The following is an 85,321-nucleotide window of genomic DNA, read 5'->3' as shown; positions in this document are numbered from 1 at the left end:
TGTGAGCGGCATGGATGCCGCGACCAAGCCCCCATGGACGGGTTTACGGCGTCCCCTGCCACCGGACCCACCCCGCCTACCCTCAGGAAACCAGCTTCTGCTTTTGACGTTGACGTTGATCTGCAGCAGGTGCAGGGCTGCAAGCCCTGCCGTACACAGCCCCCTGAGCATTCCACGCAGTGGTTTGAGCGCATCGCGCGCGCGCCACCCGGCACGCTGCACGGCAACGGAATCCCCCGCCTTGCCGAGTCCCTCATGAACCTCCATCACCTGCCCCTGCGCGCCGCGCTGCTGCTGGCACTGTCCTCCCTGCCGCTGGCTGCCATGGCCGAAGCCATCTCGCCGGCCCCCGCCCAACAGGTGCCGGGCGTCTACCACCAGCGCGTCGGCGCCCTGCAGGTCACCGCCCTGTTCGATGGCGTGGTCGCGCTGGGCCGGCAGGAAGTGGTGGGTGTCGCGCCCACCCTGGTCACCCGCCTGCTCGATGGCCGCTATGTGCCCGAAGACAGCAAAGGCCTGCAGACCGCGGTCAACGCCTTCCTGGTCCGCCAGGGCAACCACCTCACCCTGGTCGACACCGGCACCGCGCAGTGCTTCGGTCCCGGCCTGGGCCAGGTGCTGGGCAACCTGCGCGCGGCAGGCGTGGACCCGGCCGAGGTGGACGACGTGCTGCTCACCCACGCCCATCCTGACCATATGTGTGGCGTGCTGGATGCGCAGGGCCAGCCGGCCTATCCCAAGGCCACCGTGTGGCTGTCCAGGGCCGATGCCGATTACTGGCTGGACCCGGCCAGCGAAGCCGGTGCGCCGGAGGGCGTGCGCTTCGCTTTCCCGCTGGCGCGCAACGCGGTGGCGCCGTATCAGGCCAGCGGTCACCTGCGCACCTTCAGCCCCGGCGATGCCCTGCCCGGCGGAGCGGTCGCGATGGACAGCCACGGCCATACCCCCGGCCATGTCTCCTACCGGTTCGACAGCCAGGGTCAGTCATTGCTGGTGTGGGGGGATGTGCTGCACTTCCACGCGGTGCAGTTCGCACACCCGGAAGCGGCCTTCGAGGCCGATGCCGACCGCAAGGCGGCCATCGCCAGCCGTCGCGCCCTGCTGCAGCAGGCCACCGCCCAGGGCTGGTGGGTGGCCGGTGCGCACCTGCCGTTCCCCGGCCTGGGCCATGTGCGCCGCGAGGGCGAGGCCTATGCGTGGGTACCGGCGGAATATTCGCCGTTGAAATGAAGTGCCGCCGGGCATGGCGCCGTTGCCGGCCAGCGGCCGGCACTACCAGAAGGCAGGTCGGTAGCGCCCGGCTGCCAGCCGGGCGACCAGCAGACGCCTTACGCCAGCCCCAGCCAGCCGCCGATCACGCCGCGGGCTTCATCCACGCCGGTGCGGTCCTCACCGGAGAACACCTGCACGCTGACGCTGTCGCCGTAGGCCGAATGCAGTTCCTTGCGCACCTTCTGCAGGGTCTGCATCTGCTGGCTGCGGCTGAGCTTGTCGGCCTTGGTCAGCAGCGCGTGCGCCGGCATGCCGCGCTGCACGGCGTAGGACAGCATCTGCCGGTCGTAGTCCTTCAGCGGGTGGCGGATGTCCATCACCACCACCAGGCCCTTGAGGGCTTCGCGGGTGCGGAAGTACCGGTCGATGAAGGCCTGCCAGTGCGCCTGCAGGTCCAGCGGCACCTTGGCGTAGCCGTAACCGGGCAGGTCGACCAGGTGCGCTTCCGGGGTGATCTGGAAGAACACCAGCTGCTGGGTGCGGCCGGGGGTCTTGGACACGCGGGCCAGGGAGTTCTGCCGGGTCAGCGCGTTGAGGGCGCTGGACTTGCCGGCGTTGGAGCGGCCGGCGAAAGCCACTTCGGCCCCTTCATCGGGCGGCAGCTGCCGCACGTTATGGGCCGAGAGGTGGTAACGGGCGCGTTCGATGAGCAATGACATGTGCCTAGGATCGCATGTTGCGGCGCCGCGCGCCCGTTCCCGGCGCCGCCGGCCGGGAAAATGCTGCACTGCTGCGTTGACCGTGCGCGGAAACGGCGTTGATAATCCGGGCGATGCCGGCGGCCACCGCCCGGCCCGGTCCATACGGAGCTTTAGCATGCGCCACGCTCGCGTTCTTGCCGTATCCGCTCTTGCCACTGCCGTCGTCGTTGCCGCTGCTGCCTTCGCGCAGACCACGCTGACCCCGCTGCCGGACAACGGGCCGATCCGCACGGCCTCGCTGGAGGTCGATTTCAGCAAGACCACCTGGGGCGACGCCAAGGCCGGCCAGACCAAGGCCTCGGCCTGCGCGGCCTGCCACGGGGCCGACGGCAATTCCACGGTGGAGATGTACCCGTCCATCGCCGGCCAGAGCGAGCGCTACGTGGCCCAGCAGATGGCCCTCATCGCCAACGGCCAGCGCAGTTCCGGCGCATCGGTGGCGATGGTGCCCTTCGTGCAGAACCTCACCCCGCAGGACATGCGCGATATCGGCGCGTTCTTCGCCACCCAGAAGGCCACCGCCGGCATCGCCGACGATACGGCCGTGACCGATGGCCCCTACAAGGGCATGAAGTTCTACGAGATCGGCCAGCAGCTGTACCGCGGCGGCGACGCCACGCGCGGCCTGCCGGCCTGCATGGCCTGCCACGGTCCCAGCGGCGCCGGCAACCCAGGCCCGGCCTATCCGCACATTGGCGGCCAGCACGCCAGCTATGTCGCTCGCCGCCTGCAGGAGTACCAGGCCGGGCAGACCAACGAGACCGACAAGGCGCACTTCCAGATCATGGCCGCCGTGGCCCAGAAGCTCAGCGAACAGGAAGTCCAGGCCCTCTCCAGCTACCTGCAGGGCCTGCACAACAAGGCCGATGACATCGCCGCCGAAGCCGCCGCCACGCAACCGGCCGCCGCCCCCTGACCGCCACTGGTCGGCCCGGGTCGCCACGGCGGCCCGCGGCTGCGGTATGTTTCCTTCACGCCGGCGGCTGCGCCGGCGTTGTTATTTTCAATGGAGATGCGTGTCGATGAGGTTGATTCCCCGCCTTCTGCTGTCCCTGCTGGTGATGCTGCCGCTGGCCGCTTACGCCGCTACCCCCGCCAATGCCCCGCTGGTTGAAGGCAAAGACTACGAACGCATCGCCAAGTCCGGCCCGTTCCAGCCCCTGGCCGGCAAGATCGAAGTCGTTGAAGTCTTCGGCTACACCTGCCCGCATTGCGCCCACTTCGAGCCGCAGCTGGAAGCCTGGGCCGCCAAGCTGCCGGCCGACGTGCGCTTCACCCCGGTCCCGGCCGCCTTCGGCGGTGCCTGGGATGCCTGGGCCCTGGCCTATTACGCCGCCGATGAAGTGGGCGTGGCCAAGCGCAGCCACGCCGCCGTGTTCAAGGCCCTGCACGAGCAGGGTTCGCTGCCGATGCAGAACGTCTCGGCCGATGAGCTCGCCACCTTCTACAGCGCCTATGGCGTGAGCGCCGACCGCTACAAGCAGGCCCTGCGTGGCGATGCGGTGCAGAAGAAGGTCGCCGAGGCCCGTGCCTTCGCCCAGCGCACCCAGGTGCCGGGCACGCCCGCCATCATCATCAACGGCCAGTACCTGGTGCGTGGCAACAGCTTCGAGGACCAGCTGCGCATCGCGTCCAAGCTGATTTCCGAAGCCCGCGCCCGCCGCTGAACCAATCCCGACCATCGACACGGCGCTGTCGCCGCCGCATGTCATCATTTCCCCCTGGCCGGCGCCCGCCGCCGGCCCCACCTTTCCAGATGCTGGAGACGTTTCAATGAAGACCCGTATCGCTGCTTTCGCACTTGCAGCCCTGCTGCCGATCCTGGCGGCCTGCAAGGCCGACGATGGCACCACCAACACCACCGCTCCGGCTGAACCGGCCGCGACCCCGGCTGCCGCCGAGCCTGCCGCGACCCCCGCCGCCGAGCCCGCTGCCGGCGCCGAAGGCGCTGCCCCGGCCGCCACCGACACCGCTGCGGCTGCGGCCCCGGCCCCGACCACCACCGCGCTGACCGGCCCGGCCCCGGTGGAAGGCGCCGACTACCAGCTGATCAGCAACGGCCAGCCGTTCCAGCCGGCTGCCGGCAAGGTCGAAGTGGTCGAGATCTTCGGTTACGTCTGCCCGGCCTGCGCCGCCTTCCAGCCGCTGGTCGGCCCGTGGAAGGCCGGCCTGCCCAGCGACGTGAACTTCGTCTACGTGCCGGCCATGTTCGGCGGCACCTGGGACAACTACGCCCGTGCCTTCTACGCCGCACAGACCCTGGGCGTGCAGGAGAAGACCCACGAGGCGCTGTACGCCGCCATCCACTCGCAGCAGACCCTGAAGGGTGAGCGTGGCGCCGACTCGGTCGACGACATCGCCAAGTTCTACGCCGGCTACGGCGTGGATCCGAAGCAGTTCGCCGCCACCATGGGCAGCTTCGCGGTGAATGCCAAGACCAACTCGGCCAAGCAGTTCGCCCAGCGCAGCCAGATCAGCGGCACCCCGTCGATCATCATCAACGGCAAGTACCTGGTGAAGGGCAAGACCTTCCCGGACATGCTGCGCATCGCCGACCATTTGATCGCCCGCGAACGCGGTGCGGCCCAGGCGCACTGATCCAGAGAGAAAGCATTGCCGGCCGTGACTTCCCCCCACACACGGACCCTGCGCTTGCTGACGGCCAACATCCAGGCCGGCTCGAGCACCCGCCGCTACAGCGACTATGTGACCCGCAGCTGGTCACATGCGCTGCCGGCGGGACGCAAGCGCAGCAGCCTGGACGCGATCGCCACCCTGGCGCGCGGCCATGACATCGTCGGCCTGCAGGAGGCCGACCCGGGCAGCCTGCGGTCGGGCTTCACCAACCAGACCCACTACCTGGCCCAGCGCGCCGGCTTCAACTACTGGAGCCACCAGCCGAACCGGCGCATGGGCGGGGTGGCGTCCAGCGCCAACGGCCTGCTGAGCAAGCTGGAACCGGTGGAAGTACAGGACCACGCCCTGCCCGGCCGTATCGGCGGGCGCGGCGTACTGCTGGCCAAGTTCGGCGATGGCGAGGACGGCCTGGCCGTGGCGGTGGCCCACCTGTCACTGGGTGCGGGTTCGCGGATGTCCCAGCTCGGCTTCATCGCCGAGCTGCTGTCCGACCATCCCAACGCGGTGCTGATGGGCGATTTCAACTGCCTGGCCGAGCGCCCGGAAATGCAGGTGCTGTACCAGAAGACCCGGCTGCAGCCGCCGGGCTGCGTGGTGCCGACCTTCCCCAGCTGGCGCCCGGACCGGGCCATCGACCACATCCTGGTCAGCAGCAACCTGCAGACCCGCAGCGTGGAAGCCGTACCGGCCGCGTTCTCCGACCACCTGGCCCTGGCCATGGCCATCGACGTTCCCGCCGACGCCCTGCGCTGACCCGCCGCGCGGGTGGGTGCGGACTTCCACTGCTCTGGTGGGTGCGGACCGTTGGTCCGCACGCTCTCCGCCGGGCACACCCCGGCGCTACCCCACCTGCACCACCGGCGTTCTCAACCGCCGCGGTCATCGTGCTGCCTACCGAAGCCACCACCGTGCAGCCGATTGCCAGCCACTGAACGCCGGCCAGCTGCTCGTGCAGCAACAGCATCGCCCACAGCGCGGCTACCGCCGGTTCCATGCTGATCAGGATGCCGAAGGTTTCCTTGGGCAGGCGCTTGAGCGCCATCATTTCCAGCGACATCGGGATCGCGCTGGACACCAGCGCCACCAGCAGGCCCGCCAGCAGGATCTTCGGCTCCAGCAGCGCCATGCCGGCGTGGGCCACGCCCACCGGCACCACCACCAGCGACGCAGCCAGCAGCCCCAGCGAAACCGTATGGCCGGCATGCAGGTGGCCGGCGCGCTTGCCGAAGACGATGTACAGGCCCCAGCACGCCGCGGCGCCCATGGCGTAGAGCACGCCAGCAGGATCCAGCGCCGGCCCGCCGCCCAGTGGCAGCAGCAGCAACAGGCCCAGCAGCGCGCACCCTACCCAGACGAAGTCGATCGGCCGCCGCGAGGACAGCATCGCCACCGTCAACGGGCCGGTGAACTCGATGGCCACCGCGATGCCGAAGGGAATGGTGCGGATGGCCATGTAGAACAGCAGGTTCATCAGGCCCAGGGTCAACCCGTAGCGGAGGATGGTCATCGCATCCACGCGGCTGGTTTTCCAGCGCCACGGCCGCCAGAACAGCAGCAGCAACAGGGCCGAGAAGCCCACGCGCAACGCGCTGGTGCCCTGCGCGCCGACCAGGGGGAACAGGTGTTTGGCATAGGAAGTGCCGATGGCCAGCGCGGTAACCGAGCCGAGCACCGCCAGCGCCGGCAACATCGGCGCGAATCGGGAAGTCTGCATGCGCCCAGTCTATTGCGCTGGCGGCGAGCACTTGGCTCAATTGAGGGCCCGTCCGCGCAATTTCTGCTCGCCATGGCCACCGCCCCCGTGCTGGACAGCTTCGACCACGCCATCCTCGACCTGCTGCAGCGGGACAACGCCCTGCCGCAGCGGCAGATTGCCGAGGCCGTGCACCTGTCCACGCCCGCCGTGCAGCGGCGCATCAAGCGACTGCAGGACAGCGGCGTGATTTCCGCCAACGTGGCCGTGGTCGACGCGGCCAGGGTCGGTCGCCCGCTCACGATCATCGTCGAAGTACGCGTGGTCAGCGAGCAGCGCGAGAAGGTGGCCCCGTTCCGCCGCCGCGTGCAGGATGACCCGGCCGTGCAGCAGTGCTACTCGATCACCGGCGACGGCGATTTCCTGCTGCTGCTTTCGGCGGCCTCGATGGAAGAGTACGAAGCGATCACCGAGCGACTGTTCGGCGGCGACGACAACATCGAGCGCTTCCGCACCTCGGTGGCGCTGGGCACGTTGAAGCGCAGCTTCTCGGTCCCGCTGGCATGACCTCGCCGCCCTCCCCTGCCCGACGCCTGCGCCGCTGGCTGCTGTCCGGCGCCCTGCTGCTGGCCGCCGGCATCGCCGCGCTCTCCCTGTGGAACAGCCCCTGGGCGGCGGCACCGAAGATGCTGTGGACACTGGGACGCATGCCTGTGGCCACTGAACTGCCGGTACCGGTAGACGGCGTGCGGCCCAGGCAGATCGCCAACACATTCGGCGCGCCCCGCGGCCGTGACCGCACCCACGCCGGCATCGACATCTTCGGCAAGCGCGGCACGCCCGTGCGCAGCGCTACCGCAGGCGTCATCGCCGATGTGAGCGAACGCGGGCTCGGCGGGCGCCAGGTCTGGGTGATCGGGCCCGGCCGCGAGCGCTACTACTACGCGCACCTGGAAGACTGGGCCGAGGGCCTGGCGCGAGGCCAGGTGGTGCAGGCCGGCCAGCTGCTGGGCTACGTGGGCGACAGTGGCAATGCCAAGGGCACGCCGCCGCACCTGCACTGGGGCATCTACGGTACGGACGGCGCCCGCGACCCGTTGCCGCTGCTGCGTTGACGCCGCCAGACGCGCCCTGCGTCATTTGTAAATAGAAACAATTCGCATTACCATGTTTGCGTTTTCCGGGCAGCCAGGACGGTTCGCCCTTCTTCGCATTGCCCAGCCACCGCCTTGGAACGCAGGGCCCCGCCAGCGGCGTGAGACCCCCACCAGCCGCGGCGCCAGACCATCCGGGAAGCCGGTCGGACGCACGCACGTGCCCGTCCAGGAAACCCAATGATCCGTTCGACCCTTGCCCTGCTGCCGCACCGCCTGTCCGCGGCGGTGCTCTCCGCCCTGTGCCTGGCCGCCGCGCCTGCCGCCTTCGCCGAAACCGCCGCCGACCCGACCACGCTCGACAAGGTGGTGGTGAAGGGTGAGCGCGCCGAAGGCTACTCGGTGCGCAGGACCTCGGCCGGTACCCGCTTCGACCTGGCCCCGCGCGAGATCCCGCAGTCGGTCAGCATCATCAGCCACCAGCGCATCGAGGACCAGAACCTCGACGACATCATCGACGTGCTGGGCAACACCACCGGCGTGAGCAGCACCCAGTCCGATACCGAGCGTACCGAGTTCTACGCGCGCGGTTTCTACATCGACAGCTACCAGTTCGATGGCCTGCCGACGCAGATGGTGCAGAACTGGAGCTACGGCGATTCCGGCCTGGACCTGGCCCTGTACGACCGCGTGGAAGTGGTGCGTGGCGCCACCGGCCTGCTCAGCGGCGCCGGCAACCCGTCGGCGTCGGTGAACCTGATCCGCAAGCACGCCGACAGCGCCGAGCTGGCCGGCAGCGTCTCGGTCAACGTCGGCAGCTGGGGCCGCACCCGCACCACGGTGGACGTGGGCAGCGCACTGAATGCCAGCGGCACCGTGCGTGGCCGTGTCATCGGCAGCTACCTGGACACCGATGCGCAGATGGACCGCTACAACCAGCACAAGACGCTGGGCTACATGGTCATCGATGCCGACCTGACCCCCGATACGCAGCTGAGCGTGGGCTACGACTACCAGCAGAAGCGCGCCAACGGCGCGACCTGGGGCGGCTTCCCGATGCTGTTCTCCGATGGCACCAGCACCGGCTACGACGAGTCGTTCAATGCCAGCCCGAACTGGACCTACTGGGACACCACCAGCAAGCGCGCCTTCGCCACCCTGGAGCACGGCTTCGCCAACGGCTGGAAGTTCAAGATCGGCGCCACGCATGACGAGACCAAGGCCGACGACAAGCTGTTCTACCCGGCCTACAACGACTGGGTTACCGGCGCCTCGTTCTTTGACAGGAACACCGGTGCGGGCATTTCGCCGTCGGCCGGCTTCTACAACACCGAACGCAAGGTCGACGCGATCGATGGCTTCGTTGACGGCCCGTTCCAGCTGTTCGGCCGCGAACACCAGTTCATGGCGGGCCTGAGCTACAACAAGCGCGACTACGCCAACTACGGCGACTACCAGGTCGGCGGTGCCGGCCTTGCCTGGGATCCCTTCTCCAGCTACCTGAACTGGACCGGCAACATCAGCGAACCGGACTGGAACCCGCTCAGCCTGGCCAGCGAAGGCACCATCACCCAGAAGGCCGGCTATGCCGCCACGCGCCTGTCGCTGGCCGATCCGCTGAAGCTGATCATCGGTGCACGCTACACCGACTGGAAGAGCGAAGGCGAAGGCGCCGATCGTTCGCACAAGGTGACCACGCCGTATGCCGGCCTGGTGTTCGACATCAATGACACCTACTCGACCTATGCTTCGTACACCGAAATCTTCCAGCCGCAGATGCTGAAGGACCGCAACGGCAGCTACCTCGATCCGGTCGACGGCAAGAGCTACGAAGTGGGCGTGAAGGGTGCCTGGTTCGACAACCGCCTCAATGCCTCGGTGGCCGTGTTCCGCATCGAGCAGGACAACGTCGGCCAGTCGACCGGCGAACCGGTGATCGGCGGAACCGGAGGCGAAACGGCCTACATCGCCGCTCGCGGCACGGTCAGCCGCGGCTTCGAGTTCGAGCTGAACGGCGAACTGGCACCGGGCTGGAACGCCACCTTCGGTGCATCGCGCTACGTGGCCAAGGACATCAATGACGCGGACATCAACACCAACCTGCCACAGACCACGCTGAAGCTGTTCACCAGCTACACCCCGCAGTCGCTGACCGCATTGACCGTGGGTGGCGGTGCCAACTGGCAGAACCGCATCTATTACGCGGTGCCGGCATACGGCCGCATCGAACAGGACGGCTACGCGCTGGTCAGTGCCTTCGTGCGCTACCGCATCTCGCCGGAGTTCAGCGTGCAGGCCAACCTGAACAACCTGCTGGACAAGAAGTACTACTCGCAGATCAACGGCTACGGTGCGTTCGGCGACGGCCGCAATGGCTCGCTGACCTTCACCTGGTCGTTCTGATGCAGAGGGCGCCGGGCAACCCCCGGCGCCGTGCCTTGTAGAGTCGAGCCGTGCTCGACTGGCTTTCGACCAAAGCAGCCGAGCATGGCCCGGCTCTACAGAACAGCGAAAAGCCACCGGGCATGGCCCGGCGCTACCAGTGAAACGCAGGTGCCGTTCCTTGGCACCTGCCTGTCAGCCTAGAACCGCAGGTCCGCGCGCATGTACCAGTAGCGGCCACGCGGAATGTCATAGGTCGAGGCGTCGTAGCCGTTCAACGAGCACGACAGGCAGATCGGCGGATCCTTGTCGAACACGTTGTTCAGGCCCGCGGTCAGCTGCAGCCCCTTCATCCAGTTGATTTTGTAGCCCACCTGCACATCGTGGTAGGTGGTGGCGGACAGCGTGTTGGTACCGGCGGCCTGGTTGCTGCACACCGGGAAGGCCACCGCATCACCGCAGTCTTCGGTCAGCTCGGAGATGTGGCGCACCGTCCAGTTGGCACTCCAGTTGTCCAGCGTCCAGCCGATGCTGGCGTTGCTGGTCCATTCCGGAATCGAGCTGTCGGCCACTTCCACGCCCGGCTTCTGCGGCTGCCGCTGGCCGGCCGCACCCGTGGCCTCGTAGCGGCCGACGAACGTGTTCTTCCAGCCCAGCTTGAACTGGCCGATGTCGCTCTGCGGCAGCGTCCAGAACATGTCCACGTCCCAGCCATCGGTCTTGATCGAACCCAGGTTGGTCAGGCGGTTGTTGAAGCTGCTGACCGCACCGGTGCTGGCGCGGGTGATGCCATCACAGTAGATCGGGTCCAGCGTATCCACGCACAGGTCCAGCTGGGTCTGTGCGTTGATCGCCTGGATCGCGCCGTCGATGTTGTGGCGATAGAAGGTCACCTCCACGTCGAAGCGTTCGGACCACGAGGTGTCGTTGCCGAACCACGGGCTCCACACGAAACCGGCGCTGAAGCTGCGCGAACGCTCCGGCTCCAGTTCGCGGTTGCCGCCGGTGGTCACCGAGATCTGCGAGTTGGCCTGCTGGAAACCGGCCGGCACGCCCAGCGCGGCGCAGTTGGCAGGATTGCCGCGCGGCGCGGTGCCGCCCAGGCCCACCGAGCAGGGATCGAACAGCTGCAGGTCCGCACGCGCGGCCGAACCGTACAGCTCGCCGATGGACGGCGCACGGAAGCCCTCGGCGTAGGTCGTGCGCAGCACGAAGTCATCGGTCACCTGCCAGCGCAGGCCGTACTTGGGGGTGAACTCGCCACCGAAGGTGGAGTAATCCGAATAGCGCCCGGCCAGGCTCAGGTCCAGCTTCTTGCCCAGCGACGAATCGGCGAAGATCGGGATGCTCAGCTCGACGTAGGCCTCGTTGACGTCGTACGAACCGGACGTCGGCTGCGAGGGCACGCCGTTGTAGTGGCCGATCACCGTCAGCGGATCCGGCTGGTACCAGCCTTCATAGCGGCGGTGCTCCAGGCCGGTGGCGAAGGAGACCGGGCCGGCCGGCAGCGTGAACAGATCACTGGACAGGTTGGCGGTGACCAGGCTCAGCTCGTTCTGGCTGCGGTCGCGCACCACCGGCTGGATCCAGCGCAGCATGTCCGGGGTGATCGAGCCGACGCCGCCGAAGATGTTCAGCGGCACGCAGCCGGGGGTTGCGGCGCACAGTGCCGGATCACCCAGCGCCAGGTTCACGTTGTAGATGTTGTAGCTGCCGTAGTTGGTCTGCTCGGCCTTGTTCTTGCTGTACATGCCGTTGACGTCCCAGTACCAGCTGCGGTTCGCCGCCTGGAAACTGCCCACCAGCCCGGTGGCGAAGTAGGTCGTGTTGACCTCCTGCTCGAACACGCGCGCGCCGCCCTCCACCGGTCGACGACCGATCAGGGTCATGTTGTCGCCGGACGCCAGGTCGAAGCCGAACGGGTTGTACGGGTTCAGCGCCGACACCACGATGTTGTCGGCCAGCGGATTGCCGGTGGCGCCGTCAGGGCCGAAGAACAGCGGTTCCGGGCCCGCCTGGTTGGTCGATTCGCGGCGGTTGCCCAGCGCTTTGACGTACCACTGCACGTCGTCGGTGATGTCGAAGCGGAACTGGCCGAACACGCCTTTGCGCTCGGACGGCGTCAGCACCATGTTGTATTCGGCGAAGTTGAAGCGATCGGCACTGGTGAAGCAGTGGTAGTCATCGCTGCGGTTGCAGCCGGCGCTGCCGTCATAGCGCGGGTTGCTCACGCCGGTGTTGGGCACGATGTCCTGTTCGGCGCCGGTGTTGGGATCGACGAAGGCGAAACGCCCCTGCGGGATGCCACCGCTGCCGAAGGCCAGCCCGGTACCGGGGATGGGAAAGCGCGACTGCTCGCGGTCGCGTGCGTACACCGCGTCCTGCCGGGTCCAGCTGGCGCCGAGGAACAGGCTGTAGCGCTCGCCGCTGGTGCCCCAGGCCAGGTCCACGCCCTTCTGCGTGCCATCACCCTTGCTGTACTCACCGTAGTTGAGGGTCACCTGCCCGCCATCGAAATCGCGCCGGGTGATGATGTTGACCACGCCGGCGATCGCATCGGAGCCGTACAGCGACGACGCACCGTCTTCCAGCACTTCGATGCGTTCAACGATCGCCAGCGGAATGGTGTTCAGGTCGGTGGCCGCGCCCACGCCGGAGGCCGATGATTCATTGACCCAGCGGATGCCGTCGACCAGCACCAGTACGCGCTTGGCGCCCAGGTGGCGCAGGTCGACCTGGGCCGAACCCGCGCCGACACCGCTGCCATCCGGCGGGAAGCCGAAGTTGCCGGACGAATTGAACTTGGCGTTCAGCGCCGAGCCCGAACCGGTGAGCTGCTGCAGCACTTCGCCGATCGAGCTCAGGCCCGTGCGCTCGATGTCGCCACGGCTCAACGTCTGGATCGGCACCTGGCCTTCCACTTCAGCGCGCTTGATGCGCGTGCCGGTGACTTCGACGGCATCCAGGGTGGTGGCCGTCTGGGCCATTGCCCCCAGCGGTGCCAGGGCCGTCACGCACAGCGCAACAGCGACCGCCAAGGGGCGGTAATGCAGGTGATTCATTCGCTCTCTCTCCAAAGGAATGTCGGGACATGGACTGCCGCGCTCCCCCCTGCATGGCGGCAGCGTCTCCTTTGTAAACAAGCGGTAAAAATCACGACGTGACGACGGACACCATTTCACGTGGAATTGACGGAACAGACCGGAGATCGCGTCAATTAATGTCCTGAAATGCGCAAAAGGTGCGGCAATGCACCATCAAGAGCGCTGAACGGATGCGGGCCAAAACGACAGCCACGCCCAGACGAAGGACGGCCCGCACGGATGCCGGGCCGTCCTCGCCAGCGGTCATCGCACGAACGCGATCCGCTCCATCCCCGTCGCCTCGGCCGCCGCCAGGATCTTCGCCATGCCTTCGTACTCGGCAGACGGATCGGTGGCGATGCGCAGCTCCGGCAGGTTGCCGGCGTGCTCACTGGCCTGGGCGCGCAGGCGGGCCTGCAGATCACCGATGGCCATCAGCTGGCCATTCCAGCTCAGCTGGCTGGACGCATCCAGGCGCAGCTCGACCGGTGGCGGTGGGTCGGGACGATCGACCACCCGGTCGGTGGCCTGCGGCAACTGCACCGCGATGGGCCGCGACAGCATCGGCGCGGTAACGATGAAAATGATCAGCAGAACCAGCATCACATCCACCAGCGGCGTGACATTGATCTCCGCCAAGGGACCGCTTCTTCCTGCGCTGTTGAACGCCATGTGCCACTCCTTGCACCCGGGCCGTTCGCCCAAGCCGACAGTACGCCGCCGCCATGTGCCGACGGCAGTGGGCATCCACGAAGCATTCAGCTGCCGTTGCCCGCGCTGCGACGTGCACGCGGCGAGAAACTGAATTCAGCCAGCGCCCGCTATGCTGGCGCCATGACCCGACGCTCTTCGACCGCCCTGTCCCTGCTCCCGCTGTCCGCATCGCTGCTGATCGGCTGCGCCAGCGCCCAGTCACTCGACGCCCAGAGCGGCCAGCTCAAGGCCGCCATCGACGCTGCCGAACGCGGCCAGCTCGGTCCGGGCCAGGCCGCCGCGCTCAGCCGCCACCCGGCCTATGGCTGGGTCGAGTTCGCCCAGCTGCGCCGCAACATCGATACGGTCGATAGCGGCCAGGCGCAGGCCTTCCTCAAGCGCTATGAGGGGCAGGCCGTGGCCAACAGCTTCCGCAGCGTCTGGCTGCCCTCGGTGGCCCGCCGCCAGGACTGGCCTACCCTGCTGGCCAACTGGGCACCGACCGACAACCTCGGCCTGCGCTGCGCGCAGCTGACCGCGCGCCAGGCCACCGGCAAGGTCGACCCGCAGTGGATCAGCGAGGCGCAGGACTTGTGGCGCAAGAACGGCAAATCACTGCCCGATGCCTGCGATGCGGTGTTCGCTGTGCTGCAGGCGCAGGGCGGCATGAGCGATGCACTGCGTTGGGAACGCGTCGACGCCGCTGCCGACGCGCAGCAGCCCGCGGTGATGCGCAGCGCCGCGCGTGGCCTCCCCGCGGCCGATCTGACCCTGGCCAACACCTATGCCGCCTTCGTCGACAAGCCCAATGCCAGCGCGCTGAACTGGCCGCGCAATGAACGCAGCCGGCGCATCGCCACCGATGGGCTGGAAAAGCTGGCCAAGGCCGACCCCGGCGCCACCGAACAGCAGCTGCCGCAGTACGCACAGGCGCTGGGCCTGAGTGCCGAACAACAGGCCCAGGTGCGGTACCAGATCGCGTTGTGGACAGTAGCCTCCTACCTGCCCGACTCCGCGCGCCGCCTCAACGCGGTGCCCGAATCGGCCTACGACGAGCGCCTGCACGAATGGCGCGTGCGCGAGGCGATGTCGCGTGGCGACTGGCCGGCCGCACTCACCGCCATCCGCAAGATGGGCAGCAAGCAGCGCACGGATTCGCGCTGGGCGTATTTCGAAGGACGCATGCTGGAAAAGACCGGGCACGCGCAGCAGGCCCAGTCGCTGTTCCGCAGCGCCGCGCGCGCGCCGACCTTCCACGGTTTCCTCGCCGCCGACAAGCTGCAGCAGAACTACACGCTGTGCCCGTGGAAGCCCAATGACAGCGCCCAGGCGCAGGCCGCCGTCGCCCGCGACCCGGCCATCCAGCGCGCGATGGCGCTGTACCAGATCGATCGCAACGGCTGGGCCGTGGCCGAGTGGAACAGCGCGCTGGCCCGCTTCGATGACACCCAGCGCCGCCTGGCGGTGCGTGTGGCACAGGACAATGGCTGGTTCGACCGCGCCGTGTTCGCACTCGGCAAGCAGCCGCAGGAACAGCGCCTGTACGACCTGCGCTTCCCGCTGCACCACGACAGCACCATCCGCCGCGAATCCTCGCGCAATGCCATCGACCCGGCCTGGGTAGCCGCCGAGATCCGCGCCGAGAGCACCTTCACCCCGCGCGCGCGCTCGCCTGCCAATGCCATGGGCCTGATGCAGGTGCTGCCGGCCACGGGCGCGGGCGTGGCGAAGAACATCGGCCTGACTGCCTACGGCGGCGCCGACAGCCTGTACGACCCGGACACCAACATCGCCATCGGCACGGCCTACCTGCGCCAGCTGATGAACAAGTACGACGGCCTGCCCTACGTCACCATCGCCGCCTACAACGCCGGGCCGACCCCGACCGCACGCTGGCAGTCCCAGCGCCCGGGCTTCGACCCGGACCTGTGGATCGAGACGATCAGCTACAAGGAAACGCGCGAGTACGTGGCCCGCGTGCTGGCCTTCAGCGTCATCTACGACTGGCGCCTCAACGGCAACGCGCTGCCGCTGAGCGACCGGCTGATGGGTCGCCTGGTGGACAAGCGCAAGGCCTTCACCTGCGCGGCGGACGCCGACCAGGGCGGGGATTGATCGACGCGGGGTCGTGCCTTCCGATCCGGTAGCGCCGGGCCATGCCCGGCGAGCGCACAGCGCGGCGACACACGCCCGTGCGATCATCCCCCCATGAAGATCTATCTTGTTGGCGGCGCCGTGCGCGACCGCCTGCTGCAGCGCCCCGCCGGCGACCGTGACTGGGTGGTGGTCGGCGCCACGCCCGCGCAGATGGAAGCGCAGGGCTACACCGCCGTGGGCCGCGATTTCCCGGTGTTCCTGCACCCCAAGACCGGTGAGGAATACGCGCTGGCGCGAACCGAGCGCAAATCCGGCCGCGGCTACCGCGGTTTCGTGGTGGATGCCGATCCGGCCGTCACCCTGGAAGAAGACCTGCAGCGTCGCGATTTTACCATCAACGCCATCGCCTGCGATGAAGCCGATGGCACCCTGGTCGACCCCTATGGCGGCGCGCGTGACATCCAGCAGCGCGTACTGCGTCACGTCGGCCCTGCCTTCGTCGAAGATCCGCTGCGCGTGCTGCGCGCGGCGCGTTTCATGGCGCGCTTCGCCCCCCTGGGTTTCACCGTTGCCGAAGAGACCCTGGCGCTGATGCGCGAGGTGGCCGCCAGTGGCGAGCTGGACGCGCTGGTGCCCGAACGCGTGTGGCAGGAACTGCGCAAGGCACTGGCCTGCGAACGCCCGTCGGCCTTCCTGCGCACCCTGCACGACGCGCATGCGCTGGGCCCGATCCTTCCCGAACTGGAAGCGCTGTACGGCGTACCGCAGCGTGCTGAGTTCCACCCCGAAGTGGATACCGGCATCCACCAGGAAATGGTCAGCGACATGGCCGCCCGCCTGGCACCCGGCGATGACCTGGTCGGCTTCGCCGCACTCACCCACGACCTCGGCAAGGGCCTGACCCCGCCGGACGAATGGCCGCGCCACATCATGCACGAGCAGCGTGGTCTGAAGCCGCTCAAGGCGCTGTGCGCGCGCTTGAAGATTCCCACCGAGCATCAGCAGCTGGCCGAAGCCGTCTGCCGTGAACACTTGAACGTGCACCGCATCGACGAACTACGCGATGCCACTGTGCTGGAGCTGCTGGGCCGCTGCGATGCGCTGCGCCGGCCCGAGCGCGTGGCCCGCATCGCCCTGTGCTGCGAGGCCGACAAGCGCGGCCGTCTGGGCTTTGAAGAAGGCGATTACCCGCAGGGCGAAACGCTCAAGCGCCTGCACCAGGCCGCGCTGTCGGTACAGGCGCGTGATCTGGACCTGAGCCACCTGAAGGGCCCTGCGGTGGGCGAGGCACTGGCGCGGGCCAGGGTGAAGGCGATTGCGGCGGCGCGGTAGAAATGTGTGGTTTGCTGGGGAAGCGTGGTGTCAGCCGCTGATGGTCAGTACCTGAAATAGGTATCACCCAAGGCGGGGTGGTCGCCCGGCTGACGCTTCCGCTTGGTGATGCGTCGCAGATTGATGCGCTTTGCATTGGGCCAACCCAGCGTTCCGAATATCGCATCGGCCATCTTTGCGAACCGCGTGAAATAGCGGCCAATTCTGTATCCAAGGTAGAAGCAGACCAGAACGCATATCAAGTACGCATCCGCGATCATCTCCAAGGTTGGCAGTCCGTCTCCCGTGAGAGCGTCGATCAGGAAGAACGCGACGTGGATCATGTACAAGGGAACAGATAGCGCCAGCGAGTACTTGGCCACCGCGATCCAGTGGGCCCAGCTACCTGAACTGACATACGGATAGGAAACGATGAGCCTCTTCTGCTCATCGAGGACGGACAAGGCAATGAAGTTCCCCGCCTTGTCCCGACGCCCGACCACCCGCACGGAGTCGCCCTCTTTGAAGGGCCAATTCCAGAACAGTCCCTTCACCAGCATTTCGCCGAATCGAAACTCCACCCTCGTCGCTGGTTCTTCCGTTTCCTCATTGGACATCATCGCCATGCCAGCGGCGGGCCCGCTAAGGCCCAGCGCGGCGGCAGCGGTGCCCGTGGCGGCCATTTTTTCGCGATCCCCGTCGCGCCAGAAGACGTTCTGCACCACATGTCTGACCCGCAGACTGGAAATGATGCCGGTTTCCGTCTCGAACAGCACCTTGCCGGTCGAGCCCGGCTTAGGTTTGCGATTCACTGCAAATCCACCTTGGAAAAGCCACACGCTGACCGGCGCGTATCCGCCATCGAAATCATCAAGAGATTCTCAGTATCTGAAATAGGTATCACCAAGCGCAGCAGGATCACTCGGGCTTCTTTTGAGTTTTGTAATACGCCTTAGATTCACACTCTTACTGTCGCCCCAGCCAAGCGAGCCAAATATGCCGTCAGCAAGCCGGGCAAACCGGTGAAATCGATAGCCAATACTGACCCCAACAGTGGCAGCGATGAGCAGGAGCCCAGCAAATATGCAAAGCAGCAACTTCAACAACAACCATCCGTCCTCCAGGATGCCTAGAGAATTCAGGCCAATACCTACGGTAAAAAATGTGCATATCGGCAACGAAATCAATGACGTGTACTTCCAGACCGAGATCCAGTGAGCGCGACTGCCAGCACTGACGTGTGGGTAGGAGACAATCAATCTCTTGCGCTCATCCAATACCGAGAACGCGATAAATACTCCGTCCGGGTTTCGGCTTCCGACCACTTTCACGAGATCTCCTTCCTTGTAGGGCCAGTTCCAGAGCAGGCCTTTCACGATCAAATCGTCTAGTCGGAACTCAACTCGGACAACTGGCTCCTCCATCTCCTCGGAGGACATCATCGCCATGCTGGCCGCAGGACCACTGAGACCGAGTGCAGCAGCAAAGGCTCCAGTGGCGGCCACACCCTCGCGATCGCCACTACGCCAGAACACATTTTCTACAACGTGCATTATGCGCAGGCCGGAAATAATCCCAGTTTCAGTATCGAACGGACCAATTCCTTGCAAAGCCCGGGACCGCGAAACATTCACGACGATGACCTCGTAACAATTTTCAAATCATACCCGCCACCATACCGCGCCATTGATAATTCCTGGCGCCTGAAATAGGCATCCCCAATACCGGAGCCATCACCCTCTCGCGCTCGAGCCAACTTTCCGGATCTGAGATTGATCTTTTTAGGATCGCTCCAATCCGGCCCGGCAAACAGAACAGCACAGAATATCCTCGAACGCATGCTCAACGAAAAGCTCTGAGATCACACCAGTCTCCGTATCAAGCGGAATTCCACTTTCAGGCCAACTGATCGAGCATCTGCCGGACATCACCCCAACACTGGTGTAGAGAATTCAATATCTGAAATAGGTATCACCCAGAGCGACATGATCACCTGCCTGTCGCTTCCTCTTGGTGACTCCACGAAGATTTATTCGCCTCACACCTTTCCACCCAAGCGTAGAAAAAATAGAATCCGCCATTTTTGCGTAACAAACAAACCGCCGACCAATTCGATATCCAATTAAACAGAAAACAAGAACACCAATCAAATACGCCCGAGCCAAGAAATAAAATGGCGCGGATGTCAACCAAGCAAACAGAGCTATTATAAATCCCCACCAAGGAATCAGAATCACAAGCGATAGTTTTAGCACTACAATCCAATGCGCCAACGTGCCAGAACTGACGTGCGGATAGCAGACGATCAATCTCTTCTCCTCATCAAGAACTGAGATAGCAAAGAATTTACCTTCGCGCCCCCGTGTCCCAACAACTCGAACGAGGTCACCTTCGCTAAAGGGCCAGTTCCAGAGAATACCTTCCACGGCGAGGTCGCCAAGACGGAATTCGACTTTCGTGACCGGCTCCGCCATTTCCTCCGCAGACATCATCGCCATACCTGCTGCTGGACCACTGAGGCCTAATGCGGCGGACAACGCACCGGTCGCAGCCATTCCTACGCGATCGCCTTCTCGCCAGAAAATGTTTTCCATCACGTATTGAACTTTGAGACCGGAGATAACTCCGCTCTCCATTTCAAGCAGAGCCTCTTTGCCGCCACTCATTTGCATACCACTCCTTGACGGACCGGATCGAAACCAGGCCAGTAGCGCCCCCACACTGCCTATTTGATAGCAACTAGTATCTGAAGTAGGTATCCCCAACGCCGGAAGAATCGCCCTTTCGCGCCTGAGCGAACTTTCCAGACCTGAGATTAATCTTCGTGGGATCGCACCAATCCAGCGCAGTGAATACGCGGTCTGCCATCCTCGCAAATCCAAATAGACGACGCCCGATCCTCCATCCAATCACTCCAAAAATTGAGGCTCCGGCAATACAGGTGCCAGAAATAACTTCGAACTTACTATCGGATTTGACGTCCCAAACAAAGGCAGTTGCGAGAACAGCCGCCCCCCCCCCACCAAACAACTGAGATCGCCAAGGAAATCCAGAAGACACGCAGCCAGTGCGAGGTACTGCCTGCCGTAACATGAGGATAGGAAACGATCAGCCTCTCATCCTCGTCCAATACAGAGATCGCAAAGAACGTTCCGTCGGGCCATCGCTTGCCCACCACTCTAACGCTCTGCCCCTCCCTAAACGGCCAGTTCCACAGCAGCGCAGACACCGATAGATCTCCCAGCATGAACCTGACTCGTACCACTGGCTCCGCCCCCCCTTCGCTTGACATCACGGCCATGCCTGCTGATGGCCCGCTCAAGCCAAGCGCCGCTGCAACTACACCCACTGCGGCCATTTGCTCTCGATCGTCAGAACGGGACAGAACATCCTCGAACGCATGTTCAACGAAAAGTTTTGAGATCACACCAGCCTCTATATCCAGCGGAATTTTGCTTTCAGACCAACTGGTCGAGCATCTGCCGGTCATCGCCCCAACACTGATGTAGAGAATTCAATATCTGAAATAGGTATCACCCAGAGCGACATGATCACCTGCCTGTCGCTTCCTCTTGGTCAATCTACGAAGATTTATTCCCCTAGCCCCCTTCCACCCAAGCGTAGAAAAAACCGAATCCGCCAATTTAGCGTAACTGACAAATCTACGACCAACTCGATACCCAATCACACAAAAAACAAGAACGCCCACGAAATATGACTGAACCAACAGGTGAAATGGCGCATAAAATTTCCATGCATAGAAAGCTATTACCAACCCCCACCACGGAATTGAGATCACAAGCGAGTATTTAAGCACTGAAATCCAATGCGCCAACGTACCAGCACTAACATGCGGATAGGAAACAATGATCCTTCTATCTTCATCAAGAACTGAGATAGCAAAGAACCTTCCTTCGTCGTTCCGTGCACCGACAACTCGAACAACATCACCCTCGTTGAAAGGCCAGTTCCAGAGAAGCCCTTCCACATCCATTTCACCAAGTCTGAACTCAACTTTGGTAACTGGCTCTTCCATTTCCTCCACAGACATCATGGCCATGCCTGCTGCTGGCCCACTAAGGCCCAGCGCCGCTGCTAATGCACCGGTGGCCGCCATCCCCTCCCGATCACCTTCCCGCCAGAACACGTTCTTTACGCAATGCTGAACCCTCAGACCCACAATTTTTCCAACCTCAGTTTCAAGCGGGCCACTGCTAGTAGGATCTACCTGAATTTCAGTAATCATTGCACCCTCGCAGACACGGCACCGAGAGCCTTTTCAAACGCCAGCTGCTGCTCCCGAGCTGTTGAATAAGAACCTCCAACCTTCTTTTCAGCCCCTTTTCCTAAGGAGTTTTTCGCACACCATTTCTCCAGCTCATTTGGGCTGATCGCCCAGATCAGCGCCTCAATGGCCAACAGAATCAAAGCCACCTCCCAGCCACTCAACCGCAAGATCCACACGCCGACGCGTTTCATTGCCTGCGATGCGACTATCTGTCCGCCTTCTCTTCCTGCGGCAACTTCAAGTCCAGCATGCAGCCCCCTCAGACCTAAAGTTAGTCCATTTCTCCCAACAGTCCGTTCGATCACCGGGGAGGAATAAGCAAGCGCCGTCAGAAAATGAGCAGATCCGGCTGCTCCTGCCACGCCACCCTTGACCAAGAGCGCTGTGAAATGAGCGTAGTTGCCTTTCCTCACGGTCGCATTAGCCTCGTCCAGGGTGTAATACGCCCCAATAAAACTACCCGCCCCCGCAAGCACACTGCCGGCAGCCTTCATCCGAATGGCACTGACACTGCCCTCCCCAAAGAACTCCTTGGCTACGGTTTCATGCACACTGGTGTACACAGCCAAAAGCGACATGCCGGACGCCAATAACGTCGCATAGTCGCGCGTGTCCTTATCGACCTTGGTTGCCAGATGGATGAAGTTCACCATCTCCAGCACGCCCGTAAGGGAATTCAGACCGACGACATTACGGCTGCTCTCCGCCGCTGCCTGCCAACGCTTGCGCATCGCCAGCGCGCCGTGGTGCAGCTCCAGATCGCGGAGTGCGAACTGCATCGGCAGTGCACTCCCCTCCTTGCGATAGAACTGGATGCGCTCCAGGAAATAGCGCTTGCCCTGCTGGCCACTGCTCAGCTCTTCGGCCACCAGGCTGATCGCCTCATCGCGCTCCATCAATGCCCGCGTCAGGAGCACAACGCGGACCATGGCATTGCCGACAGTATCCTGGATGCCCTTCATCGGGAATCGATTCAGGAGGTACGCACCTGCGGTAGTGACGAAGCGATCAACGCCACTGTCGCGAAGGATGCGGGCACTGGCGGTGGAGGGCGCAGCCTCCTTCTGCGCCACCTCCAACTTGCGGTGAAGGGTCAAGAAAGACTTCAGATGTGCGGTGCCTGCGACAAATGCCGCCCAGCTTGCGCCGGCCACCTCAAGAATTGTGTCGGCCCCGACCTGCGCCGCCGAGAGTGTCTGCTCCAGCTCCTCGCGAGCCTCTTTCTGGTTCTTGGCAACCGCTCGCCAGAGCAGGGATCCTCTTCCGGTAACCTTTGTGTCGTTGGCCGATTCAGTCAAAAATGCACGACCGATCTCGTGCATGCCGAGCGCCGCGATGGCATCGGTGATTACTTCTTCGAACCACACGCCTTGCGCCGCAGACTGTCCGTCAAAGTCCTCAAGCGTCGCCAGAAACAGATCATGGCGGAGCCAGGCAACCAGCACAGCCATCTCTGGGCCCAACCGGTCGAGCACCATCTGCGCCATTGCATCCAGGTTCTTCTTGAACGCGGTAAAGCGAGGCTCATCAATCAGCGGCCAATACTTGTTCTTCCACGCTTCCTGCGCATCCTGCAGATAGAGCGGCAGAAACATGTCCTTGTATGCCTGCTCCCGCTTCCGTTTTTCCTCGTCAGGAATCTTCACTCTCGGGTCCCATGACGGAAGCGAGGGATTCCCGAGACGGAGCTGCCGTTCCTCCTCCCGCACGGTCTGCGCTGCATAGTTCCCAGCCATCACCGCGCCATTGAGTTCCAGCAGCCGCGAGATCTGTTCGATCTGGTCAACCGCTGAAACCTCCAGCTCGCGCTCACGCTTGAACTGGCCGATGCAGGCAGCGAGGTCATTGCAGTAGCCACTGAGCTCATGCACAGCCCCAACCGCATCCCATAGTCCCAGCAGCATGGGCGGGTACTCGTGGCGATCACTGCCGATTCGCCCGTTACTGCTGTGTTGCTGCAGCAGCTTGAAGCGGTGCTCGCGAGGGTCGATACCGCCGTTACGGGGGTAGTCCCGCCGTGACCATGGGTAACGCGTGCCATGCTTTCGCAGCCGTGCGACGTTGAGTGCGCCATCCAGCGTGGAAGCCGCCGGGAGCGCGCTGATGTGAGGGAGATCCGGCGGATCGCCCGAGGGATTGTCCAGCAACCGATATTCCATGATGGAGGCCAGCCCATCGGCGTCCTTCAACGGTGCTTGGTCGCCCTCCGCTCTCGCCGACCTGATCCATCTGGCAGGCTCGATCGACTGCATCCGCTCGGCGCGCAGGACCGGGTCGGACCCATAGCGGTCCAGCGTCGCGGGCGTCCATGGGTGCTGGGAGTAGGCGAGCCAGACCGTCCCGCACACATCGGGCCGCGGTATGGTGATGAACTCGGTGCGCATGTAATCGTGACCGCTGCGCCCACAGCTCGGCAGCCCTGCTCCGACGATAGGGCGGGCGCTCATTGCGGAAGGCTGCCGCCACAACGTACCGTTCTCGGCGATGGCGTAGCATTCCCAGTACTGAGGACCGTAAGGCCCCTTCTCGTAGTACAGGTACAACATGCCTTGGCGCATGGTCCTGAGGGCATGCGCAAGTCCCGCTGCACTCATGTCAGCGTCGGGCATATGTGAGGGTGATAGTCCGCCCAGGTCGACGTCACAACTGTCGGGTACCAAGGTATAGCGCACCGGCAGAATGGCGAGTCCGGTAGAGCGGCAGATGTCGCAGACCGCGCGGCTCTGCGACTCCGGCGGTGCGGCGGTAACAACAGGAAGGTCAGATACGGTTTGGCTGTCCTTGCCGCGAACTCCCCTGTTGCTGGTGCCGGTGTAGGAGCCGCTCACGTCGTTTCCTTCCTCACCATGCTGCGTCATGTGTGCAACCCTCCCTTGATCGCAGCTGCGTGTCCCGACGCTGCCGCGCGTATGTCCTGCCACTCTGCGTCTTCAATGCGCCATGCCAGTTCGTCGTACCGTTCGCCCTTCTCCACCTGCGCCAGCAGCCTCTGAACGGTGGGATGCCTGTGGAAGTGAGCGCCAAGCGAGATCGCATGCCTTGCAAACAGATCCAGCTCATGTCCATTGGCCACGCCACGACGGTGCGCTTCTTCGACACAGCGTTGTACGTGGGCGAAGGTGGAACGGTCGGGCAGGTCGCCGGTCTGCAGCGCTCCGATCCAAGCCTGGTTCAATGCGCCAATGCACTCCACCTTCGGCCAGGACACGGCCGGGTCACCGGGCAGCGCAGGCGCGACCATGTTGTTGATGGCCAAGTGTCCCCAGCGATCCAGGAACATCCACGTTGTGACGCCGGCAAAGCGATACGCCCGTTGCGAACGCGATGAGGTGTGCAGGAACAGGTCCGTCACCATCGGATCGTAGAAGCGCAGCCACCGCTTTCGACCCTGTGCGTGCGGGCAGTGAGCGACCGCTTGCGCGGCTAGCTGGTTGGCCAGTTGCCGGGTCAGCAGCGGCGTCCATAGCCACGCACACGCACGTTGTGGGCGTGCGGTCAGCAGTGACGCCAGGGAGCGCTGCTCCAACGCCATTGCCATCGCCTGGCCCGACAGCAGGGAATGCATGCCTCTGCTCAGGTCGAGCGGGATCAGGGACGGCCACATGGCAGCCGGTATCTGCCGAATGACGATCGGGACCGGTTGGACTCCAGCCGAGTCCAGCAGCGCGTCGAAGGCCTCGTCCCTCTCACATCGCTCTACCGCTGGCTGCATCAGCAGGTGGCATTGCCCCGGGCTGCTGCGGTCGATGCCAATCAGCTGTTCGCACAACGACTCAACCGACATCGGCGCATCCTTCGTGCCGGCACACTGCTGCGGTCAAGTGCGGTTCGCAGCCCTTGAACTGCCCAGCAGGTACGTCTGCCGCGTCCGAACTGGTTGCCGGCCCCACCCACTCCCGCTGGCTCGCCTTGAATTCCACCTTCCCCGGCGCGCCCAGCTCGATGTTGTCGCCCTCGATCCGGATGTAGGCCCCGGCCGCCGTCGCCAGCAGGTGCTTGCTCGGCGCCGACAGCATCACGTCCGCCTCGGTACTGGCGATACGCACCTGGGTCTTGGCCGCCACGATCGCCTGGTTCTTGTGCGCGCGTGCGCTGACCTTGCCCTGCGCGGCGTGCAGTGCGATGCCGCGTTCCTGGTTCGGGCTCTCGCCGCTGGGCTGCACACCGGCGGTGTACAGCACCAGGCCGCCGGCAACCGCCAGCGTCAGCGAGCCCTGCGTCATCCAGTTCAGCGCCACGCCGCTGGCCAGGGTGGTGTGCGTGCCGCTCACCCAGACCTGGTCAGCCGGGGTCAGGCTCAGCACGCCGGCCACGCCACTGCCCAGCAGAATCGGGGCGCTCCAGCCGGGTGCTTCGCCATCCCCCCCGGTGATGCTGCCGGCCGTGCTGCCGCTGTGGGTCGCACGCAGGTGTTCCTGCAGCTCGCCCAGCGTGGTGTCCGCGGGCAGCTCGGCCGGGTCGCTCGGCAGCTGCGCCTGCTGGTTGGCCGCCGATTCGGCCAACTGCTGCAGCAACTGCTGCCCTTCCTGCAGCTGGGTCAGCGCCTGCGGTGCGGCCATCTGCGGCGTGCCCTGCTCGGTGGTCAGCAGCAGGCCGCGGCCCGCGCGCAGTGCGCCCTGTGCCTGCGTGGCCAGTTCCACGCCAAAGCCACGCTCACCGTCGCGCACGTTGTCCTGGCCGCCCTTCAGGTGGCCCAGCGTCAGCGTGGTTTCGTGCTGGGTGGTGGACAGCTGGGCTCGGCCCTGCCCGGGCGTGTCGTCGAAGCGAAGCTGCTGGTAGCCGCCGGTGCCGCCCTGGCTGTCAGCCAGCGCCTGGCTCTTGAAGCCGGTATACACCGCCGCGTGGTCATTGCCCTCGAACCACGCCGCCGCGTTGCCGGTGGCGTTGCCGCCACCGCCGTTGATCTGGTTGTGCTGCGCATCCTGCTGGCCACGGCCGTTGTAGACCGCACCGACCACCACCGGGCGATCGATGTCGCCTTCCAGGAACGCCACCAGCACTTCCTGCCCGCGCCGTGGCAGCACCACGCCGCCCCAGTTGTCGCCGGCCCACGGGGTCATCACCCGCACCCAGGTCCAGGCGCCGCCGTTGGCCGGGGCGTTGTCGTCGCCACCGGGGTGGGCCAAACCGTTGCTGGCGTTGCCGCCGCGCTGCCAGGGGAACTGTACCTTGATGCGGTGATCGCGGTCGGACAGCAGCGGGTCGCCATCGCTGACCACGATCGCGCTGAGCGTGCCGGTGATCGTCGGCCGCGGATGCAGGTGCGCGCCGTGGCCATCCTCGGTCTGCGGGCGATAGACCACCTCAGCCGGAATGGCCACGAAGCGGTTGTCGTAGAACGCGGTGGACACCTCGCCGGGGGCATCGCCATAGGCCAGCCCGGACAATGCGCCGGGCAGTGCCGGGGCCGCGACGCTGGCCGGGCCCAGAGTCTTCTCCAGCGCATCAAACACCTCGGCATCGAGGTTGTTGCGCGCCTGGTGCCGCACCGACAGGCACAGGAAACGAGCGTCCTCGCCCACCTGCGGGTGCTGCGACAGCCCGAATCGTGCGCCGGGCGCCAGCACGCGCCACTGGCCGGCACCGTCGATGGTCTGCGCGCGCACGCGCAGTGCATCCAGGTGCTGCTGTGCGCGGCGCTGGCCGCGGGCATTGTCCTGCCAGCCGTAAGGACCGCAGGTATCACGGTCGATGATGCCCAGGTCGTTGCCCTGCCCGGCCTCGGCACTGGCCTGGCGGCGCTCCAGGGTGCGGTAATCCCAGGTGGCGCGCTCGACCTTGCCCGGCCGCCAGCGGTTGGCGGTGGACCATTGCTGCACGCTGTCGCTGCGCTCACTCTCGTCGCGGCGGTGGAAACGCACCACGCCCAGCTCGGCGGTGTCGTGGCTGTGGTCGGCCAGCACCAGCGTGTGCGTGCCGAAGTCCGCGCCGCCGGGCTCGCCGGCATGCTCGAACCAGTAATAGATGCCTTCTTCGGCCAGCAGGCGCTGGATGAAGGCCAGGTCGCTTTCCTGGTACTGGGTGGTCAGGCTGCGCCGCGCGTACTGGCTGGCATCGCCCAGCGACCAGCGCCAGGCCGGCGCCAACGTGCCGTAATCGGCGAAGAGGTCTTCGACGATCTCGACCACGGTCTTGTCATGGAAGACGTAGCTGTCCACGCGCTGCGACAGGAAAGCCAGCCAGGGCTGCAGGCGCAGCCGGTAGCGCGCCAGGCCGCCATTGCTGCCCAGCCGCTCGGCGGCGGTGATGCGTCCATGCAGCGGCCGCACGCTGCCGTCGGCCTGTTGCAGCTGCAGCAGCGCGCCCTGCCCGATCAGCGGTGCCAGCGCCAGGCTCGCATCCAGCGAGAGCGCCGTGATCGTCCACTGGAAGCCGATGCCGTCGATCTGCTCGACGCCATCGAGGGTTTCGGCCACCAGCACATCGGGGCCGCAGGTCGTATGCAGCCTGAGGAAACGATGCACATCGTGCGGCTTTGCCAGCGCCGAGCGCAGGGCAAGCCAGTGCAGACGAGAAGCGGAGCCATCCATGGAGCAACGCGCGCAGAGCCAATGAGCCATGAGCGTGTTGCGGGAAAGCGGCTCGTTGAAGAGGCAAATGCGACACGGGAGGCGTACCCCCCGCGAAACGCTGACACCATCAGGCCTTTGAGCGCTTTACAAAAAGTACGAAACACCCATGGCGGGCCCAGCAACCGGCGCGCAATCGCCCACGCCGGTCTGAAAACGACAGCGGGCGGATCGGGCCCTCGGTCAGTGCGCCATCCCGCGGGTAATCGCCGCAGCGCGATCCTTCAGCTGGGCAACCGCATCGGGAATCATCTCCATGCCCACATCCAGGCCCGGGTTCAGCACCAGGCCGACGCCCTCGCCGATACCGGCCAGCAGCGCGTGCACGGCAATCGGCATCGCATGGGCGAACTGCGGCAGCTGCTCGTGCCAGAGCCCGGCGCGCTCGGGCGCGGTGAATACCGCGAACATCGGCTCGCCACCCTCGCTGGTCAGCACCAGCGGCGAAATGGTCTCGTCCCAGGCGCCATCCTCACCGATGGCCTTGTCCAGCAGCACGAACACCGGCGCGGTCAGCAGGCCATCGAGGAACTGCGACGCGGTCAGCGTACCGTCCTGTGCCTGCAGCAGGCGGACCTCCAGGTCGTTGAGGGGTTCGAACGGCGTGTCGTGGTCCATGGTCGCTTCCGGTACGTGATTGCAGGCTGTCACTTTAGCAGGACGGGGCCTCAGGCCAGATAGCCCTGCCGCCACATCCACCCGGCCACCGCCAGGCCAGCCACCACCACCAGCATCACCGGCAGGCCGAAGCGGTGGCGGAACGGGATCGGCACCCCGCCCAGCTGCTGGTCCATGGTGTCGGTATCCAGCAGCCAGCCATGCCCGCAGCCAGTGCAGGCCAGTTCGTAGCGGCGCTGGTAGACGAAGCCGAACAGCAGATCGATGCGCGCCATGCGGTAGCGCAGCCGCGGGGTGAAGCCGGTTTCGGTCTGGCAGCGCAGGCAGTGATGGGCCTCGGTCGGGCCGACCACCACCACCCGTTCCTGCTGGCCGATCATCATCATCGGTCAGCCGTCCTTGCAGGCGGGCTGGGCCAGCAGCCAGGCCTGGGCGGCAGCCAGGGTTGCCGGTCCGGTGGCCGTGGTCTCGTCGGGCTGCAGCTTGGCACCGTCACCCTGTCCGTTGCGATCAGCCATCACATTGTGGGTCAACAGCAACGTGGTGCCATCCACCAGTGCCACGGGCCGATTGCCGGTGGAGAAGCCTGCGCTGGGTTGGCCGAAACTGCGGCTGCCCGCCTGCCCGCGGAATGCCAACGCGACGGCTTCACCTGAACTCGCGGTGCGTGCACCGATCAGCACTGCGACCGGAGCGCTACCTGCGCGCAGGCGATAAGCGGCCTGCCGCGAGCGCAGCCCCTGCGTGCCGTCCTGCCGGACTTCACCTTCCCCTTGCCGCCACCACTGCAGGCCATCGGCACTGCGGAAAGCGCCGATCAATGCCCCCTGGGCATCCGGTGTTCCCTGCAGCAACGGCAACAACCCCAGCAGCATGGGCCACATGTTGCCGCCACCGTTGCTGCCTGCATCCACCACCCAGGCGCAGCGCGTGCCGTCATCCAGATCGACGATGCGCTGCTGCAGCGCCAGCGCGTAGGCCTTGCGCGCGTCATGACGCTCCTGCTCGCTGCGCTGCAGATCCTCCACGAACGGGCCGACCTTCAGCACGCCAATGCGGGCATCGACGGCCGGGGATTCTGCCAACGCAGCGCCCTGCCCGGCATTCATGCGCCGGGCGCGGCCGGAGCGTTCGCGCTGCTGGCTGGGTGAAATCCATCGGCCATGTCCACGGCTGCTGCGCGTGGCCGCCTCATCCAGCACGCGGCGCTGCTGTACACGGTCATCGCCTGCGGCGGCCAGTCGCGCGCGCACATCGTTCCAGTCCACGCGATCGCGATACAGGGCCTGTGTTTCCAGCAGGTGCAGCATCTGTTTCCGCGCTTCGGCGGAAGGCAATTCCACGCTGTCAGCCGGACCCGCGAAGGCCGGGCCCATGCAGGCGATCAGGAGGGTGGCGCCGACGACGGCGCGCGCGGGGAAACGTGAGTTCATTGTTGAATCCTTGTCAGCGTATGGCGCATGCCGGCTGTGCCAGCAGCCAGGCCTGTGCAGCGGAAATGGTGGCGGTGTCGCTGCGGGTGCGCTGGTCCGGCGTGATCTTCAGTCCGTCGCCGCGGCCGTTGCGGTCCTGCATCACGCTGGTGGTCAGCACCAGCGAACTGCCGTCGACCAGAGGACGCACCACGTTGGCGGTGGACACGCCTGCGGTCGGCTCGCCGAAACTGCGTGTCTGCGGCCGGCCGCGGAAGGCCAGCACCGTCGCTTCGCCGGCACTGGCTGTGAGCGGCCCGACAAGGACAGCCACGGGCGCACCCAGCTGCTTCGCTTGATAAGCAGACTGGCCGAGGTCAACGATCACATCCGCACCAAGACGTACATCTGAAGGCGTGGAATGCCAGAGCATCGGCCCATCTGCTTCAGCGAACGCGCCCACGATCTCGTCGGCGACGGCGGTGCTCCTCAGCAGCGGCGCGACGCCCAGCAACATGGGCCACATGCTGCCACCGGTGTTTCCACGCAGATCCACGATCCACCCGCAGCGGCTGCCGTTGTCCTGCTCACGGATGGTCGCCTGCCAGCGCGCTGCGCGGTCCTGCATCTGCTGCTGCGCGGCCGGGCCAGGAACAACGGAGAATCCGCCGACGTCCACCCAGCCAATGCGCGGATCCAGGCGCGGTGCAGGGACAGGGGCGCCCACTGCGCCAGGCGCGGCAGTGCGGGCGGCGTTGATGCGACCAAGGCGCTTCCCTTCCGCCCGCATCCGCTCCGCGCTGATCCAGGCGCCATGCCCGCCCGTGCTGCGGCCGACGGCTTCCTTGAGCACGTCACGGATCTTTTCCGGGTTGCCCTGTGCGGCACTCAAGCGCGCTCGCATCTCTGGCCAGTCCACGCGGTCGCGGTACAGCGCCTCGCGTTCCAGCATGTCCAGCAGTTCGATGCGCGCCTGTGCGGTGGGCAGTTCGATGGCTGCTGCGGGGGCGGCCAAGGCCATGGCGCAGAACAGTGCCACAGCCATGACGCGCAGATCGACGTGCATTCGACGTTCCTTCGTCGTGGGTTACCGAAACAGCATACGCGCCTGCGGCGGGCGTTGCGTGCAAACCACCACCGCCGGGCAAGGCCCGGCGCTACCAGTCCGCGCGCAGGCCGATGTTGCCTTCGATGATGCGGCGCTTCTCGTTCCTGTCGCCGCCCAGTTCGCGCGTGTAGTCGGCCACGGCGTAGGCGCTGATCGTGCGGTTGAAGCGCGCGACCACACCGGCGCCGGCTTCCAGCGCGCGTGAGCGCTGCGAATTGATGATCGTGTCGCTGTCAAACTGGATGCGATCCTCGCCCGCGCGGCCGTGCCAGTAGTTCACCTTGAAGTACGGCTGCCAGCCGTTGTCGGCCAGCTGGTAATCGCCGGCCAGGCGCAGGCCGATGCGGCCGGTCCAGGCGTTGTCATTGTCGAAGCGCACGGCCGACACCAGGTCGCGCTGGTCATCCAGCGAACTGCGCTGCCAGATCACCTGTACCTGCGGCTCCAGCCACCAGGACGACTGCCCGAACTGCAGCAGGGGCTTGCCCGCTTCCAGCGACAGCGTGGTGCCGTCGCCCTTGACGTCGATGCCGAGCCCGCGCGAGGACCGCGTGCGGCCGTCGTAGCGGCTCTGCATGGCCACGGCGTCGAGGTAGCCGCCCTCGCTGCCCGTCAGGGTCCAGTACACACCCACGTGCTTGTCATCCAACCGGCTCTGCCCGACCTCCACGTTTTCCCAGCCCAGCGCCGTGCCGAGGGTCTTGCCCTGCGCGCGCGTGCGGCCGACGAACACGCCGATCTGGTTGCGATGGTGGTCGCCCGCGCCCGCCCACAGGTCCAGGCCGGCCTGCACGCCCATCACATCGCCATCGAAGCCCGGCTGGGCGTCGCCCTTCCACTGGATGTCGCTGCTCTGCCCCACCAGCCGCCCCCACGCGGTGCGGAAGGCGCCATTGCTGTAAAGCAGGCGCTGTTCGCCCTGGCGCTCGTGGAAGGTACCGAGGCTGGCCAGCGAGGTCTCCCGCAGCAGCGGGGGCACGACCGCGTAGGCGGCGGTTTCCAGCCGGTACAGCGGTACCACGTCGCCCTGTGCCGGGCGCGCACCGGGGCTGGGCGGGATGGCGCCGGCGCCCGGCAGACTGCTGCCGGCCACCGGTACGTCGGGCACGGCCGGGTCGCTGGGCGGCGCTACAGGCGCGGGCTCGGGCGGCGGTGGCGGCGGTGCGGCTTCGCCCGCAGTCAGGTCCGGATCAACCGCGCCCTCTGGCGGCGGCGGAGGTGCGGGCGTGATCGGCGGCGGCGGGGCGACATCGGGCGTGGGCGGTGGCGGCGTGGCGGTGCCGCTGCCGTTCGGGGCCGGGGTCGGGCCCGCCACCAGGGTTGAACGCAGGTACCAGTTCTCGCCGGTACCCGCGCTGACACCACCCTTGAACAGGAAATACTCATAGGCGCCCGCCGCGACCGGCGCGAACAGCGAGAACGCATTGGCCGCAGTGGTCCCCCCATTGAGCGCCTGCACTACCAGGATGCCGTCGGCCAGCGTGGCTGCGCCGCCCCCGCCGGCGTTGAGGATGCCGATGCCGGTGGTGCCGCTGGCACTGCCGCCGTCGATCACCAGGCGGTCGCTGGTCGATCCATCGCCCGCCAGCACCGTGCGCAGGTACAGGCCGCCGCCCTCGCCGCGGTAGTTGCCGCGGATGCTGAAGATATCACCGGCACCGCTGCCGGTCAGGTCGATGCGGCCGGCGTTGACCACATCCACCAGCGCGCCGGCTGCGAACGGCCGCAGTGCATGCGCGCCATTGCCTGCGTAGAGCGTGCTGGTGTCGTCCAGGGTAAGCGTACCGGTGCCAGTGCCGCTGTCACCCAGCACCAGGTCACCATCGAAGGTCAGCTCGGTGCTGCTGGCCAGGCTGATCGCCTCCCAGTTCTGGAAGCGGGCCACGCCGGTGGTCTTGACGTTGTTGAAACTGAGCCGGTCAGTGCCGCTGCCGCCATCGAACAGCGGCACTGCGCCCAGGTTGGCCTGGTTGAGGTTGCTGAGCGTGGCCACGTCGTCGTCGGGCCCGCCATCGATGGCGCCGTAGACGATGCCGCCGCCATTCCAGTTGAAGGTGTCGTTGCCGGTGCTGAGCAGTACCTGGCCGCGCACGGTGCCGTCGGTGATGGTCACGCTGTCGTTGCCACCACTGACGCTGATGTTGCCGCCGATGTAGGCGGTGCCGGAAATGATGATGGTGTCGGTGTCGAAGCCGGTGACGACGTTGCCGTCGACGGTGCCACCGGACTGGTCCCACAGGTTCTTGTCCAGCTTCATGTTGACCCGGCCGATGCGGCCACCGGTCATCCAGGCCTGGTCGCCATCCTCGAAGGCGCCGATGATGCGGCCGCCACTCATGCGGAAGGTATCGATGTTGTCGCCCTGCTGCAGGGCGCCCAGCGTGCCGCCGGTCATGACGAAATCATCGCGGCCACTGCCCTGCGTCACCAGCCCGGTGACCGTGCCGCCACTGACGGTCATCTGGTCATCGCCGCTGCCCTGGTCAACGCGGTCGACGGTGCCGCCGCTGAGCAGCAGCACGTCGTTGCCATCACCTTGCAGCACGCCGCCGCTGATGCTGCCATCGAGCATCTCCAGGCGATCGTTGCCGGCACCGAACTGCACACCGGTAAGGCCGGTGAGGGTGCCGCGGTTGACCAGCACGCTGTCACCGGCGCCGACGAACTGCAGCGCGGTGTTGTTGCCGGCGCTGATGCTGCCGAGGTTGTCGACGCGGCTGCCGCCACCCAGTTGAACGGCAACGCCGCCAGCCGAACTGATCGCCCCCTGGTTGCCGAGCTGGTGGCCACCGGCACCGACCAGGGTGATGGCACTGCCGCCGCCGCTCTGCTGCAGCTGAGCGCCACTGGCGACGGTGACGGTGATACCGGATTCGCCGCTGGCGCTGACCGGCACGGTCTGCGGGTTGGGTGCGGCGGCACTGCAGGTGACGGTCTGCCCGGTGAGCGGAGCGACGCTGTCGCAACCTGCCCAGGCGATGGGCACGGTGGCGGCCAGTGCGGCGGGAACGGCCAGGGCCTGCAGCAGGCAGCGGGTCAAGCGGCGCGGACGCGGTGCGGCAACGGACATACGGCACTCCTGGATCGGGAAGTCAGGAATTGCGGATATGGATACTGCGGGCGCCGCTGGGGCGCCATGAAGGGTTCAGGTGTGACGTTATGCCGGAAGCATCACAGTGCGAGTGTGAAATCGCGCGGGCATCACGTGGCGTGCATGTGCATGAAGGCGTTCAGGCCAATCCAAGGACAGGTGCCCTCAGATCTTCAGGTAGATGCGACGCCGGTCCAGCCACCACGCCACGCCCCACCACAGGGTGACGAACGCCAGCGCCTGCAGCATCGACGCCAGCGCCAGTGCCTCGGGCAGCGCGGTGGCCAGCTGCTGCCACACCCAGCCCCAGGCGCCGGTCGCCAACAGCAGCACCGACATCACCGAGGCGCCAAGGTAGGCCGTGATAGCATTCACGCCGAAGCGGCGGCCCAGCGCGGGCCAGCCGCGGCGGTCGATCAGCAGGTGCGCCAGCCACAGCGCCAGCGCGGCCAGGCCGCCGGTCCAGAGCACATAGCTCGGCGTCCACAGCTGCTTGTTGAGCGGCAGTACGCTGGCCAGCAGCAGGCCCAGCACGGCCGTCGCCACGCCCAGGCCGGCCAGTGCGCCCGCACGCCCATGGCGCAGCAGCGCCCCGGCCAGCAGGCCCAGCACGGTGCTGGCCAGCGCGCCGAGGCTGCTCAGCAGGCCCTCCGGGTCATGGCCGAGGCCGGTATCGGCGTGCCACTGGTAGATGAAGGGCGCGAACAGCGTGGTGTCCAGGCGGCTGGCCGGGTTGGTCCACGGTGCCAGATCGCCGGTACCCAGCAGCAGCACCGTATAGCCCACCAGCAGCGCCACCAGCAGCGCGGCCTGCACGCGTGGCCGCGCATACACCGCCACCACGCCGACCACCGCCGCACACAGCGCAATGCGCTGCAGGACGCCCCAGATGCGGAAGTGATGCGTGTCCAGCGCCCACCACACCAGCAGGTGCAGCAGCACGCCGGCGATGGCGATGCGCAGCGCGCGTTCGAGCACGCCCTTGGCCAGCGCCGGGCGTGCCAGGGGATCCTGTGCACGCGGTGCCACGCTGAAGGCCATCGACACGCCCACCAGGAACAGGAAGAACGGGAACACCAGGTCGGTGGGCGTGCAGCCATGCCATTCCGCGTGGCGCAGCGGCGCGAACACCGCACTCCAGTCACCGGGATTGTTGACCAGCAGCATCGCCGCCACGGTGAGCCCGCGCAGGGCGTCGATCGAGCCCAGCCGGCGTGGCAGCGCAGCGTTCATCATGCCGCCTCGTACTGCCCGGCGATCCAGGTCCCACGCACCTGCAGGGCATCGTCCAGCAGCACCAGGTCGGCCTGGTAGCCTTCGGCAATATGGCCCAGGCGGTCATCCACGTTGAGGAACTGCGCCGGGTAGGTCGATGCCATGCGCGCGGCCTCGGCCAGCGGCTGGCCCAGCAGCTGCACGGTGTTGCGCACCGCGGTGGCCATGTCCAGCGCCGAGCCCGCCAGTGCGCCGGCGGCATTGCGCACCACGCCGTCGACGGCGGTGATGGTTTCGCCGTACAGCACGTAGCTGGGGTCATCGGCACCGACCGGCGGCATCGCGTCGGTCACCAGCAGCAGGCGGCCGCGCGGCTTGGCGGCCAGCGCCACGCGCAGGCTGGCCGGGTGCACGTGCACGCCATCGACGATGATGCCGATCCAGCTGTCGCGGTCTTCCAGCGCTGCACCGACGGCACCGGGCTCGCGCCCCTGCAGCGGCGACATCGCGTTGTACAGATGGGTGAAGCCGCGCACGCCAGCATCCAGGCCATCGCGGATTTCTTCGTACGTGCCTGCGGTATGCCCGGCCGCGACGATCACCCCGCGCTCGACCAGCGCGCGGATGGTCTCAAGCGGCACGCGTTCCGGCGCCAGGGTCAGCAGGGTCACGCCGTTGTCCAGCGAGGCGGCCAGGGCGATTTCCTCGGCATCGGGCACGCGGAACTTGCTGGCGTCATGGGTGCCCTTGCGCGCCGGGGCGATGTACGGGCCTTCCAGATGGATGCCGATCACGCCCGGCACCTTGCGTTCGATCGCCTCGCGCATCGCCGCGATCGCTTCGCGCATCACCGCCACGTCGTCGCTGATCAGCGTCGGCAGCAGCGCCGTGGTGCCGAAGCGCCGGTGGGCCTGCGCGATGGTGCGCAGCGAGGCGACATCCGGGGTGTTGTTGAACAGCGCACCGCCACCGCCGTTGACCTGCACGTCGATGAAGCCCGGCAGCAGCCAGCCGCCGCCGAGGTCCACCTGCTCGTCGGCCTGGCCCAGCTGCGGGGCGGCATCGGGCAGCAGCGCGATGATGCGGCCGTCTTCGATCACCACCGCCAGGTCGTCGCGGAAATCATCGCCGGTGAGGATGCGGGCGTTGCGCAGGACCGTGGCCATCAGACCGTCTCCGTGACCTTGTTCAGGTGCGGCGGCAGGTCGGGATTGAAGCCACGGCGGATCGCCAGTGCATTGATGGCGCGGTAGAAGCTCTGCACGGTCAGCAGCGGTGCGCACAGCGGGTGCGGCGCCACGGCCACCGGCAGGTCGCCACCGGCGCCGGCCAGCCACACCTGGGCACCGCGCGCACTGAATTCCTCGACCACCGCGCGCGTACCGGCACCGGTTTCATCAGGCTGGGCGAAGGCCAGCACCGGGAAGCCGCGGCCGACCAGCGCCATCGGGCCGTGCTTGACCTCGGCCGAGCTGTAGGCCTCTGCATGCAGGCTGCAGGTTTCCTTGAACTTCAGCGCCGCTTCCTGCGCCGCACCGAGGCCGAGGCCACGGCCGAGCACGAACAGGTTGGTGGCATCGACCAGGCCATCGGAGACCGCGCTCCAGTCGCACTGCCACGCGGCGCGCAGCGCATCGGGCAGCAGGTCCAGCGCGGCGCGCAGGCTGCTGTCCTGCTTCCAGTAGGCGGCCAGCTGCAGCAGCGCGGCCAGCGAGGCCAGGTAGCTCTTGGTCGCCGCCACGCTCTTCTCAGCACCGGCATGCAGCGGGATGACCGTGTCGGCCAGCTGCGCCAGCGGCGAATCCTCGACGTTGACCAGGGCAACCACGCGCGCGCCGGCGGCCTTGGCGGCCTCGGCATTGCGCAGCAGGTCCGGGCTCTTGCCCGACTGCGAGATGACGATGAACAACGCACCGCGCAGCTGCAGCGGTGCGGCGTAGACCGAACCCACCGACGGCGATGCCGAGGCAACCACCAGGCCCAGCTGGGTTTCCAGCAGGTACTTGCCATAGGTGGCGGCATGGTCGGAGCTGCCGCGCGCGCAGGTCACCACGAACGGCGGCGGTGCCGCGCGCAGGCTGGCGGCCAGCGTTTCCAGGGTGGCGTGGTTGCGGGCGAACTGGCGGGCAACCACGTCGGCCGCTTCAGCAGCCTCGGCGAACATCAGGGTGGCGGTGGGGTCGGACAGCGACATGGCGGACTCAGGCGGGATCGGAAGGAAGGGGGCGCACGCCGGCCGGGCGCATCGGTGCGGTGGAACCGCGCACCACCAGCTGCGGCACGAAGCCCTGGTTCTGCAGGGCGGCGGGGGCATCGTCGTAGGCATCGCTGCGCAGCTGCGCGATCAGCAGGCGCGCGGCGTGGCGGGCGATGTCCTCGGTGGCCTGCTTGGCGGTGGTCAGCGGCGGCCACGACTGGCGCGAGAACGGGCTGTCCTCGAAGCCGGCGATGGACAGGTCGTAGGGCACGTTCATGCCGGCCGACTTGGCCGCCGCCAGCACGCCGGCAGCGATTTCATCGTTGGACCCGAAGATGGCGGTGGGCGGTTCGCGCAGCGCCAGCAGGCGGCGCGCGCCCCGGAAGCCATCGTCGAAGGTGTAGTCGCCCTGCACCACCAGGTGCTTGTCCACGGTCATGCCGTAGTCCTTCAGCGCGGCTTCGTAACCGGCATAGCGTTCACCCGAAGACCGGTGCGAGGAGCCACCCCAGAGGAAGCCGATGCGCTGGTGGCCGAGCTGGATCAGGTGCTCGGTGACTTCGTAGGCGGCCTCGCGGTCGTCGACGAACACGCAGGCGCCATCGGCCGGATCCTCGGTGGCGGCGATGATGCGCACCAGCTTGATGCCGCGCGCGGTCAGCGTCTGGATCAGGTCGCGGCGCTCGGACATCGGCGCGGTCAGCACCAGCCCGGCCAGGCGCGAACGCTGCACCCAGTCGGCCAGTTCATCGGCCAGCATCGGCGAGCTCGAATCACACGGATGGATCTGCAGGCCGAAGCCGGTTTCGCGGCAGGCGGCGAGCACGCCGTTCTGCACGCCGATGATGTGGTACGGGTTGGGGTTGTCGTACACCAGCCCGATCACGAACGTCGTGCCGCTGCGCAGGTTGCGCGCCGACGGATCGGGTTCGTAGTCGAGTTCGGCAATGGCCCGCAGCACCCGCGCACGGGTGGCCTGCATCACCGACGGTTCGTTGTTGATGACCCGCGACACCGTCTTCAGCGAGACCTTGGCCTTTTCGGCAACGTCCTTGATGGTCGCTCTGCGCATCGGCTTTTCCTGGGGTTGGCTGCCGTCCATCATCGCCGATCAGACCTTGTCCTGCGGCAGGCCGGCGCGATGGCCGATCACCGAGTAGAACAGGATGTACAGGTAGCACGGCACCATCAGCAGGACGAACACCAGCTGGAAATCGATGTGCTGCTTGAGCACCGCGAACAGCTGCGGAATGATCGCGCCGCCGGCGATGCCCATCACCAGCAGGGCCGAGCCGGTTTCGGTGAAGCGACCCAGGCCGCGGATGGCCAGCGGGAAGATGGCCGGCCACATCATCGCGTTGGCAAAGCCCAGCAGCGCCACGAAGGCCACCGAGACATAGCCGTGGGTGGCCCAGGCGCCCAGGCAGAACAGCACGCCCAGCACCGCCGAAAGGGTCAGGTAGCGCGACTGCGACACCACTTTCGGAATCAGCAGCAGGCCGACCACGTAGCCGATGAGCATGGCGAACAGGGTCAGCGAGGTGAACATCTTGGTCTGGTCCAGCGGCAGGTTGAAGCCGTGGCCATAGGTACCGATGGCATCGCCGGCCATCACTTCCACGCCGACGTAGACGAACAGGCACAGCACGCCCAGCCACAGGTGCGGGAACTGGAAGATGCTGCGGCGTTCGGCAGCGCCCGCGGCCTTCGGCGTGGCATTGGCTTCGGACGGCTTGATTTCCGGCAGCGGCGAGAACAGCACCGCCACTGCCAGCACCACCAGCACACCGGCCATGGCCAGGTAGGGCGCGTGGATCTTGGCGGCGAATTCGTTGAGCAGCTGCGCCTTGGTGGCCTCGTCGGCAGTGGCGACGGTGGCCGACAGATCGCCGATGCCATGCAGCACCAGCGTGCCGATCAGCACCGGTGCCAGCATGCCGGCGATCTTGTTGCAGATGCCCATCAGCGCGATGCGGCGCGCGGCCGTTTCGATCGGGCCGAGGATGGAGATGTAGGGATTGATCGCGGTCTGCAGCAGGGCCAGGCCGCTGCCGATCACGAACAGGCCACCGAGTGCGCCCGGGTACCAGCGCTGCGTGGCGAATTCACCGAACAGTGCCGCGCCGCCGGCCATCACCAGCAGGCTCAGGCTGAGCCCCTTCTTCATGCCGGTGCGGCGCAGGATCCACGACGACGGCAGGGCCAGGAAGAAGTAGGACAGGTAGAACACCATCAGCACCAGGAAGGCACCGACTTCGCTGAGCTCGAAGGCCAGCTTGACGAAGGTGATCAACGGGCCGTTGAGCCAGGTGAAGAAGCCGATCAGGAAGAACAGCACGCCGACGATGGCGATGGAGGCGGCAACGTTCGGGCGCGCGCTTGCAGCAGTGACGGCGGACATCGGGTGGGCTCCTGCGGCGACCACCGCAGAACGCGGTGTCGGAGAGTGGCTGGGAACAACGTTGTCACATTCTTTCGATGGACCACAGCGGTTTGTCAACTTGATTGCACGGGCCCGATGCGGCCGTGCTGCACTGCGCAAGGCAACACCCGCGATCCGCGCTGAATGCGCTCTGGCCCTAGAGGCCCATGGCGCAACGGCTTTCGGGTTAACGCCAGGTCAAGACCATGTAAACGTTTACCGTGTCTCTCATTCGTTGCGGCGCAGCAACGAAAGTGTCACGAACTCGTTGACATCGTTGTCAGCGCAGTTACAGACTCCGCCCAATCGCCGGGCCTTTCGTGGGTCCGGCCCTCACCTGCAGCAGGAGCCCGCGTGACCGCCAGCCACCCCGCCCCGGCCCATGTCCTGTCCCGAGTCGCGCCCTCGTTCCTGGCCGCCGACGTCGGTGGCACCCATGTGCGCGTGGCCCGGGCCCAGGCCAGCGGCGACGAGGCACATCCGGTGCAGCTGCTGGAATACCGCAAGTACCGCAACGCCGACTACGCCGGCCTCAGCGCGATCCTCACCGACTTCCTCGGTGACAGCGCGCGGCCCAGCCAGTGCGTGGTAGCCACCGCCGGCTTCGCCCGCGAGGACGGCACGGTGATCACCGCCAACCTGCCGTGGCCGCTGTCGGCCCGCCAGGTGGAAGCGGACGTCGGGCTGCAGCACGTGCACATCGTCAACGACTTCGAAGCGGTGGCCTATGCCGCGGCGCAGGTGGATGCCAGCGGCGTGCTGCACCTGTGCGGCCCCGAGACCGCACCGCGCGGCCCGACCCTGGTGGTCGGCCCCGGCACCGGCCTGGGCGCGGCACTGTGGATCCCCACCCCGAACGGCCCGGTGGTCCTGCCCACCGAAGCCGGCCAGCCGACGCTGGCGGCCAGTACCGAACTGGAAATGGCGATCGTCCGCCACATGCAGCGCGATCGCGCGCACGTGTCGATCGAACACGCGCTGTCCGGCCCCGGCCTGATGAACCTGTACCGCGCCATCTGCGCGCTGCAGGGGCAGGCACCGGTACTGGCCAGCCCGGATGCGGTGACCGCCGCAGCGATGGCCGGCACCGATGCCCTGGCGCGCCAGGCGCTGGATGTGTTCTGCGGCCTGCTCGGCAGCACCATCGGTGACATGGCGCTGTTCTATGGCGCACAGGGCGGTGTCTACCTGGCCGGCGGCATCCTGCCGCAGATCCGCGAATACCTGCATGCCAGCACCTTCGTCGAACGCTACCTGCAGAAGGGGCCGATGGGCGAAGCGCTGGCACGCATCCCGGTGAAGGTGGTCGAGCACGGGCAGCTGGGCGTCATCGGCGCCGCCAGCTGGTTCCTGCTCCACGCCAACGCCTGAACCGCAGTACGCAGCAAGCAGTACGCAGCACCGCAGTACGCACGACGCACTGGAATCGCACCATCGCGCCCGGCAGCCCCTGCTGGCGCCAGGCATGACCTGCCATTCGTTCGCCGCCGACAACGCACATCAGTGATGAGGAGAGACATCATGAACACCCGCAAGACTCTGCTTTCGGCAGCCATCGTCGGCTGCCTCGCCTTCTCGGCGCACGCCCAGCAGGCCACCCCGCAGGACCTGGACACCGTGCAGGTGGTGGGCATCCGCGCCAGCCTGGAAAAGTCGCTGGACACCAAGCGCAACAACGTCGGTGTGTCCGAAGCGATCACCGCCGAGGACATCGGCAAGTTCCCCAGCACCAACGTTGCTGAAGCGCTGTCGCAGATCCCGGGCGTCACCCTGGACCGCCGCTTCGGCCAGGGCGAGCGCGTCAGCATCGACGGCACCGACCCCAGCCTCAACCTGTCCTTCCTCGACAACCACCCGGTGGCCCAGGCCATCTGGCTGTATGGCGAGCAGCCCAACCGCGGCTTCGACTACACGCTGCTGGCCCCGCAGATCCTGGGCCGCGCCGAGATCATCAAGTCGTCCGAAGCGCGACTGACCGAAGGCAGCCTCGGCGGCACCGTGCTGATGCACACCCGCCAGCCGCTGGACCTGAAGCAGAACGAAGTGGCCGCCTCGGTGGGCTACAGCTACAGCCAGCAGGCCAGCGAAGGCAAGCCGAACGCTGCCGTGCTGTACAGCTGGAAGAACAACGACGAGACCTTCGGCGTGGCCGTGTCGGCCCAGCATTACGAAGAAGCCGTCGACCGCCAGGGCAAGGAAGTGTTCGGCTACACCAAGGCCAGCACCTTCCCCAACGCCACCGGCGTGGCCGCCGACGTGGACGTGCCGAACTCGTTCAACGCCGCCTGGTTCCAGCAGGAACGCAAGCGTGACAGCGCCGTGGTCAACCTGCAGTTCAAGCCGACCGACGAGCTCGAGTTCAACCTGAGCGGCATGTACATCAAGGAAAAGTTCGACAACTACAACCAGTCGCTCTATTCCTTCCTGACCTGGAACCCGGGCACCGTCAACGCCGTCAACCAGCTCGGCGACGTGCGCAATGGCGTGGCCACCAGCGGCCACTCCAACCCCAGCGCCATCGCCAACAGCGGCACGCTGATCTATGACAACAACGTGCGCCTGTCCGAAGTGGTCACCAAGGGCGTGGACCTGCGCGGCGCCTGGAAGGGCGAAAGCTGGGGCGTGACCGGCCAGGCCGGCCAGAGCAAGTCCGACAACAAGAACCTGGCCCAGTACTTCATCGAGCCGTTCTACAACGGCGGCTACAGCTGGAACATGGACAAGGGCATCACCTTCGATGACCCGGCAGGCGCCCGCGACCCGGCCAACTGGGGCTCGGCCGGTGGCTGGTTCGGCAACAACGGCGTGTTCTCCACCGAGAGCAAGGACACCTACGCCCAGCTCGACTTCAACGTCCAGTTCGACAGCATCTTCAACCAGCTGCAGTTCGGCGTGCGCCACGGCAAGCACGATGAGGCCTTCACCCTCAACGTGTACGGCGGCGTCACCCCGGGCACGCTGGCCGACGTGGGCACCATCGGCCTGACCGACATCCAGGGCTTCACCAACGACCAGGGCCACCACGTGCAGGCCGGCCGCAACAACGTGCTGAACTGGGTGCGCAACAGCCCGATCGACTACAGCAACCCCGATCCGGCCAGCTACCTCAACAACAGCTGGGCGCTGACCCAGACCAACAACGCGGCCTACGCACAGCTGAACTTCTCCAACGGCCCGCTGCGCGGCAACCTGGGCGTGCGCTACGTCGATTCCAAGACCGAAGGCAGCGGCTTCGTCTACGGCGGCACGCCCACCCTGACCGACCTGGACAGCAAGTGGCAGACCCGCACGAAGAAGGAAGACTTCGTGCTGCCGTCGTTGAACGTGGCCTGGGACACTGACAACGACTGGGTGTTCCGCTTCGCCGCGGCCAAGGTGATCGCCTGGGCGCCGTACAACCAGATGGTCAACAACACCTTCCTCAACGACACCACCCTGACCGGTTCGGGCGGCAACGCCGATCTGTCGCCGTATGAGTCGTGGAACTTCAACGCTTCGGCCGAGTACTACTACGCGCCGCAGGCGGTGGTGGCCTGGTCGGTGTTCTACAAGAAGATCGACAACTACATCGATACCTCGGCCACGATCGAGCGCCAGTACAACTCGATCCGCGATACCTCGCCGGCCACCTGGGCGAACCTCGTCGGCACCAACGGCTGCACCGCCGACGGCTACTGCGACTACAGCATCCAGCGCCCGCGCAACGCCGGCAGCGGCCACGTCAAGGGCTTCAACATCAGCTTCCAGCAGCCCTTCGGCGAAAGCGGCTTCGGCCTGACCGCCAACTACACCTACGCCAATGGTGAGAACAACACCGGCGATCCGCTGCCCTACCAGTCGCGCAATGCCATTGCCTTCAGCCCGTACTACGAGAAGGGCCCGATCAATGCGCGCCTGACCTACAACTGGCGTGACAGCTACCTGGCCGGTGGTTACGTGGCCGGTGCCGCCCCGTCCAGCGTGGACGACTACGCGGAACTGGGTGCCAGCTTCGGCTACACCTTCAACGACAACTGGTCGCTGACGGTGGACGCGCAGAACCTGCTGGACGAGACCTACTTCCAGTACCTGGGCGACAAGGAACACCTGGCTGGCAAGTACAAGAGTGGCCGCCGCTACATGGCCACCCTGCACTTCAAGTTCTAAGACTGCACCAGCTGCACATCGCGACGGGCCCGGATTTCCGGGCCCGTCGTACGATGGGAGACCGGAATCGCCGCCTGCGCGGCGGCCACGCGCGGCACAGCGAGCCGCCCACCACAGGAGTGAGACGATGCGACCCTTCCCCCTTGCCAGCATGCTGCTGGGCCTGGCGCTGCTTCCCGCCGTCGCCCAGGCGGCCGATCTGCCGGCACTGGATACCGGCCCCGGCCCGCAGCTGCGCGCCGGCAGCCTGATGCTGATCCCCGCGCCGGCCAACGTGCAGCGTGGCAAGGGTGCCGGCATCACCGTGGCCGCAGGCACGGCCCTGCACGCCGACAGCGAAGCCGAGCAGCGCGTGGCAGCCCAGTTCGCCGATCTGCTCGCCCGCAGTGGCGGCCCGCGCCTGGCGCTGGCCAGCGGCAAGACCGCGGCCCGCACCGCTGGCAAGGGCGGCAGCATCCGCTTCCAGATCATTCCCACCTTCCGCGACAGCGGCGAGGGCTACACGCTGGAGAGCACCGCCCAGGGCGTGCTGGTGCAGGCCGGCAACGAGACCGGCCTGTTCTACGGCGCCACCACCCTCGCCCAGTTGGCCACCGGCGGCAGCCAGGGCGTGCTGCCGGCCGTGCAGATCCAGGATGCGCCGCGTTTCAGCTGGCGCGGCTTCATGCTCGACTCGGCACGCCACTTCCAGAGCCTGGATGAAATCAAGCGCGTGCTCGATGCCATGGCCGCGCACAAGCTCAACACCTTCCATTGGCACCTGACCGATGACCAGGGCTGGCGCATGGAGATCAAGCGCTACCCGAAGCTGACCGAAGTGGGCAGCTGCCGCCTGCCGGCCGGCGATGGCGGCATCGATCCGGTGACGAAGCAGGAATACCCGTACTGCGGTTTCTACACGCAGGAGCAGATCCGTGAAGTGATCGCCTATGCTGCCGCGCTGCATATCCAGGTGATTCCGGAAATCGACGTGCCCGGCCACGCCACCGCGGCGATCGCGGCCTACCCGGAACTGGGCTCGATCAGCACCCCGCTGAAGCCGATCAGCGAATGGGGCGTGTTCCCCAACCTGTTCAACGTCGAGGACGGCACCGTCACCTTCCTGGAGAACGTGCTGGAAGAAGTGATCCAGCTGTTCCCCGCCAAGTACGTGCACGTGGGTGGCGACGAGGCGGTAAAGGACCAGTGGATCGCATCGAAGCAGGCGCAGCAGCGCATGCGCGAACTGGGCATCAAGGATGAGATGGCCATGCAGAGCCACATCATCAAGCGCCTGGAGACCTTCCTGGAGGAACACGACCGCCGGCTGATCGGCTGGGACGAGATCCTCGAAGGCGGCCTGCCGCCGCAGGCCACGGTGATGTCCTGGCGCGGCACCGAAGGCGGCCTGGCTGCAGCCAGCAGCGGCCATGACGTGGTGATGTCGCCGGTCAGCCACCTGTACCTGGATTACCTGCAGACCGGCTCGCCGAACGAGCCGCCGGGCCGCCCGGCGCAGGTCAACCTGGCCAAGCTGTACGCCTTCGAGCCGGTGCCGGCCGAGCTGGCCGCCGACAAGCGCGGGCACATCCTGGGCCTGCAGGCGAACATGTTCACCGAGCACACGCGCAGCTACGCACGCCTGCAGCACAACCTGTTCCCGCGCCTGGCCGCCGTGGCCGAAACCGGCTGGAGCACGCCGGAGCAGCGCGACTTCCGCGATTTCCTCGCCCGCCTGCCCGCACAGCTGCAACGCTACCGCGCCTGGGGCCTGGCCTATGCGCAGACGCCGTTCGAAGTGGGCGTGGGCCATACCGACGACCGTGCCGCGAACACGGTGACGGTGTCGCTGGCCAACCCGCTGGGCTATGAAGTGCGCTACAGCACCAACGGCAGCCCGGTGACGGCATCCTCGCCGCTGTACCAGCAGCCGCTGACCCAGCCGCTGCCGGCCACCGTGCAGGCGGCCGCGTTCTTCCAGGGCCAGCCGCTGGCCGCCGCACCGACGGTGGCCTCGTTCACCGCGCAGTCGCTGCTCAGCCGCCACAGCCAGGAACTGCGCAGCTGCGTGGGCGAAAAGGGCTTGGTGCTGCGCCTGGAAGACGACGGCCCGCGCGAAGGCGCACGCACGGTGTTCACCGTGGACATCTTCCAGCCGTGCTGGCGCTGGCCGTCGGCACAGCTCGATGGCATCAGCAGTGTTGAAGTCCGGGCCGGGCGCATTCCGTACTACTTCCAGCTGGCCCACGACGAGCCGGCGCGCAAGTTCGAGAAGGCCAAGGGCCGCAACGGCGAGATGCTGGTCCGTCGCGGTGACTGCACCGGCAAGGTCGTGGCCCAGGTGCCGCTGCCGGCCAACACCGATGCCGATGGCTTTGTCACCCTGCGCGCGGCGCTGCCGAAGGGGATCTCGGGTCGCGACGATCTGTGCATCAACTTCACCGGCGATACGCGCCCGGCGATGTGGGTGCTGGATGAGATGACGCTGCAGAAGTAACGCCATCCACGCATGGCGTGGATCTACTGTAGAGCCGAGCCCATGCTCGGCTGCATTTCACGGGAAAGCCGAGCATGGGCGCGGCTCTGCAGGCCCTTCAGCCCCGCCAGCGCAGCAGGATGTCGCGCAGCGGGGTCAGGGCGGTCGCCAGGCCCGACAACACGCCGATCGTGTTGGCCAGTGCATCCATCGGGTCGGCGCTGCGGTTGCTGGTCAGCGCGCCCTGCGCGAACTCGATGCCCACGCCCATCAGCACCAGGCCCACACCCGCCCACAGCAGCGGCGTACCCCGGCGGAACAACTGCACCGCGCTGCCGGACAGGATGAAATAGGCCAGGAAATGCTCGACCTTGTCGCCGTTCTGCGGCAGGTCGATCGGCGGCGGCGGGATCAGGCAGACCACGATCACCACCAGCACTGCCAGCAGCCACAGCGCCGTCCACAGCCGCGGGCGACGCAGCGGCTTGATCACCGGCAACGCCGCACTCACAGGCGCCAGCTCAGGTCACCCAGCTCGAAGGCCGGTTCGAAATCCACCTCGCGCTGCAGGCCGATCACCTGGAAGCGCTCGCCCATCTCGGTCGGCAGGGTCAGCTTCTTCACCTGGTCGCGCAGCTGGATGCGGCCCACTTCATCGGTACGCTCCTCGGCCAGCACCAGCACCTGGTCCAGCCCGTTGCCAAGCAGGAAGCTGGTCTGGCTGCAGTAACCGGCCAGCTCGAAGCCACCGTGCAGGCCCGCTTCGGCCATGGCGGTGAAATCCACCGACGCGGTGATGTCCTGCAGCCCCGGCCAGCGGTACACCTCGTTGTGCACGTGGTGGCGGTAGAACGCGCGCACGGTGCCATCATCGCGGTCGTGCTGGTAGAACTCGCTGCGGTTGTAGCCATAGTCGACGAACAGCATCGCGCCGCGCTGCAGGCCGCCGGCCACCGCCTGCAGCCAGTACGGCAGCTGCGGCAGCACTTCGGAGCGGTAGCCATCGGCGAAGGGCTTTTCCAGATAGCGTTCCAGGTGCCGCACCGCGCCGTTGAGCAGCACGTCGGCCGGCTGCGCGCCGCGCATGAAGTTGCCATCGCCATCCAGCTCGACGGTTTCCTCGTAGACCTCGCCGTCCTTGATGAGGAAGCGCGGGGTCGGCAGCGCGTCGATCACCTCGTTGGCAAACACCACGCCGTCCCAGTCATCGTCGAACGGGCGGTCGACCCACTCCACCCGGCCGGCCAGCTCGGCCGGCAGGTTCTGCTGCAGGCGCTGCTGCTGGCGCTGGCGCAGATCGGCACTGGGCTCGAGGATGGCGTAGCGCGCCGGCAGCGCGTCCAGTTCGGCCAGGCGCAGCAGCACCGCCTCGGCGAAGGCGCCGGTGCCGCCGCCCAGTTCCAGCATGCGCGCGTGCGCATCCAGCTGGGCGAACACCGGGGCCAGCGCGTTGGCCACGCTGCCAGCGAACAGGCTGCCGAGCTCAGGCGCGGTGGTGAAATCGCCACTGCCGCCGAACTTGCTGGCGCCGGCGCTGTAATAGCCCCAGCCGGGGGCGTACAGGCACAGCTCCATGAAGCGCGAGAACGGGATCGCCCCGCCCTGCGCAAGGATTTCGGCACGCAGGGCGGCCGCCAGCTGGTCGCTGTGGGCCAGGGCGTCGGCTTCGGGCAGAGGGAAGGTGGGCTGCATGGTGTCTTCGAATGCGGTGACAATGGTGCACAGGATAGCCGAGCCTTGGAGGACCCTCATGAGCGACACCGCCCCCGTGGCCCTGATCACCGGCAGCGCCCGCCGGATCGGTGCGGCCATCGCCCGCCAGTTCCACGCCTGTGGCTGGTCGGTGGTGCTGCACGCCCACACGTCCAGCGCCGAGCTGCAGCAGGCCGCGTTCGACCTGGAGAACATCCGCCCGGGCAGCGTGCTGGCCCTGCAGGCCGACCTGCGCGACGCCGATGCCCTGTCCGATCTGGTGGAACAGGCCGTGGCCCACTTCGGCCGCCTGGACGCGCTGGTCAACAACGCCTCCAACTTCTTCCCTACCCCGCTGGGCCAGGTGACTGCCGCAGCCATGGACGAGCTGTACGCGGTCAACGCCCGCGCGCCACTGCTGCTGTCACAGGCCGCCACGCCCTACCTGCGCCGGCAGCAGGGCTGCATCGTCAACCTGACCGATCTGCACGGCACCGACCCGATGCGCGACCACATCGCCTACACCATGGCCAAGGCCGCGCTGGAAATGGCCACCCGTTCGCTGGCACTGGAACTGGCCCCGAAGGTGCGGGTGAATGCCGTGGCGCCAGGCGCGATCCTGTGGCCGGAACAGGGCAAGGACGATTTCGCCCGCGAGGCACTGCTGGCGCGCACGCCGCTGGCCCGCATCGGCACCGTCGAGGAGATCGCCGAGGCGGTGTACTGGCTGGTGGCCGAGGCCAGCTTCGTCACCGGCCACACCCTGCGCGTGGATGGCGGGCGTACGGTCAGTTGACATGTTGCCGGCCAGCGGCCGGCACTACCGGTAGCGCCGGCCGCTGGCCGGCAACCCTTCATTCCAGGTCCACGACCTCGAAGGCTTCACCATGCTGCTTGTGCGCCCGCCACAGCGTGGCCAGGTCCTGGCCGCTCACCGGATCGATGAAGTCCGGCGCGATGTCCGCCAGCGGCTTCAGTACGAAGGCGTGCTTCAGTTCCGGGCGCGGGATGCGCAGATGGCCGGGGCCTTCCACCACAAGGTCGCCGTAGAACACCACGTCGATGTCCAGCGTACGGTCGGAGAAGCGCGGCCCGCTGCGGTCGCGGCCATGCGCGTCTTCCAGCGCATGCAGCCAGTCGTCCAGGTCCTGCAGCGGCAGATCGGTCTGGATTGCCACGCCATTGTTGAGGAAGGCCGGGCCATCGAAGCCGACCGCGGCAGTGCGATAGGCCGGTGACACCTGCAGCGCGCCGAAGCGCTCGCGCAGGGCCGTCACCGCGGCGTGGAGGTAGCGGCGGGGCTGGACGTTGCTGCCCAGGCTCAGGAGCACGGTGGTCATGCGGTTCCGGTGACGGCGATCAGGTGGGGGGTGGGCATGCCGTCGTCACGGCGGCCTGCCTACAATCCGGGACGCACATGATAGGACACCCACATGACCTATTGCGTTGGAATCGAGGTGGACGAAGGCCTGGTCTTCGCCGCCGACACCCGGACCAATGCCGCGCTGGACGATGTCCGCGTGCACCGCAAGCTGCACGTGTTCGAGTACCCCGGCGAGGCGACCTTCGTACTGATGGCCGCCGGCAACCTGGCCACCACCCAGCTGCTGGTCTCGCGCCTGCAGCGTGATGCCGCCGAAGAACGCATACCCAACCTGCGGCAGATGCGCCATCTGTTCGAAGCCGCCGCTTACGTCGGCGCGCTGCTGGTGGACAGCCAGGTGAAGTGCCAGCACACCGAACACGGCCACGACGGCGTCAACACCCAGGCCACGCTGATCTTCGGCGGGCAGATCGCCGGCGAGCAGCCCGGGCTGTACATGGTCTACCCGCTGGGCAACGCCATCGCCGCTTCGCCGGAGACGCCGTACCTGCAGATCGGTGAATCCAAGTACGGCAAGCCGATCCTCGATCGCATCGTCAGCCCGGCCACGCGGCTGGAAGATGCCGCGCGCACCGCGCTGCTGTCGCTGGATTCGACCATCCGTTCGAACCTGTCGGTGGGCCTGCCGATCGATATGGTGCTGCTGCGCAAGGGCGAACTGCAGGTCGGCCAGCAACTGCGCTTCACCGCCGATTCGCCGCTGTATGCCGACATCCACAACAACTGGTCGCGGCGGCTGGAACAGGCGGTGGCGAGCCTGCCACGGTTTCCGTGGGAGGCCGGGGACCGGTAGTGCCGGCCGCTGGCCGGCATCGGCGATGATCCTGCCGCACGTGGAGCCGGCCAGCGGCCGGCACTACCGTCAGCCGAGCGCTTCAGCCACGGCGCGGAACACCTGCTGCATCTGCAGCGGCTTGCGCAGCACGTGCACATCGATGCCCGGCGGGAAGGCGCGGGTATCCAGCTCCACCGCCGCCTCCTCCAGCACCAGGGCCGGGCCGGCGTACCCCAGCGTGGCCATTTCGCCCAGCAGCTGGCTGGCCGGCAGCAGCTTGGAGCCGGCATCGGCGATGACCAGCGCCGGCATGGCTTCCTGCTGCATCCAGCGCAGCGCGGCCGGGCCATCGGAAGCAAGCTGCAGCTGGTAGCCCTGGCTGGACAGCGCGTTGCCCAGCAGCGACAGGCGCGTGGCCTCGCCATCGACCACCAGGATCGACTGGCCACTGCCCAGCGCCACCAGCTGTTCGACCGGTTCACCGCCCTCGGCCCGCTCATGCATCGGCAGCCGCAGCTCGAAGCGCGTGCCCTGCCCCAGCTGGCTGTTGACGTGGATGCTGCCACCGGCGCCTTCGACGATGCGCTTGCAGGAAATCAGGCCCAGGCCGGTGCCATCGGCCTTGGTGGTGAAGAACGGGTTGAACAGGTGCGACAACGTGTCGGCATCCATGCCGATGCCTTCGTCGGCCACCACGATGCGCAGCCAGTCCACGCCGTCGTGCTCGCCGGCATGGTCGGCGGTCAGGCCCAGGCGGCCGCCCTGCGGCATCGCCTGGATCGCATTGAGCGCCAGGTTCAGCAGCACCTGCTGCAGTTCGGTGTAGTTGGCATCGACCACCAGCCCCTCGTCCTGCACCTCCAGTTCCAGGCTCACCGTTTCGGGCACGTTGCTGCGCAACAGCAGCGCCACGGCCTGGAACAGATCGTCGATGAAGATGCGCTCGCTGGGCGTGCGCGAACCGCGCACGAAGGACAGCATCGACTCGGCCATCTCGTGGCCACGGCGGCCGCACTCGGCGATGACATCGGCCAGGTGGTGCAGCTGCGGATCTTCGGTGCGCGCCTTCAGCAGCTCCGGCATGATCAGCAGCGGCTGCAGGATGTTGCGCAGGTCGTGGCTGAGGCCGGCGGCAAGCAGCGAGAGGCTTTCCAGACGCTGCGCACGCATCAGCTCGGTTTCCACGCGCAGGCGCTCCACCGCGCTGCGCGCATCGCGCACCGCGCGCGCCACCGCCGACGGCAGGCGCGCCGGGTGGTGCTTGATGATGTAATCGTTGGCGCCCTTCTGCAGGGCCTCCACCGCGTTCTCCTCGCCCATCGTGCCGGAGACGAAGATGAAAGGAACATCCGGCGCGGTCTCGCGCACGATGCGCAGCGCTTCATCACCGGAAAAGCCCGGCATGCTCAGGTCCGAGAGCACGATGTCCGGCACGAACCCGGCCAGCGCCTGGCGCAGCTCGGGCTCGCTTTCCACGCGCTCGAAACGGGCATCCAGGCCCGCCTCGAGCATCTGTTCGCACATCAGCTCGGCATCTTCCGGTGAATCTTCCACCAGCAGGATGCGCAGCGCCCCGAGGGCCGGACCGATCAGCGGCATGGCCTTACTCGACCTCCGGTGCCTGGTTGATCAGCGCCCAGAACCTGCCCAGGGTCTGCACCGCGCCGAAGAACTGGTCCACGTCCACCGGCTTGACGACATAGGCGTTCACGCCCATGTCCCAGCTGCGCGCCAGGTCGCTTTCCTCGCGCGAGGACGACAGGATGACCACCGGCAGGCGCTTGAGCTCCTCGTGCTCGCGGATCTGCCGCAGCACTTCCAGCCCGTCCATGCGCGGCATCTTGATGTCCAGCAGCAGCACTGCGGGCAGGCCTTCTTCGCGGGTGGCATGCGCACCACGGCGCAGCAGGTAATCCATCACTTCCACGCCGTCCTCGACGTGCACGATGGGATTGGCCAGGCGGGCTTCCTGCAGCGCGTCGATGGCCATTTCGGCGTCGGCCGGGCTGTCTTCGGCCAGGAGGATGGTGCGCAGCGTGGTCATGCGGAGGGCCCTTGGTTGACTGCGTCCAGCGCAGGAGGCAGGTGGAAGTGGAAAGTGGCGCCGGCATCGGGCGCGGCTTCGGCCCAGATGCGGCCACCATGGCGGGTCAGCACCCGACGCACGCTGGCCAGGCCGATACCGGTGCCGGGGTAGTCACTGGCCTTGTGCAGGCGCTGGAACACGCCGAACAGCTTGCCGGCGTAGGCCATGTCGAAGCCTGCGCCATTGTCGCTGACCGTGAACTGATGGCCGCCATCGGCCTGCTGCTGGTAGTCCACGCGGATGCGCGCCGGCTCGCGGTTGGCCGAATACTTCACTGCGTTGCCCAGCAGGTTCAGCCACACCTGGCGCATCATGTTCTCGTCGGCCACCACGATCGGCAGCGGCGCGATGGTCCATTCAACGTGGTGGGCCACGCCGCTGCCTTCGGCATCGGTCTTCAGGTTGGCATCGAGCATGGCACGGGTGTCGGCCACCAGCGTCTGCATGTCCACCGCCTGCTGGCGCATCGCAGCGCGCCCCAGCCGCGAATAGACCAGCAGATCGTCGATCAGCGCGGCCATGCGCCGTGCCGAGCCGGAGATCACGTCCAGGTAGTGGCGGCTCTTTTCATCAGCGCCCTCGCCCAGGTGGCGTGACAGCTTGTCGGAGAAACCGGCGACATGGCGCAGCGGCGCGCGCAGGTCGTGCGACACCGAATAGCTGAAGGCCTCCAGCTCGCGGTTGACCTCCGAGACCTGGGCCACCTTGCCTTCCAGCTGGCGGTTCAGTTCTTCCACGCGCCACTGCACCGCACGCTGCACGGTCACGTCGCTGATGGTCATCAGCACCACTTCGTCATCGGTGTCCGGCAACGGCATGCGCCGCGCGTTGATGAGCATGTAGCGCACCGTGCCGTCGGTGCGCTGTTCAAGCTCGAAATCCCACAGCTCGCGCCCGCGCAGCAGCACGTCGGACAGGCGCTGACGCACCACCGGGTCCTGCCAGGCGCCCTCGCCGACATCGGCCAGCAGGGTGCCATCGGCACGTTCGTCCTGCAGCCCGTACAGCTCGGCGAACGCCGTGTTGTGCAGCTGCACGCGCAGGTCGCGGTCGAGCAGCACGATGGGCTCGCGCACCGTCTGCAGCACCGAGGCGGCACGCGCGGCGGCGCGCAGCGATTGCCGCTCGGCCTGCAGGCGGCGGCCGATCTGCCGCTGCAGCAGCCACAGCACCAGGCCCAGCAGGCACAGCTGCACCACCAGCGAGCTCCAGGACACCAGTTCAGTCTGCCTGCGCTGGCGCGCGGCCTGTTCGGCACGCGCCGCCAGCAGCGTCTTTTCGCTGGCCTGCAGTTCTTCCACCAGGCCGCGGATCGGATAGCGCGTGCTCAGGTCCTGCACCAGCTCGCGCTGGTCGGTGTTGGGGGTCGAGCGTGCGAGCTGGCGGGCCAGCGCCATGCGTCCTTCCAGCAGCGATTCGATGCGGCCGATGCGGACGAGCTGGTCGGGATTGTCGCGGGTCATCCGCGCCAGCGCGGCCAGCCGCCCGGGAATCTGCTCGGCCTTGGCCATGCGTTCGTGCAGGCCGGGGGCATCCACGCCCTTGGACAGGGTCAGTGCCGCCGATTCCACGTCACGCACGTCGGTCTGCAGCTGCTGCAGGGCCACGCCCACCGCCTGGGTGTGGTTGACCCAGGCCATCGCCTGTTCGTTGTCCTGTTGCAGCTGGCGCAGGGTCAGCCAGGGAACGACGATGATCGCGGCAGCAGCGAGTGCCAGGGCAGGCAGCCGCCAACGGTCCCAGATGTCATCACTGAACACCAGCGCCATGGTCCATCGTCAACGAAGCGATGCGGCCAATATAGCGCAGCCGCTCGGCCCGGGAGAATCCGGCGCGGCGGCACGACGAAGGGCGCCCCTGGCGGGACGCCCCTGTCCACTTCAGGCCAGCGCCGATCAGCGCTTGGCGGCAGCATTGACCTTCAGCGCAGCGGCATCGACGCGGGTAACGCCCTTGATGCCCTTGGCGGTGGTCACCGCCTTGTCCTTCTCGGCCTGGGTGGCGACGGTGCCGCTGAGGCTGACCACACCATTGACCGTTTCCACCTTCACTTCGGTGCCCGGTACGTTGCTGCTGGCCAGCAGGTCGGCCTTCACCTTGGTGGTGATCCAGCTGTCGGTCACCGGCTCGTTCGAGTCGTGGCGGTCGGCGTGGGTCATCGCAGCGTGGTCGGTCTTCGGCGGATCCTTGGCCATGACGGCCGAGGAAGACAGGGCCAGGCCCAGGGTGAGGGACGAAGCAATCAGGGTACGGGTCAGGTTGCTCATCGTGCGGTGCTCCTTCTGGATGTGCTGCCAGTCTGGACAGTCGCCTGTGTTGCAGGCGTCGGGCTTTGGTCACGCCGCCGTGAACCCGCCGGCTGCAACGGTAACGGTTCAGTTTTGCCTCCCCCGGAGCCACGTTCTACGCTTTGTCTCCCCCACCCTGCGGAGCCCCTCCATGCGCCCCGACCTGCAACTGGCCCTGATCGGCTACGGCCTCGCCGGCCGCGTCTTCCACGCACCGCTCATCCAGCACACGCCCGGGCTGGCCCTGCACAGCATCGTCAGCTCGCAGCGCGACACCCTGCTGCGCAGCTTCAGCGATGTGCACGTGCGTGCGAGCGCGCAGGAAGTATTCGATGACCCGGCGGTGGATGCGGTGGTGATCGCCACGCCGAACGAGCAGCACGCGCCGCTGGCCATTGCCGCACTGGCTGCTGGCAAGCATGTGCTGGTGGACAAGCCCTTCGCGCTGGACGTGGCCGAAGCGGAAACCGTGCTGGCCGCCGCGCGCGGTGCCGGACGCATCGCCACGGTGTTCCAGAACCGTCGCTTCGATGCCGATTTCCTCACCCTGCAGGCGCTGCTGGCCGAGGGCACGCTGGGCGAAGTGGCCGAATGCCACGCGCACTTCGATCGCTACCGGCCGCAGGTGCGCGATCGCTGGCGCGAACAGGAAGGGCCCGGCAGCGGCCTGTGGTACGACCTCGGCCCACACCTGCTGGACCAGATGCTGGTGCTGTTCGGTTGGCCGCAGGCCATCGATGCCGATCTGGCGGTGCAGCGCGAGGGCGGCAGCGGCGTCGACTATTTCCATGCCGTGCTGCATTACCCGCGGCACCGCGCGATCGTGCATGCCGGTTCGCTGGTGGCGGCGCCGACGCCGCACTTCGCGGTGCATGGCCGCGAGGGCAGCTGGATCAAGCATGGCCTGGACGTGCAGGAGGCGCAGCTGCGTCGCGGCGTGGCACCGGGTGCCCCCGGCTGGGGCATCGACCCGCGGCATGGCGAGCTGTTGCGCTGCGATGCCGAGGACAACGTGCAGCGCACGACCGTGGACAACCTGCCAGGGGATTACCGGCGGCTGTATGCGCAGTTCGCGGCGGCGATGCGTGGCGAGGGCGAGGCGACGGTGAGTGCGGTGCAGGCGCTGCAGTTGATGCGGTTGCTGGAGGCGGGGAGGGTGAGTGCGCGCGAGGGACGGCGGGTGGTGTTGGGGTGATCGGCAGGGCTGCGCCCTGCACCCGCTCAATGCAACGTCAACGTCAACAGCAACGGCAAAAGCCTGCATTCCGTGGGTTGGCGGGGTGGGTCCGGTTGAGGGGGACGCCGTAAATACGTCCATGTAGGCTTGGTCGCGGCATCCATGCCGCTCACACCCCCTCAACCGGACCCACCCCGCCTTCGACAGATTTCTGCGAGCTGTTGGAACCTGCTGCTGTTGGTGGATGCTGTTGGTGGGTGCCGACCGTTGGTCGGCACGGGGTTGGATCTGGTAGGTGTCGACCTTGGTCGACACGGTAGCGCCGGGCCGCGCCCGGCGAGCGCAGCGGTGCTTGCAGAAGCGCCGGGCATGGCCCGGCGCTACCGATCCGTCGTGATGCTTACGACTTCTTGATGGCGTGGCCACCGAATTCGTTGCGCATCGCCGACAGCAGGCGGTCGGTGAACGAATTGGATTCGCGCGAGCGCAGGCGTTCCAGCAGCGACAGGGTGATCACCGGGGCCGGCACGTCCAGGGCAATGGCTTCGGCGACGGTCCAGCGGCCTTCGCCGGAATCCTCGACGTACGGGGCAATGCCATCCAGCGAGGGATTGCGCTTGAGCGCTTCGGTGCTCAGGTCCAGCAGCCACGAACGCACGACGCTGCCGTGGCGCCAGACTTCGGCCACCTGGGCCAGGTCCAGTTCCATCTCCTGCTTGCGCTCCATCAGCGCGAAGCCTTCGGCGTAGGCCTGCATCATTCCGTACTCGATGCCGTTGTGGACCATCTTGGTGAAGTGGCCGGCGCCGGACGGGCCGACACGGCCCCAGCCGCGGTCTTCGGCCGGTGCCAGGGTGCGCAGCAACGGCGCGACCTGCTCCACCACCGAGGCGTCACCGCCCACCATCAGGCTGTAGCCTTCCTGCAGGCCCCACACGCCACCGCTGGTGCCGCAGTCCACGTACCCCAGGTCATCCTCGGCCAGCGCCTTGGCGCGGCGGATCGAGTCCTGGTAGTTGGAGTTGCCGCCGTCGATGACGATGTCACCCTCGGCCAGGTGCGGGGTCAGCTGGCCCAGCGTCTGGTCGACGGTTTCGCCGGCCGGCACCATCAGCCACACCACGCGCGGCACCGGCAGTGCGGCAACCGCCGCGGCCAGCGAATCGACGACCTCCAGGCCGGCCTCGGCGGCGCGCTGGCGGGCGCCTTCGCCCGGGTCGTAGCCGACCACGCGGTGGCCGCCGCGATGCAGGCGCTGGGCCATGTTGGCGCCCATGCGGCCGAGGCCGATCATTGCAATGTCCATTGTTTCACCTTCAGTTGGGGTCTAGGGTCAGGCTGCCTGGCCGGCCGGTTGCCGCGCAGTGGCGCAGTTGCGCTTCGCGCCAGCGCCGATAGAGCGTGGTATGCAGATTGTGCAACGCCAGGTCGATGGAAAACGACGTGCGTGGGTTGCGGTCGAGCAGGCGGATGATGTGGTAACCGATGGGACGTATACCGCGTGGGTGCACATAGATCACGAACTGCTGGTAGAACGGATCGTCCAGCAACTGGTCCATGCGTGCCAGCGTGTCCCGGTAGCGGGGCTCCAGCTGCGCGCGCAGGCCGGGGTCGCGTTCGTACAACAGCCGCTCGAAGTAGCGCCGGCCGAGCCGCGGAATACCCTGCGCAAGCGTCCACAGTTCGGCATTGCGCTGGTCGTACCAGGCCAGCCCGCCGTGTGCGGCCAGCGCCTGCGCGGCATCTGCGCCGACATCGACGACGATGAAGTTCTCGGCCTGGTTGCTCAAGTCGTCCAGTGTCGAACGGTCGCCGACGTGTTCGATGAAACCGGGCACGCCGAGGAACGCGCTGCGCCCCCGTGCGGCCGTGCGCACGGCCTTGCCGTCGGGGAAGAACTCACCAGCCCCTGCGCCCAGCAGGATGCTGCCGGTATCGTGCAGGCCCAGCAGGGTACCGATGGAAAGCTCATCGGCAGAGAATTCACCATCGAAGGCGGCATCGCCGTACAGCTCGCGCTGCGTGGCCAGCTGCGCGACCTGCCGACCGACGCCACATTCGGCGCGCACGTTGCCGGTGTAGAACGTCTCCAGCGCGCGGCTGTTGCCGGCCAGCGGCGTATAACCGCGGCCGAAGCTGCGGGTGTTCCGCCAGCCCTGCGCCGGTGCGCCGCCCGCGCCGAAGCCGATCCAGCCCAGCTGCAGGCCGCTGAAACGGAAACCGGGGTTGTCCTGCAATGCCCGCGCGGCGCGCTGCGCAGCTGCCCCCAGTTCGAAGGTGTACGCGCAGAGCGTGGCCGGGTCGTCCAGCAGGCGCTGCAGCACGGCCTGCCGCGCCTGCTCGGTCATCGTGGCCGGCCAGCGCACCTGCAGGTCGCCAGCCTGCTGCGCAGCCTGCAGCGAGGCACGCGTGCAGACCGGGCCGCCATGGATGCGGGGCGCCTCGACGGCCGTGGTTTCGAAACGCCAGCCCAGCCGCTGCAGCAGGCCCTGTTCGCAGCCACTGCCCGCGGCGTTGCCAAGCATGGGCCAGCCCAGCAGCAGGGCCAGCCCCAGCGCCCTGCCCTTCACCGTCAGCCCTGTTCGGCCGCCGGTTGCGGGGCGGGCAGTTGCGGGGCGGGCTCGGGTACGGGTGTCGCGGGTGCGGCGGGAACCGGCGGCGCCGGTACGGGTACCGGCTCCTGCACCGCCGCCGGTGGCGGGGCCGGCGCAGGTGTCGGCGCAGGCGTCGGCTTGGCCGCAGCGGCCGCCGGCAGGTACTGGTGCAGGCGGTCGAAGAAGCGGCGGTAGAAATCAGAATCGGTGATCGTGCTGCTGGCAACCTTCACCAGCGAATCATCGTTGCTGCCGAACGGCAGCGACACCGAACCCAGTGCGCCCACGCCGACGCTGGCCGAGGTCGGGCTCTTCTTCAGTGCATAACGGTCCTGCACGGCGCTGACGAACACCAGCGCCTGCTCGCTGCCGCGTGGCGCGCAGGAGATGCGCAGCACCAGCTGCTCGTGATCGTCCTCGCGCACCTGGAAATTCTTGTTGCCTTCCACCTGCCCATCGTCGGCGCGCGCGATGGCATAGCCTTGGCTGAGCAGGGTACGGCGGGCCGCTTCACAGGCCTCGGCCGGGCGCCCATCGACGGTGCGCGAGAAGGTGTCGCCCGAATCGAAGGACTCGCGCAGCAGGCTGTTGTCGGCGGCCCGGCCACCGCAGCCGGCCAGGGCCAGGGTGCTGGCCACGGCCAGCAGGGACAGCGAAAGACGGAAGGCCCGCATGGGTACTCCTGCGAGAACGGAAGCCCCAAGGGTAGACCCGGGGCCGTGTGCGGCAGGTCGAAGCGCCCGCCCCCGTTGCTCCCGGTTCATGGACGTCCGCCGGGCATGGCCCGGCGCGACCGGAAAAACAAACGGGGCCGGCAGTGCCGGCCCCGTGGGGAACGTCACATCAGCAGCGGATCAGTCCGCCCAGCGGCCTGCGCCGGTGGACTGCGGCAGCACCTGGGCCGACAGCGGGCGGTCGGTCTCCAGCAGGTTCACCGCATCGGACAGGATCGAGGCGGATTCACGCAGCAGCGGGTCCGGACGCTTCTCGGCGGCCTTCTCGCGGGCGGCATCCTTGACGATGTCGCGCTCGTTGCCGGTCAGGCCGTCATCGCTGCTGTCATCGGCCAGCGGGTCCAGGGCCAGGCCCAGTTCCTTGCGGACGACCTGGCGGTCCTTGCGCTGCTTGTCCTGGCGCTCACGCTCGGCCAGGCGGGTCGCCTCGTTGAGCGAGACGTACTTCTTGGCCGCTTCGGTACGGAACTGCTGCACGTCCTCGTTCCACCACTGGAATTCCTTGTCGGTGGCGATGCGGGCTTCGTGGCGCGACTCCAGCTTGGGCAGCAGCGGTGCGAAGTTGCCGTACTGGGTGTGCGGCACGGCCGCGATGCGGGTCCACGGCAGCGCGTTGTCGTAGGTGCTTTCGCCGAACTCGGTGGCATCGACGCTGGCCGGGAACGCCAGGTCCGGCACCACGCCCTTGTGCTGGGTGCTGCTGCCGCTGATGCGGAAGAACTGGGCGATGGTCAGCTTCACCTGGCCAAAGCGCTGGGTCTCGCCGCTGGGCCAGCGGTCCAGGTCGACGATGTTCTGCACGGTGCCCTTGCCGAAGGTGGTTTCACCGATGACCAGGCCACGGCCGTAATCCTGGATGGCACCGGCGAAGATTTCCGATGCCGAGGCCGAACCACGGTTGATCAGCACGGCCAGCGGGCCATCCCAGGCGACACCCTGGTTGCGGTCGCTGTTGACGGTGACGCGGCCACCGGATTCGCGCACCTGCACCACCGGGCCCTGTTCGATGAACAGGCCGGTCAGTTCGATGGCTTCATCCAGCGAACCACCGCCGTTGCTGCGCAGGTCCAGCACCACGCCGTCCAGCTTGTCGGCCTTGAAGCCGGCCAGCAGCTTAGCGACGTCGCGCGTGGCCGAGGCGTAGTCGGCCGCGTTGCGGCGACGGCCTTCGAAATCCTGGTAGAAGGTCGGCAACTTGATCACGCCCACCTTGCGCTCGGGCTGGCCATCCTTGCCCGGAATGGTCATGGTTTCGCCCTTGGCGGCCTGCTCGGCCAGGCGCACCTTCTGACGGGTCAGCAGCAGGGTGTGGTGCTTGCCGTCCACGCCGTCCTCGGCGGAGATGAACTCCAGCCGGACCTGCGTGTCCTTGGCGCCACGGATCTTGGCCACCACGTCATCGATGCGCCAGCCGATCACATCGTCCACCGGCCCGGACTTGCCCTGGCCGACGCCGACGATGCGGTCGCCCGGCTTCAGGGTGCCGTCCACGGCGGCCGGGCCACCGGCGATGATCTCGCGGATCACCACCATGTCGTCCTGGCGCTGCAGCTGCGCGCCGATGCCTTCCAGCGACAGCGACATCGCCTGGTTGAAGTTCTCGGCAGTGCGCGGGGTGAAGTAGTCGGTATGCGGGTCGACGGCGCTGGTGTAGGCGTTCATGAAGAACTGGAAGACATCCTCGCCCTTCAGCTCGTTGACGCTCTTTTCCAGCGTGGCGTAACGCTTGTCCAGCGTCTTGCGGATGTCGTCGGACTTCTTGCCGGCCAGCTTCAGGCGCAGCCAGTCGTTCTTCACCGACTTGCGCCACAGCTCATCGAGCTCGGCGTTGCTGGCCGCCCACGGCACGTCCTTGCGGTCGTATTCGAAGCGCTCGTCGGCGGTGAAGTCCGGCTCCTGCTTCAGCAGCTTGCGCGCATAACCGACGCGCTCGCCCACGCGCTGCTTGTAGACCGCGAACACTTCAAAGGCAGGCTCCAGTTCGCCACCGCGGATGGCGTTGGCAATGCCGGCCTGGAACGGCGCGAAACGGGCCACGTCGGCCTGGGTGAAGTACTGCTTGCCGCCGTCGAGGGTTTCCAGGTAACGCTTGAACACGTCCTTGGAGGTGGCCTCGTCCAGCGCGCGCGGCCGGTAGGCGTAGCGGCTGTCGGACAGCAGGCCGTAGACCAGCTTGGAGGTGGTGACCTGGTCGGCGGTCGCGGCCGCCGGCAGCGCCGGCGAGTCGGCCTTGGCCGCCAGCGCCAGCGGCGCGACCAGCGCCAGGGCCATCAGGAATGCGGGGGCTTTGAATTTCATGAACGTGCTCGAAGGCGCCTTGCCAAGGGGGAGACTGCAGGGTGTTCAGACACCACGACAGTGCCGAAAGTTGCCGTGTTTGTCACCCGGCCGCGTTCGGTGGAAATCCAGCCTAGCGGGGCCGGTGTAGCAAATTGTGAATGCAGGGCAAGGCGTGCGGACCAACGGTCCGCACCCACCGGTGAGGGAGGGCCGCACCCACCGGTGCGGAGGTCCGCACCCAGCTCAGGCGACGCCGGCGCCCTTGGCCTGGACGTCGGCGTGGTACGACGAGCGCACCATCGGGCCGGAGGCCACGTGGCTGAAGCCCAGCTCGTAGCCGTAGTCTTCCAGCGCCTTGTAATCCTCGGGGGTCCAGTACTTCAGCACCGGGTGGTGGTGTGCGGTCGGCTGCAGGTACTGGCCGATGGTGATCATGTCCACGTCATGCGCGCGCAGGTCGCGCATGGTGGCCTTGATCTGCTCGAACTCCTCGCCCAGGCCCAGCATGATGCCGCTCTTGGTCGGCACCGACGGGTGCTGCGCCTTGAAGTTCTTCAGCAGGTTCAGCGACCACTGGTAATCGGCACCCGGGCGCACGTTGCGGTACAGGTCCGGTACGGTTTCGATGTTGTGGTTGAACACGTCCGGCGGGTTCTGCGCCAGGATCTCCAGCGCGCGCTCCATGCGGCCCTTGCCACGGAAGTCCGGGGTCAGCACCTCGATGCGGGTGCCCGGCGACTTCTGGCGGATGGCGGTGATGCAGTCGACGAAGTGCTGGGCACCGCCGTCGCGCAGGTCATCGCGGTCGACGCTGGTCACCACCACGTACTTCAGGCCCATGTCGGCCACGGTCTGGCCGAGGGTGGCCGGCTCGTTGGCATCCGGCGGCTTGGGGCGGCCGTGGGCCACGTCGCAGAACGAGCAGCGACGGGTGCAGACCTCGCCCAGGATCATGAAGGTGGCGGTGCCGTGGCTGAAACATTCGTGGATGTTCGGGCAGCTGGCTTCCTCGCACACGGTCACCAGGCGGTTCTCGCGCAGCTTGGCCTTCAGGTTCTGCACGGCATTGCCCGAAGGAATGCGCACGCGGATCCAGGACGGCTTGCGCAGCACCGGTGCGTCGGCGAACTGCACCGGCGAACGGTTGATCTTGTCCCCGCCCATCTGCTTGACGCCCACCTGCAGCGGCGCGGCGGACGGAAGCTCGGCCTGCACGATCTGCAGGGGGATGGTGCGGGCGGTGGTCTCAGTCATGGCAGTTCCGGGGGGCGGTCAGGCGGCCGCAGAAAGATCGGGCAGGTCGGGCGTGGGCTGCAGCAGAAGGCCAAACTGGCGGGCCAGATGGTCCAGCAGCACCGGCTTGACGGCGTCCATCCCGGACGGGCCACCCAAGTCTACCACCGAGGTCACCTGCAACCCCTGATAGCCACAGGGGTTGATGCGGTGGAAGGGTTCCAGGTCCATCGACACATTGAAGGCCAGGCCGTGGAAAGTGCAGCCGCGGCGGACGCGGATGCCGAGCGCGGCGATCTTGGCATCGCCCACGTAGACGCCCGGCGCGCCGTCACGGCGCTCGGCGCCGATGTTCCATTCGCCGAGGGTGTCGATCAGGGCCTGTTCGATGCGGCAGACGTAGTCGCGCACGCCGATGCCCAGCCGCGGCAGGCGCAGCAGCGGGTAGACCACGATCTGGCCGGGGCCGTGGTAGGTCACCTGGCCGCCGCGGTCGACGTGCAGCACCGGGATATCGCCCGGCGCCAGTACGTGCTCGTCCTTGCCAGCCTGGCCGAGGGTGAACACCGGATCGTGTTCGACCACCCACAGCTCGTCGGCATCGTCGTCGGTCCGCTGGTCGGTGAAGCGCTGCATGGCGCGCCAGACCGGTTCATAGGCCTGGCGACCGAGGTCGCGCACCACCGCAGGGCGGGCCGGACGCTGCCCGGGGGCAGGTTCGGCCGCGCAGCTGGTGGCTACACCGTCCACTTCACTTCCGGGTGGTCGCGCAGGGCCTGGTGGGCCACGTCGTACTGTTCACGGTTCTCGGCCCGGAACACCAGGCGCACCGAAACGTACTTGCCGTTGGATGAATGCTTCCAGCTGATGCGCTCGTTCACCACATCGACGCCTGCAGCAATCAGCAGGCGGGGAAGTTCCTGCTCCAGGCCTCGGTTGGCTGGGCCCATTGCGCTGAGCTCGAACTGACCGGGGAACTGGAAGCCGTGATCGGGGTTGTCGGACTTGATTTCCATGCCCCCATTATCGGGCCGCAGGGCAACAAACCCAAGAGTATTCATCAAGGTCGAACGCCGCACCGGCAGGCCGCTGCGTTGCAGGCTGCGTCCCGGTTCAGGCTGCGCCGGGCCCGCCTCCAGTTTCGCTGAAGGGACAAGTGCGTTTTACGGAACAGACAAGTGAAGGCGGGAGGCTCGTTCCCTCACGGCGACGGGAGTAATGTGTTGTTGCATAAATCGACCTTCACACGCCAACGACCTGATGATCATTCCATCCATGCGTACTGCCGCCACCCTCGGCCTGACCGGCCTGCTGGCGGCGGCCGCCCTGCCCCTCACTGCCCACGCCGCGCAGCAGTGTGGCCCCGATGCGATGCGGGAGCACCCGCCACAGGTCAATTTCCGCGTCGACAACGACCTGTTCGGCGCCAAGGACCAGGACCAGGGCTACACCAACGGCGCCCAGCTGACCCTGGTCTCGCCCAACCTGGTGGACTACACCGATGATCCCTGCCTGCCGCGCCTGGCGCGCTGGGTGAACCGCCACCTCGAACGCCTGCACCCGGGTGAGTTCGAGCAGCAGAACATGATCTTCAGCCTCGGCCAGGGCATCTACACGCCCACCGATTTCACCCGCAAGGACGTGATCGAGGACGACCGCCCCTACGCCGGCGTGCTGGTGGCCAGCTTCGGCTACAACGCCCGCCGCGGCGATCGCCTGCAGACCACCCTGCTGACCCTGGGCGTGGTTGGCCCGTGGGCGCAGGGCAAGCAGGTGCAGAACGCGGTGCATGACCTGCTGGGCGACGAGAAATTCCAGGGCTGGGACAACCAGCTGCACAACGAACCGGTGGTGATGTACACCCACGAGCGCATGCGCCGCTGGCCGGGCGATGCCAGCGTGAATGCCGGCGGCTGGGGCTGGGATGCGATCAGCCACTACGGCGGCTCGATCGGCAACCTGGAAACCAAGGCGAATTTCGGCGGTGAAGTGCGTTTCGGCTGGAAGCTGCCCGACGACTTCGGCAGCACCCCGCTGCGCCCAGCCGGTGAAAACACCGCCCCGACCCGCGGTGGCAAGCCCAGCGGCTGGTCCTGGCACCTGTTCGCCACCACCGATGCGGCCTGGGTGATCCGCGATATCACCCTGGACGGCAACACCTTCCGCGACAGCCACAGCGTGGACAAGCGCCACGTGGTGGCCTACGGCGGCTACGGCATCGCCGTGATGCGCGGCCGCTGGAAGTTCGCGATGGCCCGTTACCACAGCACCCGCGAGTTCAACGGCCAGCGCGAAGCCCCGGTGTTCGGCAGCTTCACCATCAGCCGCTCGATGTAGGCAGGTGCCGACCGTTGGTCGGCACTCTCGCTGGTAGTGCCGGCCGCTGGCCGGCTGCAGGCATCTCCGGACCGGTTCATGAGGAGCCGGCCAGCGGCCGGCACTACCAACAGAAAAGGCCGGCTTTCGCCGGCCTTTTCATTCATCACGCCAGGGCGTGGATCATTCCGATTCCCACCACATCCAGAAGCTGTCCCACAGGCGCTTGAAGAAGCCGGCCTGTTCAACGGCGGCCACGGCCACCAGCGGGGCTTCGGCCACGACCTTGCCATCCAGGGTCACCTTGACGGTGCCGATCTGCTGGCCGGCGGTGAACGGGGCTTCCAGGGTCTTGGGCACGTCGATGCTCGGTTTCAGGTCGTTGTAGCGACCGCGCGGCACGCTCACCAGCATCGGCTGGGCCACGCCCAGCTGCACCTTGTCGGTGGCACCCTTCCATACCTTGTGCTCGGCCACGGCCTTGCCCGGCTCATACAGGCGGTGGGTTTCGAAGAAGCGGAAGCCCCAGTTGAGCAGGGCCAGGCTGTCATCGGCGCGCTGCTTTTCCGACGCCCCCCCCAGCACCACGGCGATCAGGCGCTGGTCGCCGCGCTGGGCCGAGCTCATCAGGCAGTAGCCGGCTTCGGAAGTGTGGCCGGTCTTGATGCCGTCCACGCTGCCATCGCGCCACAGCAGCAGGTTGCGGTTGGGCTGCTTGATGTTGCCCACCTGGAATTCCTTCACCTTGTTGTAGGCGTAGGTTTCCGGGTAGTCACGCACCATCGCGCGGCCCAGCAGCGCCAGGTCGTAGGCGGTGCTGTGGTGGCCTTCGGCGCTCAGGCCGTGGGCGTTGACGAAGTGCGAATCCTTCATGCCGATCTTGGCGGCGTAGCTGTTCATCAGCGAAGCAAAGGCTTCCTCGCTGCCGGCCACGTGCTCGGCCAGGGCGATCGCGGCGTCGTTGCCGGACTGGATCGCCATGCCCTTTTCCATGTCTTCCAGGCGCGCGGTCTGGTTGACCGGGAAGCCGCTGTAGCTGCCGTCGGTGCCGGCGCCGCCTTCGCGCCAGGCGCGTTCGCTCATCATCACCTGGTCGTCGGCGCGGACCTTGCCGTTCTTGACTTCGGCGGCCACGACATACGAGGTCATCACCTTGGTGATGCTGGCCGGGGCCAGCTGTTCATGCACGTTCTCGCCCGCCAGCATCTGGCCGGTGGCGTAGTCCATCAGGATCCAGGCCTTGGACGTGCTGGGCACCGGGGCCGGCGGGGTGGCGACGACCGCCGGGGCGGCAGCAGCAGCGGGCGCCGGGGTGGCCGGGGTCGGCAGCGGCGTCTGGGCGGAAGCCAGGCCAACCACCAGGGTGGCGGCCAGGGCGGTGGCGGCGGAACGGAAATTCATTGGACTGCAGGCTCCAGGAGACGGCCAGAATGGAGGATGGTACGAAGGGCCATTGTAAGGCCGGTGTGGCAGGGGCCGGCAGCACCGGCCCGGGCGGATCAATCCTTGACGATCTGCGGCGAACCCAGGCCAAGACCTGCGATGCGGCCGACAAGTTCCGCGGCGCTGGCATGGTCGCTGGCGGGTACGCGCAGGCGGAACAGGGTACGGCCACCAGCGGCGATGTCGCTGATGGTCGCGCCGACGATGCCGGCGGCGTTGAGCTGGCCCATCGCGCGGGTCGCGTTGTCGCGGCTGGAGAAGCTGGCGACCTGCACCATCACCGCGCCTACCACCTGCTGCGACAGCGTCGGGGCCGGGGCGGCGGGCGGCGCGCTGCGCACCGGCGTCGTGCTGGCACGCGGGGTGGCGGCGGCCACGGCCACGGGTGGGGCGGCGACGCTGCGCACCGGCGGCGCGGCCGGCGGCAGGCTGCTCACCGCGACCTCAGGCAGGGCGCTGTTGGCGGCCTGGGTGGTGGCGGGCTGGCCACGGGCCGGCGCGCCATCGGCGGGCAGGCGCTGCACCAGGCGGTCGATGTCGCTGGGTGCGGCGGCACGCGGGGCGGGGGCCGGGCGTGCGGCGGCAACCGTCGTGGCAGCCGCCGCGGCTTCGGCCGCTCGGCGCTCGCGGCGCGAGGGTTTCTGCGCCAGCAGGTTGCTTTCGCCCGGCTGCAGCGCGCGCACTTCCACGTTGCCGGTGCCGCGCTGGGTGATGCCCAGGCGCACGGCGGCGGCGTAGCTGAGGTCGACCACGCGGCCATCATGGAACGGGCCACGATCGTTGACGCGCACGATCACCGATTCACCGTTGTCCAGGTTGGTCACGCGGGCGAAGCTGGGCAGCGGCAGCGTCTTGTGGGCGGCGGTGAACTGGTACATGTCATAGACCTCGCGGTTGGAGGTCAGGCGGCCGTGGAACTTGGCGCCGTAATACGACGCGGTGCCGCGCTCGACGTAGTCATGGGTGTCATCGAGCACCTTGTACGACTTGCCCAGCACCACGTACGGCGATTTGTTGCCGATCACCGAGCGCTCGATCGCGGTCACTTCCGGCTCGGGAATGCAGGCCACGTTGGGCACGTAGCTGGGCGTGGTGTCCTTCACCCCCGGCTTGTACAGGCCGCCGGCGGTGTAGTTGCCGCGGGTGCTGGGATCCTCGGTGGCGGCCGCGTACGGCGAACCGTCCGGGCAGTGCGGCGGGCGCCCGCCCTTGCCCTTGCCCTGCACCACCGTGCTGGGCACCTTGCCGCCATGGCCGGCACTGGGTTTGTCCGGTGCGCTGCTGCAGGCCGCCAGCGCCAGCACGACCATTCCGGGGACCAGCCATCTGATGTTCATGCCGGGGGCAGCTCCTGTCCGGCAATGGCCTGCGACAACTGGAACACGGCCATCGCGTACATCTTCGAGAGGTTGTAGCGGGTGATCGCGTAGTAGTTCTGGAAGCCCAGCCAGTACTGCTTGCCGTTGCTGGCTTCCAGGGTGATCGGGGTGGCGGTGGCACCCGGCTGTACCGGCGCGCTGGGCTGGTAGCCGCGCTGGGCCAGGTCGGCCAGGGTCCAGGTGGGCATCCACTCGGTCGGGTTGAATTCCTCGCGGCCCGGGGCCAGCGTGGCCGGCACCGCCACCTGGCCGCCACGCACCCAGCCGCCCTTCTTCACGAAGTAGTTGGCGATGGACGAGAACACGTCGTCGTAGCTGGTGAACAGGTCGCGGCGGCCATCGCCGTTGCCATCCACGGCGTAATCCAGGTAGCTGGACGGCATGAACTGGCCCATGCCCATCGCACCGGCATAACTGCCCTTGAGCGTGGTGATGTCCAGCTTCTCTTCGCGGCCCAGCTCGAACAGCTTGGCCAGCTCGTCGCGGAAGAACAGTTCGCGGCGCACTTCGCGTTCCAGCTTGGCCGGGTCGCCGCTGCGCGGGTAATAGAAGGCCAGCGTGTACAGCGCATCGAGCACGCGGTGGCTGCCGGCGTTCTTTCCGTAGCTGGTTTCCACGCCGATGATGGCCACGATCACTTCGGCCGGCACGCCGGTGCGCTGCTGCACGCGGTCCAGCTCGGCGCGGTGCTCGGCCAGGAACGCGCGGCCGCCATCGATGCGTGCCTTGCTGATGAACATCGGACGATATTCATTCCACGGCTTGACCCGCTCGGCGGGCCGCGACATGGCGGCGATGATCGGCTGGCGCACCTGCGCCTGGTCGAGCACGCGGGCGATCTCGGCCGGTGCCAGGCCATAGCGCTTGGCGGTATCGGCAATGAAACTGGCGCGGGCGGTTTCGAACGGCACCGGGGTGAGGTCGACCGGCGGCGCAGTGGCGGCGGTCGCTTCCGGGGCGGCTTCGGCCGGGCCCTGCGCGGGCTTGCCGGCCGGGTGGCGCGGCGTGCTGCTGGCCTGGGGTGAAGTCGGCGGGGACGTCGGCTGGGTCGCGCAGGCGACCAGACCGAGGGTGAGCAAGCAGGCCAGGGAGCGTCGAATCATCGTCGCAGGTTAGCAGGTCATGGATGAATTAAAACCCCTAACACCATGAATCACAACGATTTGCGCGCGTTCAGCGGGAAATGTGAAGGCGTCGTGATCACCCCGCCCCATTCAGGCAGAGGTTGCCGGTTGCGCCCCCATCCCCGCAGGCGCAACCGGCGACCGGATCCTGTCGATACCTGCGCGGCTGTCGCTCCCCAGTGACAGTGCCCCGCGCTCCCTGTATCCGTTGGACCAGTACTGCTTTCCCGCCCGGCGCCCCCTCGCGCTGCATCGACAGACGGCGCGCCGTGCCGAACGGGCCGCCATTGTGCAGGCCGATTACGACAAGTCCATTGATCCGGATCAACGCTACGTCAAAGTGTGAATTGGTCCGCACTTTTTATGGAACTTCGTCGACGGTGAGGCTGTGCCAGTGATGTCGAGCATGCGCGGCTGCGCTGTGATGTAGCGCCGAGCCCATGCTCGGCTCGGCTCTACAGAATCAGCCGCAGCCGCCGTGCACCGGGTTGTGGTTGCGCACTGCCATCACCAGCCCGATGCCTGCCAGCAGCGATACCGCCGAGGTGCCGCCATAGCTGACCAGCGGCATCGGGATGCCCACCACCGGCAGCAGGCCGGAAATCATCCCGCCGTTCACCAGCACGTACACGAAGAACGCCAGCCCCAGGCTGCCCGCCAGCAACCGCGCATGCGTGTCGCGCGCCTGCACCGCGATCCACAGGCAGCGCCCCACCACGAACAGGTACAGCGCGAACATCGTCGCCACGCCGATCCAGCCGAATTCTTCGCCCAGCACCGAGAACGCGAAGTCAGTGGTGTACTCGGGCAGGAAATCCAGCGTGGCCTGCGTGCCCTGCCCCCAGCCACGGCCTTCCCAACCGCCCGAACCGATGGCGATGCGCGACTGCAGGATGTTCCAGCCGGTACCCAGCGGATCGGCCGCCGGGTCGAGGAAGGTCAGCACGCGGTCCTTCTGGTACTGCCGCAGCAGGCCGAACCAGGCCAGCGGCGCGGCCATTGAAACGCTGGCCAGGCCGGCCACCACCCAGCCCCAGTGCAGGCCGGCCAGCAGCAGCGCGAACACGCCGCTGGCGGTCACCAAGGTGGCGGTGCCGAGGTTGGGCTGCAGCAGGATGAGCACCGCCGGCACGCCGATCAGCGCCGCGGCGGTCAGCACCGTGCGCGGCGACGGTGGCAGCGGCTGGCGATGCAGGTACCAGGCCATCATCAGCGGCAGGCTGAGCTTGAGCAGCTCGGAGGGCTGCAGGTAGAACACGCCCAGGTTGAGCCAGCGTTGGCCGTACTTGCCGGTGCCGACCACATAGACCGCCATCAAGGGCAGCATCGACAACGCATACAACGCCGGGGTCCACGCGCGCAGGCGCAGCAGTGATACCCGCGACAGCAGCCACATCGCCACCAAGCCACCGGCAAACCGCGCGGCCTGCCCGGCCACCGGGCCCGAGACGCTGTGCAGCACGGCCAGGCCGGCCGCCATCAGCAGCAGCAACGCAAGCAGCAACGGCAGATCGATCGTACGCACCGCCTCGCGGCAGATGCCAAAAACACGTTTCCATTCCACCCAGGCACAGTAGCGGGCGGCGCTTGCGTGAAGCTTTCCGCTGTCGCCGGGCATGGCCCGGCGCTACCGACCCGCGCTTCTGTAGAGCCGAGCCCACGCTCGGCTGCGTTTTGCGAAGAGCAGCCGAGCGTGGGCTCGGCTCTACAGAATCAGCCGTAGCCGCCGTGCACCGGGTTGTGGCTGCGCACGGCCATCACCAGGCCGAAGCCGGCCAGCAGGGACACCGCCGAGGTGCCGCCGTAACTGATCAGCGGCATCGGCACGCCCACCACCGGCAGCAGGCCGGAAATCATCCCGCCGTTCACCAGCACGTAGACGAAGAACGCCAGGCCCGTGGCGCCGGCCAGCAACCGGGAATACGAATCGCGCGACTGGCTGGCGATCCACAGGCAGCGCCCGATCACCACCAGGTACAGGGTCAGCACCAGGGCCACGCCCATCCAGCCGAACTCCTCGCTCAGCACCGAGAACGCAAAGTCGGTGGTCTGCTCGGGAATGAAGTTCAGGTGCGACTGCGAGCCTTCGCCCCAGCCCTTGCCATCGAAGCCACCGGACCCGATCGCGATCTTCGACTGGATGATGTTCCAGCCGGCACCCAGCGCGTCCATCTCCGGGTCGAGGAACATCATGATGCGGTCCTTCTGGTATGGCCGCAGCAGCCAGAACCAGGCCACTGGCGCGACCGCGGCCACGCCGCCCACGCCCAGCCCCACCCACCACCACGGCAGGCCGGCCAGCAGCAGCACGAACACGCCACTGGCGGCGATCAGCACGCCGGTGCCGAAGTCCGGCTGCAGCATCACCAGGCCGGTCGGCACGCCGATGATGACCATCGCCACCAGCACCGTGTTGAAGCGCGGCGGCAGCGGCATGCGGTGCAGGTACCAGGCCACCATCATCGGCAGGCTGACTTTCAGCAGTTCGGCCGGCTGCAGGTAGAAGAACTTCAGGTCCAGCCACTGCCGGCCGTACTTGCCGGTGCCCAGCACGAACACGGCCAGCAGCGGGATCATCGAGATCGCGTAGATGAGCGGGGTCGCCGAGCGGATGCGCAGGATCGGCACGCGTGAGATGGCCCACAGCGCCGCCAGGCCGACCACGAATCGCGCGCCCTGGGCCATCACCAGGCTGTCGCCGCCCGCGCTCTTCAGCGTGGCCAGGCCGATCACCATCAGCATGCCCAGGGCCAGGCACAGCACCCAGTCCAGGGAGCTGAAGAAGCGCCGCAGCATATCGCCGGCCCAGCGCAGGAAGTCACTCATCGTGCGGGCTCCGCAGGGGGCGAACGGGGGCTGGCGGGCAAGGCGGCGGCCGCTGCCGGCGGCGCACCGGGTGCCGGGGCAGGCGCCGGTGCGGGCGCGGGCACTCCCACCGCGACCGGATGTTCGCCCAGCTGCGCGGCGGCAGCATCACCGGCCGGGCGCGCGCTGGCGTCTTCGTTGTCGAACGCAGTCACGCCGATGACAGTGGTGCCACGCTCGGCATCCAGCGGCTGCATGCCTTCGGGCATCTTGCCCAGCAGGTAGGCATCGAACACCTTGCGCGCGATGGGCGCGGCGGCCGAACCACCGTAGCCACCGCCTTCCACGGCGATGGCCAGGGCGATGACCGGCTGTTCAACCGGTGCGAAGCCCACGAACAGCGCGCGATGGCGCAGGTGCATCGGCAGGCTCTTCGGGTTCACCGCGGCGGTGCCCTTGCGGCTGACCACCTGCGCGGTACCGGTCTTGCCGGCCATGGTGTACGGCGCGCCGACGGCCATGCGCGCGGCGCTGCCGCCGGGCTGCATGGTGGCCATCATGCCTTCGCGCACGGCCTGCAGGTTGTTCGGGTTGGGGCTGACCGGCTTGCTGGGGCCCGGTGCAGAGGCCACCCAGTCGCCGTCGAACCCCTCGCGCTGCTGGATGACCAGGTGCGGCGTGCGCAGCTGGCCGTCGGCCAGCCCGCTGACGCCGCGTGCCAGCTGCAGCGGAGTGACCTTCCAGTCGCCCTGGCCGATGCTGATGTTGACGGTGTCGCCGGGGTACCAGGCTTCCTTGCGGCTTTTGCGCTTGTATGCCGGCGACGGCAGGATGCCGCCGATCTCGCCGGTCAGGTCGATGCCGGTCGGCTGGCCGAAGCCGTAGTACTCCATGTAATGGTCGAAACGCTCGATGCCCAGGTCCAGCGCCAGCCGGTAGTAATAGGTGTTGACCGACTGGGCGATGGATTTGCGCAGGTCGGTCCAGCCATGGCCGCCACGGTGCGAATCGCCCCAGCCGCGCGAGGTGCCCGGCAGGTAGAACATGCCGGTGGACAGCACCTTGTCTTCCGGGCGGCGCACGCCCGAATCCAGGCCGGCCAGGCCGATCAGCGGCTTCAGCGTGGAACCGGGGGCGACGCCACCCAGCACCAGGCGGTTGAACTGCGGCCGCGACGGGTTGTCGTTCAGTGCCTTGAAATCGGCGTGCGAGATGCCGTTGACGAACAGGTTGGGGTCGTACGACGGCAGGCTGACCATCGCCAGCACTTCGCCGGTGCGCGGGTCCATCGCCACGGCCGAACCTTCCTGGTCACCGAAGGCGGCCACCAGCGCGCGCTGCAGGTCGGCATCGATGGACAGGCGCAGGTCGGCGCCGGACTGCGCGGCCACCCGGCCGACGGTGCGGATGGCGCGGCCCTGCACGTTGGTCTCGACCTGCTCGTAGCCGACCTTGCCGCGCAGCTGCTGCTCGTAATAGCGCTCCAGGCCGGACTTGCCGATGTGGGTCAGTCCCGCGTTGCCTTCACCGAGGATCTCCAGATCCTTGTCGTCCACGCGCCCGACGTAGCCGATGATGTGCGCGAACAGGTCGCCATAGGGGTAGCGGCGGGTCAGGTAGGGTTCCAGCTCCACGCCCGGGAAGCGCCAGCGGTCCACCGCGAAGCGCGCCATTTCCTCATCGGTCATGCGCAGCTTGAGGGTGACCGGCAGGAATTTGCGGCGTGCCTTGCGCGACTTGTTGAACGCTTCCAGCTCTTCGGGGCTGATGCTGATGATCTTCGCCAGCCCTTCCAGGGTGGCGTCCATGTCCGTGACCTTGTCCGGGGTCACGTCCAGGCGGAAGGCCGGCACGTTCTCGGCCAGCAGGCGGCCGTTGCGGTCGTAGATCATGCCGCGCCCCGGCACCACCGGCCGCGGCTTGATGCGGTTGGCTTCCGAGCGCGTGGCGTAGATGTCGTGGTCCAGCACCTGCAGCTTGAAGTACCAACCGCCCAGGCCCAGCAGGCAGACCAGCACGCCGAGGAAGCCCAGCGCCGCGCGGCGGCGGAACTGTTCGGCTTCGGCGTGCGGGTTCTTGACCTGGCGACGCGGGATCATGGCTCAGCGCCCGCGCTTGCCGAAGCGCACTGCGTCGAGCAGCACGAACACCAGCGGCCACAGGCCCATGCCCAGCAGCGGCGCCCACCAGTACGACCACGGCAGGGTCGGTTCGCCCACCAGGATGTGCACCAGCGCGCTGACGATACGGTCGTTGAACAGCAGGCCACCGATGGCCAGCATCTGCTGCGACATCGGGAAGAAGCGGATGCGGGCGCGGAAGCGCTGCAGGATGAAGGCCAGCATCACCAGCCGCATGGCCTGCTCGCCGAGCACGCCGCCATACAGCAGATCGGCGATGACGCCGCTGGTAAAGGCGATGCCCAGGCCGACGCGCTCAGGCGCCTCGATGACCCAGTAGGCCAGCACCAGGGCCAGCCAGTACGGGCGCAGCGGCTGCAGCAGCGCGGGCAGCGGCAGCAGGCCCAGCAGCAGGGCCACGACCAGGCTGGCCGGCAGCACCCAGGGATTGTCGCGCAGGCGGCTCATCGTGCGGGCTCCTGCGGCGGGGGTTGGGTGGGTTGCGGTTGCCGGCCAGCGGCCGGCACTACCGGGGAGGCGGCTGGGGTGGCCGGCGCGGTGCCGGCGGGCAGCACGTCACCCTCCGCGGGGCCGCCGGCTGCACTGGCTTCGAGGCTCTGGCGCAGCTCCGGCGGGATCCGGATCGCTGCGCCCGGGCGCAGCAGCAGCACGTCGCGGCCACGGTCCAGCTGGGCCGCAGGCTTCAGTTCGCCCACCAGGAAGGCATGGGTGTCATCGGGGCGCAGCGCGGTGATCGTGCCGACCGGGAAGCCCGGCGGGAAGCGCCCGCCCAGGCCGGAGGTGACGATCTCATCGCCCACTTCCACGCCCGCGCTCAGCGGAATGTCGCGCAGCTGCAGGGTGTCGCCGCGCCCGTAGACGATCAGGCGCACGCCGTTGCGGGCCACGGTCACCGGCACGGCATGGTCCGGGTCGGTCAGCAGCAGCACGGTGGACGTGCCACCGGTGGTGCTGATCACCTGCCCCATCAGGCCGCCGGCATCGATCACTGCCTGCCCCACGTGCACGCCGTCGCGGCTGCCCGCATCGAGCACCAGGCGCTGCTTCACCGGGTCCAGGTCGATGTCCAGGATCGGCGCCAGCTGCACGTCCAGGCCACTGCGCTCGGCCACGTTCAGCAGTTCGCGCAGCTGGGCGTTGTCCAGCGCGGCGGTCTGCAGGCGGGTCAGGCGCGCGTTGGCCAGCAGCAGCTGGTTGCGCAGTTCACGGGTCTCGGCCACCAGCTGGCCATGGCTGGCCGCGTTGTCGCGCACCTGGTTGCTGAGTTTGCCGGGCAGGCCGGCCAGCGCCCACACCGGCTGCACCAGCGTATCGGCCTGGGCGCGCACGCGCGCCAGCCAACCGGCCTGGTCGTCCAGCACGATCAGGATGATGGCCATGGCCAGGTAGGCGAGCAGTCGCAGCGGACTGGCGGCGTCACCGGATCGGGAGGCTACGGGAGGACCGGCGTAAGGCGGCACGGCAACAGTTCAATCAGCTGAGGGCGAAGGGGAAACACGGCGGCGCCCCGCCGGAGCCGGCCCGCAGCAGCGGGCCACACCCCGGAAGGGCGCTGCAGGGAAGACCAGGCGGCAGGCCTCAGTCCGGCGCAAAGAACTCGTTGCCGTGCATGTCGACCAGTTCCAGCGCACGACCGCCACCGCGGGCCACGCAGGTGAGCGGGTCGTCGGCCACCTGCACGTGCAGGCCGGTTTCCTCGGAGATCAGGCGGTCCAGGTCGCGCAGCAGGGCGCCACCACCGGTCAGCACGATGCCGCGCTCGGCGACGTCGGCGCACAGTTCCGGCGGGGTCTGTTCCAGGGCCAGCTTGACCGCGCTGACGATGCCCGACAGCGGCTCGTGCAGGGCCTCGAGCACTTCGTTGGAGCTGATCTTGATCATCTTCGGCACGCCCTCGGCGAGGTTGCGGCCGGAGATTTCCATCTCGATGACCTCGGCCTGCGGGTAGGCGCAGCCCAGCTCGACCTTGATGCGCTCGGCGGTGGCTTCACCGATCAGCATGCCGTGGTTGCGGCGCACGTAGTTGGTGATCGACTCGTCGAAGCGGTCGCCACCGATGCGCACCGAGGCCGAATAGACGATGCCGTTCAGCGAGATCACTGCCACTTCGGTGGTGCCGCCGCCGATGTCGATGACCATCGAACCGCGCGCCTCGGTGACCGGCATGCCGGCGCCGATCGCGGCGGCCATGGGCTCTTCGATCAGGAACACGTCGCGGGCACCGGCTTCCTCGGCCGATTCACGGATGGCGCGGCGCTCGACCTGGGTCGAACCGGCCGGCACGCAGACCAGCACGCGCGGGCTCGGGCGCAGCACGCGGGACTTGTGCACCTTCTTGATGAAGTGCTTGAGCATCGCCTCGGTGTAGGTGAAGTCGGCGATGACGCCGTCCTTCATCGGGCGGATGGTGGTGATGTGGCCCGGGGTACGGCCCAGCATCTGCTTGGCTTCGGCGCCTACGGCTGCCACCGAGCGGGTGCCACCGATGGCACGGTCCTGGCGCACGGCCACGACCGACGGCTCGTTCAGCACGATCCCCTGCCCACGCACGTAAATAAGGGTGTTGGCCGTGCCCAGGTCGATGGACAGGTCGTTGGAGAACATGCCACGGAGTTTCTTGAACATCTGAGGAAGGAGTCCTGAGGGGTGTCGTGCCCGCCGCGGGATGGCGAAAAAATGGGCAGAATTCGAGGCCGACAAGCCTAGCAACCCGCTTCCCGGCGAGCAAGGAAAAAACTAGCTGAACCCGCGACTTGGCTGGGTTTGCGCCCAATTGGGCATCACCCGGTTCTGGCCCTGAGCGGCACCAGCAGGTAACCTTTGCGCCGTCGGGCGCCCAAGGGCGCCATTTGCTTGCTGGCCGATGCCGGCTGGCCACCCCCAAATTCACCGCATAGGCTTACATCGATGTCCGCTCTGATCTGTGGTTCTCTTGCCTTCGACACCATCATGGTGTTCCCGGACCAGTTCAAGAATCACATCCTGCCGGACAAGGTGCACATCCTGAACGTGTCCTTCCTGGTCCCGCGCATGCGCCGCGAACTGGGCGGCTGCGCCGGCAACATCGCCTACAACCTGAAGCTGCTGGGCGGCAGCCCGATCCCGATGGGCACCGTCGGCCAGGATTTCGCACCGTACCGCGAGCACTTCGAGCGCATGGACATCGACCTGAGCCAGGTACGCGTGCTGGAAGACATGTTCACCCCGCAGTGCTTCATCACCACCGACCACGACAACAACCAGATCACCGCGTTCCATCCGGGCGCGATGATGCGTTCGCACGAGAACCACGTGAAGGACGTGCCGGGCGTCACTTTCGGCATCGTTGCGCCGGACGGCCGTGACGGCATGATCCAGAATGCGGCCGAGTTCCTGGAATGCGGCATTCCCTTCATCTTCGACCCGGGCCAGGCGCTGCCGCTGTTCAACGGCCCGGAGCTGCGCGATTTCATCGAGCAGGCCGATTACGTGGTGGTCAACGACTACGAGTCCAACCTGCTGCAGGAACGCACCGGCTGGGACGAGAAGCAGATCGTGAGCCGGGTGAAGGCCTACATCACCACCCGTGGCCCGAAGGGCGCGGTCATCCACACCCCGGAAAAGAGCTACGACATCCCGCCGGCGCACGAGCGCCGCGTGGTCGACCCGACCGGGTGTGGCGACGCTTTCCGCGCCGGCCTGATCTACGGCATCGAGAAGGGCTACGACTGGCTGACCATCGGCCGCATGGCCAACCTGATGGGCGCGCTGAAGGTCGAGCACCCGGGCACGCAGAACCAGCGCTTCACGTTTGAAGAGTTCCACGACCAGTTCAAGCAGCAGTTCGGGTACGCGCTGGGCGCGTAAGCCGAACGGCCCGCGCATCTCGATGCGCGATCGGGAACTGCTCTGGTAGGTGTCGACCTTGGTCGACACTGCCGGCCAGCGGCCGGCACTACCCACACCGCCGGGCATGGCCCGGCGCTACCGGAACCGTCTGTAGAGCCGAGCCCATGCTCGGCTTTCGCGCGCCAGCGCGACCTGACCGCAGAGCAGCCGAGCATGGGCTCGGCTCTACACGGTCATGCGGCCTGCCAGGCGGCCAGCAATGCGCGGCAATCGGCGAAATGCCAGTCTGCGCGGCCCGGCCAGGGGTTTTCAGGCAGGTTGACCAGCACGGTGCGCGCACCGGCGGCGCGGCCGCAGTCCAGGTCGTAGGCGTGGTCGCCCACCATCACCGCTGCGTCGGCGCCGATACCCCAGCGCTGCAGGTGCTGCTGCACGCCGTCGGGCGACGGCTTGGGCACAGCTTCATCGCGGCCGATGATGCCGCCATCGTCAAACAGATCCCCTACCCCGATCGCCTCCAGCGTCAGCTTCGCCAACGCATGGTCGTTGCGGGTCAGGATGCCGAGCTGGCAACCGGCCGCAGCCAGCGCGCGCAGCAGCTCGACCGCGCCCGGGGCCGGCAGCGCGCCCTCGGCCAGCCCACGCTCGTGGGCCAGCAGCCAGGCGTGCTTCTGCGCCGCCTCCGCACCCGGCAGGCCCGCCAGATGCACGAGGATGTCCGCACTGGGCGGAATGCCCAGTTCACGCTTGATGCGCTCGAAATCATGCATGGCCACGGTCAGCGTGCCATCCATGTCGAACACCCAGTGGCGCACGGCCGACAGTGCTGGCGCCACCACCGCCGTGGCCGTCACTTCCACCACTGCGGCATGCGGCTGGTATCCACTCCGCCGGTCTCGAACACGGCCGTGCGGGTGCCACCGGCCTTCACCGGGAACTCGATGCTGATCGACTTGCCCTTCTGGGCCAGCTTCCACAGCGCCTTCTGGTCGGTGATGAACATGGCGATGGCCTCGTCGGTCTTCGGCCGCCAGGCCGCCATCGAGATCGGCTTGCCATCGTCCACGGTCACTTTCACCGTGCACTGCGGGCAGCGGAAATCACCGGCCTGCAGCACCAGGTAGGCGTGGCGCTTCCACTCGGGATGGTCGCGGAAGACCAGCTGCACCGGCTTGGCGCCGCTGCCATCCACGTCCACCCGTTCCTTGCTGTAGATGGTGGCCGAGACCTGCTTGCCCTTCGTGCCGACCGGAATCTCGTTGTACTGCCACAGCGCCTGCAGCCGGCGCAGGTCGCGCGCGGCATCAGCCTTGGCCTTCACTTCGTCGAAGCCGGCGGCGATGCGCTCGGCCGCCTCGGTGTCCTTGTACTGGTCCAGCAGCGAGCCGCCGTGGATGCGCGCACGCTCCCAGTCCTGCGCGGCCACGGCCGTGTCGTACTGCTTGGCCACGTCCTCGGCCTTGGCTTCCTTCTGCGCCTGGGCGGCGGCAGCGGCGGCTTCCTGCGCCTTGCGCTCTTCCTCGGGGTTGCTGCAGGCGGCCAGGGCCAGGGCGCAGGCGGTGATCAGGATCAGTCGTTTCATGCGGAAGTCCTTTGCGGGTGCCCCCCGATTCTATCGGCGGCGGATGGCGGATACAGCAACGGCGGGTTTCCCCGCCGTTGCCGGTGGCGCAGTGCCTGGTTGCCGGCCAGCGGCCGGCACTACCCGTTACTTGGCTTCAGCCTTGGCCAGCAGATCCTGGACCGAGGCGGTGGTGATCGGGTGGTAGCCCGGCTTGGCCTTCTCGAAGGCCGCCTTGGCCAGCTCCAGACCCTTCGGGGTCTTCACCAGTTCGGCGTAGATCGGCATGATCAGCTTGCGACGGCCGACGCGCTCGATGAACGCCGCGGCGGCGTCATTGGCCTGCTCGTAGCCGCTGCGGATCGCCAGCGGGTACCAGCGCATGGCGATTTCGCCATTGGCGGTGCCGGTGAAGTGGTAGGCCTTGTCCAGCGTGGCCAGCTTGTCCAGCGGCAGGGTGGCGCCCAGGCCGTCGATGAAGCGGACCCATTCCTGGGTGCCCCACTCGGCGGTGACCTGGCTGCCCGGCAGGCTGCCGGCGCCGGAGAACGCGATGCGCGCCGCATCCACGCTGCTGAAGTTGCGCGACTGTGCCTTGGTGGCGAACGAGGGGATGCCCGGCTCGTCCAGCCATGCCTTCAGCTCGGCCTCGCTCACCGCCGAGGGGTTCTTCGGCAGCAGGTTCTTCTTCAGGTACTCGACGAACTGGTCGGTGTTGGCGCTCTGGAAGGCATGGTCATCGAACCAGCCACGCAGGAACGGGTCGAAGGTTTCGCGACCGAAGCGCTGTTCCAGGAACTCCAGGAACCACGAACCCTTGACGTAGGCGACCTGGCTCAGGGCTTCGTCGGGGTCACGCTCGTTCAGCGGCGGCAGGGCCAGGGCCTGGTCGGCCGGGCTCATGTCCTTCACTTCGGCCAGCAGGTCGGTCTGGTCGATCTGCTTCTCCATCTCGGCCATCTCCTTGCCGTACAGGGCTTCGGTGATGCGGCCCTGGACGTAGGTGGTGAAGCCTTCATTGAGCCAGATGTCCTTCCAGCTGGCGTTGGTCACCAGGTTGCCCGACCAGCTGTGCGCCAGTTCGTGGGCGACCAGCGAGACCAGCGACTTGTCGCCGACGATCACGGTCGGGGTGGCGAAGGTCAGGCGCGGGTTTTCCATGCCACCGAACGGGAACGACGGCGGCAGCACCAGCATGTCGTAGCGGCCCCAGCGGTATTCGCCGTACAGCTTTTCGGCGGCACCGATCATCTTCTCGGTGTCCTCGAATTCCTTGGCGGCCTTGTTGACCATGGTCGGCTCGGCCCAGACGCCGGAGCGGCCGGAAATCGGCTCGAACACCAGGTCACCGGCGGCGATGGCCAGCAGGTAGGACGGGATCGGCTGCGGCATCTTGAAGGTGTAATCACCGTCACGCGCGGCCTTCGGGTCGTTGTCGGCGCTCATCAGCACCATCACGTCCGGGCGCGAGGTCACGTGCGCGCTGTAGGTGAAACGCACGCTCGGGGTGTCCTGCAGCGGCACCCACGAACGGGCGTGGATGGCCTGCGACTGGCTGAACATGAAGGGCAGCTTCTTGCCCTCGGTCATCGACGGCTCCAGCCACTGCAGGCCCGAGGCGGTCGGTGCGGTGTGGTAGCTCACTTCCACCTTGGCCGGCTGTTCCGGCGCTTCGATGGTCAGCTTGCTGCCGAAGACCTTGTCGACCGGGGCCAGTTCGAACTTCAGCGGGCTGCGCGCGCCGTCGGCGGCGATGGCCTCGACCTTGGACACGTTCAGCTCGCGGGTGTCGAGCACCAGCTGCTGTGCGTCCTTCTGCTTCCATTCCAGGGTGTAGGTGGCGGTGCCGCCGATCTGCTTCTGGTCGAAGTCCAGCTTCAGATCCAGCGCGATGTCCTTGATGACGACCTTGTCCGGCTCGGCGTACGAGCTTTCGTCGTGGCTGCGGTTCTCGGCGTTCACGGGGGCGGCGGGAGCCTTTTCGGCAGTCGGGGCGGCGGCGGGCGCGGCCGCCTCCTGGGAGCAGCCGGCGGCCAGGGCCACGGCCAGCGGAAGGAGCATCAGCGGATTACGCATGAATCGGGACCGTTACGGGGATCAAACCCCAATGGTACCTCGCCCCCGCCCCGGACGCGTTGCGCGATGCGGGGTAAGGCCTGCCGTGGGACCCGCTCGCCGGGCATGGCCCGGCGCTACCGGGAAACCGGACAGGTAGCGCCGGGCCATGCCCGGCGGCCGTCAAAGGCTTACAGCTTGTAGCCGGAGTGGATCGAGACGATGCCGCCGGTCAGGTTCTTGTAGTGGCAGCGCTCGAAACCGGCCTGCCCCATCATCGCCTTCAGTTCTTCCTGCGGCGGGTGCTTGCGGATGCTCTCGGCCAGGTACTGGTAGCTGTCCGAATCGTTGGCGAACAGCTTGCCCAGCTTCGGCAGGATCCTGAACGAGTGGAAGTCGTAGATCGGCTTGAACCAGTCGGCGGTGACTTCGGAGAACTCCAGCACGCGGGCCTGGCCGCCCACCTTCAGCACGCGGTACATCTCGCGCAGGCCGGCGTCCTTGTCGGTCACGTTGCGCAGGCCGAAGGCAATGGTCACCAGGTCGAAACTGTTGTCCGGGAACGGCAGGGCTTCGGCATTGCACTGCACGTAGTCCAGGCCGAGCACCAGGCCGCGGTTGGTCAGGCGGTCACGGCCGACCGACAGCATGCCGGCATTGATGTCGCCCAGCACCACCGACCCCTCGGCGCCCACGCGCTCCTTCAGCAGGGCGGCGATATCGCCGGTGCCGCCGGCCAGGTCGAGCACGCGGTCACCCGGCTTCACCTGCGCGGTGGCCACGTAATAGCGCTTCCAGGCCCGGTGCACGCCGAGGCTCATCAGGTCGTTCATCAGGTCGTAGCTGCGCGCGACCGAGGTGAACACCTCGCCGACAAGCTTCTGCTTGTCCTTGGCGGCCACGTCGCGGAACCCGAAATGGGTGGTACCGGATTTGTAGGGGGATTCGCTCATGCGCTGATTATCGCACCGCCGGGGCCGCTGCGGGGTAACCGGGCCTTATCATGGCGGCCCATGACCCACCGGAGCCCCGCATGATCACCACGCCCGACTACCAGGCCCTGCTGCAGACCGCCATCGCCGAAGCCCGACAGGGCCTGGCCGAGGGCGGCGTGCCGATCGGCGCGGCGCTGTACCACAACGATGGCCGCCTGCTCGGCTGCGGCCACAACCGCCGCGTGCAGGAAGGCGATCCGTCCGTGCACGGCGAAACCGATGCCTTCCGCAAGGCCGGCCGCCAGCGCCGCTACCAGGACACCATCATGGTCACCACCCTGGCCCCGTGCTGGTACTGCTCGGGCCTGGTGCGCCAGTTCAACATCGGCACCGTGGTGGTGGGTGAATCACGCACCTTCCAGGGCGGCATCGACTGGCTGCGCGGGAACGGCGTCAACGTGATCGACCTGGACAGCCAGGAATGCGTCGACCTGCTGGGCGGCTTCATTGCGCAGTATCCGGAAATCTGGAACGAAGACATCGGCGAATAAGCACCGAATTTCCGTTCCACGCACAGCTACATGAACGCTTCAGAGCCGGCACAGCCTTGTGCCGGCGGCCTCTGCACAGCCCGATGTGCGCTGGCGCACAGTCAGCTGGATAAACCCCACACGCGCTGCTAACACCGCCTTCGCACGGCGCGCCTACGGTGGAATCACCGGGGCCCTCCTGTCCCGGGGGAGCAAGCCCATGAGCGCGCACGCCGTACGCCCCTTGCCCGACCCCGCCCTCGCTGGCATCCGCGACCGATTGACGCAGCAGTTCGCGCTGCATCGGCGTGGTGCGCCGTTCTGGGCCGCATTCCAGGACATGCAGCAGGAAATCACCCGCGATCATCCGCGCGACCACGTGCGCCTGTGCAACGCGATGGCCGACATGGCCGAAGACCTGGGTGCCGTTGAACACGCGCAGCTGATCGATGGCAACACCGGCTGCACGCCGCGCTGACACTGCATGCACCGGCACCTGCGCCACACTGCGATGAACCCCCACTCCCTGCCACCCCAACCGAATTGGAATGCCATGCACGCTGAAGTCCCCGCCATCCCACCGGTCATCGACGTTGATGCTGAGCTTGATCACTGGCGCCGGCAGCATGCCGACGGTGCCCTGCCGCACAACTCGTTCGGCTCCTACGTGCCGTGGATCAAGTTCGCCTGCGATTCGCTGATCACCCAGCCGCGCGCCAGCAACGCCGAGCGCGACGAGACGTTCCAGACCCAGTACGCCCTGCAGATCATGCCGCGCCTGAGCGAGGCGCAGGCCCGCGAGTTCGTCGACCGCTGCTGGCAGCACGTCTACCAGACCAGCCGCGTGCGCCTGCAGGACGCCCCGCGCCTGCGCGCCTGAGCCCCATCGCGGCTGCACGGCCCGTGCACGGGCCGCTGCCGATCATCCTCGTCACCTGGGTGGAACGACGACGATGAAAGCAAGAAACCTGTTCAATACGATCGCCAAGAAGGCCGCGGCCGCCACCGGCTCGCCGTGGACCTTCCTGGCAGCGGTGGTGATCGTGGTGATATGGGGCATCAGCGGCCCCGTGTTCGGCTTCAACGATACCTGGCAGCTGGTGATCAACACCGGCACCACCATCATCACCTTCCTGATGGTGTTCCTGATCCAGCACACGCAGAACTCGGACACCGCGGCGATGCAGATCAAGCTGGACGAGCTGATCCGCGCCACGGCCGACGCCAACAACGAGTTGCTGGACCTTGAGGAAATGGACGAAGAACGGCTGGAGGAAATCCGCGCCGAGTACGAGCGCATGGCCCGCGAGGCCGGCGACGCGCTGGCCCGGGTACGCTCCTGCCGCGCGCCCCCGCGCGATGACGAGGCGGTTTGATCAGATCCGGTACCGGCGGGCGCCTGGTAGCGCCGGGCCATGCCCGGCGAGCATGAGGCGCGGTAGAACCTCACAAGCAGCCATGGGACTTGCTGATAGGTGCATCGAGACCGCACCCCGAGACTGGTCCAATGTCCAGTCGTCATCTACAGCGTGGTCGCGATTCCCGCATCGATGGATACTACGTGCTCACCACGGTGGTGCTGAAGCGACGTCCGGTATTTGCAGACCCTCGCTGCGCGGAATGCCTGGTGGATACGCTGCGCTTCGTGGAGCGCGAGGGGTTCAGTCGCTCATTCGCCTGGGTCGTCATGCCCGACCATGTTCATTGGTTGATGCAGTTGCGCGCCGGCACGCTCGCCCGATTGATGGGAACGCTGAAATCACGCAGCAGCCGCCTACTGGGGCAGCAGTTCGGTGTGGAAACGCCCCTGTGGCAACCGAGCTACTTCGACCACGCCGTTCGCAATGAAGAGGCTTTGAGGCGTCATGCGCTCTACATTCTGGGAAATCCGATACGCGCCGGACTCGCTGCCGAATTGGATGAATACCCGTTTGCCTGGTGTCGGTGGCCCATGCGGTAGCACGCGGCATGCACAAGAAGCCGCCGGGCACGGCCCGGCGCTACCGGGACCACCCCGCCTGGTAACGCCGAGCCATGCCCGGCGAGAGCGGAGCGCGGTCCCGCATGCGATGCAATGAATGCCAAAAGCAAAGCCGCCGGGCACGGCCCGGCGCTACCGTGATCACCCCGCCTGGTAGCGCCGGGCCATGCCCGGCGAGTGCGAAGCGCGGTCCCGCATGCGATGCAATGAACGCAGGAAACAAAGCCGCCGGGCACGGCCCGGCGCTACCGGGACCACCCCGCCTGGTAGCGCCGGGCCATGCCCGGCGAGTGCGAAGCCCAGCCCGCATGCGATGCAATGAATGCCAGAAGCAAAGCCGCCGGGCACGGCCCGCCGCTATCGGAATCACCCCGCCTGGTAGCGCCGGGCCATGCCCGGCGAGCGCGAAGCGCGGTCCCGCATGCGATGCAATGAACGCCAAAGACAAAGCCGCCGGGCATGGCCCGGCGCTACCGGGACCACCCCGCCTGGTATC

The 85,321-nt window shown here is 67.1% G+C and carries 71 protein-coding genes and 1 pseudogene; 23 read left to right on the top strand and 49 right to left on the bottom strand.

Translation table 11 applies throughout. The annotated features are described in order from the left end of the window. The first annotated feature begins 255 nt into the window (after positions 1–255). Positions 256–1,230, top strand: coding sequence for an MBL fold metallo-hydrolase (locus AC3WL7_RS14595; RefSeq protein WP_492751114.1), 975 nt, complete (start codon positions 256–258; stop codon positions 1,228–1,230). A gap of 98 nt (positions 1,231–1,328) precedes the next feature. Here the strand turns inward: AC3WL7_RS14595 and yihA are convergent, their stop codons facing one another. Beyond that, positions 1,329–1,931: a ribosome biogenesis GTP-binding protein YihA/YsxC gene (yihA, locus tag AC3WL7_RS14590; RefSeq protein ID WP_079223317.1), complete on the bottom strand. Its 603-nt coding sequence runs from the start codon at positions 1,929–1,931 to the stop codon at positions 1,329–1,331. A gap of 157 nt (positions 1,932–2,088) precedes the next feature. Here yihA and AC3WL7_RS14585 point away from each other — a divergent pair, with 157 nt between their 5' ends. The 4 genes from AC3WL7_RS14585 (at position 2,089) to AC3WL7_RS14570 (ending at position 5,363) form a co-directional block, all read left to right on the top strand. Next, positions 2,089–2,889 carry a c-type cytochrome gene (locus tag AC3WL7_RS14585; protein ID WP_079223319.1) on the top strand — a complete coding sequence of 267 codons (801 nt, stop codon included), beginning with the start codon at positions 2,089–2,091 and terminating at the stop codon, positions 2,887–2,889. 106 nt (positions 2,890–2,995) lie between these two features. After that, complete coding sequence (locus AC3WL7_RS14580; RefSeq protein WP_079223321.1) at positions 2,996–3,640, top strand: thiol:disulfide interchange protein DsbA/DsbL; 645 nt, start codon at positions 2,996–2,998, stop codon at positions 3,638–3,640. A gap of 106 nt (positions 3,641–3,746) precedes the next feature. Continuing rightward, positions 3,747–4,571, top strand: a complete 825-nt coding sequence (locus AC3WL7_RS14575) for a thiol:disulfide interchange protein DsbA/DsbL (RefSeq protein WP_492751111.1) — start codon at positions 3,747–3,749, stop codon at positions 4,569–4,571. 54 nt (positions 4,572–4,625) lie between these two features. Then, entirely contained in the window at positions 4,626–5,363 is a 738-nt protein-coding gene (locus AC3WL7_RS14570; protein WP_174208737.1) for an endonuclease/exonuclease/phosphatase family protein, read from the top strand. An 87-nt stretch (positions 5,364–5,450) separates the two neighbouring features. On the opposite strand, the pseudogene AC3WL7_RS14565 reads toward AC3WL7_RS14570, so the two are convergent. After that, positions 5,451–6,324 (bottom strand): annotated as a pseudogene (locus AC3WL7_RS14565) (EamA family transporter). Positions 6,325–6,396: 72 nt separating this feature from the next. Between AC3WL7_RS14565 and AC3WL7_RS14560 the strand changes: the two are divergent. From AC3WL7_RS14560 to fhuE, 3 genes are all read left to right on the top strand, one after another. Continuing rightward, a complete protein-coding gene (locus AC3WL7_RS14560) occupies positions 6,397–6,870 on the top strand; it encodes an Lrp/AsnC family transcriptional regulator (RefSeq protein ID WP_492751109.1) in 474 nt (157 codons plus the stop codon). After that, the gene (locus AC3WL7_RS14555; protein ID WP_492751107.1) at positions 6,867–7,418 is read left to right on the top strand and encodes a M23 family metallopeptidase; all 552 of its coding nucleotides are present in this window, start codon (positions 6,867–6,869) and stop codon (positions 7,416–7,418) included. Before AC3WL7_RS14560 ends, AC3WL7_RS14555 begins: the two co-directional genes overlap by 4 nt. 219 nt (positions 7,419–7,637) lie before the next feature. Then, complete coding sequence (fhuE, locus tag AC3WL7_RS14550) at positions 7,638–9,800, top strand: ferric-rhodotorulic acid/ferric-coprogen receptor FhuE (RefSeq protein WP_492751105.1); 2,163 nt, start codon at positions 7,638–7,640, stop codon at positions 9,798–9,800. A gap of 179 nt (positions 9,801–9,979) precedes the next feature. On the opposite strand, the gene AC3WL7_RS14545 is transcribed toward fhuE, so the two are convergent. Together AC3WL7_RS14545 and AC3WL7_RS14540 are read right to left on the bottom strand one after the other, a co-directional pair. Beyond that, positions 9,980–12,841 carry a TonB-dependent receptor gene (locus AC3WL7_RS14545; RefSeq protein WP_492751103.1) on the bottom strand — a complete coding sequence of 954 codons (2,862 nt, stop codon included), beginning with the start codon at positions 12,839–12,841 and terminating at the stop codon, positions 9,980–9,982. A gap of 285 nt (positions 12,842–13,126) precedes the next feature. Beyond that, positions 13,127–13,534 (bottom strand): ExbD/TolR family protein, encoded by a 408-nt coding sequence (locus AC3WL7_RS14540; protein WP_492751101.1) that lies wholly within the window; start codon positions 13,532–13,534, stop codon positions 13,127–13,129. A gap of 162 nt (positions 13,535–13,696) precedes the next feature. On the opposite strand from AC3WL7_RS14540, the gene AC3WL7_RS14535 reads away from it, so the two are divergent. Together AC3WL7_RS14535 and AC3WL7_RS14530 are read left to right on the top strand one after the other, a co-directional pair. Beyond that, entirely contained in the window at positions 13,697–15,670 is a 1,974-nt protein-coding gene (locus AC3WL7_RS14535; RefSeq protein ID WP_200733043.1) for a transglycosylase SLT domain-containing protein, read from the top strand. 93 nt (positions 15,671–15,763) lie between these two features. After that, positions 15,764–16,984: a multifunctional CCA addition/repair protein gene (locus AC3WL7_RS14530; protein ID WP_200733042.1), complete on the top strand. Its 1,221-nt coding sequence runs from the start codon at positions 15,764–15,766 to the stop codon at positions 16,982–16,984. A 44-nt stretch (positions 16,985–17,028) separates the two neighbouring features. Here AC3WL7_RS14530 and AC3WL7_RS14525 read toward each other — a convergent pair whose 3' ends face one another. From AC3WL7_RS14525 to AC3WL7_RS14440, 18 genes are all read right to left on the bottom strand, one after another. Then, positions 17,029–17,775, bottom strand: coding sequence for a putative type VI secretion system effector (locus AC3WL7_RS14525; RefSeq protein ID WP_234458421.1), 747 nt, complete (start codon positions 17,773–17,775; stop codon positions 17,029–17,031). Between the two features lie 69 nt (positions 17,776–17,844). Continuing rightward, complete coding sequence (locus tag AC3WL7_RS14520) at positions 17,845–18,597, bottom strand: putative type VI secretion system effector (RefSeq protein WP_492751096.1); 753 nt, start codon at positions 18,595–18,597, stop codon at positions 17,845–17,847. 318 nt (positions 18,598–18,915) lie between these two features. Further along, positions 18,916–19,629: a putative type VI secretion system effector gene (locus tag AC3WL7_RS14515; protein WP_492751093.1), complete on the bottom strand. Its 714-nt coding sequence runs from the start codon at positions 19,627–19,629 to the stop codon at positions 18,916–18,918. Between the two features lie 299 nt (positions 19,630–19,928). After that, positions 19,929–20,453, bottom strand: coding sequence for a putative type VI secretion system effector (locus tag AC3WL7_RS14510; protein WP_492751090.1), 525 nt, complete (start codon positions 20,451–20,453; stop codon positions 19,929–19,931). A gap of 24 nt (positions 20,454–20,477) precedes the next feature. Further along, positions 20,478–21,209, bottom strand: coding sequence for a putative type VI secretion system effector (locus tag AC3WL7_RS14505; RefSeq protein ID WP_492751087.1), 732 nt, complete (start codon positions 21,207–21,209; stop codon positions 20,478–20,480). Next, on the bottom strand, positions 21,206–24,109 hold the full coding sequence (locus AC3WL7_RS14500) for a T6SS effector BTH_I2691 family protein (RefSeq protein WP_492751085.1): 2,904 nt from the start codon (positions 24,107–24,109) through the stop codon (positions 21,206–21,208). The genes AC3WL7_RS14505 and AC3WL7_RS14500 overlap by 4 nt, the downstream gene beginning before the upstream one ends. Then, a complete protein-coding gene (locus AC3WL7_RS14495; protein ID WP_492751083.1) occupies positions 24,106–25,035 on the bottom strand; it encodes a DUF4123 domain-containing protein in 930 nt (309 codons plus the stop codon). The genes AC3WL7_RS14500 and AC3WL7_RS14495 overlap by 4 nt, the downstream gene beginning before the upstream one ends. After that, positions 25,025–27,781 carry a type VI secretion system Vgr family protein gene (locus AC3WL7_RS14490; protein ID WP_492751081.1) on the bottom strand — a complete coding sequence of 919 codons (2,757 nt, stop codon included), beginning with the start codon at positions 27,779–27,781 and terminating at the stop codon, positions 25,025–25,027. Before AC3WL7_RS14490 ends, AC3WL7_RS14495 begins: the two co-directional genes overlap by 11 nt. A 222-nt stretch (positions 27,782–28,003) precedes the next feature. Further along, a complete protein-coding gene (locus AC3WL7_RS14485) occupies positions 28,004–28,438 on the bottom strand; it encodes an SseB family protein (RefSeq protein ID WP_079223343.1) in 435 nt (144 codons plus the stop codon). 50 nt (positions 28,439–28,488) lie between these two features. Then, positions 28,489–28,824: a hypothetical protein gene (locus tag AC3WL7_RS14480; RefSeq protein WP_079223344.1), complete on the bottom strand. Its 336-nt coding sequence runs from the start codon at positions 28,822–28,824 to the stop codon at positions 28,489–28,491. A 3-nt stretch (positions 28,825–28,827) separates the two neighbouring features. After that, on the bottom strand, positions 28,828–29,871 hold the full coding sequence (locus AC3WL7_RS14475; RefSeq protein WP_492751078.1) for a S41 family peptidase: 1,044 nt from the start codon (positions 29,869–29,871) through the stop codon (positions 28,828–28,830). Positions 29,872–29,884: 13 nt separating this feature from the next. Further along, positions 29,885–30,916, bottom strand: a complete 1,032-nt coding sequence (locus AC3WL7_RS14470; RefSeq protein WP_492751076.1) for a S41 family peptidase — start codon at positions 30,914–30,916, stop codon at positions 29,885–29,887. 91 nt (positions 30,917–31,007) lie between these two features. Then, complete coding sequence (locus AC3WL7_RS14465; protein ID WP_492751074.1) at positions 31,008–34,028, bottom strand: autotransporter family protein; 3,021 nt, start codon at positions 34,026–34,028, stop codon at positions 31,008–31,010. Positions 34,029–34,214: 186 nt separating this feature from the next. Next, positions 34,215–35,282, bottom strand: coding sequence for an acyltransferase family protein (locus AC3WL7_RS14460; RefSeq protein ID WP_492751072.1), 1,068 nt, complete (start codon positions 35,280–35,282; stop codon positions 34,215–34,217). Further along, complete coding sequence (gene nagA, locus AC3WL7_RS14455; protein WP_492751070.1) at positions 35,282–36,430, bottom strand: N-acetylglucosamine-6-phosphate deacetylase; 1,149 nt, start codon at positions 36,428–36,430, stop codon at positions 35,282–35,284. Before nagA ends, AC3WL7_RS14460 begins: the two co-directional genes overlap by 1 nt. Further along, a complete protein-coding gene (locus AC3WL7_RS14450) occupies positions 36,430–37,458 on the bottom strand; it encodes an SIS domain-containing protein (protein WP_108747373.1) in 1,029 nt (342 codons plus the stop codon). The genes nagA and AC3WL7_RS14450 overlap by 1 nt, the downstream gene beginning before the upstream one ends. A 7-nt stretch (positions 37,459–37,465) precedes the next feature. Further along, on the bottom strand, positions 37,466–38,533 hold the full coding sequence (locus AC3WL7_RS14445) for a LacI family DNA-binding transcriptional regulator (protein ID WP_108760312.1): 1,068 nt from the start codon (positions 38,531–38,533) through the stop codon (positions 37,466–37,468). A gap of 39 nt (positions 38,534–38,572) precedes the next feature. Next, positions 38,573–39,862, bottom strand: a complete 1,290-nt coding sequence (locus tag AC3WL7_RS14440; RefSeq protein ID WP_492751066.1) for a sugar MFS transporter — start codon at positions 39,860–39,862, stop codon at positions 38,573–38,575. Between the two features lie 375 nt (positions 39,863–40,237). Between AC3WL7_RS14440 and AC3WL7_RS14435 the strand changes: the two genes are divergently transcribed. The 3 genes from AC3WL7_RS14435 (at position 40,238) to AC3WL7_RS14425 (ending at position 46,505) form a co-directional block, all read left to right on the top strand. Further along, positions 40,238–41,254, top strand: coding sequence for a glucokinase family protein (locus AC3WL7_RS14435; RefSeq protein ID WP_079223355.1), 1,017 nt, complete (start codon positions 40,238–40,240; stop codon positions 41,252–41,254). Between the two features lie 150 nt (positions 41,255–41,404). Next, positions 41,405–44,029: a TonB-dependent receptor gene (locus tag AC3WL7_RS14430; protein WP_079223357.1), complete on the top strand. Its 2,625-nt coding sequence runs from the start codon at positions 41,405–41,407 to the stop codon at positions 44,027–44,029. Between the two features lie 127 nt (positions 44,030–44,156). Beyond that, the gene (locus AC3WL7_RS14425; RefSeq protein ID WP_492751063.1) at positions 44,157–46,505 is read left to right on the top strand and encodes a beta-N-acetylhexosaminidase; all 2,349 of its coding nucleotides are present in this window, start codon (positions 44,157–44,159) and stop codon (positions 46,503–46,505) included. A gap of 97 nt (positions 46,506–46,602) precedes the next feature. Here AC3WL7_RS14425 and AC3WL7_RS14420 read toward each other — a convergent pair whose 3' ends face one another. Further along, a complete protein-coding gene (locus tag AC3WL7_RS14420) occupies positions 46,603–46,995 on the bottom strand; it encodes a VanZ family protein (RefSeq protein ID WP_079223361.1) in 393 nt (130 codons plus the stop codon). Further along, positions 46,992–48,176, bottom strand: coding sequence for a class I SAM-dependent methyltransferase (locus tag AC3WL7_RS14415; RefSeq protein WP_492751118.1), 1,185 nt, complete (start codon positions 48,174–48,176; stop codon positions 46,992–46,994). Before AC3WL7_RS14415 ends, AC3WL7_RS14420 begins: the two co-directional genes overlap by 4 nt. A 58-nt stretch (positions 48,177–48,234) precedes the next feature. On the opposite strand from AC3WL7_RS14415, the gene AC3WL7_RS14410 reads away from it, so the two are divergent. Next, on the top strand, positions 48,235–48,972 hold the full coding sequence (locus AC3WL7_RS14410) for a pteridine reductase (RefSeq protein ID WP_492751060.1): 738 nt from the start codon (positions 48,235–48,237) through the stop codon (positions 48,970–48,972). A 58-nt stretch (positions 48,973–49,030) separates the two neighbouring features. On the opposite strand, the gene folK is transcribed toward AC3WL7_RS14410, so the two are convergent. Then, positions 49,031–49,516 carry a 2-amino-4-hydroxy-6-hydroxymethyldihydropteridine diphosphokinase gene (gene folK / locus AC3WL7_RS14405; protein WP_492751058.1) on the bottom strand — a complete coding sequence of 162 codons (486 nt, stop codon included), beginning with the start codon at positions 49,514–49,516 and terminating at the stop codon, positions 49,031–49,033. Between the two features lie 93 nt (positions 49,517–49,609). On the opposite strand from folK, the gene AC3WL7_RS14400 reads away from it, so the two are divergent. After that, on the top strand, positions 49,610–50,353 hold the full coding sequence (locus AC3WL7_RS14400) for a proteasome-type protease (protein ID WP_492751056.1): 744 nt from the start codon (positions 49,610–49,612) through the stop codon (positions 50,351–50,353). Positions 50,354–50,422: 69 nt separating this feature from the next. On the opposite strand, the gene AC3WL7_RS14395 is transcribed toward AC3WL7_RS14400, so the two are convergent. From AC3WL7_RS14395 to AC3WL7_RS14380, 4 genes are all read right to left on the bottom strand, one after another. After that, entirely contained in the window at positions 50,423–51,934 is a 1,512-nt protein-coding gene (locus AC3WL7_RS14395) for an ATP-binding response regulator (RefSeq protein WP_079223371.1), read from the bottom strand. A gap of 4 nt (positions 51,935–51,938) precedes the next feature. Next, a complete protein-coding gene (locus tag AC3WL7_RS14390; protein ID WP_079223373.1) occupies positions 51,939–52,379 on the bottom strand; it encodes a response regulator in 441 nt (146 codons plus the stop codon). Further along, on the bottom strand, positions 52,376–54,190 hold the full coding sequence (locus AC3WL7_RS14385) for a sensor histidine kinase (protein ID WP_200733547.1): 1,815 nt from the start codon (positions 54,188–54,190) through the stop codon (positions 52,376–52,378). The genes AC3WL7_RS14390 and AC3WL7_RS14385 overlap by 4 nt, the downstream gene beginning before the upstream one ends. A gap of 126 nt (positions 54,191–54,316) precedes the next feature. After that, positions 54,317–54,688: a BON domain-containing protein gene (locus AC3WL7_RS14380; protein WP_079223377.1), complete on the bottom strand. Its 372-nt coding sequence runs from the start codon at positions 54,686–54,688 to the stop codon at positions 54,317–54,319. 172 nt (positions 54,689–54,860) lie between these two features. Between AC3WL7_RS14380 and AC3WL7_RS14375 the strand changes: the two genes are divergently transcribed. Then, positions 54,861–55,904: an oxidoreductase gene (locus AC3WL7_RS14375; protein ID WP_492751052.1), complete on the top strand. Its 1,044-nt coding sequence runs from the start codon at positions 54,861–54,863 to the stop codon at positions 55,902–55,904. A gap of 382 nt (positions 55,905–56,286) precedes the next feature. Here the strand turns inward: AC3WL7_RS14375 and gnd are convergent, their stop codons facing one another. The 7 genes from gnd to AC3WL7_RS14340 form a co-directional block, all read right to left on the bottom strand. Beyond that, positions 56,287–57,192, bottom strand: a complete 906-nt coding sequence (gene gnd, locus AC3WL7_RS14370) for a phosphogluconate dehydrogenase (NAD(+)-dependent, decarboxylating) (RefSeq protein ID WP_164073495.1) — start codon at positions 57,190–57,192, stop codon at positions 56,287–56,289. 10 nt (positions 57,193–57,202) lie between these two features. Then, positions 57,203–58,411, bottom strand: coding sequence for a hypothetical protein (locus AC3WL7_RS14365; RefSeq protein ID WP_492751116.1), 1,209 nt, complete (start codon positions 58,409–58,411; stop codon positions 57,203–57,205). Positions 58,412–58,458: 47 nt separating this feature from the next. Then, positions 58,459–59,154, bottom strand: a complete 696-nt coding sequence (locus AC3WL7_RS14360) for a DUF2242 domain-containing protein (protein WP_492751047.1) — start codon at positions 59,152–59,154, stop codon at positions 58,459–58,461. Between the two features lie 180 nt (positions 59,155–59,334). Further along, entirely contained in the window at positions 59,335–61,512 is a 2,178-nt protein-coding gene (locus AC3WL7_RS14355; protein WP_108747386.1) for a carboxy terminal-processing peptidase, read from the bottom strand. A gap of 225 nt (positions 61,513–61,737) precedes the next feature. Next, a complete protein-coding gene (lipA, locus tag AC3WL7_RS14350; protein ID WP_492751045.1) occupies positions 61,738–62,748 on the bottom strand; it encodes a lipoyl synthase in 1,011 nt (336 codons plus the stop codon). An 18-nt stretch (positions 62,749–62,766) separates the two neighbouring features. Then, on the bottom strand, positions 62,767–63,477 hold the full coding sequence (lipB, locus tag AC3WL7_RS14345) for a lipoyl(octanoyl) transferase LipB (protein ID WP_200733543.1): 711 nt from the start codon (positions 63,475–63,477) through the stop codon (positions 62,767–62,769). Beyond that, on the bottom strand, positions 63,465–63,743 hold the full coding sequence (locus tag AC3WL7_RS14340; RefSeq protein ID WP_200733542.1) for a YbeD family protein: 279 nt from the start codon (positions 63,741–63,743) through the stop codon (positions 63,465–63,467). Before AC3WL7_RS14340 ends, lipB begins: the two co-directional genes overlap by 13 nt. 259 nt (positions 63,744–64,002) lie before the next feature. Here AC3WL7_RS14340 and AC3WL7_RS14335 point away from each other — a divergent pair, with 259 nt between their 5' ends. After that, positions 64,003–65,064 carry a lipid A deacylase LpxR family protein gene (locus AC3WL7_RS14335; protein ID WP_234458570.1) on the top strand — a complete coding sequence of 354 codons (1,062 nt, stop codon included), beginning with the start codon at positions 64,003–64,005 and terminating at the stop codon, positions 65,062–65,064. Between the two features lie 162 nt (positions 65,065–65,226). Here the strand turns inward: AC3WL7_RS14335 and AC3WL7_RS14330 are convergent, their stop codons facing one another. The 9 genes from AC3WL7_RS14330 to AC3WL7_RS14290 all read right to left on the bottom strand — a co-directional run bounded on the left by AC3WL7_RS14330 (position 65,227) and on the right by AC3WL7_RS14290 (position 76,560). Then, entirely contained in the window at positions 65,227–66,444 is a 1,218-nt protein-coding gene (locus tag AC3WL7_RS14330; RefSeq protein ID WP_283222370.1) for a D-alanyl-D-alanine carboxypeptidase family protein, read from the bottom strand. A 98-nt stretch (positions 66,445–66,542) separates the two neighbouring features. After that, entirely contained in the window at positions 66,543–67,823 is a 1,281-nt protein-coding gene (locus AC3WL7_RS14325) for a septal ring lytic transglycosylase RlpA family protein (protein WP_492751040.1), read from the bottom strand. After that, positions 67,820–68,968 carry a lytic murein transglycosylase B gene (mltB, locus tag AC3WL7_RS14320; RefSeq protein ID WP_492751038.1) on the bottom strand — a complete coding sequence of 383 codons (1,149 nt, stop codon included), beginning with the start codon at positions 68,966–68,968 and terminating at the stop codon, positions 67,820–67,822. Before mltB ends, AC3WL7_RS14325 begins: the two co-directional genes overlap by 4 nt. 484 nt (positions 68,969–69,452) lie before the next feature. Further along, complete coding sequence (gene rodA, locus AC3WL7_RS14315; RefSeq protein WP_492751036.1) at positions 69,453–70,553, bottom strand: rod shape-determining protein RodA; 1,101 nt, start codon at positions 70,551–70,553, stop codon at positions 69,453–69,455. A 149-nt stretch (positions 70,554–70,702) separates the two neighbouring features. Further along, positions 70,703–71,815, bottom strand: coding sequence for a rod shape-determining protein RodA (gene rodA / locus AC3WL7_RS14310; protein WP_492751035.1), 1,113 nt, complete (start codon positions 71,813–71,815; stop codon positions 70,703–70,705). Further along, a complete protein-coding gene (gene mrdA, locus AC3WL7_RS14305) occupies positions 71,812–73,893 on the bottom strand; it encodes a penicillin-binding protein 2 (RefSeq protein ID WP_492751033.1) in 2,082 nt (693 codons plus the stop codon). Before mrdA ends, rodA (AC3WL7_RS14310) begins: the two co-directional genes overlap by 4 nt. A 3-nt stretch (positions 73,894–73,896) precedes the next feature. Then, entirely contained in the window at positions 73,897–74,382 is a 486-nt protein-coding gene (mreD, locus tag AC3WL7_RS14300; protein ID WP_079223400.1) for a rod shape-determining protein MreD, read from the bottom strand. Beyond that, positions 74,379–75,395, bottom strand: coding sequence for a rod shape-determining protein MreC (mreC, locus tag AC3WL7_RS14295; protein WP_492751030.1), 1,017 nt, complete (start codon positions 75,393–75,395; stop codon positions 74,379–74,381). Before mreC ends, mreD begins: the two co-directional genes overlap by 4 nt. A 118-nt stretch (positions 75,396–75,513) precedes the next feature. Then, a complete protein-coding gene (locus AC3WL7_RS14290; protein ID WP_079223402.1) occupies positions 75,514–76,560 on the bottom strand; it encodes a rod shape-determining protein in 1,047 nt (348 codons plus the stop codon). 282 nt (positions 76,561–76,842) lie between these two features. Here AC3WL7_RS14290 and AC3WL7_RS14285 point away from each other — a divergent pair, with 282 nt between their 5' ends. After that, a complete protein-coding gene (locus tag AC3WL7_RS14285; RefSeq protein WP_079223403.1) occupies positions 76,843–77,781 on the top strand; it encodes a carbohydrate kinase family protein in 939 nt (312 codons plus the stop codon). A 215-nt stretch (positions 77,782–77,996) separates the two neighbouring features. Here the strand turns inward: AC3WL7_RS14285 and AC3WL7_RS14280 are convergent, their stop codons facing one another. From AC3WL7_RS14280 to ubiE, 4 genes are all read right to left on the bottom strand, one after another. Beyond that, the gene (locus tag AC3WL7_RS14280) at positions 77,997–78,626 is read right to left on the bottom strand and encodes an HAD family hydrolase (protein WP_492751027.1); all 630 of its coding nucleotides are present in this window, start codon (positions 78,624–78,626) and stop codon (positions 77,997–77,999) included. Continuing rightward, on the bottom strand, positions 78,614–79,345 hold the full coding sequence (locus AC3WL7_RS14275) for a hypothetical protein (protein WP_108747394.1): 732 nt from the start codon (positions 79,343–79,345) through the stop codon (positions 78,614–78,616). The genes AC3WL7_RS14280 and AC3WL7_RS14275 overlap by 13 nt, the downstream gene beginning before the upstream one ends. A 126-nt stretch (positions 79,346–79,471) precedes the next feature. Beyond that, entirely contained in the window at positions 79,472–81,400 is a 1,929-nt protein-coding gene (locus tag AC3WL7_RS14270) for a M1 family metallopeptidase (RefSeq protein ID WP_108747395.1), read from the bottom strand. Between the two features lie 170 nt (positions 81,401–81,570). Next, positions 81,571–82,332 (bottom strand): bifunctional demethylmenaquinone methyltransferase/2-methoxy-6-polyprenyl-1,4-benzoquinol methylase UbiE, encoded by a 762-nt coding sequence (ubiE, locus tag AC3WL7_RS14265; RefSeq protein ID WP_079223406.1) that lies wholly within the window; start codon positions 82,330–82,332, stop codon positions 81,571–81,573. 80 nt (positions 82,333–82,412) lie between these two features. Here ubiE and AC3WL7_RS14260 point away from each other — a divergent pair, with 80 nt between their 5' ends. The 5 genes from AC3WL7_RS14260 to AC3WL7_RS14240 all read left to right on the top strand — a co-directional run bounded on the left by AC3WL7_RS14260 (position 82,413) and on the right by AC3WL7_RS14240 (position 84,804). After that, entirely contained in the window at positions 82,413–82,865 is a 453-nt protein-coding gene (locus AC3WL7_RS14260) for a nucleoside deaminase (RefSeq protein WP_079223407.1), read from the top strand. A 199-nt stretch (positions 82,866–83,064) separates the two neighbouring features. Then, positions 83,065–83,322 carry a hypothetical protein gene (locus AC3WL7_RS14255; RefSeq protein ID WP_079223408.1) on the top strand — a complete coding sequence of 86 codons (258 nt, stop codon included), beginning with the start codon at positions 83,065–83,067 and terminating at the stop codon, positions 83,320–83,322. 75 nt (positions 83,323–83,397) lie between these two features. Further along, the gene (locus AC3WL7_RS14250; protein ID WP_079223409.1) at positions 83,398–83,724 is read left to right on the top strand and encodes a hypothetical protein; all 327 of its coding nucleotides are present in this window, start codon (positions 83,398–83,400) and stop codon (positions 83,722–83,724) included. Positions 83,725–83,797: 73 nt separating this feature from the next. After that, on the top strand, positions 83,798–84,220 hold the full coding sequence (locus AC3WL7_RS14245; RefSeq protein WP_492751021.1) for a low affinity iron permease family protein: 423 nt from the start codon (positions 83,798–83,800) through the stop codon (positions 84,218–84,220). Positions 84,221–84,351: 131 nt separating this feature from the next. Further along, positions 84,352–84,804 carry an REP-associated tyrosine transposase gene (locus AC3WL7_RS14240; RefSeq protein ID WP_492751019.1) on the top strand — a complete coding sequence of 151 codons (453 nt, stop codon included), beginning with the start codon at positions 84,352–84,354 and terminating at the stop codon, positions 84,802–84,804. Positions 84,805–85,321 lie beyond the last annotated feature (517 nt).

The organism is Stenotrophomonas sp. FW305-3-2-15-E-LB1, from assembly GCF_058787375.1.
Note: the sequence above shows the minus strand (reverse complement) of the source record. Positions and strands in the feature narration are given on the sequence as shown.

Coding starts and splice junctions, on each gene's coding strand:
- AC3WL7_RS14595 (WP_492751114.1), top strand. CDS start 256: ATGAACCTCCATCACCTGCCCCTGCGCGCCGCGCTGCTGCTGGCACTG.
- yihA (WP_079223317.1), bottom strand. CDS start 1,931: ATGTCATTGCTCATCGAACGCGCCCGTTACCACCTCTCGGCCCATAAC.
- AC3WL7_RS14585 (WP_079223319.1), top strand. CDS start 2,089: ATGCGCCACGCTCGCGTTCTTGCCGTATCCGCTCTTGCCACTGCCGTC.
- AC3WL7_RS14580 (WP_079223321.1), top strand. CDS start 2,996: ATGAGGTTGATTCCCCGCCTTCTGCTGTCCCTGCTGGTGATGCTGCCG.
- AC3WL7_RS14575 (WP_492751111.1), top strand. CDS start 3,747: ATGAAGACCCGTATCGCTGCTTTCGCACTTGCAGCCCTGCTGCCGATC.
- AC3WL7_RS14560 (WP_492751109.1), top strand. CDS start 6,397: ATGGCCACCGCCCCCGTGCTGGACAGCTTCGACCACGCCATCCTCGAC.
- AC3WL7_RS14555 (WP_492751107.1), top strand. CDS start 6,867: ATGACCTCGCCGCCCTCCCCTGCCCGACGCCTGCGCCGCTGGCTGCTG.
- fhuE (WP_492751105.1), top strand. CDS start 7,638: ATGATCCGTTCGACCCTTGCCCTGCTGCCGCACCGCCTGTCCGCGGCG.
- AC3WL7_RS14545 (WP_492751103.1), bottom strand. CDS start 12,841: ATGAATCACCTGCATTACCGCCCCTTGGCGGTCGCTGTTGCGCTGTGC.
- AC3WL7_RS14540 (WP_492751101.1), bottom strand. CDS start 13,534: ATGGCGTTCAACAGCGCAGGAAGAAGCGGTCCCTTGGCGGAGATCAAT.
- AC3WL7_RS14535 (WP_200733043.1), top strand. CDS start 13,697: ATGACCCGACGCTCTTCGACCGCCCTGTCCCTGCTCCCGCTGTCCGCA.
- AC3WL7_RS14530 (WP_200733042.1), top strand. CDS start 15,764: ATGAAGATCTATCTTGTTGGCGGCGCCGTGCGCGACCGCCTGCTGCAG.
- AC3WL7_RS14515 (WP_492751093.1), bottom strand. CDS start 19,629: ATGAGTGGCGGCAAAGAGGCTCTGCTTGAAATGGAGAGCGGAGTTATC.
- AC3WL7_RS14510 (WP_492751090.1), bottom strand. CDS start 20,453: ATGACCGGCAGATGCTCGACCAGTTGGTCTGAAAGCAAAATTCCGCTG.
- AC3WL7_RS14505 (WP_492751087.1), bottom strand. CDS start 21,209: ATGATTACTGAAATTCAGGTAGATCCTACTAGCAGTGGCCCGCTTGAA.
- AC3WL7_RS14500 (WP_492751085.1), bottom strand. CDS start 24,109: ATGACGCAGCATGGTGAGGAAGGAAACGACGTGAGCGGCTCCTACACC.
- AC3WL7_RS14495 (WP_492751083.1), bottom strand. CDS start 25,035: ATGTCGGTTGAGTCGTTGTGCGAACAGCTGATTGGCATCGACCGCAGC.
- AC3WL7_RS14490 (WP_492751081.1), bottom strand. CDS start 27,781: ATGGATGGCTCCGCTTCTCGTCTGCACTGGCTTGCCCTGCGCTCGGCG.
- AC3WL7_RS14485 (WP_079223343.1), bottom strand. CDS start 28,438: ATGGACCACGACACGCCGTTCGAACCCCTCAACGACCTGGAGGTCCGC.
- AC3WL7_RS14480 (WP_079223344.1), bottom strand. CDS start 28,824: ATGATGATGATCGGCCAGCAGGAACGGGTGGTGGTGGTCGGCCCGACC.
- AC3WL7_RS14475 (WP_492751078.1), bottom strand. CDS start 29,871: ATGAACTCACGTTTCCCCGCGCGCGCCGTCGTCGGCGCCACCCTCCTG.
- AC3WL7_RS14470 (WP_492751076.1), bottom strand. CDS start 30,916: ATGCACGTCGATCTGCGCGTCATGGCTGTGGCACTGTTCTGCGCCATG.
- AC3WL7_RS14465 (WP_492751074.1), bottom strand. CDS start 34,028: ATGTCCGTTGCCGCACCGCGTCCGCGCCGCTTGACCCGCTGCCTGCTG.
- AC3WL7_RS14460 (WP_492751072.1), bottom strand. CDS start 35,282: ATGAACGCTGCGCTGCCACGCCGGCTGGGCTCGATCGACGCCCTGCGC.
- nagA (WP_492751070.1), bottom strand. CDS start 36,430: ATGGCCACGGTCCTGCGCAACGCCCGCATCCTCACCGGCGATGATTTC.
- AC3WL7_RS14450 (WP_108747373.1), bottom strand. CDS start 37,458: ATGTCGCTGTCCGACCCCACCGCCACCCTGATGTTCGCCGAGGCTGCT.
- AC3WL7_RS14445 (WP_108760312.1), bottom strand. CDS start 38,533: ATGCGCAGAGCGACCATCAAGGACGTTGCCGAAAAGGCCAAGGTCTCG.
- AC3WL7_RS14440 (WP_492751066.1), bottom strand. CDS start 39,862: ATGTCCGCCGTCACTGCTGCAAGCGCGCGCCCGAACGTTGCCGCCTCC.
- AC3WL7_RS14430 (WP_079223357.1), top strand. CDS start 41,405: ATGAACACCCGCAAGACTCTGCTTTCGGCAGCCATCGTCGGCTGCCTC.
- AC3WL7_RS14425 (WP_492751063.1), top strand. CDS start 44,157: ATGCGACCCTTCCCCCTTGCCAGCATGCTGCTGGGCCTGGCGCTGCTT.
- AC3WL7_RS14415 (WP_492751118.1), bottom strand. CDS start 48,176: ATGCAGCCCACCTTCCCTCTGCCCGAAGCCGACGCCCTGGCCCACAGC.
- AC3WL7_RS14410 (WP_492751060.1), top strand. CDS start 48,235: ATGAGCGACACCGCCCCCGTGGCCCTGATCACCGGCAGCGCCCGCCGG.
- folK (WP_492751058.1), bottom strand. CDS start 49,516: ATGACCACCGTGCTCCTGAGCCTGGGCAGCAACGTCCAGCCCCGCCGC.
- AC3WL7_RS14400 (WP_492751056.1), top strand. CDS start 49,610: ATGACCTATTGCGTTGGAATCGAGGTGGACGAAGGCCTGGTCTTCGCC.
- AC3WL7_RS14395 (WP_079223371.1), bottom strand. CDS start 51,934: ATGCCGCTGATCGGTCCGGCCCTCGGGGCGCTGCGCATCCTGCTGGTG.
- AC3WL7_RS14390 (WP_079223373.1), bottom strand. CDS start 52,379: ATGACCACGCTGCGCACCATCCTCCTGGCCGAAGACAGCCCGGCCGAC.
- AC3WL7_RS14385 (WP_200733547.1), bottom strand. CDS start 54,190: ATGGCGCTGGTGTTCAGTGATGACATCTGGGACCGTTGGCGGCTGCCT.
- AC3WL7_RS14380 (WP_079223377.1), bottom strand. CDS start 54,688: ATGAGCAACCTGACCCGTACCCTGATTGCTTCGTCCCTCACCCTGGGC.
- AC3WL7_RS14375 (WP_492751052.1), top strand. CDS start 54,861: ATGCGCCCCGACCTGCAACTGGCCCTGATCGGCTACGGCCTCGCCGGC.
- gnd (WP_164073495.1), bottom strand. CDS start 57,192: ATGGACATTGCAATGATCGGCCTCGGCCGCATGGGCGCCAACATGGCC.
- AC3WL7_RS14365 (WP_492751116.1), bottom strand. CDS start 58,411: ATGCTTGGCAACGCCGCGGGCAGTGGCTGCGAACAGGGCCTGCTGCAG.
- AC3WL7_RS14360 (WP_492751047.1), bottom strand. CDS start 59,154: ATGCGGGCCTTCCGTCTTTCGCTGTCCCTGCTGGCCGTGGCCAGCACC.
- AC3WL7_RS14355 (WP_108747386.1), bottom strand. CDS start 61,512: ATGAAATTCAAAGCCCCCGCATTCCTGATGGCCCTGGCGCTGGTCGCG.
- lipA (WP_492751045.1), bottom strand. CDS start 62,748: ATGACTGAGACCACCGCCCGCACCATCCCCCTGCAGATCGTGCAGGCC.
- AC3WL7_RS14340 (WP_200733542.1), bottom strand. CDS start 63,743: ATGGAAATCAAGTCCGACAACCCCGATCACGGCTTCCAGTTCCCCGGT.
- AC3WL7_RS14335 (WP_234458570.1), top strand. CDS start 64,003: ATGCGTACTGCCGCCACCCTCGGCCTGACCGGCCTGCTGGCGGCGGCC.
- AC3WL7_RS14330 (WP_283222370.1), bottom strand. CDS start 66,444: ATGAATTTCCGTTCCGCCGCCACCGCCCTGGCCGCCACCCTGGTGGTT.
- AC3WL7_RS14325 (WP_492751040.1), bottom strand. CDS start 67,823: ATGAACATCAGATGGCTGGTCCCCGGAATGGTCGTGCTGGCGCTGGCG.
- mltB (WP_492751038.1), bottom strand. CDS start 68,968: ATGATTCGACGCTCCCTGGCCTGCTTGCTCACCCTCGGTCTGGTCGCC.
- rodA (WP_492751035.1), bottom strand. CDS start 71,815: ATGAGTGACTTCCTGCGCTGGGCCGGCGATATGCTGCGGCGCTTCTTC.
- mrdA (WP_492751033.1), bottom strand. CDS start 73,893: ATGATCCCGCGTCGCCAGGTCAAGAACCCGCACGCCGAAGCCGAACAG.
- mreD (WP_079223400.1), bottom strand. CDS start 74,382: ATGAGCCGCCTGCGCGACAATCCCTGGGTGCTGCCGGCCAGCCTGGTC.
- AC3WL7_RS14290 (WP_079223402.1), bottom strand. CDS start 76,560: ATGTTCAAGAAACTCCGTGGCATGTTCTCCAACGACCTGTCCATCGAC.
- AC3WL7_RS14285 (WP_079223403.1), top strand. CDS start 76,843: ATGTCCGCTCTGATCTGTGGTTCTCTTGCCTTCGACACCATCATGGTG.
- AC3WL7_RS14275 (WP_108747394.1), bottom strand. CDS start 79,345: ATGAAACGACTGATCCTGATCACCGCCTGCGCCCTGGCCCTGGCCGCC.
- AC3WL7_RS14270 (WP_108747395.1), bottom strand. CDS start 81,400: ATGCGTAATCCGCTGATGCTCCTTCCGCTGGCCGTGGCCCTGGCCGCC.
- ubiE (WP_079223406.1), bottom strand. CDS start 82,332: ATGAGCGAATCCCCCTACAAATCCGGTACCACCCATTTCGGGTTCCGC.
- AC3WL7_RS14260 (WP_079223407.1), top strand. CDS start 82,413: ATGATCACCACGCCCGACTACCAGGCCCTGCTGCAGACCGCCATCGCC.
- AC3WL7_RS14255 (WP_079223408.1), top strand. CDS start 83,065: ATGAGCGCGCACGCCGTACGCCCCTTGCCCGACCCCGCCCTCGCTGGC.
- AC3WL7_RS14250 (WP_079223409.1), top strand. CDS start 83,398: ATGCACGCTGAAGTCCCCGCCATCCCACCGGTCATCGACGTTGATGCT.
- AC3WL7_RS14245 (WP_492751021.1), top strand. CDS start 83,798: ATGAAAGCAAGAAACCTGTTCAATACGATCGCCAAGAAGGCCGCGGCC.
- AC3WL7_RS14240 (WP_492751019.1), top strand. CDS start 84,352: ATGTCCAGTCGTCATCTACAGCGTGGTCGCGATTCCCGCATCGATGGA.